Annotated in this window: 104 protein-coding genes (2 of these 104 cut by a window edge); 74 read left to right on the top strand and 30 right to left on the bottom strand. The window is 60.5% G+C overall.

Annotated elements, in window-relative coordinates; genetic code table 11:
* Positions 1-1,494 carry the 5' portion of a bifunctional tRNA (5-methylaminomethyl-2-thiouridine)(34)-methyltransferase MnmD/FAD-dependent 5-carboxymethylaminomethyl-2-thiouridine(34) oxidoreductase MnmC gene (mnmC, locus tag ACOWVD_RS16890; RefSeq protein ID WP_197763337.1) on the bottom strand. 528 nt of this gene lie to the left of the window's left edge, so 1,494 of the gene's 2,022 nt are visible here — the first part of the coding sequence; the start codon lies at positions 1,492-1,494; its stop codon lies off the left edge, out of view.
* Positions 1,495-1,664: 170 nt separating this feature from the next.
* Here mnmC and fabB point away from each other — a divergent pair, with 170 nt between their 5' ends.
* Entirely contained in the window at positions 1,665-2,885 is a 1,221-nt protein-coding gene (gene fabB / locus ACOWVD_RS16885; RefSeq protein ID WP_049239814.1) for a beta-ketoacyl-ACP synthase I, read from the top strand.
* A 212-nt stretch (positions 2,886-3,097) separates the two neighbouring features.
* Entirely contained in the window at positions 3,098-3,319 is a 222-nt protein-coding gene (locus ACOWVD_RS16880) for a hypothetical protein (RefSeq protein ID WP_004936201.1), read from the top strand.
* Positions 3,320-3,371: 52 nt separating this feature from the next.
* Here ACOWVD_RS16880 and apbE read toward each other — a convergent pair whose 3' ends face one another.
* Positions 3,372-4,403 carry an FAD:protein FMN transferase ApbE gene (gene apbE, locus ACOWVD_RS16875; RefSeq protein WP_060559994.1) on the bottom strand — a complete coding sequence of 344 codons (1,032 nt, stop codon included), beginning with the start codon at positions 4,401-4,403 and terminating at the stop codon, positions 3,372-3,374.
* Between the two features lie 152 nt (positions 4,404-4,555).
* On the opposite strand from apbE, the gene ACOWVD_RS16870 reads away from it, so the two are divergent.
* Positions 4,556-5,668, top strand: coding sequence for an SLC13 family permease (locus tag ACOWVD_RS16870; protein WP_421105698.1), 1,113 nt, complete (start codon positions 4,556-4,558; stop codon positions 5,666-5,668).
* Here ACOWVD_RS16870 and pepT read toward each other — a convergent pair.
* On the bottom strand, positions 5,665-6,912 hold the full coding sequence (gene pepT, locus ACOWVD_RS16865) for a peptidase T (RefSeq protein WP_197842742.1): 1,248 nt from the start codon (positions 6,910-6,912) through the stop codon (positions 5,665-5,667). The genes ACOWVD_RS16870 and pepT overlap by 4 nt on opposite strands.
* A gap of 217 nt (positions 6,913-7,129) precedes the next feature.
* Between pepT and ACOWVD_RS16860 the strand changes: the two genes are divergently transcribed.
* Positions 7,130-8,026, top strand: coding sequence for an endonuclease/exonuclease/phosphatase family protein (locus ACOWVD_RS16860; RefSeq protein ID WP_421105697.1), 897 nt, complete (start codon positions 7,130-7,132; stop codon positions 8,024-8,026).
* A 27-nt stretch (positions 8,027-8,053) separates the two neighbouring features.
* On the opposite strand, the gene ACOWVD_RS16855 is transcribed toward ACOWVD_RS16860, so the two are convergent.
* Positions 8,054-9,493: a PLP-dependent aminotransferase family protein gene (locus ACOWVD_RS16855; RefSeq protein WP_421105696.1), complete on the bottom strand. Its 1,440-nt coding sequence runs from the start codon at positions 9,491-9,493 to the stop codon at positions 8,054-8,056.
* Positions 9,494-9,586: 93 nt separating this feature from the next.
* Here ACOWVD_RS16855 and ACOWVD_RS16850 point away from each other — a divergent pair, with 93 nt between their 5' ends.
* Positions 9,587-10,042: a rhodanese-like domain-containing protein gene (locus ACOWVD_RS16850; RefSeq protein WP_049239810.1), complete on the top strand. Its 456-nt coding sequence runs from the start codon at positions 9,587-9,589 to the stop codon at positions 10,040-10,042.
* A gap of 4 nt (positions 10,043-10,046) precedes the next feature.
* Here ACOWVD_RS16850 and flk read toward each other — a convergent pair whose 3' ends face one another.
* Positions 10,047-11,075 carry a flagella biosynthesis regulator Flk gene (flk, locus tag ACOWVD_RS16845; protein ID WP_044030780.1) on the bottom strand — a complete coding sequence of 343 codons (1,029 nt, stop codon included), beginning with the start codon at positions 11,073-11,075 and terminating at the stop codon, positions 10,047-10,049.
* A 205-nt stretch (positions 11,076-11,280) separates the two neighbouring features.
* Between flk and ACOWVD_RS16840 the strand changes: the two genes are divergently transcribed.
* The 4 genes from ACOWVD_RS16840 to ACOWVD_RS16825 are packed head-to-tail and all read left to right on the top strand — an operon-like array spanning position 11,281 to position 14,935.
* Complete coding sequence (locus ACOWVD_RS16840) at positions 11,281-11,643, top strand: hypothetical protein (RefSeq protein ID WP_015378607.1); 363 nt, start codon at positions 11,281-11,283, stop codon at positions 11,641-11,643.
* 49 nt (positions 11,644-11,692) lie between these two features.
* Positions 11,693-13,729, top strand: coding sequence for a protein-disulfide reductase DsbD family protein (locus tag ACOWVD_RS16835; RefSeq protein WP_342134569.1), 2,037 nt, complete (start codon positions 11,693-11,695; stop codon positions 13,727-13,729).
* Complete coding sequence (locus ACOWVD_RS16830; protein WP_406888912.1) at positions 13,726-14,442, top strand: DsbA family protein; 717 nt, start codon at positions 13,726-13,728, stop codon at positions 14,440-14,442. Before ACOWVD_RS16835 ends, ACOWVD_RS16830 begins: the two co-directional genes overlap by 4 nt.
* Entirely contained in the window at positions 14,435-14,935 is a 501-nt protein-coding gene (locus ACOWVD_RS16825) for a protein disulfide oxidoreductase (protein ID WP_044030783.1), read from the top strand. The genes ACOWVD_RS16830 and ACOWVD_RS16825 overlap by 8 nt, the downstream gene beginning before the upstream one ends.
* Here the strand turns inward: ACOWVD_RS16825 and ACOWVD_RS16820 are convergent.
* On the bottom strand, positions 14,932-16,398 hold the full coding sequence (locus ACOWVD_RS16820; protein ID WP_049241870.1) for a PLP-dependent aminotransferase family protein: 1,467 nt from the start codon (positions 16,396-16,398) through the stop codon (positions 14,932-14,934). The two genes, ACOWVD_RS16825 and ACOWVD_RS16820, sit on opposite strands and share 4 nt — an antisense overlap.
* A 172-nt stretch (positions 16,399-16,570) precedes the next feature.
* Here ACOWVD_RS16820 and ACOWVD_RS16815 point away from each other — a divergent pair, with 172 nt between their 5' ends.
* Together ACOWVD_RS16815 and ACOWVD_RS16810 are read left to right on the top strand one after the other, a co-directional pair.
* Positions 16,571-17,566, top strand: coding sequence for a DMT family transporter (locus ACOWVD_RS16815; protein ID WP_421105695.1), 996 nt, complete (start codon positions 16,571-16,573; stop codon positions 17,564-17,566).
* Positions 17,567-17,722: 156 nt separating this feature from the next.
* Positions 17,723-18,352 carry a CatB-related O-acetyltransferase gene (locus ACOWVD_RS16810; protein WP_421105694.1) on the top strand — a complete coding sequence of 210 codons (630 nt, stop codon included), beginning with the start codon at positions 17,723-17,725 and terminating at the stop codon, positions 18,350-18,352.
* A gap of 34 nt (positions 18,353-18,386) precedes the next feature.
* Here the strand turns inward: ACOWVD_RS16810 and ACOWVD_RS16805 are convergent, their stop codons facing one another.
* From ACOWVD_RS16805 to ACOWVD_RS16795, 3 genes are read right to left on the bottom strand one after another with little or no spacing between them, the layout of a single operon-like run.
* Positions 18,387-19,904, bottom strand: coding sequence for a tripartite tricarboxylate transporter permease (locus tag ACOWVD_RS16805; RefSeq protein ID WP_016926872.1), 1,518 nt, complete (start codon positions 19,902-19,904; stop codon positions 18,387-18,389).
* A gap of 11 nt (positions 19,905-19,915) precedes the next feature.
* A complete protein-coding gene (locus tag ACOWVD_RS16800; protein ID WP_048324522.1) occupies positions 19,916-20,347 on the bottom strand; it encodes a tripartite tricarboxylate transporter TctB family protein in 432 nt (143 codons plus the stop codon).
* A gap of 15 nt (positions 20,348-20,362) precedes the next feature.
* Positions 20,363-21,343 (bottom strand): Bug family tripartite tricarboxylate transporter substrate binding protein, encoded by a 981-nt coding sequence (locus tag ACOWVD_RS16795; protein ID WP_421105693.1) that lies wholly within the window; start codon positions 21,341-21,343, stop codon positions 20,363-20,365.
* A gap of 265 nt (positions 21,344-21,608) precedes the next feature.
* Between ACOWVD_RS16795 and ACOWVD_RS16790 the strand changes: the two genes are divergently transcribed.
* From ACOWVD_RS16790 to ACOWVD_RS16780, 3 genes are all read left to right on the top strand, one after another.
* On the top strand, positions 21,609-21,938 hold the full coding sequence (locus ACOWVD_RS16790) for a hypothetical protein (RefSeq protein WP_049241863.1): 330 nt from the start codon (positions 21,609-21,611) through the stop codon (positions 21,936-21,938).
* A 166-nt stretch (positions 21,939-22,104) separates the two neighbouring features.
* Positions 22,105-22,779 (top strand): transcriptional regulator TctD, encoded by a 675-nt coding sequence (gene tctD, locus ACOWVD_RS16785; protein ID WP_421105692.1) that lies wholly within the window; start codon positions 22,105-22,107, stop codon positions 22,777-22,779.
* Complete coding sequence (locus tag ACOWVD_RS16780; protein ID WP_004936144.1) at positions 22,766-24,184, top strand: sensor histidine kinase; 1,419 nt, start codon at positions 22,766-22,768, stop codon at positions 24,182-24,184. The genes tctD and ACOWVD_RS16780 overlap by 14 nt, the downstream gene beginning before the upstream one ends.
* On the opposite strand, the gene ACOWVD_RS16775 is transcribed toward ACOWVD_RS16780, so the two are convergent.
* A complete protein-coding gene (locus tag ACOWVD_RS16775) occupies positions 24,181-25,101 on the bottom strand; it encodes a DMT family transporter (RefSeq protein WP_004936141.1) in 921 nt (306 codons plus the stop codon). The genes ACOWVD_RS16780 and ACOWVD_RS16775 overlap by 4 nt on opposite strands.
* 117 nt (positions 25,102-25,218) lie before the next feature.
* Between ACOWVD_RS16775 and ACOWVD_RS16770 the strand changes: the two genes are divergently transcribed.
* The 15 genes from ACOWVD_RS16770 to hisP all read left to right on the top strand — a co-directional run bounded on the left by ACOWVD_RS16770 (position 25,219) and on the right by hisP (position 39,515).
* Positions 25,219-25,992: an AraC family transcriptional regulator gene (locus tag ACOWVD_RS16770; RefSeq protein ID WP_015378596.1), complete on the top strand. Its 774-nt coding sequence runs from the start codon at positions 25,219-25,221 to the stop codon at positions 25,990-25,992.
* Between the two features lie 53 nt (positions 25,993-26,045).
* A complete protein-coding gene (gene pdxB / locus ACOWVD_RS16765; RefSeq protein WP_049241860.1) occupies positions 26,046-27,167 on the top strand; it encodes a 4-phosphoerythronate dehydrogenase PdxB in 1,122 nt (373 codons plus the stop codon).
* Between the two features lie 110 nt (positions 27,168-27,277).
* Entirely contained in the window at positions 27,278-28,288 is a 1,011-nt protein-coding gene (locus ACOWVD_RS16760) for an aspartate-semialdehyde dehydrogenase (RefSeq protein ID WP_049241858.1), read from the top strand.
* Positions 28,288-29,109, top strand: a complete 822-nt coding sequence (truA, locus tag ACOWVD_RS16755; protein WP_049241855.1) for a tRNA pseudouridine(38-40) synthase TruA — start codon at positions 28,288-28,290, stop codon at positions 29,107-29,109. The genes ACOWVD_RS16760 and truA overlap by 1 nt, the downstream gene beginning before the upstream one ends.
* Positions 29,110-29,187: 78 nt before the next feature.
* The gene (locus ACOWVD_RS16750) at positions 29,188-29,850 is read left to right on the top strand and encodes a DedA family protein (RefSeq protein WP_049241852.1); all 663 of its coding nucleotides are present in this window, start codon (positions 29,188-29,190) and stop codon (positions 29,848-29,850) included.
* Between the two features lie 232 nt (positions 29,851-30,082).
* Positions 30,083-30,991, top strand: coding sequence for an acetyl-CoA carboxylase, carboxyltransferase subunit beta (accD, locus tag ACOWVD_RS16745; protein WP_004936126.1), 909 nt, complete (start codon positions 30,083-30,085; stop codon positions 30,989-30,991).
* Between the two features lie 190 nt (positions 30,992-31,181).
* Complete coding sequence (gene folC, locus ACOWVD_RS16740; RefSeq protein WP_004936124.1) at positions 31,182-32,447, top strand: bifunctional tetrahydrofolate synthase/dihydrofolate synthase; 1,266 nt, start codon at positions 31,182-31,184, stop codon at positions 32,445-32,447.
* On the top strand, positions 32,448-33,185 hold the full coding sequence (dedD, locus tag ACOWVD_RS16735; protein WP_049241850.1) for a cell division protein DedD: 738 nt from the start codon (positions 32,448-32,450) through the stop codon (positions 33,183-33,185).
* Positions 33,186-33,419: 234 nt separating this feature from the next.
* The gene (gene cvpA / locus ACOWVD_RS16730; protein WP_004936119.1) at positions 33,420-33,920 is read left to right on the top strand and encodes a colicin V production protein; all 501 of its coding nucleotides are present in this window, start codon (positions 33,420-33,422) and stop codon (positions 33,918-33,920) included.
* Positions 33,921-33,941: 21 nt separating this feature from the next.
* Entirely contained in the window at positions 33,942-35,459 is a 1,518-nt protein-coding gene (gene purF / locus ACOWVD_RS16725) for an amidophosphoribosyltransferase (protein WP_004936117.1), read from the top strand.
* A gap of 132 nt (positions 35,460-35,591) precedes the next feature.
* On the top strand, positions 35,592-36,164 hold the full coding sequence (locus tag ACOWVD_RS16720; protein ID WP_004936112.1) for a UbiX family flavin prenyltransferase: 573 nt from the start codon (positions 35,592-35,594) through the stop codon (positions 36,162-36,164).
* A gap of 304 nt (positions 36,165-36,468) precedes the next feature.
* A complete protein-coding gene (gene hisJ, locus ACOWVD_RS16715; RefSeq protein WP_004936109.1) occupies positions 36,469-37,251 on the top strand; it encodes a histidine ABC transporter substrate-binding protein HisJ in 783 nt (260 codons plus the stop codon).
* 82 nt (positions 37,252-37,333) lie between these two features.
* Positions 37,334-38,020 carry a histidine ABC transporter permease HisQ gene (locus ACOWVD_RS16710; RefSeq protein ID WP_015378590.1) on the top strand — a complete coding sequence of 229 codons (687 nt, stop codon included), beginning with the start codon at positions 37,334-37,336 and terminating at the stop codon, positions 38,018-38,020.
* A complete protein-coding gene (locus ACOWVD_RS16705) occupies positions 38,017-38,721 on the top strand; it encodes an ABC transporter permease (RefSeq protein ID WP_015378589.1) in 705 nt (234 codons plus the stop codon). Before ACOWVD_RS16710 ends, ACOWVD_RS16705 begins: the two co-directional genes overlap by 4 nt.
* Positions 38,722-38,741: 20 nt before the next feature.
* On the top strand, positions 38,742-39,515 hold the full coding sequence (hisP, locus tag ACOWVD_RS16700; RefSeq protein ID WP_004936098.1) for a histidine ABC transporter ATP-binding protein HisP: 774 nt from the start codon (positions 38,742-38,744) through the stop codon (positions 39,513-39,515).
* Positions 39,516-39,522: 7 nt separating this feature from the next.
* On the opposite strand, the gene ACOWVD_RS16695 is transcribed toward hisP, so the two are convergent.
* The 3 genes from ACOWVD_RS16695 to yfcG form a co-directional block, all read right to left on the bottom strand.
* Positions 39,523-40,437 carry a TIGR01777 family oxidoreductase gene (locus tag ACOWVD_RS16695; protein WP_049241847.1) on the bottom strand — a complete coding sequence of 305 codons (915 nt, stop codon included), beginning with the start codon at positions 40,435-40,437 and terminating at the stop codon, positions 39,523-39,525.
* 16 nt (positions 40,438-40,453) lie between these two features.
* Complete coding sequence (gene folX, locus ACOWVD_RS16690) at positions 40,454-40,825, bottom strand: dihydroneopterin triphosphate 2'-epimerase (RefSeq protein ID WP_004936094.1); 372 nt, start codon at positions 40,823-40,825, stop codon at positions 40,454-40,456.
* A gap of 111 nt (positions 40,826-40,936) precedes the next feature.
* Entirely contained in the window at positions 40,937-41,566 is a 630-nt protein-coding gene (yfcG, locus tag ACOWVD_RS16685) for a GSH-dependent disulfide bond oxidoreductase (protein ID WP_004936091.1), read from the bottom strand.
* A gap of 233 nt (positions 41,567-41,799) precedes the next feature.
* On the opposite strand from yfcG, the gene yfcE reads away from it, so the two are divergent.
* Complete coding sequence (gene yfcE, locus ACOWVD_RS16680; RefSeq protein ID WP_004936089.1) at positions 41,800-42,351, top strand: phosphodiesterase; 552 nt, start codon at positions 41,800-41,802, stop codon at positions 42,349-42,351.
* 99 nt (positions 42,352-42,450) lie between these two features.
* Positions 42,451-42,996 carry an NUDIX hydrolase YfcD gene (yfcD, locus tag ACOWVD_RS16675; protein ID WP_004936086.1) on the top strand — a complete coding sequence of 182 codons (546 nt, stop codon included), beginning with the start codon at positions 42,451-42,453 and terminating at the stop codon, positions 42,994-42,996.
* 55 nt (positions 42,997-43,051) lie between these two features.
* Here yfcD and ACOWVD_RS16670 read toward each other — a convergent pair whose 3' ends face one another.
* Positions 43,052-44,071, bottom strand: a complete 1,020-nt coding sequence (locus ACOWVD_RS16670) for a LacI family DNA-binding transcriptional regulator (protein WP_004936083.1) — start codon at positions 44,069-44,071, stop codon at positions 43,052-43,054.
* 310 nt (positions 44,072-44,381) lie between these two features.
* On the opposite strand from ACOWVD_RS16670, the gene ACOWVD_RS16665 reads away from it, so the two are divergent.
* From ACOWVD_RS16665 to ACOWVD_RS16645, 5 genes are all read left to right on the top strand, one after another.
* On the top strand, positions 44,382-44,825 hold the full coding sequence (locus tag ACOWVD_RS16665; RefSeq protein ID WP_421105691.1) for a PTS sugar transporter subunit IIA: 444 nt from the start codon (positions 44,382-44,384) through the stop codon (positions 44,823-44,825).
* A 92-nt stretch (positions 44,826-44,917) separates the two neighbouring features.
* Entirely contained in the window at positions 44,918-45,199 is a 282-nt protein-coding gene (locus tag ACOWVD_RS16660; protein ID WP_015378585.1) for a PTS sugar transporter subunit IIB, read from the top strand.
* A gap of 23 nt (positions 45,200-45,222) precedes the next feature.
* Entirely contained in the window at positions 45,223-46,602 is a 1,380-nt protein-coding gene (locus ACOWVD_RS16655; protein ID WP_004936074.1) for a PTS ascorbate transporter subunit IIC, read from the top strand.
* Between the two features lie 13 nt (positions 46,603-46,615).
* Positions 46,616-47,467 carry a transketolase gene (locus tag ACOWVD_RS16650; RefSeq protein WP_274864660.1) on the top strand — a complete coding sequence of 284 codons (852 nt, stop codon included), beginning with the start codon at positions 46,616-46,618 and terminating at the stop codon, positions 47,465-47,467.
* Positions 47,460-48,419 carry a transketolase family protein gene (locus tag ACOWVD_RS16645; protein WP_021505560.1) on the top strand — a complete coding sequence of 320 codons (960 nt, stop codon included), beginning with the start codon at positions 47,460-47,462 and terminating at the stop codon, positions 48,417-48,419. The genes ACOWVD_RS16650 and ACOWVD_RS16645 overlap by 8 nt, the downstream gene beginning before the upstream one ends.
* Before the next feature lie 63 nt (positions 48,420-48,482).
* On the opposite strand, the gene pta is transcribed toward ACOWVD_RS16645, so the two are convergent.
* A complete protein-coding gene (gene pta, locus ACOWVD_RS16640) occupies positions 48,483-50,642 on the bottom strand; it encodes a phosphate acetyltransferase (RefSeq protein ID WP_004936066.1) in 2,160 nt (719 codons plus the stop codon).
* Between the two features lie 74 nt (positions 50,643-50,716).
* The gene (gene ackA / locus ACOWVD_RS16635; RefSeq protein ID WP_004936063.1) at positions 50,717-51,919 is read right to left on the bottom strand and encodes an acetate kinase; all 1,203 of its coding nucleotides are present in this window, start codon (positions 51,917-51,919) and stop codon (positions 50,717-50,719) included.
* A 358-nt stretch (positions 51,920-52,277) separates the two neighbouring features.
* Here ackA and yfbV point away from each other — a divergent pair, with 358 nt between their 5' ends.
* The 4 genes from yfbV to ACOWVD_RS16615 all read left to right on the top strand — a co-directional run bounded on the left by yfbV (position 52,278) and on the right by ACOWVD_RS16615 (position 55,975).
* Positions 52,278-52,733, top strand: coding sequence for a terminus macrodomain insulation protein YfbV (gene yfbV, locus ACOWVD_RS16630; RefSeq protein WP_004936061.1), 456 nt, complete (start codon positions 52,278-52,280; stop codon positions 52,731-52,733).
* Positions 52,734-52,876: 143 nt separating this feature from the next.
* The gene (locus ACOWVD_RS16625; protein WP_004936059.1) at positions 52,877-53,371 is read left to right on the top strand and encodes a YfbU family protein; all 495 of its coding nucleotides are present in this window, start codon (positions 52,877-52,879) and stop codon (positions 53,369-53,371) included.
* Between the two features lie 17 nt (positions 53,372-53,388).
* Entirely contained in the window at positions 53,389-54,045 is a 657-nt protein-coding gene (locus tag ACOWVD_RS16620) for a sugar phosphatase (protein WP_004936056.1), read from the top strand.
* Positions 54,046-54,124: 79 nt separating this feature from the next.
* Entirely contained in the window at positions 54,125-55,975 is a 1,851-nt protein-coding gene (locus ACOWVD_RS16615; protein ID WP_197763346.1) for an SLC13 family permease, read from the top strand.
* Between the two features lie 27 nt (positions 55,976-56,002).
* Here the strand turns inward: ACOWVD_RS16615 and yfbR are convergent, their stop codons facing one another.
* The gene (yfbR, locus tag ACOWVD_RS16610) at positions 56,003-56,602 is read right to left on the bottom strand and encodes a 5'-deoxynucleotidase (RefSeq protein ID WP_015378582.1); all 600 of its coding nucleotides are present in this window, start codon (positions 56,600-56,602) and stop codon (positions 56,003-56,005) included.
* 107 nt (positions 56,603-56,709) lie between these two features.
* The gene (locus tag ACOWVD_RS16605) at positions 56,710-57,924 is read right to left on the bottom strand and encodes a pyridoxal phosphate-dependent aminotransferase (protein WP_004936047.1); all 1,215 of its coding nucleotides are present in this window, start codon (positions 57,922-57,924) and stop codon (positions 56,710-56,712) included.
* 855 nt (positions 57,925-58,779) lie between these two features.
* On the opposite strand from ACOWVD_RS16605, the gene lrhA reads away from it, so the two are divergent.
* From lrhA to nuoN, 14 genes are all read left to right on the top strand, one after another.
* Positions 58,780-59,724, top strand: coding sequence for a transcriptional regulator LrhA (gene lrhA, locus ACOWVD_RS16600; RefSeq protein ID WP_004936045.1), 945 nt, complete (start codon positions 58,780-58,782; stop codon positions 59,722-59,724).
* Positions 59,725-60,432: 708 nt separating this feature from the next.
* Entirely contained in the window at positions 60,433-60,870 is a 438-nt protein-coding gene (nuoA, locus tag ACOWVD_RS16595; RefSeq protein ID WP_004936040.1) for an NADH-quinone oxidoreductase subunit NuoA, read from the top strand.
* A 15-nt stretch (positions 60,871-60,885) separates the two neighbouring features.
* The gene (locus ACOWVD_RS16590; RefSeq protein ID WP_004936039.1) at positions 60,886-61,560 is read left to right on the top strand and encodes a NuoB/complex I 20 kDa subunit family protein; all 675 of its coding nucleotides are present in this window, start codon (positions 60,886-60,888) and stop codon (positions 61,558-61,560) included.
* Positions 61,561-61,656: 96 nt separating this feature from the next.
* Positions 61,657-63,453, top strand: coding sequence for an NADH-quinone oxidoreductase subunit C/D (gene nuoC / locus ACOWVD_RS16585; RefSeq protein ID WP_004936036.1), 1,797 nt, complete (start codon positions 61,657-61,659; stop codon positions 63,451-63,453).
* A gap of 2 nt (positions 63,454-63,455) precedes the next feature.
* Entirely contained in the window at positions 63,456-64,007 is a 552-nt protein-coding gene (nuoE, locus tag ACOWVD_RS16580; RefSeq protein WP_004936034.1) for an NADH-quinone oxidoreductase subunit NuoE, read from the top strand.
* A complete protein-coding gene (gene nuoF / locus ACOWVD_RS16575) occupies positions 64,004-65,350 on the top strand; it encodes an NADH-quinone oxidoreductase subunit NuoF (protein ID WP_004936030.1) in 1,347 nt (448 codons plus the stop codon). Before nuoE ends, nuoF begins: the two co-directional genes overlap by 4 nt.
* A 76-nt stretch (positions 65,351-65,426) precedes the next feature.
* A complete protein-coding gene (gene nuoG, locus ACOWVD_RS16570) occupies positions 65,427-68,165 on the top strand; it encodes an NADH-quinone oxidoreductase subunit NuoG (protein ID WP_031300541.1) in 2,739 nt (912 codons plus the stop codon).
* Complete coding sequence (nuoH, locus tag ACOWVD_RS16565; RefSeq protein WP_004936022.1) at positions 68,162-69,139, top strand: NADH-quinone oxidoreductase subunit NuoH; 978 nt, start codon at positions 68,162-68,164, stop codon at positions 69,137-69,139. The genes nuoG and nuoH overlap by 4 nt, the downstream gene beginning before the upstream one ends.
* A gap of 14 nt (positions 69,140-69,153) precedes the next feature.
* Positions 69,154-69,696 carry an NADH-quinone oxidoreductase subunit NuoI gene (gene nuoI / locus ACOWVD_RS16560; protein WP_004936019.1) on the top strand — a complete coding sequence of 181 codons (543 nt, stop codon included), beginning with the start codon at positions 69,154-69,156 and terminating at the stop codon, positions 69,694-69,696.
* A gap of 13 nt (positions 69,697-69,709) precedes the next feature.
* Positions 69,710-70,267: an NADH-quinone oxidoreductase subunit J gene (gene nuoJ, locus ACOWVD_RS16555; protein ID WP_004936018.1), complete on the top strand. Its 558-nt coding sequence runs from the start codon at positions 69,710-69,712 to the stop codon at positions 70,265-70,267.
* The gene (gene nuoK, locus ACOWVD_RS16550) at positions 70,264-70,566 is read left to right on the top strand and encodes an NADH-quinone oxidoreductase subunit NuoK (protein ID WP_004936014.1); all 303 of its coding nucleotides are present in this window, start codon (positions 70,264-70,266) and stop codon (positions 70,564-70,566) included. Before nuoJ ends, nuoK begins: the two co-directional genes overlap by 4 nt.
* Complete coding sequence (gene nuoL, locus ACOWVD_RS16545; RefSeq protein ID WP_421105689.1) at positions 70,563-72,410, top strand: NADH-quinone oxidoreductase subunit L; 1,848 nt, start codon at positions 70,563-70,565, stop codon at positions 72,408-72,410. The genes nuoK and nuoL overlap by 4 nt, the downstream gene beginning before the upstream one ends.
* A gap of 95 nt (positions 72,411-72,505) precedes the next feature.
* Complete coding sequence (gene nuoM, locus ACOWVD_RS16540) at positions 72,506-74,035, top strand: NADH-quinone oxidoreductase subunit M (RefSeq protein ID WP_004936002.1); 1,530 nt, start codon at positions 72,506-72,508, stop codon at positions 74,033-74,035.
* A 6-nt stretch (positions 74,036-74,041) separates the two neighbouring features.
* Entirely contained in the window at positions 74,042-75,499 is a 1,458-nt protein-coding gene (gene nuoN / locus ACOWVD_RS16535) for an NADH-quinone oxidoreductase subunit NuoN (protein ID WP_004936000.1), read from the top strand.
* Between the two features lie 68 nt (positions 75,500-75,567).
* On the opposite strand, the gene ACOWVD_RS16530 is transcribed toward nuoN, so the two are convergent.
* The 3 genes from ACOWVD_RS16530 to ACOWVD_RS16520 all read right to left on the bottom strand — a co-directional run bounded on the left by ACOWVD_RS16530 (position 75,568) and on the right by ACOWVD_RS16520 (position 77,208).
* On the bottom strand, positions 75,568-75,933 hold the full coding sequence (locus ACOWVD_RS16530; protein ID WP_049241835.1) for a helix-turn-helix domain-containing protein: 366 nt from the start codon (positions 75,931-75,933) through the stop codon (positions 75,568-75,570).
* A gap of 18 nt (positions 75,934-75,951) precedes the next feature.
* Positions 75,952-76,212 carry a type II toxin-antitoxin system RelE family toxin gene (locus tag ACOWVD_RS16525; protein WP_154871010.1) on the bottom strand — a complete coding sequence of 87 codons (261 nt, stop codon included), beginning with the start codon at positions 76,210-76,212 and terminating at the stop codon, positions 75,952-75,954.
* A gap of 123 nt (positions 76,213-76,335) precedes the next feature.
* Entirely contained in the window at positions 76,336-77,208 is an 873-nt protein-coding gene (locus tag ACOWVD_RS16520) for a LysR family transcriptional regulator (RefSeq protein WP_004935995.1), read from the bottom strand.
* Between the two features lie 347 nt (positions 77,209-77,555).
* Between ACOWVD_RS16520 and ACOWVD_RS16515 the strand changes: the two genes are divergently transcribed.
* From ACOWVD_RS16515 to menE, 14 genes are all read left to right on the top strand, one after another.
* A complete protein-coding gene (locus ACOWVD_RS16515; protein WP_421105688.1) occupies positions 77,556-79,385 on the top strand; it encodes a thiamine pyrophosphate-binding protein in 1,830 nt (609 codons plus the stop codon).
* Positions 79,386-79,467: 82 nt separating this feature from the next.
* Positions 79,468-79,893, top strand: coding sequence for a cupin domain-containing protein (locus ACOWVD_RS16510; protein ID WP_004935988.1), 426 nt, complete (start codon positions 79,468-79,470; stop codon positions 79,891-79,893).
* A 43-nt stretch (positions 79,894-79,936) separates the two neighbouring features.
* The gene (locus ACOWVD_RS16505; RefSeq protein WP_049241827.1) at positions 79,937-80,800 is read left to right on the top strand and encodes a DMT family transporter; all 864 of its coding nucleotides are present in this window, start codon (positions 79,937-79,939) and stop codon (positions 80,798-80,800) included.
* A 19-nt stretch (positions 80,801-80,819) separates the two neighbouring features.
* A complete protein-coding gene (locus tag ACOWVD_RS16500) occupies positions 80,820-81,356 on the top strand; it encodes a DUF2938 family protein (RefSeq protein ID WP_033632512.1) in 537 nt (178 codons plus the stop codon).
* A gap of 137 nt (positions 81,357-81,493) precedes the next feature.
* Positions 81,494-82,738 carry an MFS transporter gene (locus ACOWVD_RS16495; RefSeq protein ID WP_004935980.1) on the top strand — a complete coding sequence of 415 codons (1,245 nt, stop codon included), beginning with the start codon at positions 81,494-81,496 and terminating at the stop codon, positions 82,736-82,738.
* Between the two features lie 234 nt (positions 82,739-82,972).
* Positions 82,973-83,482 (top strand): DUF1097 domain-containing protein, encoded by a 510-nt coding sequence (locus ACOWVD_RS16490; RefSeq protein ID WP_004935976.1) that lies wholly within the window; start codon positions 82,973-82,975, stop codon positions 83,480-83,482.
* Between the two features lie 363 nt (positions 83,483-83,845).
* A complete protein-coding gene (idnO, locus tag ACOWVD_RS16485) occupies positions 83,846-84,610 on the top strand; it encodes a gluconate 5-dehydrogenase (RefSeq protein WP_033632515.1) in 765 nt (254 codons plus the stop codon).
* Positions 84,611-84,632: 22 nt separating this feature from the next.
* The gene (gene idnD, locus ACOWVD_RS16480; protein ID WP_049189225.1) at positions 84,633-85,664 is read left to right on the top strand and encodes an L-idonate 5-dehydrogenase; all 1,032 of its coding nucleotides are present in this window, start codon (positions 84,633-84,635) and stop codon (positions 85,662-85,664) included.
* Positions 85,665-85,745: 81 nt separating this feature from the next.
* The gene (elaB, locus tag ACOWVD_RS16475; RefSeq protein WP_004935964.1) at positions 85,746-86,057 is read left to right on the top strand and encodes a stress response protein ElaB; all 312 of its coding nucleotides are present in this window, start codon (positions 85,746-85,748) and stop codon (positions 86,055-86,057) included.
* A 380-nt stretch (positions 86,058-86,437) separates the two neighbouring features.
* A complete protein-coding gene (gene menD, locus ACOWVD_RS16470; RefSeq protein ID WP_049241819.1) occupies positions 86,438-88,114 on the top strand; it encodes a 2-succinyl-5-enolpyruvyl-6-hydroxy-3-cyclohexene-1-carboxylic-acid synthase in 1,677 nt (558 codons plus the stop codon).
* Positions 88,111-88,881, top strand: coding sequence for a 2-succinyl-6-hydroxy-2,4-cyclohexadiene-1-carboxylate synthase (menH, locus tag ACOWVD_RS16465; RefSeq protein ID WP_076740587.1), 771 nt, complete (start codon positions 88,111-88,113; stop codon positions 88,879-88,881). Before menD ends, menH begins: the two co-directional genes overlap by 4 nt.
* Before the next feature lie 11 nt (positions 88,882-88,892).
* Positions 88,893-89,750 (top strand): 1,4-dihydroxy-2-naphthoyl-CoA synthase, encoded by an 858-nt coding sequence (gene menB, locus ACOWVD_RS16460; protein ID WP_033635308.1) that lies wholly within the window; start codon positions 88,893-88,895, stop codon positions 89,748-89,750.
* Positions 89,750-90,733 carry an o-succinylbenzoate synthase gene (menC, locus tag ACOWVD_RS16455; protein ID WP_421105687.1) on the top strand — a complete coding sequence of 328 codons (984 nt, stop codon included), beginning with the start codon at positions 89,750-89,752 and terminating at the stop codon, positions 90,731-90,733. Before menB ends, menC begins: the two co-directional genes overlap by 1 nt.
* Positions 90,721-92,106 (top strand): o-succinylbenzoate--CoA ligase, encoded by a 1,386-nt coding sequence (menE, locus tag ACOWVD_RS16450; RefSeq protein WP_421105686.1) that lies wholly within the window; start codon positions 90,721-90,723, stop codon positions 92,104-92,106. The genes menC and menE overlap by 13 nt, the downstream gene beginning before the upstream one ends.
* A gap of 44 nt (positions 92,107-92,150) precedes the next feature.
* Here the strand turns inward: menE and katA are convergent, their stop codons facing one another.
* A complete protein-coding gene (gene katA, locus ACOWVD_RS16445; RefSeq protein WP_015378563.1) occupies positions 92,151-93,587 on the bottom strand; it encodes a catalase KatA in 1,437 nt (478 codons plus the stop codon).
* A 338-nt stretch (positions 93,588-93,925) separates the two neighbouring features.
* Between katA and ACOWVD_RS16440 the strand changes: the two genes are divergently transcribed.
* Positions 93,926-94,465 carry a YfaZ family outer membrane protein gene (locus ACOWVD_RS16440; protein WP_004935943.1) on the top strand — a complete coding sequence of 180 codons (540 nt, stop codon included), beginning with the start codon at positions 93,926-93,928 and terminating at the stop codon, positions 94,463-94,465.
* 61 nt (positions 94,466-94,526) lie between these two features.
* Here ACOWVD_RS16440 and tyrP read toward each other — a convergent pair whose 3' ends face one another.
* Positions 94,527-95,735, bottom strand: coding sequence for a tyrosine transporter TyrP (tyrP, locus tag ACOWVD_RS16435; protein WP_015378562.1), 1,209 nt, complete (start codon positions 95,733-95,735; stop codon positions 94,527-94,529).
* A gap of 245 nt (positions 95,736-95,980) precedes the next feature.
* Here tyrP and ACOWVD_RS16430 point away from each other — a divergent pair, with 245 nt between their 5' ends.
* Positions 95,981-97,177 carry a nicotinamide mononucleotide deamidase-related protein YfaY gene (locus ACOWVD_RS16430; protein WP_076740590.1) on the top strand — a complete coding sequence of 399 codons (1,197 nt, stop codon included), beginning with the start codon at positions 95,981-95,983 and terminating at the stop codon, positions 97,175-97,177.
* Here the strand turns inward: ACOWVD_RS16430 and ACOWVD_RS16425 are convergent.
* Complete coding sequence (locus tag ACOWVD_RS16425) at positions 97,167-98,402, bottom strand: FAD-dependent oxidoreductase (RefSeq protein ID WP_421105685.1); 1,236 nt, start codon at positions 98,400-98,402, stop codon at positions 97,167-97,169. The genes ACOWVD_RS16430 and ACOWVD_RS16425 overlap by 11 nt on opposite strands.
* A gap of 116 nt (positions 98,403-98,518) precedes the next feature.
* On the opposite strand from ACOWVD_RS16425, the gene ACOWVD_RS16420 reads away from it, so the two are divergent.
* Positions 98,519-99,340, top strand: a complete 822-nt coding sequence (locus tag ACOWVD_RS16420) for an AraC family transcriptional regulator (RefSeq protein WP_197763353.1) — start codon at positions 98,519-98,521, stop codon at positions 99,338-99,340.
* A 231-nt stretch (positions 99,341-99,571) separates the two neighbouring features.
* Positions 99,572-99,724: a Hok/Gef family protein gene (locus ACOWVD_RS16415; protein WP_004935921.1), complete on the top strand. Its 153-nt coding sequence runs from the start codon at positions 99,572-99,574 to the stop codon at positions 99,722-99,724.
* A 59-nt stretch (positions 99,725-99,783) separates the two neighbouring features.
* On the opposite strand, the gene yfaE is transcribed toward ACOWVD_RS16415, so the two are convergent.
* The 4 genes from yfaE to ubiG all read right to left on the bottom strand — a co-directional run bounded on the left by yfaE (position 99,784) and on the right by ubiG (position 104,698).
* Positions 99,784-100,044, bottom strand: a complete 261-nt coding sequence (yfaE, locus tag ACOWVD_RS16410) for a class I ribonucleotide reductase maintenance protein YfaE (protein ID WP_015378558.1) — start codon at positions 100,042-100,044, stop codon at positions 99,784-99,786.
* Between the two features lie 3 nt (positions 100,045-100,047).
* Positions 100,048-101,178: a class Ia ribonucleoside-diphosphate reductase subunit beta gene (gene nrdB / locus ACOWVD_RS16405; RefSeq protein ID WP_004935915.1), complete on the bottom strand. Its 1,131-nt coding sequence runs from the start codon at positions 101,176-101,178 to the stop codon at positions 100,048-100,050.
* A 67-nt stretch (positions 101,179-101,245) separates the two neighbouring features.
* On the bottom strand, positions 101,246-103,534 hold the full coding sequence (nrdA, locus tag ACOWVD_RS16400; protein ID WP_273890061.1) for a class 1a ribonucleoside-diphosphate reductase subunit alpha: 2,289 nt from the start codon (positions 103,532-103,534) through the stop codon (positions 101,246-101,248).
* A gap of 438 nt (positions 103,535-103,972) precedes the next feature.
* Positions 103,973-104,698 carry a bifunctional 2-polyprenyl-6-hydroxyphenol methylase/3-demethylubiquinol 3-O-methyltransferase UbiG gene (gene ubiG / locus ACOWVD_RS16395; protein WP_004935909.1) on the bottom strand — a complete coding sequence of 242 codons (726 nt, stop codon included), beginning with the start codon at positions 104,696-104,698 and terminating at the stop codon, positions 103,973-103,975.
* Positions 104,699-104,910: 212 nt separating this feature from the next.
* Here ubiG and gyrA point away from each other — a divergent pair, with 212 nt between their 5' ends.
* Both gyrA and rcsC read left to right on the top strand, forming a co-directional pair.
* Positions 104,911-107,553 (top strand): DNA topoisomerase (ATP-hydrolyzing) subunit A, encoded by a 2,643-nt coding sequence (gene gyrA / locus ACOWVD_RS16390; RefSeq protein WP_004935906.1) that lies wholly within the window; start codon positions 104,911-104,913, stop codon positions 107,551-107,553.
* 166 nt (positions 107,554-107,719) lie between these two features.
* Positions 107,720-110,581 (top strand): two-component system sensor histidine kinase RcsC, encoded by a 2,862-nt coding sequence (gene rcsC, locus ACOWVD_RS16385; protein ID WP_049241809.1) that lies wholly within the window; start codon positions 107,720-107,722, stop codon positions 110,579-110,581.
* 61 nt (positions 110,582-110,642) lie between these two features.
* Here the strand turns inward: rcsC and rcsB are convergent, their stop codons facing one another.
* Positions 110,643-111,293, bottom strand: a complete 651-nt coding sequence (rcsB, locus tag ACOWVD_RS16380) for a response regulator transcription factor RcsB (protein WP_004935900.1) — start codon at positions 111,291-111,293, stop codon at positions 110,643-110,645.
* Positions 111,286-113,676, bottom strand: partial view of a phosphotransferase RcsD gene (gene rcsD, locus ACOWVD_RS16375; protein WP_421105684.1) — the 3' portion only. 312 nt of this gene lie beyond the right edge of the window; the window shows 2,391 of its 2,703 coding nt (coding positions 313-2,703); its start codon lies beyond the right edge, outside the window — the gene reads right to left on this strand; the stop codon is at positions 111,286-111,288. Before rcsD ends, rcsB begins: the two co-directional genes overlap by 8 nt.

Below are 113,676 nucleotides of genomic sequence, written 5' to 3'. Positions count from 1 at the left end.
ACCGAGGGCCGGCGAGCTTGGGATATGCGACACCTGCCCGCGTACCGAATACAGCGGCAGGGCTTCCGTCGGCGCCAGTTCGGCCAGCCGGTGGCCGTTGGCCAGGATCACCGTCGCATGGCGCCGGCTGTCGCCGTGGGCGAAATCGATGCGCCAGCCGTTTTCTTCCTGCGTCAGCCTCTGTGCATCGTGCCGGTAGTGGCAGACCAAGCCCTGACGCTGCGCCAGCGCGATAGCGCCGCGCGTCAGCTCGGCCGGGCACAGCCAGCCGCCTAGCGGGTAGGTGATGCCGCCAAAGCCGGTATCGACGCCGCACCGATCGCTGAGCGTCTCGCGGCCGGCCGCCGTCGCCAAGGCCTGCGGCCAGTCGGTTTTCAGCATATTGGCGATCTTGGCGCCGCTCTTTTCGTCATAGGCCAACTGGCTGACGCCGCACCACTGGTGATCAAAGGCGACGCCTTGTTGCAACAGCGCGTCGTACTGGCGACGGGCGAAGGGAAACGCGGCGCTGAAGAAACTCTCCAACACGTCGCCGCTGCCGTTCAGCAAAGGATAAATCGCGCCCTGGCGGTTGCCGGATGCGCCTTCGGCCGCCTGCTCATCGGCGCAGTACAGCGTGACGGTGGCGCCGCGCCGCAGCAAGGCCAGCGCAGTGAGCGCGCTGGCGACGCCGCCGCCGATCAGGGCGATGTCGGCGGTGTTGTCCGCCGCCGGGCGTCGATACCAGGGCGCCGGGTGGGGAGCGGGCTGCGCATCGGCCGGGAGTTCGCCGGCGAGCATCTCACGCTTTTGGCCGAAGCCTTTGCAGCGGTTGACCTGAAAACCGGCCTGTTGCAACCCGCGACGCACGAAGCCGGCGGCGGTAAAGGTGGCGAAGCTGCCTCCCGGCCGGGCGAAACGCGCCATGGCGGCGAACAGTTGATCGGTCCACATGTCGGGATTTTTTGCCGGCGCGAAGCCGTCGAGGAACCAGGCATCCACCTGGTTATTCATGCTGGCGTCAAACTGCGGCAGCAGATCGTTAACGTCGCCGAACCACAGATCGAGCGTAATGCGGCCTTCGGCCAACAGCAGGCGATGGCACCCCGGCAACGGCAGCGGCCATTGGGCGCGCAGTTCGTCGGCGTAAGGCGCCAGCTCCGGCCAGCGCGCATGCGCCGCCGCCAGGTCAGCCTGCTGCAGGGGAAATTTTTCGAAGCTGATAAAGTGCAGGCGCTGCAGCGTCGCGTCCGGCTCGGCCTGGCGGAAGCCGGCGAAGGCCTGCCACAGCGTGAGGAAATTGAGCCCGGTGCCGAACCCGGTTTCCGCCACGACAAACAGCGAGCGCGGGTGGGCGGCGAAACGCTGCGGCAGCCGATTGCCGTGCAGGAAGACGTAGCGGGTTTCTTCCAGCCCATCCTGATTGGAAAAATAGACGTCATCAAACTGTTTCGAAACAGGTGTACCCTGTTCGTTCCAGGTTAGCGTTGCGGTTTGGATGGGGGCGTGGTTCACGGTCAATGGCTCGAAATTCAAGGGATGCCGCGAATTCTAACGGCGCTGGCGCCCCGGCGCAAACTGGACGACAATAAAGCTGAAAAACGCTGATCGGACTTGTTCGGCTTACATCTGTACGCTAAAGTGCGATGCAAAATCCCGTAGGTAAATAGTGGAAGAGGTATTGAATGAAACGTGCAGTGATTACTGGCCTGGGAGTTGTCTCCAGCATTGGTAATAACCAGCAGGAGGTCCTGGCAAGCCTGCAGGAAGGACGTTCTGGGATCACTTTCTCCCAGGAGCTGAAAGATTCCGGCATGCGTAGTCACGTATGGGGGCAAGTTAAGCTCGACACTACCGGCCTGATCGACCGCAAGGCGGTGCGTTTCATGAGCGATGCTTCCATTTATGCCTTCCTGGCGATGCAAGAAGCGATCGCGTCTTCCGGTTTGAAGGAAGAAGAGTATCAAAACAACCCGCGCGTAGGCCTGATCGCCGGTTCCGGCGGCGGTTCTCCGCGCTTCCAGGTGTTCGGCGCCGATGCGATGCGCAGCCCGCGCGGCTTGAAAGCGGTTGGCCCATACGTGGTCACCAAAGCCATGGCTTCCGGCGTTTCCGCCTGCCTGGCGACGCCATTCAAAATCCACGGCGTGAACTACTCCATCAGCTCCGCTTGCGCGACCTCCGCACACTGCATCGGCAACGCGGTTGAGCAAATCCAGCTGGGCAAACAGGACATCGTGTTCGCCGGCGGCGGCGAAGAGCTGTGCTGGGAAATGGCCTGCGAGTTCGATGCGATGGGCGCGCTGTCCACCAAGTACAACGACACGCCGGAAAAAGCCTCCCGCACCTACGACGCCGATCGTGACGGTTTCGTCATCGCCGGCGGTGGCGGCATGGTGGTGGTTGAAGAACTGGAGCATGCGCTGGCGCGCGGCGCACATATCTACGCAGAAATCGTTGGCTACGGCGCAACGTCTGACGGCGCCGACATGGTTGCACCTTCGGGCGAAGGCGCAGTGCGCTGCATGAAGATGGCGATGCAGGATCTGGATACGCCGATCGACTACATCAACGTGCACGGCACCTCCACACCGGTGGGCGACGTGAAAGAGCTGGGCGCCATTCGCGAAGTGTTCGGCGACAATACCCCGGCCATCTCCTCCACCAAGGCGATGACCGGTCACTCACTGGGCGCCGCGGGCGTGCAGGAAGCGATCTACAGCCTGTTGATGCTGGAGCACGGCTTTATCGCACCGAGCATCAACATCGAAACCCTGGATGAACAGGCGGTCGGCATGAACATCGTGACTCAGCCGACTCAGCGCGAGCTGACCACCGTGATGTCCAACAGCTTCGGCTTCGGCGGCACCAACGCCACCCTGGTGATGCGCAAACTGGCGAAATAATTCCGCCTGAGCTTCACCTCGCCATCAAGCCCGCGTTTTCGCGGGCTTTTTACTGCCCTAAGCCCATTTGACGGGCGCTCGGAGTTTTCCCAAATCACATCCCCTGACACATCATTACCTCGCCATTACACGCGTTGGGCATACAATAGCCTGGTAGCATGATTATCGCTCGGCGTAGCTTTCTAAAGTGATCGAACATTGAGGCAAGAAGTATGAAAAAGTTAATTGCGGTTGGGTTACTGTCGGCCGTGTTGGCCGGATGCGCCACCGATTCTCCCTGCGTGCCGGTCTATGATGACCAGGGGCGTCTGGTGCACACCAACACCTGCATGAAGGGCACCACTCAGGATAACTGGGAAACCGCGGGCGCGATCGCCGGCGGCGCGGCGGCGGTTGCCGGTCTGACCCTCGGCATCATCGCGCTGACCAAGTGATCGGCGCGGAACAGGACCAAGCCCGGCCATTGCGTGCCGGGCTTTTTTTATCTCACTGCACCAAAAACGCTTTGAACTGCGGCGTCATCACGGCGCTGAAACCGTCGTCGGTTTTACTGATCAGGTAGACCGCCAGCCCTTTCTCTTCTGCGAGCTGCAACGCTTTCTCCGGGCCCAGCACCATCAAACCGGTATCCCAGCCGTCGGCCTCGAGCGCGGTCGGGGCGATCACCGTGGCGGAAACCAGCCGGTGGTTGATTGGCCTGCCGGTGGTCGGATCGATGACATGGGAGTAACGCTGGCCGTTTTGTTCAAAGTAGTTGCGGTAGCTGCCGGCGGTGCTGATGCCGTAACCGTGCAGATCCACCAGCGCCTGTACCGCATTTTCACGGTCGGTCGGCTTTTGGATCGCCACCCGCCAGGGCTTGCCCTGGCCGTTGACGCCGCGTGAAGAGACCGCACCACCGACCGATACCAGGTAGTTGGTAATGCCGTGACGGTTCATCAGGCGCACCAACTCATCGGCGCCATAGCCTTCGCCCAGCGTCGAGAGATCGACATACATGCCCGGCAGATCTTTTTGCAGCCACTCCCCGCGGTTGTCGCTGATCAGCTTCAGGTGCTGCAGGCCGGTGCGCTGCTTTGCCGCGTCGATCTGCGCCTGTTCCGGCACCTTGACCGGATGCTTGTCTGGGCCGAACCCCCACAGGTTCACCAGCGGGCCGACGGTGATGTCCATGGCGCCGCCGGTATCGCGGCCGATGCGTTGGGCCATCAACACGATGTCCGCCATGCCGCGCGGGATAGGCTGCGGTTCGAGGCTAACATTGCGGTTAAACCTCGACAGCACCGAATCGGCGCGGTAGGTCGAGATGTCGTCGTTGGCCCGTTCGAGCACCGTGTCGATCTGCCGCTGCAATTCTTGTTTGCCGATCGCGACGTCACCGCTGACTTTTACGCTGTAGAAAGTGCCCATGGTTTTGCCGTCAATATCGATTTGCGGGCGGGAGGAGGCGTCGTCGCAGGCGGCGAGCAGGGCGCATAAGGCGCTCAACAGCGCTCCTTTGGCGAACAGGGAAGCCATAACATGTCCTTTGAAACCGTGAAAGCCGCTACAAATAAAGTAAAGCGCGGCAAATGGAAAGCGGATAAAGGTAAAATAGCATTTTGCTGGCGCTGAAGCCGCGTCTGAGCTAACGTCTGCCCATTCTTTTCGGTGAGGTTCACACTGCCGCTATGAGTTCAACCGCCATTTCCCGGCTCATCCATCCCTTTGCCAAAGACCGTTTCTTGCATGCATTGCTGCTGGCCGGCGTGGCGATGTTCGCCTTTCATCCGCAGCCGCTGGCAGCGCTGGGTGGTTTTATCGACGGCCGTACCCTCATCACCCTGCTGGGGCTGATGCTGCTGACCAAAGGCGTTGAGGTCAGCGGCTACTTCGATTTTGTCGGCCGCAAGATTATCAACCGCTTGCACAGCGAACGGCGGCTGGCGCTGTTCCTGGTGTTCTCCGCCGCGCTGCTGTCGTCGTTTCTGACTAACGACGTAGCGCTGTTTATCGTCATACCGCTCACCATCACGCTGAAAAAGCTGTCGGCGCTGCCGGTCGGCCGCCTGATCATCTTCCAGGCGCTGGCGGTGAACGCCGGTTCGCTGCTGACGCCGATCGGCAACCCGCAAAATATCCTGCTGTGGAGCCGTTCCGGCCTCTCTTTCCTCGGTTTCATCGGCCAGATGGCGCCGTTTGGCGCCGCAATGATGTTGAGCCTGCTGGCGCTGACCTGGTTCAGCTTCCCGGCGCGCGACATCGTGAAAACGCCGAATACCGAGGGCTATCCCTACCAGCGGCCGCTGTTGCTGAGCTGTGTAGGGCTGTATGCGGTTTTCCTGCTGTGTCTCGATTTCGATCTGCCGTTGTATGGGCTGCTGGCGGTGTTCGCCGGTTTCTTGCTGCTGGCGCGCCGAGTGCTGTTGCAGATCGACTGGAGCCTGATTTTCGTGTTCGCCGCCATGTTCATCGATGTCGGCCTGTTTACCCGTTTGCCGCCGCTTCAGCCGGCGTTCGCCGCCATCGCCGGGCTGAGCGAGGGGAGCGTGTATGCGTTGGGCGTCGGGCTGTCGCAGATCGTCAGCAACGTGCCGGCCACCATACTGTTGCTCAACTATATGCCCTCCAGCGCTCAGTTGGCCTATGCGGTCAACGCCGGCGGCTTCGGGTTGGCGATCGGATCGCTCGCCAACCTGATTGCGTTGCGCATGGCGGGGGAGCGCAAGATCTGGTTGCGCTTCCACTATTATTCGCTGCCGCTGTTGGCATGGGCCGCGTCGCTCGGCTGGGTGATGAGCTAAGCCGGTTGGCCGCTTTGCCGCGCGGCCAGCAGGCAAATGCTGCGGGTCACCTGATAGGATTTCACGAAGGCGCTGACGGGTAAAAACTCGAAGCGCGAGTGGAAGTTATGCGCGCCGGTGAAGTAATTGGGCGTCAGGATGCCGCGGCTGGAGAGCGCCGCGCCGTCGGTGCCGCCGCGCATCGGGATCACCTTCGGCGGGATGCCGTGGGCGGCGAGGGCGCCGAAGATCAGATCGATAGCGCGCCGGTCCTCGCCGATGGCGTTGCTGATGTTGCTGTAGATGTCGCTGACGCTGCAGCTGACGTTGGCGCGCGGATAGTTGGCCGCCACCTGGCGCACCGTCTCCTCAAGGCGGGCCTTGCGCGCCTCGAACGCCGCGCGATCGAAGTCGCGAATCGACACCTTCAGCGTCGCCTGATTGGCGTTGGCGGCCAGATCGGTGAACCAGAAATAACCCTCGCGCCCCTCGGTGTGCTCTGGGGTATCCTGCACGTCGAATCGATTGATGATGTCGTTGGCGATGCGTATCGGGTTGATTAATACGTTTTTCGCCGACATCGGGTGGGCGGTCACCCCCTCGATGCGGATCTCCGCCGCCGCCGCGTTGAAATTCTCGTACACCACTTCACCCAGTTCGCAGCAGTCGATGGTGTAGGCGAAATCGACGGAGAAACGCTGCAGATCCAGCGCTTTGGCGCCGCGCAGGCCGATTTCTTCGTCCGGCACGAACGCCACCACGATATCGCCGTGGCGATCGGCCGCGGTCAGGTTGGCCAGCAGCGTCATCACCACGGTGACCGCCGCCTTATTGTCGGCGCCCAGCACGCTGGTGCCGTCGCTGAACAGGATCTCTTCGTTCCGGTAGGGCAGGATCTCCGGATGCTCGGCGGTACGCAGCCAGATGCCTTGCTCGGCATTCAGGCATAAATCCTCGCCGGTGAAGCGCAGGCGCTGCGGGCGAATCTCGGGCGACAGGCCGACGTCCACGGTGTCGATATGCGTGATGAAGCCGATGCGCGGCGCGCCGGGTTGGGTGCCGGGCTTGCGGGCGGTGACGGTGGCGTGCTCGTCGATCTGCACGTCGGCCAGGCCGAGCCGGCGCAGCTCGTCGGCCAACAGTTGCGCCATCTCATGCTGCCCCGGCGTGCTGGGCAGGGTGGCTGCGGCGGCGTTGCTCTGGCTGGTCACCGCCAGATAGCGGAAGAAACGTTCGGTAAGCTGTTCGGCAATCGGGCTGGTCATCGGAACTCCTTGCGGTTGGCAATCTACCGGTTTTAAAACGAAATCAGCCGTTTGTCCAACGGTGCAATGCGTAAACCGCCAGAATGCGAAGCATCGCGCAGAAACGAAAAATAGCGGTGCAACTAGGAAATAGTCGCAGGTTTCTGCGGCAAAATCGGTGTTAGCTGTGGGCCAGGAAGCGCCCACATAACACTTATCTGTCCCTCAAGGAGAATTCATGCACACCGGTCACGCTCTGCTTATCACCTTACTGTCCCTGGGCATCTCTCACAGCGCCTGGTCGTCTGCCGATACCGGGCACTCCAACAGCAACGCCAACAGCCGCGAAGTGGCCAGCGCGTTGGGCGGCCTGAAGAACAAAACCTACGAACTGGAGCAGGCGCCGAAGATCCGCGTCGCCAGCTTCAATATCGCCGCCGGCAAGGTCAGCGACATGACCGCCATCGCCAAGGCGATTCGCGCGATGAATGTCGACGTGGTGGCGCTGCAGGAGGTGGATAAACTCACCGCCCGCAGCGGGCGGGTCGATCAGGCGGCGGAACTGGCGAAACTGACCGGCATGCAGGCGGTGTTCGGCCGGGCGATCGATTTCGACGGCGGTGAATACGGCCTGGCGTTTCTGTCGAAGTATCCGCTGCACGACGCCGTGATCTATCCGCTGCCGTCCGGCCAGCGCGAACAGCGCATCGCCTTCAGCGCCAAGGTCGATGTGCCGGAGTTCCCGACGCCGATCACCCTGTTCAACACCCACCTCGATACCAAGGAAGATCCGACGATGCGTCTGGATCAGGTACGGGAGCTGAACGATCGCACCATCGAAGTGCGCGGCATCAAGCTGCTGTTCGGCGATATGAACGATGTGCCGGGCAGCGTCACCTGGCTGGAGCTGAGCCGTTATTGGAACGATATCATGCCCAACGGGCAGGACGGCCGCAGCTGGCCGGCGGAAAACGCCGAGATCAAGGTGGATTACATCTTCACCGGCAACGCGCAGCGCTGGCATCTGGACAGCCTGACGGTGCCGAACACCAGCGGCGACTGGAACGGCGTGCATTGGCCGGCGGTAAGCGACCACCTGCCGCTGGTGGCGGAGATGCGCCTGACCGAACAATAAGCCGATCGGCGTCCCATTGGGGCCAGGCTAAGCCACGGTGATCCGCGCCAGCCGCTCGACGGCGCTGCGGATCTCGCCCGGCGTCAGGGCCGAAAAGCCCAGCAGCCACCCGTCGCGCTGCGCCTGATCCGTTTGGTATTGCGCTGTTAACCCGGGCGTAAGGATGCCGAGCCGCCGCGCCTGCCGGCTGAGCGCTGCCTCCTGGCCGGGCAGCAGCCAGACGCTGAGCTGCAGGCCGCCGGCGGCGGGAGCGGGGGTGGCGAAGTGGTCGAGTTTTTCGCGTACTGCCGCCAGCAACACATCGCGCCGGCTATGGTAGAGTTGGCGCATGTAGCGGATATGCGCGGCGAAGTGCCCCTGGCGGATGAATTCGGCGGTGACCGCCTGCATCAGCTGCGCGCTGTGGCCGTCATACACCGTGCGTGCAGTGACGAACGCTTCAACCAGCGTGGGCGGTACGATCAGGTACGCCAACCGCAGCGAAGGGAACAGCGATTTGGAGAAGGTGCCGAGGTACAGCACCCGGCCACGGCGATCCAGACCCTGCATCGCCGGTATCGGCAGGCCGTCGTAATGAAACTCGCTGTCGTAATCGTCCTCAATGATCCAGGCCTGCTGCTTTTCCGCCAGCGTCAGCAGTGCCAAGCGGCGCGCCAGGCTGAGCGCTGCGCCGGTTGGGTATTGGTGCGAGGGCGTCAAATAAATCAAACGCGGCTCGGGCAAGGAGGGCTCAGCGCGCAGGCCGTCGCCGTCTACCGCCACCGGCGTCAGGGCGGCGCCGGCGCTGATAAAGGCGTTTCTCGCCCCGGCGTAACCCGGTTCTTCCATCCAGACGCTGTCGCCGCTGTCCAGCAGCAACGTGGCGATCAGCTGCAGCGCCTGCTGTGAACTGGTCAGCACGATAACCTGGTTTGCATCGCAGATTACGCCGCGCGTTTGGTTGACGTGGGCGGCAATCGCTTCACGCAGCGGCAAATAGCCCTGCGGGTCGCCGTAGCGCAACAGGCTTTCTCCCTGTAGCCGCAGGCGCTGTGCGGTCAGTTGCTTCCACAAGGCTAGCGGAAACGCGCGCAGATCCGGCGAGCCGGCGGCAAACGCCTGTGGCTGCTGCGGATCGCGGCAGCCGCCGGTTTGCACGATCTGTTGGCCGCGTTGCGAAAGGCGCGGCATGGCGGTGCGAGGCGGCGGCGGCGGCGGCAGCGATTTGGCGATGCGGATAGCCACAAATGTGCCCTGGCCGACGCGGCGCTGCAAATACCCCTCCGCCTCCAACTGGCCGTACGCTGCTTCGACGGTCACCCTTGAGAGTTTCAGATCCCCAGCCAGCACTCGGCTGGAGGGCAGGCGTTGCCCAATGTTCAATGTGCCGTGGTGGATGGCCTGCCGCAATGCTGCACAAAGACGTTCGCGCAGCGTGCCGACGGCCTGGGGCGATTGCTGAAACAGCGTGATCAGCGTGTGCCGCATAATGGGTCTTATCATCTGTGGATAATGGGTATCAATCATAAGACCAAAATGGGGCACTATTGTCATCTGTCTTGATGCACGGGAGTAAGTGATATGTCGAAAGAATCATTGGTGCTGGCTTTTCCGCCGGCGGCGCCGGAAGAAAGCCTGGCCTATCTGGCGGCTAAACTGAGCCGCTATGCGGATGCCTGGGATGTGGCGGAAGATCTGCGCAATGGCGTGGACGGGATGGTGGTGATCGACACCCGCGCGGAGGCGCTGTACGCCGCCGGGCATATCCCCGGTGCGCTCAGTTTGCCGCATCGCCTGATGGATGAAGCCGGCACGGCGCAGCTGGATCGCCGGAAAGTGTATGTGACCTACTGCGACGGCATTGGCTGCAACGGATCCACCAAAGGTGCTTACAAGCTGGCGAAACTGGGATTCAGGGTGAAGGAGCTGATCGGCGGGCTGGACTTCTGGCTGCGCGATGGCCATCCATTGGCCATCGGAGAACAGCCGGGATCGTTGCGCGATCGGGCGGCTGCTGAGGACTGCGGCTGCGCCTGAGGCGTTAAAACACCAGCGCCAGCACGATCGCCAACGCCAACAGCAGCAGGATCAGCGCTACGGCCGGCTTGCTCAGCGCTTTTTGCAGCGGCAGAGGCAAGGCGGCGATCAGCGGGTTGAGCAGCGGCTGCGGTTCGACAGGGTGGCTGGCGATCGGCTGCGCCTGGCCGGCTTTATCCAGACGGCGGGCAAACAGCTGATGAATGGCGTCGCTCATTTGCGGATGCGTCAGCGGCGCATTGGCGCCGCAGTTGAAGCGCGCCTGGCAATAGTCGTTCATCTGCTGCAGTTCTCGCTCGTCCGCCGGCTGCTTGAGCGCCGCCAGCAGGTTGTTCAGCGTCGGCGCGTTCTGCGGGCTGAGCGCCACCTTCACCTGTAAAAACTGGTTCAGCAGCTGGAAGTGGCGCGCCGGCAGCGGATCGTTGGTTTTCACGCCCGCCAGATCGAACAGCGTTTGCCAGATTTTAGCCGGCGCTTCGCCGGTGGCGGCGCTGAGTTTGGTGATCTGCTGCTGCAGGCTTTGATGCTCTGCGGGCAGCAGCGGGCGATCGCTGGTGGCGGTTTGCTGCGGCTGGGGAATGGTCAGGCCGCCGGTTTGCAACAGATTAAGTACCTGTTGCAATTGCGGTGGGCTCAGTTGGCTCAACACCGTATGGCCGAACTGCTGGCGAATAAAGTCGCTGACCGCCTGGCGGTTATTGCCCTGCGGCAGCAATTCGGCCAGCTGTTGCAGCAGTTGGCGCCCGGCATGGTTTTGTTGCGCCTGCGTCAGGCGCGTTTGCAGCAGCTGTTCCGCCGGTTGAAAATGGCGCGCCAGCAGTTCGCCGCCTTTGTCGGCGCCGAGATCGTGACGCAGAGACGCCCAGATCTCCGCCGATTTGACCGGGCTGAGCGTCATGATTTTCACGATCAGTTTTTCCAGCGTCGTGCGCTGCGCCGGAGAGAGGGGTTGATCGTCAGTGGCCGCCGTTTTGCCCGGGGAGGGGGGGCGTTCGCCGGCGATTGGGGTGCCCGGCCCACTCAAAGGTTGCATATCACCAGTCCTTCGCTGTGTATCCCCGCAGAATGCCTGGAGGAGAGAATCGTCATCGTACCCGGCGAAAAGCGCAGGCTTACCCACTATGATACCTGTAAATCGCCACCATCAATACCGCCGCTCAGACATTTCTTTACCGACAAAACGTTGCTAATCGCGTCTGCGCCGCTAAGATAACCCCAGATCTGAACATGAGGATGGCATGGTTAAACGGCAGCGGATTGCAAAATGGTTTTTATGCCTGGCTTGCCTGGTGGTGCTGACGTGCATGACCCAGCGCATGGCGGGCCTGCATGCGCTGCAGCAAACGCTGGGGATCCCGGCCGCCACCGCCGTTCAATCCGGCGATGAGGCCGCCGAAGCGCAGCCGACGCCCTGTGAGCTGAGCGCCAAGTCATTGCTGGCCGCGCCGCCGGTGATGTTCGAAACCGTGCTGTTCGGGCTGGGTCTGCTGCTGGCGCTGTTGGCGCCGACCATTGCCGCGCGTCTGCGCATTCCTCCTCCTCGCGCCATTTCACCACCCACCCTCAGGGTGCACCTTCGATTATGCGTCTTCCGTGAATGAGTTAATCGCCCGTTTTTCGTGGTGAATTAATCATTTATGGAGAATTAACATGTTGAAAATCATCAGGCTGGCCTGCGCTTGCCTGTTTATGCTGTGGCTGCCTGCCTTGCAGGCGGCGGACAGCGGCTGGCTGCAAAATCCGGCCAACGATCATGCCAAGGTGCGACTGCGCGCCGACACGTCACGGCCGGGGGAGACCCGCCTGCTGCTGTCGGTCGAGCTGCAAAAAGGCTGGAAAACCTATTGGCGCTCTCCGGGCGAAGGCGGCATCGCGCCGGCTATCGTCTGGCAAGGCAACCCACCGCCGGCGACCTGGCACTGGCCGACGCCGCAGCGTTTCGAGGTGGCCGGCATTTCCACCCAGGGTTATCACGATCGGGTCACGTTGCCGATCGTGATGTCAGGCCAGGTATCCGGCCCGCTGGCGGGTACGCTGACGCTGTCCACCTGCAGCAACGTCTGCATTCTGACTGACTACCCGTTCAGTCTGGATCTGGCGACGCCGAACGATCCGCAGTTTAATCACGATTTCGCGCAGGCGATGGGGCAGGTGCCGATCGCCGCCGGGTTGGCGGAAAGCGTCAAGGCCGGGTATCGCAGCGGCGAGCTGCAGATTGCCGCCGAACGCGCCGCCGGCTGGCAACAGCCTGCGCTGTTCTTCGATACGCTGGCGGATGCCGATCTCGGCAAGCCGCAGGTTGAAACCGACGGCGATCGGTTGTTGGCGCGAGTGCCGGTCAGCGATGGCTGGGGCGATGCGGCGCCGGACCTGCGCGGCAAAACGCTGACGCTGGTGATCGACGACGGCGGCATGGCGCAGCAGATTACGCTGCCGATTGGCGATCCGTTGGCCGCACCCGCCGGTGCGGCGTTCCCGTTGTGGCAGGCGGTATTGATGGCGCTGGCGGGCGGGTTGATCCTCAACCTGATGCCGTGCGTGCTGCCGGTGCTGGGCATCAAGCTCGGTTCGATCCTGCAGGTGGAGCGGCGCGATCGGCACAGCGTGCGTTTGCAGTTCCTGGCGTCATCGCTGGGCATCGTCGCCTCGTTTATGGCGCTGGCCCTGCTGATGACGCTGCTGCGGCTCGGCAACCACGCGCTCGGCTGGGGCATTCAGTTCCAGAATCCGTGGTTTATCGGCTGTATGGTGCTGGTGACGCTGCTGTTCAGCGCCAACCTGTTCGGCCTGTTCCATTTGCGTCTCTCGTCCGATCTGAATACCTCGCTGGCGACCCATAACGGGCGCGGTCTGAGCGGCCATTTCTGGCAGGGCGCGTTCGCCACGCTGCTGGCGACGCCGTGCTCGGCGCCGTTTCTCGGCACGGCGGTGGCCTTCGCGTTGGCGGCGTCGCTGCCGGTGCTGTGGGGCATGTTCATCGCGCTTGGCATCGGCATGAGCCTGCCGTGGCTGCTGATCGCCGCCTGGCCGTCGCTGGCGCTGCGATTGCCGCGCCCCGGCCGCTGGATGAATACCGTCAAGCTGGCGATGGGGCTGCTGATGCTGGCGTCGTCGCTGTGGCTGCTGAGCCTGCTGAGCAACCATATCGGCGTGCAGGCCACGCTGTGGCTGGGGGCGTTGGCGCTGCTGGCGTTGCTGCTGGCGGTGTGGCGCCAACAGGGGGCACGCTTGGCGGCCAAGCTGGCGGCGGGCACTGTGGTGCTGGCGGGTGTGGTCCTGCTGGCCGGATCGCTGAGCGCCGGCCTGTGGCGCCAACCGTTGCAGGATCGGGTGCAGTGGCAACCGCTGAGCGAGCAAGCGATCGCCGAGGCGCTGGCGCAGCATAAGCGGGTGTTCGTCGACGTGACAGCCGACTGGTGCGTGACCTGTAAAGCCAACAAATTCAATGTGCTGCTGCGTGATGACGTACAGCGCGCGCTGAGCGCCGACGATGTGGTCGCGCTGCGCGGCGACTGGAGCCGTCCATCGGCCGACATCGGCGCCTTCCTGCAAAAGCGCGGCAGCGTCGCCGTGCCTTTCAACCAAGTCTATGGCCCCGGCAGCCCGGACGGCGTGGTGCTATCCCCGCTGTTGACCCGTGACGCCGTGCTGCAAACGCTTTCCCATGCCAAAGGAACCGAACAATGAAAAAACTACTGATTTTACTGATGATCATCGCCGCCCCAGCGTGGGCCGCCGAGCCTTTTACCCCGGCGCAAGAGGCGCGTATCAAAGAGATGATACGCGAAACGCTGGTGTCCAATCCGGACATTCTGGCGCAGGCGGTGGACGCCTGGCAGCAGCAAACCGCCGGCGAGCAAATCAGCCAGGCTATCAAGCAGAACGCCAAAACGCTGTACCAGGATCCGGCCAGCCCGCGCCTGGGCGCCGCCAACGCCAAACTGACGCTGGTGACCTTTACCGACTATAACTGCCCGTACTGCAAGCGTTTTGATCCGATGCTGGAGAAGATCGTCAAGCAATACCCGGACGTGGCGCTGGTGGTGAAGCTGCTGCCGTTCAAGGGCGAAAGCTCGGTCAGTTCGGCGCGCGTGGCGCTCACCACCTGGCAACAGCACCCGGATCAATTCTGGGTCCTGCACCAGCGGCTGATGGCGAAAAAGGGCTTCCACGACAATGCCAGCATCGCCGCCGCGCAAGAGAAAACCGGCGTCAAGGCGGTGGCGCCGAGCGAACAGAGCATGACCACGCTGCGCACCAATATGACGTTGGCGGAGCAACTGGGCGTACAAGGGACGCCGGCGACGCTGATCGGCGATCGAATGCTGCCGGGGGCGGTGTCGTATGAAGAGCTGGAAGCGATGGTGAAACAGCAGCTGGCGAAGGCTAGCAATGGCTAAGTTCAAGCGCTGGGGGCGCGAGTTGTTGCTGCTGGCGCTGATCGCATTGGCGGTGGTCACGGTGATGGATTGGCTGAACGCGCCGCAGGCGCCGCCGGCCTTCGATGCCCAGACGCTGACCTCGCTGGACGGCGAGCGCGTGTCGTTGGCGCAGCTCAGCGATGAGCGGCCGCTGCTGGTTTACTTTTGGGCCAGCTGGTGCGGCGTTTGCCGTTTCACCACGCCGGACGTCGCCCGCTTGCAGGCGGCGGGCGGCAACGTGCTGACCGTCGCGCTGCGCTCGGGCGATGATGCCCAGGTGAAGCAGTGGCTGGCGCGCAAACGGCTGGCGCTGCCGGTGGTCAACGATCCGGCCGGCGCGCTGTCGGCGCAGTGGCGGATTGGCGTCACGCCGACCTTCGTGGTGATCTCGCAGGGCAAGGTGGTGCAAAGCACCACCGGCTGGACCAGCTACTGGGGGATGAAGCTGCGGCTGTGGTGGGCCGCCGTCTAACCGGCGTTTTTCTCCGTTATTACCTGCTCAATCGCCCGGCACAGCCGGGCGATACCTTCTTCAATCTGCGGCGGCGAGTTGGCGGCAAAATTCAGCCGCAGGCCGTGTGCGCCCAGCTGTTCCTGCGCATAGAAGCATTCGCCGCGCGCGAAGGTCACCCCGTGTCGCCAGGCCACCGGCATCAGCTCGGCGGTGGTCACCGCCTCCGGCAGCGTCAGCCAGATAAACAAGCCGCCTTGCGGCGTTTCGAAACGGCACCCCGGCGGCAGCCGATGTTGCAACGCGTCGATCATTACTTCCAGATGCAGGCGGTAGACGCGTCCGGCGCGCCGCAGCTGCTTGTCGTAACGGCCGACGGTGACGAACGCGTCCAGCGCCCGCTGGATCAGACTGGAGCTGGTGAAGCTGTCGACGTGTTTCAGCCTGGCGAAACGCTGATAGTGTTCGCTGTCCGCCACCAGATAGCCGATGCGCATGCTGGGCAGCAGCATTTTGGAGAAGGTGCTGACGTAGATCACCGCGCCCGGCTGCGCCAGCGCGCGCAGCGACGGCAGCTGTTTGCCCTGATAACGCAGATCGCCGACGAAGTCGTCCTCCAGGATCACCACGCCGGCCTGTTGGGCGATCGCCAGCAGGCGCCGCCGGCGGGCCTCGCTCAGGCAGCGGCCGGTCGGGTTGTGGAAGTTGGGGATGGTGTAGATCAGTTTAGGGCGGTGGCGTTCCAGCAGCTCGGGCAGTCGATCGACCAGCATGCCGTGGCGATCGCCGGGCACGGAGACGATATTGATGCGGTGCTGGCGCAGCAGGCCCAGCGCTTCGGCGTAGGTCGGCTCTTCGACGATCACCGTATCACCCGGCGCCAGCAGGCTTTGCACCACCAGACTGATGGCATGCTGCGAACCGTTGGTGATCAGCACCTGTTCGGCCTGCGTGGGGATGCCCTGGGCGCTGAGAATGCGGCTCAGCGTATCGCGCAGCGGGTAGTAGCCGCAGTATTCGCCGTAACTGAAGGCTTCTTCCGCGTGGCGGCTGAGCACCGACAGCAGCACTTTGCGAAACGCCTCCAGCGGAAATATCTTGGGGCTGCCGACGCCGGCGGCGAAGTTGATCAGCCCCTCCGGCAGCGGGGCGTCGGCGTAGCCGTCCAGCCGCGAGGTGAGGGTGGTGAAGCTCTCCAGCGGGAAAGGGGCGTTGCTGGTTGGCCGGGCCGGGCGCGTTTGCGCCTGCGGGTGCGCGACATAGGCGCCGCTGCCGCGCCGCTGGTGCAAAAAGCCCTTGGCCGCCAGTTCGGCATAGGCGTTATCCACCGTCAAACGGCTGACCGCCAATTCGGCAGCCAGCGTGCGTGTCGAGGGCAGCTTGTCGCCATCCACGAACACGCCGGTGAGGATGGCGCGCCGCAGCGCTTCTTCGATCTGCAAATACAGCGGAACGTCCTGTTCGCGATCTAACGGGATGTGCATGCGAAATTGGCCCGGTTAGGGAGATGGTTTTTTACTATACCCCATGTCAACAGGGCTTCAAGCGCATAAAAGTGGCCTGCATGACAACGCTGAAAAGTGGCTATAGTGGGAAAAAATGGCCGCGTTACACTGTGCGCCTGAGCATTTATGTCGCCATTTTCCCGAGGATCTCATGTCATTACCGTCAGGCGTTTCCGCCCGGCCGGCGTTGCCCGGCGCGCGCCTCTTTCAGGGCAGCAGCCAGGGTTACGTCATCGCCATTATCAGCGCCATGCTGCTGGCCTTTACCGCCATCATCATCCGCGCGCTGACCGAGTACTATCAACTGCCGACCTTCGTGCTGGCGTTCTGGCGCGCGGCGCTGGTGGCGCTGGTGCTGTTGCCGCTGCTGTTGCTGGTGAAACCGCAGTGGGCGCGTCTGCGCCGTGAGCAGGTGGTGTTCTACGCGCTTTACGGGCTGCTGCTGGCGCTGTTCAACAGCCTGTGGACGCTGTCGGTAGCGCTGAATGGCGCGTCGGTGGCGACCATACTGACCTACTGTTCGGTGGGCTTTACCGTGTTCCTCGGCTGGGTGATGTACAGCGAGCGCCTGACGCTGCGCCAACTGCTGGTGATCGCCATCAGCCTGGGCGGTTGCTTCCTGGTCAGCAACGGCGACAGCATGGGCAACAGCCACTTCGATCTGCTGGGGCTGCTGGTAGGGATGCTGTCGGGCATCGGCTATACCCTGTATACCCTCGGCGGGCGGGTGGCCAGCGAACGCGGCTATCCGGTGTGGAACACCATCCTGTACGTGTTCGGTTTTTCGGCGCTGTATCAGCTGACGTTCAACGCGGCGCTGACGGCGTTCCCGTTGGCGGCGTTCCACGGCATGGCCGGCGATTTGTGGTTCCTGTCGCACGGCGCACAGGGCATCCAGTGGAGCGGCTGGCTGTTGCTGCTGGCATTGGCCGCCGGGCCGACGCTGTTGGGCTTCGGGTTGTATAACATCAGCCTGAAAACGCTGCCGCTGGCGGTGGCCAACCTGATCCTGTCGCTGGAACTGGTGTTCACCGCGGTGATCGCCTACTTCCTGCTGGGGGAAAGCATGAATCAGCTGCAGCTGCTGGGCAGCGCATTGGTGATGGGCGGGGTGCTGCTGTTGAAAAGCAAGACCGCCGAGGCGTGATCGGTTACCCTTGTGCCTCGCAAGAGAGGCACTAATGATGAATAACCCGAGATTGAAACGAGCGCTTATCGCTTGAATGGCCGTGTTGAGTGAACGACAACACGGCCACAGACATTCCGTTCCGTGGCTTTTATTCCGGTAACAAGAGAATACGCCATGTCCGAAAAACACTGGTCCCAAACCGAACTGTTGCATCAGACGGTGACCAACCCGAATATCATCGTCAAAGGCACCCACAGCTACTACAGCGACTGCTGGGATAACGGCTTCGAACGCTCGGTGGTGCGCTATCTGCACGGCGACGCGGTCAGCCGCCAATGGCAGCCGCTGGGCGAAATAGATCGCCTGCTGATCGGCGATTATGTGTGCATCGCGGCCGAAGCGGTGATCCTGATGGGCGGTAATCACACCCATCGCATCGACTGGCTGAGCCTGTACCCGTTTATGGCAACCATCAAGCAGGCATACCGTCCCAAAGGCGATACCCGGCTGGGTGACGGCTGCTGGATCTGCATGCGGGCGATGCTGATGCCGGGGATCTCGATAGGCGAGGGGGCGATCGTCGCCGCCGGTAGCGTGGTGGCCGGCGATGTTGCGCCTTATGCCATCGTCGGTGGTAACCCGGCGAGGTTTATCCGTTGGCGGTTCGCGCCGGAAGTCATCGCACGGTTGCTTGCCTTGCGCCTCTATGACTTGTCCGAGGTGGACTTTGCGGTGATTCAGCCGTTGCTTGCCGATAACGATATCGGGGCGCTGGAAAGGGGAATGGCGGCCTTGCGCCGTTAAACACCACGGGCGGGGGATCCCCGCCCGTTTCGCGTTACTCGGCCTTGGCCTCGGCCGCCGGTTGGCGGCGTTTGCGCATCAGGCGCAGCAGCGGCGGCAACGCCAGCACCGCGACCGCTAATACCAGCAGCGTTTGCGCGATGCTGCTGCTCCACAGAATGCCGAACTCGCCGTTGCTGATCGACAGCGCGCGGCGCAGGTTTTGTTCCAGCATCTCACCCAGCACAAAGCCCAGAATCAGCGGCGACATCGGGAAATGCATTTTCCGCAGGATGTAGCCGAACACCCCCAATCCGACCATCAGCAGCAGGTCGAAGGTGGTGCTGTGCACCGCATAAACCCCCACCGCCGAAACCGCGGCGATCGCCGGTACCAGGAACCACAACGGGATGGTCAGCATGCGGGTGAACAGGCCGACCAGCGGCAGGTTCATGATCAACAAAATGACGTTGGCGATCAGCAGCGCGGCGATCAGCCCCCAGACGATATCCGGCTGTTCGGTGAACATCGCCGGGCCGGGGGTGATGTTGTACAGCGTCAGCGCGCCCATCATCACCGCCGTGGTGCCGGAACCCGGCACCCCCAGCGTCAGCATCGGAATGAACGAACCGCAGGCCGAGGCGTTGTTGGCCGCTTCCGGCGCAGCTACGCCGCGGATATCGCCCTTGCCGAAGGTATCGCTGTTGCCGCTGATTTTCTTCTCGGTCATGTAGGTCAGCGCGCTGGCGATAGTGGCGCCGGCGCCCGGCAGAATGCCGACGAAGAAACCGATCACCGACGAACGCAGGGTCGGGCCCGCGCACTGCGCCGCCTCTTTGCGGTTGAACAGCAACCGGCCGGTTTTACGCACCAGCTTTTGCCCGGCGCTGGTGCTTTCCAGCATCAACAGGATTTCACTGACCGAGAACAGGCCGATCACCACCACGATAAACTGCACGCCGTCGGAGAGGTGCACGCTGTCGAAGGTAAAGCGGTAAACGCCGGTGTTGGCGTCGACGCCCACCGTCGCCAGCCCCAGGCCGATCAGCGCCGCCAGCAGCGATTTCAGCGGGTTCTGGCTCATCATGCTGCCGAGGCAGGCGATGGCGAACACCATCAGGGCGAAATATTCCGCCGGGCCGAAGGCCAGCGACCAGCGTGCCAGCAACGGCGCGAACAGAATGATGCCGCCGATGGCGATCATCGAGCCGACGAACGAGCTGACCGCCGAGATGGACAGCGCCACGCCGGCGCGCCCCTGCTGCGCCATTGGGTAGCCGTCCAGCGCGGTCATGATCGCCGCCGCGTCGCCCGGCACGTTGAGCAGAATCGACGAGATGCGCCCGCCGTATTCGCAGCCGATATACACCGTCGCCAGCAGGATCAGCGCCGATTCGGCCGGCAGTTTGAGGGCGAACGCCAGCGGCAGCAGGATCGCCACGCCGTTGATCGGCCCCAGCCCCGGCAACAGGCCGACGATGGTGCCGACGAAGCAGCCGATCAGGGCGATAATCAGGTTCTGCGGCACCAGCGCCACTTCAAACCCTTGGGTCAAATACATCCAGGTATCCATCATCGCTCCCGTTAGCTCAGCCAGGCGCCGAGCGGCAGTGTGACATCGAGAAGTTGGTCAAAGGCGTAGTACAACGCTGCGCCCATGATGACGCCGGAGATGGCCGCCGCCGGCAGGCTGGCCTGAAACAACAGGCCGATGCTGAACGTCAGCAGCGCGGTCGCCAGCGGGAAGCCGAGCCATTCAAAGCCCCAGGCATACAGCACCAGGGTGATCACCAGCACCAGCAGCCGCTGCAGCACCTTGCTGTGCGGCCACTCCACCGCCTGCGGGCGGCGCAGCAACAGCAGGGCCGCGCACAGCGCCATCAGGCTGAGGATCGCCAGCGGGAACGGGCGCGGCCCCAGCGGTTCATAGCTGTATTCGCTCTGGATGCCCCAGCCGATGAACAGCCCGCCGATACACAGCAGCAGCCAAAAGCCGGCAAAAATACGATCGCTCATGGTTTTCCCCTGCGGTTATTTGGCCAGGCCGAACACTTTCGCCTGCTCACGGTATTGGGCAACCTGGTTCTTCACGTAGGCGTCCAGCTCTTTGCCGGTCAGGTTGAATTCGAACAGGCCGCGCAGATCGCGCTGCTGTTTGAATTCGTCGGTCGCCATCATTTTCTGGAAGGTGTCGATCCACCACTGATACTCTTCATCGCTGACTTTCGGCCCGACGTAGAAGCCGCGAATGATTGGCCACACCAGGCTGTATCCCTGCTCTTTGGCGGTCGGAATGTCGGCCAGCTGGCCCGGCAGACGTTGCTCGGCATACACCGCCAGCACGCGGATCTTGTCGCCTTGCAGGTAAGGCACCATCTCGCTCAGGTCACCGGAAACCGCCTGAATATGGTTGCCCAGCAGCGCGGTGACCGGCTCGCCGCCGCCTTCGAACGCCACGTAGCGCATCTTGCGCGGATCTACGCCGACTTCACGCGCCAGCAGCGCGGTTTTCATCCAGTCCTGGCTGCCGATGGAGGCGCCGGCGCCGAACACCACGCTGTTGGGATCTTTTTGGAAAGCGTCCATCAGGTCTTTCAGGGTCTTGTAAGGCGAGTCGGCGCGCACTGCGATCATGCCGTAGTCGGTTCCGACCGCCGCCAGCCATCTCACGTCGTCCACGTTGTAGCGGCCGAACTTGCCCTGGGCCAGATTGAGCAGCGAGCCGCCGGAGAAGGCCACCACGGTGCCGAACTCCGCCGGGCGTTGCGCGACGATGGCGTTGTAGGCCACCGCGCCGACGCCGCCGGGCATATAGGTGACGCGCATCGATTTATCGATGGCCTTGGTATCCTGCAGCGACACCTGAATCAGTTTGCAGGTCAGATCGAAGCCGCCGCCGGGTTTGGCCGGCGCAATGCATTCGGTGCGTTTGGGCGCCTCTGCGGCAAAGGACTGAGAGGCCGCCAGCAACAGGGCGGCGGCGGTAAAGGTTCGGGTCATTATTTTTTTCATTGTGACTTGCCCTCGGTATTGTTCTGGTTGTGAAATCCCGCCGGGTGCGGTTGCAGGATTGTTAAAACAACAACCTTTCATTTACCTTTCAGTGGCCGGAAAAGTTTTCAGTCTGTGATTGGCGTCTCCTGAAGAGAGCGCGCTATCATAAGTAAGCGAGTAACAACAGGGTGCAAAGCCTGCTAAAATCCTGCGTAATATCAGGTTTGCCGCGCTTTTTTCGCGGTAAAATTATGATGAATGAAATCAATATGGTGCTAGCGATATGTTTTTGTTAGGGAAATTATTCGGCGGCAGGGATAACGCCAAGGTACGGGCGATTAAGATGTTGCCAGAGGTTTATGTTGATATGGTTGGCGAGGCCGGCCGCTGTCGTTTGAAACACCTGCGGGCGGAAATCGGTTTTTTTGAATTGCATTTTTCTGGCGCCGATGGCGAAAAATACGCCTGCCAGATGACCGCCTGTGTGACGGGGATCGATCTGGTGTTCTCCACTCACAACCGCTCCGTGCTGGTTTCATCGCCGTTTACCGCGGAAAAGTTGCGTCCGGTGCTGGAGCTTGCCGTTGCCCACAGCCCAATCCCGCTCGTTTAGCGCCGCCATACGATCGCGCCCATACGCATAATTGTGTGCCAGCTCCCAAAACTGGCGGCGCGGCGCTCTTTTATCCCCTTATTTTTCATGCCATTCTTTGTTATCAGCCTGTTAACGGACGCCGTGTCGGCGCCAGGTTGTTCAGGAAAATCAATGGAATGGGAACATGCGACTGTTATTGGTTGAAGATCACCCCGAGCTGTCTCACTGGTTGCAAAAGGCGCTGACCGGCGCCGGGTTTGCCGTCGACGTCGCCCCGGACGGCGTGGCGGCCGATCATCTGTTGCTCAACGAGCGTTATGCGCTGGCGGTGTTGGATGTGGCGCTGCCGCGTTTGAACGGCCTGGATTTGCTGGCGCGCCTGCGCAAGCGCGGGCAGGATCTGCCGGTGCTGTTGCTGACGGCGCGCACCGACGTGGCCGATCGGGTAAGGGGCCTGAATCTGGGGGCGGACGATTACCTCACCAAGCCGTTCGAATTGGACGAGCTGGAAGCGCGTATTCGGGCGCTGCTGCGCCGCAGCGTCGGCGCCCCGCAGCCGGCGTTGCAGTACGGCGCGTTGACCTACCATGACGAAGGCTATTTTCTGCTGGAGAGCAAGCCGCTGGGGCTGACGCCGCGCGAACTGGCGGTGTTGACCGCGCTGATGCATCGGCGCGGCCGCCCGGTGGCCAAACAACAGCTGTTCGAGCAGGTGTTTACGCTGTCCGACGAGGCCAATCCGGAGAGCATCGAGCTTTACGTACACCGCCTGCGGAAAAAGCTGCAGGGCAGCGACGTGGCGATCGTCACGCTGCGCGGTCTGGGCTACAGTCTGGAGCTGTGCAATGCGGTGGTTTAACGCCCCGCGTTCGCTGTTCTATCAACTGCTGCTGTTTTTTGGCCTGCCGCTGCTGGCGCTGGGCGGCATCTCTATCTACACCCACTATTTCAGCGCCATGAGCGCCGCCACTCTGGCTTACGATCGCACGCTGCTGGCGTCGGCGCGCACCGTGGCGGAGCGACTGGTGGTGCGCGAAGGCAAGCTGGCGGTCGATGTGCCCTATGTGGTGCTCGACAGCTTCGAGCGCAACATGAACGATCAACTGTATTACGAGGTGATTTCGCCGCAGGGAAAAAGCATCTCGGGCTATGACGATTTGCCGTCGCTGCCGCCCCATATCCCGCGTTCCACGCTCTACCCGGCGCTGGTGCATTTTTACGATGCGGAATATCTCGGCCGGCCGATCCGCGTGGCGGCGCTGTTTCAGCCGGTCAACGAGTCGGGGGTGAGCGGCATGGCGACCATTTTGGTGGCGGAAACCCTGGAGTCGCGCCGTTACCTGGCGCGGCAGATGATGATCGCGGCGCTGCTGAGTCAGGGCACGGTGGTGGTGTTGACCCTGATCCTGGCGTTCGCGCTGCTCAAGCGGGTGTTGAAGCCGATGCGTAAACTCTCCGGCATCATGCTGCGGCGCGATCCGGGCGAGCTGACGCCCTTGCCGCGGGTATTGCCGTGGTCGGAGATGCAGCCGCTGCTGGTGGCGTTCAATCGCTATATCGAACGGCTGCGGCTGATGGTGGCGCGTCAGGAACGTTTCAGCGCCGACGCTTCCCACCAGCTGCGCACGCCGCTGGCGGTGTTGAAGACTCAGGTCGGGGTGGCGCTGGCCAGCGATCGGCCGCAGCAGTGGCGCGAAAGCCTGCAGGCGATGAGCGCGACGCTGGACAATACCGTGGCACTGACCGACCGCCTGCTGTATCTCTCACGCCTGAAGGCCAGCGAGCACCAGGCCGAGCGCAAGCTGCAGCCGGTCAATCTGGCGCAGGTGCTGCGCGACGCCTGTTTTTCCCGCTTGCCGCAGGCGCGCAGCAAACAGATCGATCTCGGCTTCGAAGGTGAAGCGGCGTGTCAGGTGGCGGGGGAACCGCTGCTGTTGGCCGAGCTGTGCGCCAACCTGTTGGACAACGCGTTGAAATACACACCGCGTCAGGGCGTGGTCACCGCTCGCCTCACGCAGGAGAAGGCGACGGGGGAAGGCGTGCTGGAGATTGAAGACAGCGGCCCCGGCATCGCCTTGCAGGACAAGGCGCTGGCGCTGCAGCCGTTTCACCGGCTGGACAACGTGGGCGATCAGCCGGGCGCCGGCCTGGGGCTGGCGCTGGTGAAGGACATCACCGCCTATCACGGCACCCGCCCGGAGCTGTTGAGCTCCGCCGCGCTGGGCGGTCTGTTGGTGCGGGTGCGTTTCAGGCTGTTGCCTTAAGCCTGTTCTTTGCAGGACTCGACGTCGGCCGCCGGGGCTTTGGCTTTACGCGTCAGCGGCGTGCGCAGCCGCTGCGACAGGATAACGCCCAGCAGGGTAATGCCGCCGCCGATCAGGTGATAACCGTGCAACTGCTCATGCAGGAACAGCACGGCGATAGCGGCGGTAAACACCGGCGCCAGGTTCATGAAGATCGAGGCGGTGTTGGCGCCCAGGCGCATCACGCCCTGGATCCACAGGAACGGGGCGATGATCGAAGCCGGAATGCCGGCGAACAGCACCAGCGGCAGGTTATGGCCGTTCAAGCCGACATCCTGCGCCATCAGGAAATTAGGCAGCAGCAGCAGCACGCCGAACAGGATCTGCACGTACAGCGATTGCCAGTTCGGCAGCGCGATGGCCCAGCGTTTGGTCAACACGCCATACAGCGCGTAAGAGGCGGTGGCGAGCAGCATCATCAATTCCCCCTTGCCGATACCGTGCTGCAGCAGCACGCCGGGCTGGCCGCCGCTGACCAGCCAGATCAAACCGCCGAAGGAGAGAATACTGCCGAGCAGCACGCCGACGGTCGGCGCAATGCGCAGCAGGACGATGCTGATCAGGATGGTCAGCAGCGGGATCAGCGACACGATGATGCCCATAAACAGCGCGCTGACGCTGTGCGCCGCGTAATAGGCCAGGCTTTGATACAGCACCATGCCCAGCAAGCCGAGGATCATTAGTTTCCACCAGTTGGCGCGTACCTGCGCCCAATTGCGCAGCACGCCCGGCAGCACGAACGGCGTCAGGGCGATCAACGCCAGCAGCCAGCGGTAAAGTGAAATGGCCGCCGGATCGATGGCGGTGGCGGAGAGTTTGCTGACGACGGCGTTAATCGACCATATCAGCACGGCCAACAGTGGGAAGAGCATATTCATGATAATTATTCTCAATAACGTCCAACATGCTGGCTAGTCTACGCGTGTCTGGTTTATCATATATAGCGATATCCAGACAAAAATCGGCGTAAACAAGACAAATCACGGGACGAAACCATGCCAGAAATCCGCCATTTCCCTGAGTCGCTGATCCCGGCGCCCAACCCGGTGCAGTTCCGCTGTGAAGAGTTTAACGCGCGCACCGAATTCCAGCCGCACAGCCACACCTGGGGCCAGTTGATGTGGGTCAAAGCCGGGGTGATGGTGCTGCGCATCGGCGGGCAGCGCTTTCTGGCGCCGCCGGAGTTCGTGTTGTGGGCGCCGGCGGGCATCGAACACTCCTGCTACAACCAGCGACTGGCGCAGTGCCGCATGGTGGACATTACGCCGGCGCTGTGCGCCGGCATGCCGGCCGACCCCTGTCTGGTGAGCGTAACGCCCATCTTCCGCGCCATCGCCGAGGATTTCTATGCGCGCAAGCAGTACATTCCGCAGGCGGAGGAGGATTTGCGCCTCTGTCAGGTGCTGATCGACCAGCTGCGCCTGTCGCCGCGTCAGCAAACCTATCTGCCGTCGTCGGACGACAAATTTTTGGCGCCGGTGCTGGAAGCGCTGGAGCATTGCCCGGCGGACAACACCTCGCTGGCAACGTGGGCGGCGCGGGTCTACACCACCGAGCGCACGCTGTCGCGCCGCTGCCAGCAGGATCTGGGCATGTCGTTCAGCGAGTGGCGCCAGCGCCTGCGTTTTCTGCATGCCGTGTCGTTGCTCGAGCAGGGCAAAACCGTGCAGGACGTGGCGTTGGACGTCGGCTACAGCTCCGCATCGGCCTTTATCGTCATGTTCCAGCAGATCGCCGGCACCACCCCTGAGCGCTTTCGCCGTGCCTGATTCAATGGCACACTATTTCGCAGACCAATAGCCGTAAACCGTCGGAGAACGCAGTGAAAATTCTGGTTGATGAAAATATGCCGTACGCGGCCGAGCTGTTCAGCCGCCTGGGCGACGTGCAGGCGGTGCCGGGGCGTCCGATCCCGCTTGAGGCGCTGGCGGATGCCGATGCGCTGATGGTGCGTTCGGTCACCAAGGTCAATGAAGCCCTGTTGGCCGGCAGCCGCATCGGCTTTGTCGGCACCGCCACCGCCGGCACCGATCACGTCGATGACGCCTGGCTGCAACGGCAGGGCATCGGGTTTTCCGCCGCGCCGGGCTGCAACGCCATCGCGGTGGTCGAGTATGTGTTCTCCGCCTTGATGCTGCTGGCCGAACGCGACGGCTTCCACCTGCGGGATAAAACCGTCGGCATCGTCGGCGTGGGCAACGTCGGTTCCCGCCTGGACGCGCGCCTCAAAGCGTTGGGCGTGCGCACGCTGCTGTGCGATCCGCCGCGCGCCGATCGCGGCGACGCCGGGGAGTTCTGGCCGTTGGAGAAGCTGGTGGCCGAGGCCGATGTGCTGACCTTCCATACGCCGCTGAATAAATCCGGCCCATACCATTCGCTGCATCTGGCGGATGCCGACCTGCTGGCGGCGCTGCCGGACAACCGCATTCTGATCAACGCCTGTCGCGGGCCGGTGGTGGATAACGCCGCGCTGCTGCAGGCGCTGGAAAAGGGCAAAAAGCTGAGCACGGTGCTGGACGTGTGGGAACCGGAGCCGGACCTCGCCTTGCCGCTGCTGGCGCGGGTGGATATCGGCACCGCGCACATCGCCGGGTATACGCTGGAAGGCAAGGCGCGCGGCACCACCCAGGTGTTCGAAGCGTTCAGCCGCCATCTGGGGCAGCCGCAGCAGGTGGCGCTGGCCTCGCTGCTGCCGACGCCGGAGTTCAGCCAGATCCGCCTCAACGGGCCGCTGGATGAAGCGCGGTTAAAACGATTGATGCACTTGGTGTATGATGTGCGCCGCGATGATGCGCCATTGCGCAAAGTCGCCGGGCAACCGGGCGAATTCGATCGCCTGCGCAAGCACTACCAGGAGCGCCGCGAGTGGTCTTCGCTGGCCGTGCAATGCGATGACAGCGCCAGCGCCGAGCTGCTCGGCAAGCTGGGCTTCAGCGTGGCGTAGGGCGTAAGGTTGTCTTAAGCCAACGCCGCTACAGTGAGCGGTAAAGATTATCGGGCGGTGATTGCACTGCCCGTGTGCTTTTATGAATGAAATACTCTGGAGAAAACCCGATGTCTGACGGCTGGAATATCGCGCTGCTCGGCGCCACTGGCGCGGTAGGTGAAGCGTTGCTGGAATTGTTGCAGGAACGCCAGTTCCCGGTGGGTGAGCTCTATCCTCTGGCAAGCGAACGCAGCGCGGGCGCCAATGTGCGCTTCAACGGCAAGTCTCTTCTGGTGCAAAACGCCGAAGAGTTCGACTGGTCGCAGGCGCAGCTGGCCTTCTTCGTCGCCGGCAGCGACGCTTCCGCGCGCTATGCCGAAGAAGCCGGCAACATGGGCTGCCTGGTGATCGACACCAGCGGCCTGTTCGCCATGGAGCCGGATGTGCCGCTGGTGGTGCCGGGCGTTAACCCGCAGGTGCTGGCGGATTACCGTAACCGCAATATCGTGGCGGTGGCCGACAGCATGGTCAGCCAACTGCTGACGGCGATCAAACCGCTGACCGAACAGGCGGGGCTGTCGCGTCTGCACGTCACCACGCTGATGTCGGTATCGTCGCGCGGCAAGGTGGCGGTGGACGACCTGGCCGGCCAGAGCGCGCGCCTGCTGAACGGCATTCCGGCCGAGGAAGGCGTCTTCGGTAAACAGCTGGCGTTCAACCTGCTGCCGCTTGTCGCCGACGAGCAGGGCAGCGTGCGCGAAGAGCGCCTGATCGTCGAGCAGGTGCGCAAGGTGCTGCAGGATGAAGGGCTGCCGATTTCGGTGAGCTGCGTTCAGTCGCCGGTGTTTTATGGCCACGCGCAGGTGGTGCACCTGGAAGCGCTGCGCCCGCTGTCCGCCGAAGAGGCGCGCAGCGAGCTCGAAGAGGTCGAAGACATTCAGCTGAGCGAAGAGGACGATTACCCGACCCAGGTCACCGACGCTTCCGGCAGCGATGCGCTCAGCATCGGTTGCCTGCGTAACGATTACGGCATCCCCGAGCTGCTGCAGTTCTGGACGGTAGCGGACAACGTGCGCTTCGGCGGCGCGTTGATGGCTATCGAAACCGCCGAGCGTCTGGTGCAGGAGCAGATGTACTGATGTCTGAGGTGGTCTCGCCCGCTCAGCCGACGCTGAAGGTAGCGCTGGGCATCGAATATGACGGCAGCCGGTACTACGGCTGGCAGCGGCAGCAAGAAGTGGCCAGCGTGCAGGAACGCCTGGAGCAGGCGTTGAGCAAGGTGGCGGATGCGCCGATTACCGTGCTGTGCGCCGGGCGTACCGACGCCGGGGTGCACGCCACCGGGCAGGTGGTGCACTTCGAAACCACTGCGCGCCGCAAGGACGCCGCCTGGACGATGGGGGTGAATACCCATTTGCCGCCGGATATTGCGGTGCGTTGGGTGAGCCCCGTCGCCGACGATTTTCACGCGCGTTTCAGCGCCACCGCGCGCCGCTACCGCTATATCATTTTCAACCATCGCTACCGGCCGGCGGTGCTGCAGCAGGGGGTAACGCATTTTTATCACCCGCTGGACGCCGATCGCATGCATCGGGCGGCGCAGGCGCTGCTGGGCGAGAACGATTTCACGTCGTTCCGCGCGGTGCAATGCCAGTCGCGCACTCCGTGGCGCTGCGTAAAACACGTTAAGGTTACGCGCTACGGCGAATATATTGTGGTAGATATCAAGGCGAATGCCTTTGTGCATCATATGGTTCGCAACATCGTCGGCAGCCTGATGGAGATCGGCTGTGGCAATCAGAGTGAGAACTGGATGGCCGAGTTGCTGGCGCTGAAGGATCGCAATCTGGCGGCGGCGACGGCGCGAGCCGAGGGGCTGTATCTGGTTGCCGTGGATTACCCTGACCACTTTGGTCTGCCGCGGCCGCCGATGGGGCCGCTGTTTTTGCCCGACGATTAAACGCCGGCACGCCTGAAAGCGTCGCTCCCTTGTGCTTCTGCCGGGTGATTGAAACGCCCGGCATCAATGAGAGAATTTATGGACATCATCAAGTTTATTATTGATTTCATTCTGCATATTGATGTGCACCTGGCCGAACTGGTCGCACAATACGGCATGTGGGTCTACGCTATTCTGTTCCTGATCCTGTTTTGTGAAACCGGTCTGGTGGTGACGCCGTTCCTGCCGGGGGATTCTTTGCTGTTCGTCGCCGGCGCGCTGGCGGCGTTGCCGACCAACGATCTGAACGTGCACACCATGGTGGCGTTGATGGCCGTGGCGGCGATCATCGGCGATGCGGTGAACTACACTATCGGGCGATTGTTCGGCGAGAAGCTGTTCAGCAACCCGAATTCGAAAATTTTCCGCCGCAGCTACCTGGACAAGACGCATCAGTTCTATGAAAAGCACGGCGGGAAAACGATTATTCTGGCGCGATTCGTGCCGATCGTGCGTACTTTTGCGCCGTTCGTCGCCGGTATGGGGCATATGTCCTATCGCCACTTCGCCGCCTACAACGTGATTGGCGCACTGGTTTGGGTGCTGCTCTTCACTTATGCTGGCTACCTGTTCGGCGATCTGCCGGTGGTGCAGGAGAACCTGAAACTGTTGATCGTCGGGATCATCATCGTTTCGATTCTGCCGGGGGGGATTGAAATTTGGCGCCACAAGCGCGCGGCCGCCCGCCAGCAAAAACAGTAAAAACATCGCTTAACCTGTCGGTTCGACCAGTTTTTTGTCCACAGCGTCGGGCCGATATGGTTTAATGAGCGACATTATGGTCTGTTCCTGCGAACAACCCTGAAGCCGATGCCTCAGTCGCCGCGCTTGCCGCGCCGCGAACGGGCATTTTTTCATTGGGGTGTTTTCGGGGGGATTGTTAAAGCATGAACAGCGGACTGGCGTGTGCCAGGTTCAAACAGAAAGGTCATCGATGAGCTGGATTGAACGAATTCTTAACAAGAGCAATATCACACAAACCCGTAAGGCGAGCATTCCTGAAGGGGTCTGGACTAAATGCGACAGCTGCGGCCAGGTTCTCTACCGCGCCGAGCTGGAGCGGAATCTGGAAGTGTGCCCGAAGTGCGACCACCACATGCGTATGGGCGCGCGCGCGCGTCTGCATACCCTGCTGGACGAAGGCAGCGAAGTGGAGCTGGGCAGCGATCTGGAGCCGAAGGACGTTCTGAAATTCAAGGATTCCAAGCGCTATAAAGATCGTCTGGTCGCCGCACAGAAAGCGACCGGCGAGAAAGACGCGCTGGTGGTGATGAAGGGCACGCTGTACGGTATGCCGATCGTCGCCGCGTCCTTCGAATTCGCCTTCATCGGCGGCTCTATGTCTTCCGTGGTCGGCGCGCGTTTCGTGCGTGCGGTTGAGCAGGCGCTGGAGGACAACTGTCCGCTGGTGTGCTTCTCCGCCAGCGGCGGCGCGCGTATGCAGGAAGCGCTGATGTCGCTGATGCAGATGGCGAAAACCAGCGCGGCGTTGGCCAAAATGCAGGAGCGCGGCTTGCCGTATATCTCCGTGCTGACCGACCCGACCATGGGCGGTGTCTCCGCCAGCCTGGCGATGCTGGGCGATATCAATATCGCCGAGCCGAAAGCGCTGATCGGTTTTGCCGGCCCGCGCGTTATCGAGCAAACCGTGCGCGAGAAACTGCCACCAGGCTTCCAGCGCAGCGAGTTCCTGATCGAAAAAGGCGCGATCGATATGATCGTTCGCCGTCCGGAAATGCGCCAAACGTTGGCGAGCATTCTGTCCAAGCTGACCAACCAGCCGCAGCCGCATTTCGATGAGGCCGCGCCGGTTATTGAGCCGGAGCAGCAGGCCGACGCCTGAGGCAAAGACAGATCCCGCCCGGGTTCAGCCGCCACTTTGTGGCTAAGTGACGGCTGATGCCCGCTCTCTGCCGGCCGTAGCCTATCCGCTGCGGTTGGCAGGCTGGCGGCAGTCACGAAGCGCATCGCCTTTACCGCGGTGAGGGTGGTGCCCTGATGGATTAATGAACCCAAGTTCAGTGATGGGACTCATGCAAAACCACCAAATTCCCCAAGCCACGTCGCCATTGAGCTCGTGGCTTTATTATCTGGAACGTCTGCACAGCCAGGCGATCGAACTCGGCCTTGAGCGCGTACAGCGCGTCGCGGCGCATCTGGATTTACTGACCCCCGCACCCACGGTGTTCACCGTTGCCGGCACCAACGGCAAAGGCACCACCTGTCGCACCCTTGAAGCTATTCTGTTGGCCGCCGGCCTGCGCGTCGGCGTCTACAGCTCGCCGCATCTGGTGCGCTATACCGAACGCGTGCGCATTCAGGGGGAAGAGCTGAGCGAAGCGGAGCACAGCCGCTCGTTCGCCGCCATTGAAGCCGGCCGCGGCGAAACGTCGCTGACTTATTTCGAATTTGGCACCCTGTCGGCGCTGCAGCTGTTCAAACAGGCGCGGCTCGACGTGGTGATCCTGGAAGTGGGCCTGGGCGGGCGCCTCGACGCCACTAACATCGTCGATCCGAGCGTGGCGGTGATCACCAGCATTGCGCTCGATCACACCGACTGGCTGGGCAACGATCGCGAAAGCATCGGCCGTGAAAAGGCCGGTATTTTTCGCAGCGGCAAACCGGCGGTGGTCGGTGAACCCGACATGCCGGACAGCATTCGCCAGGTTGCCGAAACGCTGGGCGCGCCGCTGTTTCGCCGTGGTGAAGCCTGGTGCTTCAGCGAGCAGGGCGATCGCTGGCAGTGGCAGGGCGGTGACACGCTGCTGACCGATCTGCCGACGCCGAACGTACCGCTGGCCAACGCCGCTACCGCGTTGGCGGCGCTCAACTGTTCTCCGCTGGAAATCGACGAACGCGCGATTTTCACCGGCCTGCAGCAGGCGACGCTGCCGGGGCGTTTCCAGATCGTGCGGCGGGAGCCGACGCTGATCCTCGATGTGGCGCACAATCCGCACGCCGCCGGCTATCTGGCCGGGCGTCTGGCCAAACTGCCGCGCAACGGCGGCAAGGTGCGCGCGGTGGTGGGCATGCTGTCGGACAAGGACATCGCCGGCACGCTGGCCTGCCTGAGCGAGCAGGTGGATGAATGGTACTGCGCGCCGCTCGACGGGCCGCGCGGCGCCAGCGTCGAACAGCTGGCGCAACATCTGACGGAACCGCGCCGCTTTAATGATGTCGAAACTGCCTGGCGGCAGGCTATGCAGGATGCTGATAAACAGGATATTGTGATCGTCTGTGGATCGTTCCACACCGTGGCGCAGGTGATGGCGGCGTCAGACGAGATGCGGGGAGTGTGAGTGGCGAGTAAATTTCAGAACCGACTGGTCGGAACCGTGATTCTGGTGGCGCTGGGGGTGATCATCCTGCCAGGGTTGCTGGACGGCAAAAAGAAGCATTACGAGGATGAATTCGCGGCCATTCCGTTGGTGCCGAAGGCGGGCGACGTCGAAGAGAACGACGTGCTGCCACCGGTGACGCAACCGTTGCCGGCGCAACCGCCGGAAGGGGCGGGCGCGCTGGTCGAACAGCAGGCGGCCAATGAAGCCGCGGCGCAGCAGGCTGCGCGGCAGAATGCTCAGCAGCCGGCGCAGGTGGCGCCGCCGCCGGTCGAAACGCGTCCTCAGCCGGTGCCGCAGCCCAAGCCGAAACCGGTAGAAACCAAACCGGTGGAAGTGAAACCGAAACCGGCGCCGCAACCGAAACCGGTGGAAGTGAAGCCGGCACCGAAGCCGGAGCCGACGCCGAAACCTGAACCGACGCCGCAGCCGAAACCGGCGGAAGAAAAAGCGCCGGCCGGGCAAGCCTACGTCGTGCAGCTCGGGGCGTTGAAAAATGCCGCCAAGGCGAACGAGATTGTCGCCTCGCTGCGCCTCTCGGGCTATCGCGCCTTTACCGTGCCGTCAACGCCGGTGCAGGGGCAGATCACCCGCATCTACGTCGGCCCGGATGCGTCCAAGCAGAAGCTGCAGGCGGCGCTGCCGTCGCTGAACTCGATCAGCGGGCTGAGCGGGCAGGTGAAGCCGTACGGCCGTTAAACCCCGCAGGGGCGCAGCACGATGCGCCCCTGAATTAAGGAGTGGTGGAGAGAAAGCGAGAAAAACCGCGCCTTTTACAGGCGAAATCACCTATGTAGGCGCGGCGATTGGGAATTTTTTGATCGCCGCTTTTTATTTGTAACGTGGTAGGAAATCCCCTACGCAAACGTTTTCTTTTTCTGTTAGAATTCGCCGCGAATTGGATGCAGGGGCGATTCATTATTGGAATAGTTCATGGTCTGGATTGATTACGTCATTATAGCGGTGATTGGATTTTCGGCTCTGGTGAGCCTGATCCGAGGGTTTGTTCGCGAAGCATTGTCACTTGTGACATGGGGATGTGCGTTTTTTGTTGCCAGCCATTTCTACTCTTACCTTGCGGTCTATTTCACTCGTTTTGAAGATGAACTGGTGCGAAACGGCATCGCGATCGCGATTTTGTTCATCGCGACCTTGATCGTAGGGGCTATTGTTAACTATGTGATTAGCTCACTGGTAGAGAAAACCGGGTTGTCGGGCACCGACCGCGTGTTGGGCATCTGCTTCGGCGCGCTGCGCGGAGTGTTGATCGTCGCGGCGATCCTGTTCTTCCTGGATACCTTTACCGGCTTCTCACAAAGCGCCGACTGGAAACAGTCGCAGCTCATTCCCCAGTTCAGTTACGTCATCAGGTGGTTCTTTGACTACCTGCAGAGCACGTCGAGTTTCTTGCCGACCCAATTGCCGGGGCGGTAGCGCTGATGAGGAAAAGACAACATGTGCGGTATTGTCGGTATCGCCGGTTTCATGCCGGTAAACCAGTCGATTTATGATGCGCTGACGGTGCTTCAGCACCGTGGCCAGGATGCCGCAGGCATCGTCACCATTGACGCCCACAACGGGTTCCGTTTGCGTAAAGCCAACGGCCTGGTGAAGGATGTGTTTGAGGCGCGCCATATGCAACGTTTGCAGGGCAACATGGGCATTGGCCATGTGCGTTACCCGACGGCCGGCAGCTCGAGCGCCTCTGAGGCCCAGCCTTTCTACGTCAACTCGCCGTTCGGCATTACGCTGGCCCACAACGGCAACCTGACCAACGCCCATGAGCTGCGCCAAAAGCTGTTCGAAAGCGGCCGCCGCCATGTCAACACCACTTCCGACTCGGAAATCCTGCTGAACGTGCTGGCCAGCGAGCTGGATCGCTTCCCGCACTACCCGCTGGAGGCCGACAACATCTTTACCGCGGTCGCCGCGATGCATCAGCAACTGCGCGGCGCTTACGCCTGTGTGGCGATGATCATCGGCCACGGCCTGCTGGCGTTCCGCGATCCGAACGGCATTCGCCCGCTGGTGATCGGCAAGCGCACGCTGGAGGATGGCCGCAGCGAGTACATGGTGGCTTCCGAGAGCGTGGCGCTGGATACCCTGGGCTTTGAGTTCCTGCGCGACGTGGCGCCGGGCGAAGCGGTGTACATCACCACCAAGGGCCAGCTGTTCACCCGCCAGTGCGCAGAGAACCCGAAAACCAACCCGTGCCTGTTCGAATACGTCTATTTCGCTCGCCCGGACTCCTTTATGGACAAGATCTCGGTCTACAGCGCCCGCGTGCGCATGGGCCAGAAGCTGGGTGAGAAGATTGCCCGCGAATGGGAAGATCTGGACATCGACGTGGTGATCCCGATCCCGGAAACCTCCTGCGACATCGCGCTGGAGATCGCGCGTATTCTCGAGAAGCCATACCGCCAGGGCTTTGTGAAGAACCGCTACGTCGGCCGCACCTTTATCATGCCGGGCCAGCAGGCGCGTCGTCAGTCGGTGCGCCGCAAGCTGAACGCCAACCGCGCCGAATTCCGCGACAAGAACGTGCTGCTGGTGGATGACTCCATCGTGCGCGGCACCACCTCGGAGCAGATCGTCGAAATGGCGCGCGAAGCGGGCGCCAAGCGCGTCTATCTGGCTTCCGCCGCGCCGGAAGTGCGTTTCCCTAACGTCTACGGCATCGACATGCCGAGCGCCAACGAACTGATCGCCCACGGGCGTGAAGTGGATGAAATCCGCCAGATCATCGGCGCCGACGGGCTGATCTTCCAGGACCTGGACGATCTGATTGAAGCGGTGCGCGAAGAGAACCCGGACATCACCCAGTTCGAATGCTCGGTATTCAACGGCATCTACGTGACCAAAGACGTCGATCAAAGCTATCTGGAATACCTGGAGTCGCTGCGCAGCGACGACGCCAAGGCGCTGCGAGGGCAAACCGAAGCGGAAAATCTGGAACTGCACAACGAAGGCTAACCGGCCGCGTTGATTACTCGGGGGGCATCGCCGCGTCTGCGGCGGTGCGCCTTGCTCCTGTGAACTTGCTTATCCCTCGCCATTACGGCAAAGTCTGCCTGATCTTACTTTTTACGGCAGAGGCCATTTTCCATGAAACGACTCATCATCGGCATTTCCGGCGCCAGCGGCGCGATCTACGGCGTGCGCCTGTTACAGGTTTTGCGCGACGTCGCAGAGGTGGAAACCCATCTGGTGATGAGCAACGCTGCACGGCAGACGCTGGCTCTGGAAACGCCGTACAGCCTGCGTGAAGTGCAGGCGCTGGCCGACGTGGTGCACGATGCGCGCGATATCGCCGCCGCCATCTCCTCCGGCTCTTTCAAAACCCTGGGTATGGCGATCCTGCCATGCTCGATCAAAACCCTGTCCGGCATCGTCAACAGCTACAGCGACGGGCTGCTGACCCGCGCCGCCGACGTGGTGCTCAAAGAGCGCCGCCGTTTGGTGCTGTGCGTGCGGGAAACGCCGCTGCACCTTGGGCACCTGCGGCTGATGACGCAGGCAGCGGAGATGGGCGCGGTGATCATGCCGCCGGTGCCGGCGTTTTACCACCAGCCGAAAAGCGTGGAAGACATCATCGATCAGACCGTCAATCGGGTGATCGATCAGTTTGATATCGAACTGCCGGCCGATCTGTTCACCCGCTGGCAGGGCGCTGATTAACATTTTCATCCCCAAATTGGTACATTTGTGCAACACCGCACTGAATTAGGGCGGCGCATGCACCATAATGATCCCACTTCATCACGTTCACTGTTTCATGGCGCCGCCTTATCGCGGCTGCCAGTGGCGCGGCCCCGAGCGGCCGATTTAATTTTGCGGTTATCGTCCCAGGAAACAGTATTGTGAAGGCCGGAGCCGTTCCCTCCGCCCGTAGCACCTAATGTGGCACGATTACTGCAAATTGATTTGGTGGGGAAAAGTAATGCCCGTAGTGGCATCAAAAAAATCAATTTGAGGGTAATTTATGAAAAAGCGGGTTTTGATTTTGCCGTTAGTTCTGGCTTTGAGCGCCGCCAGCAGCGCCTTTGCCGCCATTCCTTCCACGCTGAAGATTGGCACCGATCCGACTTACGCACCGTTTGAATCCAAAAACGCCAAAGGCGAATTGGTTGGCTTTGACATCGATTTGGCCAAAGAGCTGTGCAAACGCATCAATACCCAATGCACCTTCGTGGAGAGCGACTTCGACGCGCTGATCCCATCCCTCAAGGCGAAGAAAATCGACGCCATCATCTCTTCGCTGTCCATCACCGAAAAACGCCAGCAGGAAATCGCCTTTACCGACAAGCTGTATGCCGCCAACGCGCGTCTGATCGCGCCGAAAGGATCCAAGCTGTTGCCTACCGTGGACGCCCTGAAAGGCAAGAGCGTGGGCGTGTTGCAGGGCACTACCCAGGAAGCCTACGCCAACGCCATGTGGCAGCCGAAGGGCATCACCGTCGTGCCTTACCAGAACCAGGATCTGGTTTACGCCGATTTGGCTTCCGGGCGTATCGACGCCGCCTTCCAGGATGAAGTGGCGGGCAGCGACGGCTTCCTGAAACAGCCGCCGGGCAAAGACTATGCGTTCGCCGGCGAATCGGTGAAGGATGACAAGTTCTTCGGCGTCGGCACCGGCATGGGGCTGCGCAAGACCGATACCGAGCTGAAAGCGGCGCTGGACAAAGCCTTCGCCGAGATGCGCAAAGACGGCACCTACGACAAATACGCGAAAAAGTACTTCGACTTTGACGTCTACGGCGGGTAATCCGCTTACCGTTCCATGCTGTGACTGCGGGGCCGGCGTGCCGGCCCCGATGGTTCGGATCCTAGACCACAGGGTGAAGTAGATGCTGCAAGGCTATTCCCAACTGATTTTCGAGGGGGCTCTGGTGACGCTGGAGCTGGCCCTCAGTTCCGTGCTGCTGGCGGTGGTGATCGGCCTGATCGGCGCCGGTGGCAAACTGTCTCATAACCCCTTTATCTCCGGCCTGTTCGGCGCCTATACCACGCTGATCCGCGGCGTGCCCGATCTGGTGCTGATGCTGCTGATCTTTTACGGTCTGCAAATCGCGCTGAACAATATCACTACGCTGCTGGGCTTCGCGCAGATCGATATCGATCCGCTCGGCGCCGGCATCATAACCCTCGGCTTTATCTACGGCGCTTATTTTACCGAGACCTTCCGCGGCGCTTATCTGGCGGTGCCGAAAGGGCAGATCGAAGCGGCGACGGCCTATGGCTTCAGCGGCGCGCAGATCTTCCGGCGCATTCTGTTCCCGGCGATGATGCGTTTTGCCCTGCCGGGCATCGGCAACAACTGGCAGGTGATCCTGAAGGCGACGGCGCTGGTGTCGATCCTTGGCCTGAACGACGTGGTCAAAGCCACGCAGCTGGCGGGGAAAGGCACCTATCAGCCGTTCTTCTTCGCCATCGTGGCCGGCGTGGTGTATCTGGTCTTCACTACCGTTTCCAACGGCGTGCTGCTGTGGCTTGAACGGCGTTACTCACTGGGCGTCAAGAGGGCCGAGCTATGATCGATATCCTGCAACAGTACTGGCAGTCGCTGCTGTGGAGCGACGGCTATCGCTTTACCGGCGTGGCGATCACGCTGTGGCTGCTGATCGCTTCAGTGGTGATGGGCGGGCTGCTGGCGATCCCGATGGCGGTGGCGCGTGTGTCTTCCCTTCGCTGGGTGCGTTTCCCGGTGTGGCTCTACACCTATGTGTTTCGCGGCACGCCGCTGTACGTGCAGCTGCTGGTGTTCTACTCCGGCATGTACAGCCTCGAGATCGTGCGCGGCAGCGAGTTTCTCAATGCGTTTTTCCGCAGCGGGCTCAACTGCACCATCCTGGCGCTGACGCTCAACACCTGCGCTTATACCACCGAGATCTTCGCCGGGGCGATCCGCTCGGTGCCGCACGGTGAAATCGAGGCCGCCAACGCCTACGGTTTCTCGCGCTTCAAGATGTATCGCTGCATCATTTTGCCTTCGGCGCTGCGCACCGCGCTGCCGGCTTACAGCAACGAGGTGATCCTGATGCTGCATTCCACCGCGCTGGCGTTTACCGCCACCGTGCCGGATCTGCTGAAGATCGCGCGCGATATCAACGCCGCGACCTATCAGCCGTTCTACGCCTTCGGCATCGCGGCGGTGCTGTATCTGATCATCTCCTACGTGTTAATCAGCCTGTTCCGCAAAGCTGAGAAACGCTGGATGGCACACGTTAGTCACTGATAAATGACGGGAAGAAAACCATGTCTGAGAATAAATTAGCCGTCACGGAACTGCACAAACGCTATGGCGACCACGAAGTGCTGAAGGGCGTCTCGCTGGCGGCCAACGCCGGGGATGTGATCAGCATCATCGGCTCCTCCGGCTCCGGCAAAAGCACCTTTCTGCGCTGCATCAACTTCCTTGAGAAGCCGAGCGAGGGTTCGATCAGTCTGAACAACGAAGATATTCGCATGGTGCGCGACAAGGACGGCCAGCTGAAGGTATTCGACAAGAAGCAGCTGCAGCTGCTGCGCACCCGTCTGACCATGGTATTCCAGCACTTTAACCTGTGGAGCCACATGACGGTGCTGGAGAACGTGATGGAAGCGCCGGTGCAGGTGCTGGGGCTGAGCAAGGCCGACGCGCACGAGCGCGCGGTGCGCTACCTGGACAAAGTGGGCATCGACGAGCGGGCGCGCGGCAAATACCCGGTGCACCTGTCGGGCGGCCAGCAGCAGCGCGTCTCCATTGCCCGTGCATTGGCGATGGAGCCGGAGGTGCTGCTGTTTGACGAACCGACGTCGGCGCTGGATCCCGAACTGGTGGGCGAGGTGCTGCGCATCATGCAGAAGCTGGCGGAGGAGGGGAAAACCATGGTGGTGGTGACGCACGAAATGGAATTTGCGCGCCACGTTTCGAACCACGTGATCTTCCTGCACAAAGGGTTGATCGAAGAGCAGGGCCCGCCGGCCGAGCTGTTCGGCAACCCCAAAAGCCCGCGCCTGCAGCAGTTCCTGTCCGGCGCGTTGAAGTAACCTCAGATCAGCGGGCTTCGGCCCGCTGATTGACAACGTCATCCAACGCCTGTTCCAACTCCAGATAGCGGAAGTGGAAGCCGGCTTCTTCCAGGCGCTTCGGCACCGCCCGCTGGCCGCCGAGCACCAGCACCGCCGCTTCCCCCATCAACAAACGCATGACGAACGCCGGCACCCGCAGAAACGCCGGGCGATCGAGCACGTTGGCCAATTGGGCGGCGAATTGCTCGTTGTGCACCGGGTAAGGAGCCACCATGTTGAACGGGCCGCTCAGGGTGGCGTGATCCAGCAGATAAATAATGCCGTTGATCATGTCTTCGAGGTGGATCCACGGCAGGTATTGGCGACCGTCGCCGATCGGGCCGCCGAGCCCGAAGCGGAACGGCGGCAGCATTTTGGCCAGCGCGCCGCCCTGTGGCGCCAGCACCACGCCGGTGCGCAGCAGGCAGACGCGGGTGGCGTCGCCCTGCGCCTGTAGCGCCAGCGTTTCCCAGCGCTGGCACAGCTGGTGGGTGAATTCGTCGTGCGGCGGCTCCTCTTCGGTGACCACCGCCTGCCCCTGATCGCCGTAGTAGCCGACGGCGGAACCGGAAATCAGCACGCCGGGCGGCGTGCTGCCGGCTTTGATCAGCTGCGCCAGGCGTTCGGTCAGATCCCAGCGGCTGCGGCACAGGCGCTCTTTCTGCTGCGCGCTCCAGCGCTTGTCGGCGATAGGTTCGCCGGCCAGGTTGATCACCGCGTCGAAGTCATCCAGCGACTGCCGGCCGTCCAGCGTTTGCCAATAGCTCGGCCGATCGCCCAGTTTGGTTCGGGCGCGCCGCTCGTCGCGGGTCAGTACCGTAATGTGGTGAGAAAGCGCCAGCAGTCTTGCCGTCAGGCTGCTGCCTATCAATCCCGTTGCGCCGGTGATCAGGATCCGCATGGTCTACCTCCCTGAGTTAGCCCCGGCGGTAGCTCATGGTCATGGAGACCGAATCGGCGTAGCGCAGAGCCAGAAGTTTATCTATCTCCACTTCAGCATAGGTTACCCAGGCGTGTTCTTTTACGATGTCGAGCACATCCTGCGTTAATTTTTCCAGCAACGCGAAACGGTTATCTTCCACATGGCGGATGATCGCTTTGGTGATGGTGCGGTAGTTGAGCGCGTCGGCGATGTCTTCGCTGTTGCGCGCCTTGTCCGCCGGGTAGTGGATCACCACGTTGATCAGCACGTCCTGCCGGTTGTTGATTTCCTCTTCCTTGATACCGATGAACGTGCGCAGCCGCAGATTTTTAATGCGAATAACGGCGTCGGGTTGACTGAAAGACATCAGAGATTCTCCATAGGTCTGATTATTAGCGTTCAGAATACACGGAAAGTAAGGAAATGATAACGTGAGGACGATGTGACTCCCCGGCCGACGGGGAGTCGGAGGAGGCGCTTAGGCTTGTTCGGCCAGTTTGTAGGCACGCTCGGTCGCCGGGCGGTTGCTGATGCGCTCGAACCAGTTGCGCACCGCCGGGTAATCTGCCAGATCGATGCGCTGGCGCGGATGCGACACCACCCACGGGTAGGTGGCGATATCGGCGATGCTGTAGTTATCGCCGCCCAGGTACGGGTGTTTTTGCAGTTCAGCGTCCAGCACGCCGTACAGCCGTTTGGTTTCCAGATGGTAACGCTCGATGGCGTAAGGCACCGGCTGCGGCGCGTAGTGGTTAAAGTGGTGATTCTGCCCGAGCATCGGCCCGAACCCGGCCACCTGCCAGAACAGCCACTGCAGAGTGGCGGCGCGTTCGCGCAGGCCCTTGCTCAGCAGCTTGCCGGTCTTCTCCGCCAGATACAGCAGGATTTCCCCGGACTCGAACAGGCTGATTGGCGCGCCGCCGTCCACCGGTTGCTGATCGACAATCGCCGGGATTTTGTTGTTGGGAGAAATGCTCAGAAAGTCCGGTTTGAACTGCTCGCCGGCGCTGATGTTTACGCGATGGATACGGTAGGGCAAGCCGACCTCTTCCAGAAACAAGGTGATCTTGTGACCATTGGGAGTAGGCGCGTAATACAGGTCAATCATGTTGCCTCCTGCGGTAAGGTGATCTGTAATTCATTACACGTTGCTGCGGTCTTCGCCGCGCACAAAGGTATATCAGAGATCCAACAATAGCAGCTAAGGATAGCAGGCTATGTGGGATTCGTCCGATGCTATCTGCACAGTTGGATCACAATTCTACACCGAGGCGGGCGGCGGTTTGCCGCACGGCGCCGGCGCGGTAAAATGGCGCTTATTTCCCTCTATAGGACAAGGTTATGAAGCTGATGTTCGCCTCGGATATCCACGGATCGCTGCCGGCTACCGAACGCGTGCTGGAATTGTTCGCACAACAGGGCGCCGACTGGCTGATTCTTCTGGGCGATTTGCTGAATCACGGCCCGCGCAACGCGCTGCCGGCCGGGTATCAGCCCGCTCAGGTTGCCGAACGATTGAATCGCTATAGCGACAAGATCATCGCCGTTCGCGGCAATTGCGACAGCGAGGTCGATCAGATGCTGCTGACGTTCCCTATCGAGGCGCCCTGGCAACAGGTTGTACTGCAAAAAAGACGATTGTTTTTGACCCACGGTCACCTTTATCATCCCTCGGCACTGCCGCCGTTATCCCGCGGTGACGTCCTGGCCTACGGCCATACGCATCTGCCGCAGGCGGAGCGGCAGGGTGAGATCTATTGCTTCAATCCGGGCTCGGTCAGCATCCCGAAAGGGGGTTTTCCGGCCAGCTACGGCATGTTGGATCGGGGCACTTTGCGCGTGCTGGCGCTCGACGACGGCAAGGTCGTCGCGGAGGTGGCGTTAACACGCTAAACGCACTAATTTATACACACACAATAAAAATCTTTGAAAAACACTCATTGATTAACCAGCGCGCGGGATGCATCGCGCCAAAATAGAAGGTTTTAGAGGATGGCGGAACAGGGTCAGGCTGCAGATACCGAATGGGTTGATATCGTCGACGAGCAAAACGAGGTGATTGCGCAATCCAGTCGTCAACAGATGCGGGCGGAGCGGCTGCGTCATCGTGCTACCTATATTGTGGTGCATGATGGGATGGGAAAAATTCTGGTGCAGCGTCGCACCGAGATCAAGGACTTCTACCCTGGCTGGCTGGATGCGACGGCGGGTGGCGTAGTGCAAAGCGGTGAAAACGTGCTGGATTCGGCGCGCCGCGAGGCGGAAGAGGAGCTGGGCATCGCCGGCGTGCCTTTCGCCGAACACGGTCTGTTCTACTTCGAAGAAGAGCAGTGCCGGGTGTGGGGCGCGCTGTTCAGCTGCGTATCGCACGGCCCGTTCGCGCTGCAGGAAGAAGAAGTGGCTGAAGTGTGCTGGCTGACGCCGGAAGAGATCACCGCGCGCTGCGACGAGTTTACCCCGGATTCTCTGAAGGCGTTGTCGCTGTGGCTGACGCGCAACAACGAGCAGGATTACGGTAAGCCGCTCGATAACCACTGAGACGCCAACGCGTGAGGAAAGCCGGTCATCGACCGGCTTTTTTTATGCTGTGGATTCAGCAGCTGTCGCGGCGGCACAGCGTGGCGGGCAGGGAACCTGCCGGCTGCCAGGGTTGCTCGTTCAGCCTCGCCAGCAGCGCCTGACCGGCCTGAATGCCGATATCGCGATGCGGAATGGTCATGGTGGTCAGCGGCGGCTGGCACACCCGGCTGAACTCGCTGTTGCCGAATCCCACCACCGCCAGATTGTCCGGCACCTTGATGCGCCGCCGCTGGCATTCATACAGCGCGCCGCCCGCCAGTTCGTCCGAGGCGCACACCAGCGCGTCCAGCTCCGGCCAGGCCAGCAAGAATTCCGGCAGCTGCTGCGCGCCGGTGCTGAAGCTGGCGGGCTGCGCGGCGTTGATCACCCGATGCGGCGACATATGGTTGCGCAGCAGCGCCTTGTGCCAGCCCTGCAGGTGCTGCTGGAAAATCCACTGTTCCTGATTGGCGCACAGCAGCCCGATGTTCTGATAGCCGCTGGCGATCACCGTTTGCGTCAGCTGATACATGGCCGCCACGTAATCGATGCCGATGCTCATGTCGATCGGATCGGCGCGCACGGCGCCGATCTCCACCACCGGAATGTTGGCGGCGATCAACGCGTTGCGGGCATTTTGCGAATGCTCGACGCTGAGCAGCACCGCCGCCGCCAGGTTGTAAGAGAGCAGGGTCTCCAGCAGTTTCTCCTCGCGTTCCAGGTGGTGCTGCGACTCCGCCAGCATGATGTGATAGCCAGCGGGCTGCAGCACTTTCTGCAGGCCGGCGAACATCTCGGCGCAGCCGGATTCGGAGAGGCTGGGCACCACCATGGCGATGGTGTAGGAGGAGGCCGACGCCAGCGAACTGGCGGCCAGGTTGGGCAGATACCCCAACTCGCTCACCGCGGCTTCAATCTTCTCGCGCAGTTTGTCTGAAACCTGCTCCGGCGTGCGCAGCGCGCGCGACACCGTCATGGTGCCGACGCCCGCCAGCTGCGCTACATCAGCCAACGTCACCCTGCCCGTGCTGCGTCGTTTTTTACCGATCGACATGCCAAATCCCGACTGAAATGCGCGCGCGGCGCATAAAAATGGTGAGGGTGGGAAGCCGACGGCGCGGCTTCGACGATCCCCGTATGCGGCACATTCTACCCCGTTACCGGAAAGAGCGAGAAAAAATTGTGGTTAACGTCATGCCGCGGCACGGCGTTTTGATAGCGCTATCACAGATCTGCATGATAGCGCTTTGGTAGCGCTATCTTTGTGATGTCCATCACTGTGTGCCCGGGAGGGGTTGATTAAAGTTTTACCGTCGCCGGTGAATTAATCACCGGCCGCAATCATCGACTTTCGGGAGGATAACGTGCTGAAAGAGTGGCTGACCGCCGATCATATACAGCTGTGCGAACGGGTGGAGGACTGGCGCCAGGCGGTAACGCTGAGCGCGCAGCCGCTGCTGCAAGACGGTGTGATTACGCCGAATTACCTGACGGCCATCTTTCATCAGCAGGAGAAGCTCGGCCCTTACTTTGTCCTGGCGCCGGGCATCGCCATGCCACACGCCCGGCCGGAGGAAGGCGCCAGCGCGCTGGGGTTATCGCTGTTGAAGATCCATCAGGGGGTGAACTTTCATTCCGCGGATAACGATCCGGTTCAGGTGGTGGTGATGCTTTCCGCACCCGACGGCAACAGCCACATCGAATTGATTTCGCAACTGGCGGAATTATTTTCCGATAACCAGGCCATAGAGGCGTTATTTCACGCCAAAGATAAACGGCAAATCGAGGATATTATCGCCCGCTATTAACGTTTAATCACCAGGAACACTATTAATGCTAACAACGCCGGGAATATGACCGGCGGCGCTACCCTACACGCTAAATTCAACAGGTGGATATCATGAAAATCATGGCGATTTGCGGTTCAGGTCTCGGCAGCAGCTTTATGGTGGAAATGAACATTAAAAAGGTGCTGAAAAAGATGGGGGTGGAGGCCGAGGTTGAACACTCCGATCTGTCGTCCGCCACTCCCGGCGCGGCCGACGTGTTCGTGATGGCGAAAGACATTGCCGACAGCGCCAGCGTGCCGGCCGAGCAGCTGGTGGTGATCAGCAACATCATCGACATCAATGAGCTGGAAGCCAAGCTGCGCGCTTACTTCGAAGCCCACTCAATCCTCTGAATAAAACGATTGGCGAGGTGGATATGTTTATCCAGGAAACGCTCAAGTTTGTGGTGGATATATTAAAGGTGCCTTCGGTGCTGGTCGGGCTTATTGCGCTGATCGGTTTGCTGGCGCAAAAGAAATCCTTTTCCGACGTGGTGAAAGGCACGGTAAAAACCATTCTCGGCTTTATCGTTTTGGGCGGCGGCGCCACGGTATTGGTCGGGTCGCTCAATCCGTTGGGCGGCATGTTCGAACACGCGTTTAATATTCAGGGCATCATTCCGAACAACGAAGCGATCGTCTCTATCGCGCTGGAGAAATACGGCGCTTCCACCGCCTTGATCATGGCGTTTGGCATGGTGGCGAACATCGTGGTGGCGCGCTTCACCCGGCTGAAATACATCTTCCTCACCGGCCACCACACCTTCTACATGGCCTGCATGATCGGCATCATCCTGACGGTGGCAGGCTTCGAGGGCGTGCAGCTGGTGTTTACCGGCGCGTTGACCCTGGGGCTGGTGATGGCGTTCTTCCCGGCGATTGCCCAGCGCTATATGCGCCGCATCACCGGCAATGACGATATCGCTTTCGGCCACTTCGGCACCCTGGGCTATGTGTTGTCCGGCTGGATCGGCTCGAAGGTGGGCAAAAATTCGCGCTCAACCGAGGAGATGAACCTACCGAAAAATCTCAGCTTCCTGCGCGACAGCTCCATTTCGATCTCGATGACCATGATCGTCATCTACCTGATCCTGGCGATCTGCGCCGGGCGGGCCTATGTGGAAAGCGAGCTCAGCGGCGGCCAGAACTACCTGGTGTATTCGATTATCCAGGCCATCACCTTCGCCGCTGGGGTGTTCATCATTCTGCAGGGCGTGCGCTTGATTCTGGCGGAGATCGTGCCGGCGTTCACCGGCTTCTCGGAAAAACTGGTGCCTAACGCGCGGCCGGCGTTGGATTGTCCGGTGGTTTATCCCTATGCCCCCAACGCGGTGCTGATCGGCTTCCTGTTCAGCTTTCTTGGCGGGTTAGCCGGGCTGTTCCTGCTGGGGCAACTGAAGATGGTGCTGATCCTGCCCGGCGTGGTGCCGCATTTCTTCACCGGCGCTACCGCCGGGGTGTTCGGCAACGCGACCGGCGGGCGGCGCGGCGCGATGCTGGGCGCCTTTGCCAACGGGCTGCTGATCACCTTCCTGCCGGTGCTGCTGCTGCCGGTGTTGGGGGCGCTTGGTTTTGCCAACACCACTTTCTCCGACGCCGACTTCGGCGCGATCGGCATCCTGCTGGGCAATATGGCGCGCTTTATGTCGAAGGAGATGATCATGTTGGCGATCGTCGCCGTGTTCGCGCTGCTGGTGGCGCATAACTTCCTGGGAAAACGCAAAGGCGCGCCGGCCGCTGACCGCGTCGAGAAATAACGAGGGCAGACTGATGAACGACACAACGAGCGAAACGGAAATTGAAGAGCTGCGTGCCCTGGCGCGCGCGATCCGCCTGGAAACGCTGAAAGCGCTGACCGGGCTGGGCTTCGGCCACTATGGCGGCTGCATGTCGGTGGTGGAGACGCTGGCGGTGCTGTACGGCGGCGTGATGCGCATCGATCCGGCGGATCCGGACTGGCCGGAGCGCGATGACTTTGTGCTGTCGAAAGGGCACGCCGGCCCGGCGCTGTACAGCACGCTGGCGATCAAGGGCTACTTCCCGCTGGCGGAACTGAAGACCCTCAACCAGAACGGCACGCGCCTGCCGAGCCACCCGGACCGGCTGCGCACGCGCGGCGTGGACGCCACCACCGGCTCACTGGGGCAGGGCGTGTCGATCGCCGCCGGCATGGCGTTATCCCATCGGCTGGCGGGGCGGCGCAATCGGGTGTTCAGCATTCTCGGCGACGGGGAGCTGAATGAAGGACAGTGCTGGGAGGCGTTCCAGTTTATCGCCCACCACAACCTGAACAACCTGACGCTGTTCATCGATTACAACAAGCAACAGCTGGACGGCGCGCTGGACGAGGTGATCCAACCGTTCGATCTGGCCGCCAAGTTCCGCGCCTTCGGCTTTGAGGTGCAGACTGTCAAGGGCGACGACATCGCGGCGCTGCTGACGGCGGTAGCGCCGGCGCGCGGCGGTGAACAGCGGCCGCTGGCGATCGTGCTCGACAGCATCAAGGGACAGGGCGTGACCTATCTGGAAAACCTGTCGAACTCACACCACCTGCGCCTGACGCCGGACGTGCAGCTGGAGATCGAAAAAGCCATCGCCGAACTGGAGGCCGCCCATGTTTAACGTAGTGACGCAGTTGGAAAACGACACCGTCGAAATGCGCAAAGTCTACGCCGGCGCGGTGCGGCGGCAGATTGAGGCGGGCGCGCCGATCATCGCGCTGGAGGCGGATTTGATGAGCTCGATGGCGATGGACGGTGTGCACAAGGATCACCCGCAGCACGTGATCAACTGCGGCATCATGGAGGCCAACGTGATCGGCGTCGCCGCCGGGCTGTCGCTCACCGGCCGGGTGCCGTTCGTGCACACCTTCACCGCCTTCGCCAGCCGCCGCTGTTTCGATCAGCTGTTCATGTCGCTGGATTACCAGCGCAACAACGTCAAAGTGATCGCCTCCGACGCGGGGGTAAGCGCCTGCCACAACGGCGGCACCCACATGTCGTTCGAAGACATGGGCATCGTGCGCGGGCTGGCGCATTCGGTGGTGCTGGAAGTGACCGACGCCACCATGTTCGCCGACGTTCTGCGCCAGCTGATGGATCTGCGCGGCTTCTACTGGGTGCGCACCATCCGCAAGCAGGCGACGCGCATCTACCAGGAGGGCTCGCGCTTTACCATCGGCAAGGGCAACCTGCTGCGCGACGGCGACGATATCACGCTGATCGCCAACGGCATCATGGTGGCGGAGGCGCTGAAGGCGGCGGAGATGCTGGCGCGGCAGGGCGTCAGCGCGGCGGTGATCGATATGTTCACCCTCAAGCCTATTGACCGTGAACTGATCAAAACCTACGCGGCCAAGACCGGACGCATCGTCACCTGTGAAAACCACAGCATTCATAACGGGCTGGGATCGGCGGTGGCGGAAGTGCTGGCGGAGGAGTGCCCGACGCCGATGCGGCGCGTGGGGGTGAAGGAGCGTTACGGCCAGGTGGGCACCCAGGCGTTTTTACAGCAGGAGTATGGTCTGACCGCCGAACATATTCTGGAGGCCGCCGGGCAGTTGCTGGCGCGTTAGGGAACGCAAAAGAAAAGCGCCGGTCAATGACCGGCGCTTTTTTATCGCTCAACCTGAAGAATATCAGGCCTTGGCGGCGGCAGCGTCAGCCTGGGAAGACTGGATCGCCGTCAGCGCAACGGTGTAGACGATATCGTCAACCAGTGCGCCGCGCGACAGGTCGTTCACCGGTTTGCGCATGCCTTGCAGCATCGGCCCGATGGAGACCAGGTCAGCGGAACGCTGTACCGCTTTGTAGGTGGTGTTGCCGGTGTTCAGATCCGGGAAGATGAACACGGTCGCCTGGCCGGCCACCGGTGAGTTCGGCGCCTTGGATTTGGCAACGTCGGCCATGATGGCGGCGTCGTACTGCAGCGGGCCGTCGATGATCAGGTCCGGGCGTTTTTCCTGCGCCAGACGGGTCGCTTCGCGCACTTTCTCGACGTCGCTGCCCGCACCGGAGTTGCCGGTGGAGTAGGAGATCATCGCTACGCGCGGCTCGATGCCGAAGGCGGCGGCGGAATCCGCAGACTGGATGGCGATTTCAGACAGCTGCTCGGCGGTCGGATCCGGGTTGATCGCGCAGTCACCGTAGACCAGTACCTGGTCAGGCAGCAGCATGAAGAACACGGAGGACACCAGCGAGCTGCCCGGCGCGGTTTTGATCAACTGCAACGGCGGACGGATGGTGTTGGCGGTGGTGTGAACCGCGCCGGAGACCAGACCGTCGACTTCGCCTTGTTCCAGCATCAGGGTGCCGAGCACCACGTTGTCTTCCAGCTGCTCGCGCGCGACCACTTCGGTCATGCCCTTGCTCTTGCGCAGCTCAACCAGACGCGGCACGTAGTTTTCACGCACGGCGACCGGATCGACGATTTCGATGCCTTTGCCCAGCTCAACGCCTTGCGCCGCCGCGACGCGCTGGATCTCGTCCGGGTTGCCGAGCAGCACGCATTCCGCGATGCCGCGTTCGGCACAGATGGCCGCCGCTTTCACGGTGCGCGGCTCGTCGCCTTCCGGCAGCACGATGCGCTTGCCGGCTTTACGCGCCAGTTCGGTCAGCTCGTAACGGAACGCCGGTGGAGACAGGCGGCGTGAACGCTCGGAGGTGGCGGTCAGCGAATCGATCCACTCGGTGCTGATGTGGCTGGCCACGTAGTTCTGCACTTTCTCGATGCGCTGGTGGTCGTCCGCCGGCACTTCGAGGTTGAAGCTCTGCAGGCTCAGCGAGGTCTGCCAGGTGTTGGTGTCGACCATGAACACCGGCAGGCCGGTCTGGAAGGCGCGTTCGCACAGCTTCTTGATCGGCTCGTCGATGGCGTAGCCGCCGGTCAGCAGGATAGCGCCGATTTCCACGCCGTTCATCGCCGCCAGGCAGGCGGAGACCAGTACGTCAGGACGGTCTGCGGAGGTCACCAGCAGGGAGCCTGGGCGGAAGTGTTCCAGCATGTGCGGAATGCTGCGCGCACAGAAGGTCACGGACTTCACGCGGCGGGTCATGATGTCGCCTTCGTTGACCACGCGGGCCTTCAGGTGGCGAGCCATGTCGATGGCGCGGGTGGCGATCAGATCGAAGCTCCACGGCACGCAGCCCAGAACCGGCAGCGGGCTGTTGGCGAACAGCTGCGCAGGATCGACATGGGCGATGCTGGCCTTGGTGGAGTCGTCGAAGATTTCGGACAGGTCAGGACGGGTGCGGCCCTGATCGTCGACCGGTGCGTTCAGCTTGTTGATGATCACGCCGGTGATGTTTTTGTTCTTGCTGCCGCCGAAGCTGGTGCGCGCCAGTTCGATGCGCTCTTTCAGCTGCGCCGGGGAGTCGTTGCCCAGCGCCAGCACGAAGACGATCTCGGCGTTCAGGGTTTTGGCGATCTCGTAGTTCAGCGCGTTGGCGAACTGATGTTTGCGGGTCGGCACCAGGCCTTCGATCAGCACCACTTCCGCGTCTTTGGTGTTCTCGTGGTAGCGCGCCACGATCTCTTCCATCAGCACGTCTTGCTGGTTGGAGCTCAGCAGGCCCTCAACGTAATCCATGCGCAGCGGTTCGGCCGCCGGGATGGTGGAGTTGCTGCGGATGATAGTGGTGGTCTGGTCGAGTGCGTTGTCGCCGGTGCGCGGTTGAGCGATAGGTTTGAACACGCTCAGACGAACGCCTTTTTGCTCCATGGAGCGGATGACACCCAGGCTGACGCTGGTCAGGCCGACGCTGGTGCCGGTGGGGATCAACATAATAGTACGTGACACAGAATAGTCCTCTTCACGATTAACATGAGGCTAAAACAACACCGTCAGCCTGGGCTGACGGTGTTTTGAGAGCATTACGCGGTCAGGCGGGATGCGTCCTGCGCGATGACCAACTCTTCGTTGGTCGGGATCACCAGCGCCAGGCGGCTGCCGTCTTTGGTGATGGCGCCGGATTTGCCGAAGCGAGCGGCCATGTTGCGGTCGTGGTCGATTTCGAAGCCCAGCAGGCCCAGTTTGTTCAGGGTCAGCTCACGCACCATGCCGGCGTTCTCGCCGATGCCGCCGGTGAAGATCACCGCGTCCAGACGGCCTTCCATCAGCGCGCTGTAGGCGCCGACGTATTTGGCCAGACGGTGGCAGAACACGTCCATGGCGCGTTTGGCGTCGGCTTTGCTGTCGTAGTTGTCTTCAACGTAACGGCAGTCGCTGGTGACTTCGGTCAGGCCCAGCAGGCCGGATTCTTTGGTCAGCATCTTGTTGATCTGATCAACGCTCATGCCCAGAGAATCGTGCAGGTGGAAGATGATAGCCGGATCGATGTCACCGCTGCGGGTGCCCATTACCAGGCCTTCCAGCGGGGTCAGACCCATGGAGGTGTCAACGCACTGGCCGTTGCGCACTGCGGTGACGGAACCGCCGTTGCCCAGGTGGCAAGTGATCACGTTCACTTCTTCCACCGGCTTGTTCAGCATCTTCGCGGCTTCCTGAGTCACGTAGAAGTGGCTGGTGCCGTGTGCGCCGTAGCGGCGAACGCCGTGGTCGCGGTACAGGCTGTACGGCAGGGCGTACAGGTAAGACTCTTCCGGCATGGTCTGGTGGAACGCGGTGTCGAACACGGCAACGTTCTTGTCAGCCAGGTGAGGGAAGGATTTCAGCGCTTCCGCGATGCCGATCAGGTGAGCTGGGTTGTGCAGTGGTGCAAACGGCACGGAATCTTTGATACCCTGCAGAACTTCGTCGTTGATCACGGCGGAGGCGGTGAACTTCTCGCCGCCGTGCACGATGCGGTGGCCGATGGCGGTCAGCTGCGCGGAAAGCTCTGGTTTTTGTGCCAGAATAGTATTAACAATGAAGTTCAGCGCTTCGCTGTGTGCAGCGCCGGCCCCCAGGGCAGCTTCGTGTTTGGCGCCGTCCATTTTCCACTTGATGCGAGCTTCAGGCAGGTGGAAACACTCGGCCAAACCGGAGAGGAATTCGTCGCCGTTAACGGCATCGATGATGGCGAATTTCAGAGAAGAACTGCCGCAGTTAAGAACCAGTACTAGCTTACTCGACATGGAAGTACCTACTTAAATAGTCGTGTTGTTAAAAGAAAATCGAACACACGTGGTGAATTAATCGTCAATCAGACAACAAGCGTAGCGCATAGTGCCGATGACATTTATGATTAACATCATGTGAAGTGCACAAATCACAGGATGATGGAAAAACCGATGATTTCTCTGCGGTTTAAATAATCTTGATTTTTATAGGGCTAAAAGTTGACAAAATTTACGTCATCTTCTACCGGCCACAAGGCCGGCTTAGGATACCGATAGCCCGGTGCAAACACAAAATAAATTTAAAGCTTCAAATTTTTTAGTATGGTCTCTGGCAGCACGCTTTTAGTTTCTTTACGTGACGTTGAGGTACGCAATGACGAGCAAACCGTCCGGTTCCGTAAGCTGGTTTCAGGTCTTCCAGCGCGGGCAGCATTATATGAAAACCTGGCCGTCAGACAAACGTCTGGCACCGGTCTTTCCGGAGAACCGCGTTGCGCGTGCCACCCGTTTCGCTATTCGTTTCATGCCGCCGTTGGCGATTTTCACGCTGACCTGGCAGATCGCGCTCGGCGGCCAGCTCGGCCCGGCGATCGCCACCGCGCTGTTCGCTTGCAGCCTGCCGATGCAGGGCTTGTGGTGGCTGGGGCGCCGCTCTGTTACGCCGCTGCCACCGACGCTGTTGCAATGGTTTCATGAGGTGCGCAACAAGCTGACGGAAGCCGGGCAGGCGGTAGCGCCGCTCGAAGGCACGCCGACCTATCAGACGTTGGCTGATTTGCTCAAGCGCGCCTTCAAGCAGCTGGACAAAACCTTCCTCGACGATCTGTAAATGAAAAAAGGCCGCGCTGATGCGGCCTTTCTCGTCAAAGCGCCAATAACCCCGGTTTAAATCAAAGAACGGTCGAGTTGTGATTTCCTGCGTTCTTGCGCTGTGCGATGCTCCCGCCATCACACAGAAATGAGGAAATCCTGATGGAAATGACCAACGCCCAGCGGCTGATCCTGTCGAATCAGTATAAGATGATGACCCTGCTCGATCCGGACAACGGCGATCGTTATCGCCGGTTGCAAACCATCGTCGAACGCGGCTTCGGTTTGCAAATGCGCGAGCTGGATCGCGACTTCGGCGAACTGAGCGAAGAGGTGTGCCGCACCATCATCAACGTGATGGAGATGCATCATGCGCTGCAGGTTTCCTGGGGCAACCTGAAAGAGAAGCAGGATCTGGACGAGCGCCGCCTGGCGTTTCTCGGTTTCGATGCCGCGACCGAGGCGCGCTACCTGAGTTATGTGCGTTTCCTGGTCAGCACCGAGGGGCGCTATACTCACTTTGATTCCGGCAGCCACGGTTTTAACGCCCAGACCAAAATGTGGGAAAAATATCAGCGTATGCTGGCGATTTGGCAGGCCTGCCCGCGCCAGTATCACTTGAGCGCCGTTGAGATAGCGCAAATCATCAATGCTTGATTAAGAAGAGGTTTTCTGTGGAGTGTAAGGGTTTTCTGTTCGATCTTGATGGCACCCTGGTGGATTCGCTGCCGGCGGTAGAGCGCGCCTGGACGCACTGGGCCGAGCGCCGCGGCGTCGACCCGCAAGCGGTGCTGGACTTCATTCACGGTAAACAGGCCATTACTTCTCTGCGCCACTTTATGCCGGGCGAAAGCGAAGCGGAAATTCAGCGTGAATTCCAATTGCTGGAGCAGGTGGAAGCGCAGGATACCGACGGCGTTCGCGCGCTGCCGGGCGCGATTGCGTTGCTGGAGCGCCTGAACGCGCTCGGCATCCCTTGGGCGATCGTCACCTCCGGTTCGGTGCCGGTGGCGGGCGCTCGCCGCCAGGCCGGCGGTTTGCCGCAGCCGGCGGTGTTCATCACCGCTGAGCAGGTTAAACATGGCAAGCCGCAGCCTGACGCCTATCTGCTGGGCGCCGAGCGCCTGGGGCTGGCGCCGCACGAGTGCGTGGTGGTCGAAGACGCACCGGCCGGCATTCTCTCCGGCCTGGCGGCGGGTTGCCAGGTGATTGCGGTCAACGCCCCGGCCGATGCGCCGAAGCTGGAGCAGGTCGACCTGCGGCTGGATTCGCTGGCGCAGATCGCCGTCGATAAAACGGCGCAGGGCGCGATCGTTCGCCGGCTGGCCTAAGTGGCATTATCTTCACCCTAATTGATTAGACCCCGCCTCGGCGGGGTTTTTTTATGCTATTTTTTAGGCCCTTGGACATTTGCCGGATGAGACCGTTTTGAACAGCGAATTACTGTGGGTGCTGAGTTTACTGCTGATTGCCATCGTGCTGTTTACCACCAACAAGCTGCGTATGGACGTGGTGGCGCTGTTGGTGATCATCGCTTTCGTGCTGAGCGGCACGCTCAGCCTGCAGGAGGCGACGGTCGGTTTCAGCGATCCCAACGTGATTTTGATCGCCGCGCTGTTCGTGATCGGCGAAGGGCTGGTGCGCACTGGCGTGGCTTATCAGGTGGGCGACTGGCTGGTCAAAGTCGCCGGCAGCAGCGAAACTAAAATGTTGATGCTGCTGATGGTGACGGTCGCCGGGCTGGGGGCATTTATGAGCTCGACCGGCGTGGTGGCGATCTTTATCCCGGTGGTGCTCAGCGTGACGGCGAGAATGAAGATCGCGCCGGGGCGGCTGATGATGCCGCTCAGTTTCGCCGGACTTATCAGCGGCATGATGACGCTGGTGGCCACGCCGCCCAACATGGTGGTCAACAGCGAACTGGTGCGCGAAGGCATCCATGGTTTCGGTTTCTTCAGCGTGACGCCCATCGGCCTGGCGGTGCTGGCGCTGGGCGTCGGCTACATGCTGATCGCCCGCCGTTGGCTGGGCAGCAGTGACACGGGCAAAGCCGGCGACGACTGGCAGCGCCGCTCCTTCCGTGACCTTATCCGCGATTATAAGCTGACCGGCCGTGCGCGGCGGCTGGCTGTCCGCAGCGCTTCGCCGCTGATCGGGCGTTCGCTGGACGAGCTGCACCTGCGTGCGCGCTATGGCGCCAACGTGGTGGGCATCGAGCGCTGGAAACGCTTCCGGCGGGTGATGGTCAGCGCCTCCGGCAGCACCGAACTGCGCGAGGGCGACGTCCTCTTGATCGACATGTCGGACAGCCAGGTCGATCTGCGCGAATTCTGCGGCGAACAGCGGCTGGAGCCGATGGTGCTGCGCGGTGATTACTTCTCTGAACAGTCGCGCAACGTCGGCATGGCGGAGGTCTCGCTGATCCCGGACTCGGCGCTGCTGGGTAAAAGCCTGCGCGAAGCGGCGTTCCGCAGCCGCTACGATCTGAACGTGGTGGGTATCCGCCGCCACGGCGAGACGCTGGGCGGCAAATTGGTGGACGAGCCGCTGGAACTGGGCGACATCTTGCTGGTGATCGGCGACTGGAAGGCGATTCGTCAGCTGCAGGCCAAAACCCACGACTTTATCGTGCTCAATCTGCCGGCCGAGGTGGACGAAGTGGCACCGGCCATCACGCAGGCGCCGCACGCGCTGTTTTGTCTGGCGCTGATGGTGGCGATGATGCTGACCGACGAAATCCCCAACCCAATCGCGGCGCTGATCGCCTGTTTGTTGATGGGCAAGTTCCGCTGTATTGATATGGAGAGCGCCTATAAATCGATCCATTGGCCGAGCATTATTTTGATTGTCGGCATGATGCCGTTCGCGCAGGCGCTGCAAAAGACCGGCGGGGTGGATCTGATCGTCAGCGGGCTGATGGACGTCGCCGGCGGCGCGGGGCCGCGCGTGATGCTGCTGTGCCTGTTCGTCTTGTGCGCCACCATCGGCCTGTTTATTTCCAACACCGCGACGGCGGTGCTGATGGCGCCGATCGCCATCGCCGCCGCGCGCGAAATGGGGGTATCGCCATACCCGTTCGCGATGATTATCGCCGTCGCCGCGTCCGCCGCCTTTATGACGCCGGTCTCTTCACCGGTCAATACGCTGGTGCTGGGGCCGGGCAATTACAAGTTCGGCGATTTTGTGCGGCTCGGCGTGCCGTTCACCCTGTTGGTGATGGCGGTCAGCGTGATTGTGGTGCCGTGGCTCTACGGTTTTTAACGGCGCAGCGAGGCTGCGCCGGCGGGGTTACAGCGAGCTGTCGAGGCTGATTTCGTCCAATGACAGGCTGAAACTGGGAATGAATACCTCCATGAAGTAGTCCATTTCCGGGCTGCGGCGCTGCTCCAGGGTTTTATCCAGCCGTGCCTTGGCCAGGGTGAATTCGTTGTTGCCGGCAGACAGCTCCTCCAGGCATTTCAGGTAGGCGCACAATGCGTCCGCCTGCTTTACCACCTGCTTTTCATCTTCGCTGTAGTAGTGCTCATCGAGAATGGTGCGGAAATCGTTGCGCAGCTCAGCGGGGATCATGTCCAGCAGCTTTTGTTGGGCGATCTTTTCGATCTTCTTGTACTCATGGGCGATCTGCGGATTGTAGTACTTGATCGGCGTCGGCATGTCGCCGGTGATCACTTCGCTGGCGTCGTGGTACATCGCCAGCAGCGCAACGCGGTCGGCGTTGAGGTTGCCGTTGAATTTGCGGTTCTTGATCACCGCCAACGCGTGGGCGACAAAGGCCACCTGCAGACTGTGTTCGGAGACGTTCTCGGTACGCACGTTGCGCATCAGTGGCCAGCGGTTGATCAGTTTCAGGCGGGACAGATGGGCGAAGAAATGGCTCTGGCTCATGGTGCTCTCTTTAACGGCAAGTGAGGGCCCCATTGTGAAGCAGTGACGGCGAATTTTGCAACCGGGCAATGAGAGAAGGGCGCAGCAAGGCGCTGCGCCCCAGGCGATTACTGATGGTAGCCTTCAAGGAAGCGGCCCAGCTTGCCGACCGCCATTTCCAGCTCGTCTACGCGCGGCAGGGTGACGATACGCACGTGATCCGGGTAGGGCCAGTTGAATGCGGTCCCCTGCACCAGCAGCACTTTTTCCTGCAGCAGCAGATCCAGCACCAGTTTCTGGTCGTCATGGATATTGAAGCGTTTGGCATCGATGCGCGGGAACATATACAGCGCGCCCTGCGGCTTCACGCATGAGACGCCCGGAATGTCGTTGAGCAGTTCCCAGGTGCGGTTGCGCTGTTCGTACAGACGGCCGCCGGGCTGAATGAATTCGCTGATGCTTTGATAACCGCCCAGCGCGGTCTGAATGGCGTGCTGCATCGGCACGTTGGCGCACAGGCGCATCGAAGCCAGCATCTCCAGCCCTTCGATATAGCCTTTGGCGTGCTTCTTCGGCCCGTTCAGCACCATCCAGCCTTGACGGAAGCCTGCCACGCGGTAGGTTTTCGACAGGCCGTTGAAGGTCACGGTCAACAGATCTGGCGCCAGCGCAGCGATCGAATGATGCTCCGCTTCGTCATACAGGATCTTGTCGTAGATTTCGTCGGCGAAGATGATCAGGTTGTGTTGGCGGGCGATCTCGACGATCTGCTCCAGCAGCGCTTTGCTGTACACCGCGCCGGTCGGGTTGTTCGGGTTGATGATCACGATGCCGCGGGTGCGCGGGGTGATCTTGCTGATGATGTCGTCCAGATCCGGGAACCAGCCGGCCTGCTCATCGCACAGGTAATGTACGGCCTTGCCGCCGGACAGCGAAACCGCGGCGGTCCACAGCGGATAGTCCGGCGCCGGCACCAGCATTTCGTCGCCGCTGTTGAGCAGCGCCTGCATGGATTGAACGATCAGCTCGGAGACGCCGTTGCCAATGTAGATATCCTCAACGGTCACGTCACGCATGTTGCGCGCCTGATAGTGCTGCATGATCGCTTTACGCGCCGAGAAGAGGCCCTTGGAGTCGGAGTAACCTTGCGCCGTGGGCAGATTGCGGATCACGTCGACCAGGATTTCGTCCGGGGCGTCGAAACCGAACGGGGCAGGGTTGCCGATGTTCAGTTTCAGGACTTTGTTGCCTTCTTCTTCAAGACGTTTAGCTTCTTTAAGCACCGGGCCGCGAATGTCATAGCAGACGTTGTCCAGTTTGCTGGATTTCTCAATGGGGGACATAAAAAGTTGAGCCTTTTGCTGGGATAGGGGCGCTCCTACCGTGGGACGCCGCAACCCGCCCAATGTACTCCTGGCGTAGTTGCTTTTGAAGGGTTTTGCACGCCTTTGGTGCAAATGCATGTCGTAACGGGGGATTTTAGTTATGATAAGCAAAGGTAAAGTTATTTTGTGGTTCATAATTTCATGAACTATAATTTTACTAGGGTTTTGTTCTGTGAAATTGCGTGTCGATAAACGAGACGTGCCGACGATCGCGGCCGGTAGCAGTGAAATGATAAGCCGAAAGTGAGAATGGGCTTCAATAAACTGTAAAGGAATGATAATACCGGAGTTGTCTGATAGCGGGTTGCCGGTTAGCGCACCACACTAAGAAAATGGCATATTTACATTAGCTTTACTTTATATTTCAGCTTAAGCATTGTTTATGTGGTTATAGGATTGTTATTTAAAGTAAAAATCTTACTGATTGAATTTATTAAATTCATTGAGTGATAACACGAAGTTGGCGCCGTTAATTATTTATTTTTCTTACTCTGAAATGCAGTCTGAACGCCGGTTGATAAGGATTCTCAGTAGCACGAATGGAGTGGAAATTAGGCGGTATCAATGAGTAAAATCTCAGGTTCGGTGGGGGTTTTCCCTTTTCACCGGTATTCAGTCCCCCGCGTTCTATAAGCACCATCGATAGATCGCATTTTAAAAGGCGATAGAGGTAACGAATCATAAGTAATTTTTTTGCCCTCCACTTATGAGTGGGGTACTGTCATAACAGGCACCGTCCTTTTCAACGGCGTCTGAGAAACACACCAGGGTAGTAGTTCGTAAATTAGAATTTAAAAAAGTGAAGAATACACTATGACAACTGCAAATCGTCCGATACTTAATCTCGACCTCGATCTGCTAAGAACCTTTGTTGCGGTTGCTGATTTGAATACCTTTGCGGCGGCGGCTGTTGCCGTTTGCCGTACGCAATCAGCCGTCAGTCAACAAATGCAGCGATTAGAGCAACTGGTCGGCAAAGAACTGTTTGCCCGCCATGGGCGCAACAAACTCCTGACTGAGCATGGTATTCAGCTTCTCGGTTATGCCAGGAAGATCCTGCGCTTTAACGACGAAGCCTGTACCTCGCTGATGTACAACAATATTAAAGGTGTTCTGACCATCGGCGCTTCCGACGACACCGCCGATACCATTCTGCCTTTCCTGTTGAACCGCGTGACCGCCATCTATCCGAAGCTGGCCATTGACGTGCGCGTAAAGCGCAGCACGACGATGGTCGATCTGCTGGAAGAGGGTGAGATCGATCTGGCGGTGACCACGGCCGATCCGGCCGGGCACCCACACATCGTGCTGCGCACGTCGCCGACGCTGTGGTACTGCGCTGCCGATTACCACTATCAGGCCGGCGAACCTATCCCGCTGGTGGTGATGGATGAACCAAGCCCGTTCCGCGCGCTGGCGATCAAACAGTTGGACGAAGCCGGTATCCCGTGGCGCATCGCCTACGTCGCCTCCACGCTGTCTGCGGTGCGGGCGGCCTGTAAGGCCGGCCTGGGCGTGACCGCGCGGCCGATCGAAATGATGAGCCCCGACCTGCGGGTGCTGGGCGCGGTGGAAGGTTTGCCGCCGCTGCCGGATACCCAGTATGCTCTATGCAAAAACGCGCAGTGCAGCAACGAACTGGCAATGGCCATCTTCAGCGCGATGCAGGGCGGCAATGACGGCTATGGCTTCAACGGCGCGGAAGCCGGTCTCCAGGGCGATCAGGATGACGCCAGCCTGGTGGACGAAGAAGAATAACGCCGCGGCGTGATATCTGATGAAAAACCTCTGCTTCGGCGGAGGTTTTTTTTGCCCTTTTTTTGGCGATTTTTACTGTTATAGGGATTTAATGACGATTTTGTTATGAGTTGGCTGTTTTATTAACTTTTAAGCGTTGCTGAAAAGAGAATTTGACCGGGTTTAAGATGCTGGGTTTATTTTTTGAACAATAAGATTGAATGAGTTAAAGGCATGGTAATAGCAGGGTTATTTTGTTAGCTTATGACGGCCGTTTTTGCGGCTTAATTTGAGGAAAATTGTTAAAGGGCCACACTTTTTTTGAGGATTTATGCTGAAAACGTGTCCTGGATCAAAAAAATACCCCTAGGTAGTGAGTGGAAGAACAGGGAATTCCTGAGACAATGGTATAGTAAAACTGAAATGTGCATGTTGGTTTATATCTATCTGTTTCTACACAAAAATTAACTGACACGATTTAGCCTGTCCCTGGCGCATCAAATGTTAATCAAATGATACGTATGTAAACTAGTGTGTAGATACTTTTGTCAAAGTTGACAAAAGGTTATAGAAAGGAGTAAAAAGCCCACAGAAAAACGCTGCCTAACTCGCTGTAAAAGCAGTTTGTTTGTGTGGTTATTTATCCTTCCCTTAAATCGATGTGGCGCACTAACTGCCGGTGACAAGAGCAGTGCGATCGACGCCACTTTTGATGAGTAAGCATAGAGTATGTCAACAACCACTGAAGTTATCGCTCATCACTGGGCGCTCGCCGTATTTCTCGTCGTGGCTATCGGGCTTTGCGGCTTAATGCTGCTGGGTGCGTTCTTCTTGGGCGGGAGAGCCCGGGCGCGCGCCAAACACACCCCGTTTGAATCAGGTATCGACTCCGTCGGCACGGCGCGCATGCGCTTGTCCGCCAAGTTTTACCTGGTGGCCATGTTCTTCGTTATTTTCGACGTTGAAGCCTTATACCTGTATGCCTGGTCGGTCTCGATTCGCGAGAGCGGCTGGGTGGGCTTTATCGAAGCCGCCATTTTCATTTTGGTGCTATTGGCCGGTCTGGTTTATCTGGTGCGCATCGGCGCGTTGGATTGGACTCCGGCGCGTTCCCAACGCCGCAGTAAACCGAGCACGATCACTAACACCAACAGTCATCCGCAGTAACAGCGAGGCATTAAGATGGACTATACGCTCACCCGCATAGACCCGAACGGTGAGAACGACCGTTATCCCCTGCAAAAACAGGAGATCGTCGCCGATCCCCTGGAACAACAGGTCCACCGCACGGTTTACATGGGTAAACTCGAACATGCGCTGCATGACATGGTGAACTGGGGGCGTAAAAACTCTATTTGGCCGTATAACTTCGGCCTTTCGTGCTGTTACGTGGAGATGGTGACGTCGTTTACCGCCGTTCACGACGTGGCGCGTTTCGGTGCGGAAGTGTTGCGCGCCTCCCCGCGTCAGGCTGACCTGATGGTGGTGGCCGGCACCTGCTTCACCAAGATGGCTCCGGTCATCCAACGCCTGTACGAGCAGATGCTGGAGCCCAAGTGGGTGATCTCGATGGGCGCCTGCGCCAACTCCGGCGGCATGTACGACATCTATTCCGTGGTGCAGGGCGTGGACAAGTTCCTGCCGGTCGACGTGTACATTCCCGGCTGCCCACCGCGTCCGGAAGCTTACATGCAAGCGCTGATGCTGCTGCAGGAATCCATCGGCAAAGAACGTCGCCCGCTGTCGTGGGTTGTCGGCGATCAGGGCGTTTACCGCGCCAATATGCAGTCTGAAAGAGAGCGTAAACACGGCGAGCGCATCGCGGTGACCAACCTCCGGACGCCTGACGAGATTTAAGACGTTCATTTAACGTCCATCTTAGTGCGCTATTGGTTAACACAGCGAAAAGTGAAACTTGCGGCGAATAACCCTTTAGTGTGGTGAAAAAAAATTATGACAGATTTGACGACGCACGACGCCTTGCCTGCCTGGCAGACCCGAGATCACCTTGACGACCCGGTGATCGGCGAACTGCGCAACCGTTTTGGGCCGGAAGCCTTTACTGTTCAGGCCACCCGCACCGGCATGCCCGTGGTATGGGTTAAACCTGACCAGTTACTGGAAGTAATGACGTTCCTGAGAAAACAGCCGAAGCCGTATGTCATGCTGTTCGATCTGCATGGCGTGGACGAACGTCTTCGCACCCACCGCGACGGCCTGCCCGCTGCGGATTTCTCCGTTTTCTACCATCTGATCTCCATCGAGCGCAACCGCGACATCATGCTGAAGGTGGCGCTGTCTGAAAAAGACCTGCACGTGCCGACGGCGACCAAGGTGTTCCCGAACGCCAACTGGTACGAGCGCGAAACCTGGGAAATGTTCGGCATCACCTTCGACGGCCACCCGCACCTGTCGCGCATCATGATGCCGCAGACCTGGGAAGGGCACCCGCTGCGTAAGGACTACCCGGCGCGCGCCACCGAATTCGATCCTTTCGTGCTGACCAAGCAGAAAGAAGATCTGGAGATGGAAGCGCTGACCTTCAAGCCGGAAGACTGGGGCATGAAGCGCGGCACCGAGAACGAAGACTTCATGTTCCTCAACCTCGGCCCGAACCACCCGTCCGCGCACGGTGCGTTCCGCATCATTCTGCAGCTGGACGGCGAAGAGATCGTCGACTGCGTGCCGGATATCGGCTATCACCACCGCGGCGCCGAGAAGATGGGCGAGCGTCAATCCTGGCACAGCTACATCCCGTACACCGACCGCATCGAGTACCTCGGCGGCTGCGTGAACGAAATGCCTTACGTGTTGGCGGTTGAAAAGCTGGCCGGCATCAAGGTGCCTGAGCGCGTCGACACCATCCGCGTGATGCTGTCCGAACTGTTCCGCATCAACAGCCACCTGCTGTACATCTCCACCTTCATTCAGGACGTCGGCGCGATGACCCCGGTGTTCTTCGCCTTTACCGACCGTCAGAAGATCTACGATCTGGTGGAAGCGATCACCGGTTTCCGTATGCACCCGGCCTGGTTCCGCATCGGCGGCGTCGCGCACGATCTGCCGCGCGGCTGGGATCGCCTGCTGCGTGAATTCCTCGACTGGATGCCGAAGCGTCTGGACTCCTACGTGAAAGCGGCGCTGAAGAACAGCATCCTGAAAGGCCGCTCCATCGGCGTCGCGTCTTATAACGCCAAAGAAGCGCTGGAGTGGGGCGTGACCGGCGCCGGCCTGCGCGCGACCGGCGTTGAGTTCGACGTGCGTAAATGGCGCCCGTACTCCGGCTACGAGAACTTCGACTTCGAAGTGCCGGTCGGCGACGGCACCAGCGACTGCTACACCCGCGTGATGCTAAAGGTGGAAGAGCTGCGCCAGAGCCTGCGCATCCTCGAACAGTGCCTGAACAACATGCCGGAAGGCCCGTTCAAGGCCGATCACCCGCTGACTACGCCGCCGCCGAAAGAGCGCACGCTGCAGCACATTGAAACGCTGATCACCCACTTCCTGCAGGTTTCCTGGGGCCCGGTGATGCCAGCCAACGAATCATTCCAGATGATTGAAGCCACCAAAGGGATCAACAGCTACTACCTGACCAGCGACGGCAGCACCATGAGCTACCGCACCCGGGTACGTACGCCGAGCTTTGCGCACCTGCAGCAGATCCCATCGGTCATCCGTGGCAGCCTGGTTTCCGACCTGATCGTCTATCTGGGTAGTATCGATTTTGTAATGTCAGATGTGGACCGCTAACTATGCATGATCAAAAAGACAATCACGCAGTCAATGATGCGCTCGAGCCCATCAACGCAGCCGCTCCTCAGAGCGGCGTTGATGCATTTGTACTGAGCGCGGAAGAACGTGATGCGATCGAGCACGAAAAGCACCATTACGAGGATCCGCGCGCCGCTTCCATCGAGGCACTGAAAATTGTGCAGAAGCAGCGCGGCTGGGTTCCGGACGGTGCGATTTACGCCATCGCGGAAGTGCTGGGCATCCCCGCCAGCGACGTAGAAGGCGTGGCCACGTTCTACAGCCAGATTTTCCGTCAGCCAGTAGGACGTCACGTGATCCGTTATTGTGACAGCGTTGTTTGTCACATCACCGGTTACCAGGGCATTCAGGCCGCTATCGAGAAGAAGCTGAACATCAAGCCGGGTCAAACCACCTTTGATGGCCGCTTCACGCTGTTGCCGACCTGCTGTCTGGGCAACTGCGATAAAGGGCCGACCATGATGATTGATGAGGACACTCACAGTCAGCTGAAGCCTGAAGATATCGAGACGCTACTGGAGCAGTATCAATGACCAAGCACATTGTACGCACTCCCGAAACGCATCCGCTGACCTGGCGTCTGCGCGATGACAAGCAGCCGCTGTGGCTGGACGAATACCGCAGCAAAAACGGCTATGCCGGTGCGGAAAAGGCCCTGAAGGGCCTGGCGCCCGACGAGATCGTCAGCCTGGTGAAAGATTCCGGGCTGAAGGGCCGCGGCGGCGCGGGCTTCTCCACCGGTTTGAAGTGGAGCCTGATGCCGAAGGACGAATCCATGAACATCCGTTACCTGCTGTGTAACGCCGATGAGATGGAGCCGGGCACCTATAAAGACCGCCTGCTGATGGAGCAGCTGCCGCACCTGCTGGTGGAAGGCATGCTGATCTCCGCGTTCGCGCTGAAAGCCTACCGTGGCTACATCTTCCTGCGCGGTGAGTACATCGAAGCGGCGGCGCACCTGCGTCGCGCCATCGCGGAAGCCACCGAAGCCGGCTATCTGGGCAAGAACATTCTCGGCACCGGATTTGATTTCGAGCTGATCGTGCACACCGGCGCCGGCCGTTACATCTGCGGCGAAGAAACCGCGCTGATCAACTCGCTGGAAGGCCGCCGCGCCAACCCGCGCTCCAAGCCGCCATTCCCGGCCAGCGCCGGCGTGTGGGGCAAGCCGACCTGCGTCAACAACGTCGAAACGTTGTGCAACGTGCCGGCCATTTTGGCGAACGGCGTGGAGTGGTACACCGGCATCTCCGGCAGTGAAGACAAAGGCACCAAGCTGATGGGCTTCTCCGGCCGGGTGAAAAATCCGGGCGTCTGGGAGCTGCCGTTCGGCACCACCGCGCGTGAAATCCTGGAAGACTACGCCGGCGGCATGCGCGACGGTCTGCGCTTCAAAGCCTGGCAGCCGGGCGGCGCGGGCACCGACTTCCTGACCGCCGATCACCTCGACCTGCCGATGGAATACGGCGCGATCGGTAAAGCCGGCAGCCGTCTCGGCACCGCGTTGGCGATGGCGGTAGACCACGAAATCGGCATGGTGCCGCTGGTGCGCAACCTGGAAGAGTTCTTCGCCCGCGAGTCCTGCGGCTGGTGTACGCCATGTCGCGACGGCCTGCCGTGGAGCGTGAAGATCCTGCGTGCGTTGGAGAACGGCGAAGGGCAGCCGGGGGATATTGAAACCCTCGAACAGCTGTGCCGTTCCCTCGGCCCGGGCAAAACCTTCTGCGCCCACGCGCCAGGTGCCGTAGAGCCACTGCAAAGCGCGATTAAATATTTCCGTGAAGAGTTCGAGGCGGGTATCGCCGTGCAGCACTTCGGCAACGCTCATGCGATTGGCGGCATTCAGCCGAACAACCTGCTGAAGCAGCGCTGGTAAGCCGACTCGCCCGAACACGGCCAGAATTTTTGATTAACGCCTGCCGCAAGGCAGGCCACTTGGAAGCATGCTGACTATGGCTACGATTCATGTAGACGGCAAAGAGTATGAGGTAGACGGGGCGGACAACCTGCTGCAGGCTTGTCTCTCCCTCGGCCTTGATATTCCTTACTTTTGCTGGCATCCGGCGCTGGGAAGCGTCGGCGCTTGCCGCCAATGTGCGGTAAAGCAATACCAAAACGCGGAAGATACGCGCGGCCGTTTGGTGATGTCCTGTATGACCCCGGCATCCGATGGCACCTTCATCTCCATCGATGACGGCGAAGCGAAGCAGTTCCGTGAAAGCGTGGTTGAGTGGTTGATGACCAACCACCCGCACGATTGCCCGGTGTGTGAGGAAGGCGGTAACTGTCACCTGCAGGATATGACGGTAATGACCGGCCACAGCTTCCGTCGCTACCGCTTCACCAAGCGCACCCATAACAACCAGGAACTGGGGCCGTTTATCTCGCACGAGATGAACCGCTGCATCGCCTGCTACCGCTGCGTGCGTTACTACAAAGACTATGCGGACGGCACCGACTTCGGCGTGTACGGCGCACACGACAACGTCTACTTCGGTCGCCCGGAAAGCGGCACGCTGGAAAGCGAGTTCTCCGGCAACCTGGTGGAAGTGTGCCCGACCGGCGTATTCACCGACAAAACGCACTCCGAGCGCTACAACCGTAAATGGGACATGCAGTTCGCGCCGAGCATTTGCCAGCAGTGCAGCATCGGCTGTAACACCAGCCCGGGCGAGCGCTATGGCGAGCTGCGCCGTATCGAAAACCGTTACAACGGCAGCGTGAACCACTACTTCCTGTGCGACCGCGGCCGTTTCGGTTACGGCTACGTCAACCAGAAAGATCGTCCGCGTCAACCGCAGCAGCTGCGCGGCGACGACTGGATCACCCTGAACGCCGAGCAGGCGATGCAGGGCGCGGCGGACATCCTGCGTCAGGCGAAGAAAACCATCGGCATCGGCTCCCCGCGCGCCAGCCTGGAAAGCAACTTCGCACTGCGCGAGCTGGTTGGCGCAGAGAACTACTACACCGGTATCGCTCAGGCGGAACAATCACGTCTGGCGCTGATGCTGAACGTGCTGAAGAACGGCGGCGTTCATACGCCGGCGCTGCGTGAGATCGAAGATTACGACGCGGTGCTGGTGTTGGGCGAAGACCTGACGCAAACCGGCGCGCGCATCGCGCTGTCTGTGCGCCAGGCCGTCAAGGGCAAAGCCCGCGCGATGGCGGCGGCGCAACGCGTGGCCGACTGGCAGATCGCGGCGGTGCAGAATATCGGCCAACACGCCAAGTATCCGTTGTTCACCACCAACGTCGATAACACCCGTCTGGATGACATCGCCGCCTGGAACTACCGCGCGCCGGTAGACGAGCAGGCGCGCTTCGGCTTCGCCATCGCTCACGCGCTGGATAGCGCAGCGCCGGCGGTGAACGATCTGGCAGAAGGCCTGAACAAGAAAGTCGATATCATCGTGCAGGCGCTGACCGGCGCACGCAAACCGCTGATCGTGACCGGCAGCAACGCCGGCAGCGAAGCCATCATCGAAGCGGCGGCCAACATCGCCAAAGCGTTGAAGGGCCGTGGTTCAGATGTCGGCATCACCTTCGTGGCGGGCGCAGCCAACAGCATGGGTTTGGCGATGATCGGCGGCGGTTCGCTCGATCAGGCGCTGGAACAGCTGGCGAGCGGCGCAGCCGACACCGCCATCGTGATGGAAAACGATCTCTATCGCCATGCGCCGGCGGCGCAAGTGGACGCGGCGTTGGCCAAGGTCAATAACCTGATCGTCGCCGACCACCAGCGCACCGCGATCATGGACAAAGCCAATCTGATCCTCTCCTCGGCCAGCTTCGCCGAGAGCGACGGTACGCTGATCAACCAGGAAGGCCGCGCGCAGCGCTTCTTCCAGGTATACGATCCGGCTTATTACGACGACGCCAAGAAGAATCAGTTCACCGTGATGCTGGAAAGCTGGCGCTGGATGCACTCGCTGCACTCCACCTACACCAGCCGCCACGTGGACTGGACCCAGCTCGATGACGTGATCGCCGCTTGCGTCGCCGCGTTGCCGCAGCTGCAGGGCATCGTCGATGCCGCGCCGGACGCGACGTTCCGCATTCGCGGTCAGAAGCTGGCGCGTTCGCCGCACCGTTCCAGCGGCCGTACCGCCATGCGCGCCAACATCAGCGTGCACGAGCCGCGTCAGCCGCAGGATAAAGACACCATGTTCGCCTTCTCGATGGAAGGGAACAACAGCCCGCTGGCCGATCGTCAGCAGATCCCGTTCGCCTGGGCGCCAGGCTGGAACTCACCGCAGGCATGGAACAAGTTCCAGGCCGAAGTGGGCGGCAAACTGCGCCACGGCGATCCGGGCGTGCGCCTGATCGAAGCGGGGGAGGGCAGCCTCGGTTACTTCGACCGCGTGCCTGCCGCGTTCAATCCGGTCGACGGCTGGCGTGTCGCGCCTTATTACCACCTGTTCGGCAGCGATGAAATGTCGCAGCGCTCTCACGTGATCCAGCAGCGTATGCCGGAAGCCTACGTGATGGTCAACCCGGCCGATGCGGCGACGCTTGGCGTTAATGCGGGCAGCCTGGTGGAGTTCAGCTGCGCGGGCCAGACTCTGCGTCTGCCGGTGCGTCTGAGTGAAACCCTGACCCAGGGCCAGGTTGGTTTGCCGCTCGGCTTGCCAGGGATCCCGCCGATCTTGGTGGGTGCTAAGGTAGACAATCTGCGGGAGGCGGCACGATGAGCTGGTTTACCCCTGAGGTGATCGACATCTTGATCGCCATTCTTAAAGCGGTCGTGATCCTGTTGGTGGTCGTGGCGTGCGGGGCATTCATGAGCTTCGGCGAACGCCGCCTGCTCGGCCTGTTCCAGAACCGTTACGGACCGAACCGCGTAGGCTGGGGCGGCTCGCTGCAGCTGGTCGCCGACATGATCAAAATGTTCTTCAAGGAAGACTGGGTGCCGAGATTCTCCGACCGGGTGATCTTCACCCTGGCGCCGATGATCGCCTTTACTTCCCTGTTGCTGGCATTTGCCATCGTGCCGGTCAGCCCGACCTGGGCGGTGTCAGATCTCAACATCGGTATTCTGTTCTTCCTGATGATGGCCGGCCTGGCGGTGTACGCCGTGCTGTTCGCCGGCTGGTCGAGCAACAACAAATACTCGCTGTTGGGCGCGATGCGCGCCTCCGCGCAAACCCTGAGCTACGAAGTGTTCATCGGCCTGTCGCTGATGGGCGTGGTGATGCAGGCGGATTCGTTCAACATGCAGGCCATCGTTGAATCTCAGGCGCACGTCTGGAACGTCATTCCGCAGTTCTTCGGCTTCGTGACCTTCGCGATCGCCGGCGTGGCGGTGTGTCACCGTCACCCGTTTGACCAGCCGGAAGCCGAGCAGGAACTGGCCGACGGTTACCACATCGAATATTCCGGCATGAAGTTCGGTCTGTTCTTCGTGGGGGAATACATTGGTATCGTCACCGTGTCCGCCCTGATTGTGACGTTGTTCTTCGGCGGCTGGCAGGGTCCGTTCCTGCCGCCATTCATCTGGTTCGCGTTGAAAACGGCCTTCTTCATGATGATGTTCATCCTGATCCGCGCCGCGCTGCCGCGTCCGCGTTATGACCAGGTGATGTCCTTCGGCTGGAAAGTGTGCCTGCCGCTGACGCTGCTGAACCTGCTGGCAACCGCCGCGGTCATTTTGTACAACGCTCAATAAGGGGTGAATAAACCATGACATTGAAAGAGTTAGTGGTTGGTTTCGGCACCCAGATGCGCAGCATTTGGATGATTGGCATGCATGCCTTCGCCAAGCGCGAAACCCAGATGTATCCGGAAGAACCGGTGTACCTGCCGCCACGCTACCGCGGCCGCATCGTGCTGACGCGCGATCCGGACGGCGAAGAGCGCTGCGTCGCCTGTAACCTGTGTGCGGTTGCCTGCCCGGTCGGCTGTATCTCGCTGCAAAAGGCAGAACAGAAAGACGGCCGTTGGTATCCGGAGTTCTTCCGCATCAACTTCTCGCGCTGCATCTTCTGCGGCCTGTGCGAAGAGGCTTGCCCGACTACCGCTATCCAGCTGACGCCGGATTTCGAACTGGGTGAGTACAAGCGTCAGGATCTGGTGTACGAAAAAGAAGATCTGTTGATCTCGGGGCCGGGTAAATATCCGGAATATAACTTCTACCGGATGGCCGGTATGGCGATTGACGGCAAAGCCAAAGGCGAAGCCGAAAACGAAGCCAAACCGATCGACGTCAAAGGTCTGTTGCCCTAAGGAGCCAGCAAGCATGGAAATTGCATTTTATCTGGCAGGTTTGATTGCGGTGGCCGCGACGATTCGCGTGATCACCCATACCAACCCTGTGCATGCGCTGCTGTATCTGATCGTCTCGTTATTGGCGATCTCGGCAGTCTTCTTCTCTCTCGGCGCCTACTTTGCCGCCGCATTGGAAATCATCGTTTATGCGGGCGCCATCATGGTGCTGTTCGTGTTCGTGGTGATGATGCTGAACCTCGGCAACGTGCAGCAGCAAGAGCGCGACTGGATGAAACCGACGGTGTGGATCGGGCCTGGCCTGCTGTCACTGGCGCTGCTGGTGGTATTGATCGTTGCGATCCGCAGCGTATCCGATCAGGGCATCAGCGGTGAGATGGTCGACGCGAAGGCGGTGGGCATCAGCCTGTTCGGGCCTTACGTACTGGCGGTTGAGCTGGCTTCAATGCTGCTGTTGGCGGGTCTGGTTGTCGCCTTCCATATCGGCCGCGAGCACAAGCCTGGCGAGGTGCTGAGCAACGCGCCGGTGGGTGGCGAAATGGCGAGAAGAAAATCGGAGGAGCAAGCATGATCCCTCTTCAACACGGCCTGATCCTGGCGGCTATCCTGTTTGTGCTCGGGTTGACCGGGCTGCTGGTGCGCCGCAACCTGCTGTTTATGCTGATCAGCCTGGAAGTGATGATCAACGCTGCGGCGTTGGCGTTTATCGTGGCGGGAAGCTACTGGGGCCAGGCGGACGGGCAGGTGATGTACATCCTGGCGATCAGCCTGGCGGCAGCCGAGGCCAGTATCGGCCTGGCGCTGCTGCTGCAGCTCTACCGTCGTCGTCATACCCTGAATATTGATACTGTCAGTGAGATGCGCGGATGAACCTATTATATTTAACAATTCTGCTACCGCTGATCGGGTTCCTGCTGTTGGCATTTTCCCGCGGTCGCTGGTCTGAGAACACGGCGGCCACCGTCGGCGTGGGCTCTATCGGCCTGGCTGCGCTGGTCACGGTGTATGTGGCGATGGATTTCTTCGCCCAGAAAGCCGCCGGCGTGCAGCTGTTCGAGCAAAGCCTGTGGACCTGGATGGCCGTCGGCAACTTCAATATCGGCGTGACTCTGGTGCTGGACGGCCTGTCGCTGACCATGCTGTCGGTGGTCACCGGCGTCGGCTTCTTCATCCACATGTTCGCTTCCTGGTACATGCGCGGTGAAGAGGGCTATTCGCGCTTCTTCGCCTACACCAACCTGTTTATCGCCAGCATGGTGGTCCTGGTGCTGGCGGACAACCTGCTGCTGATGTATCTGGGTTGGGAAGGCGTGGGCCTGTGCAGCTACCTGTTGATCGGCTTCTACTACAAAGATCCGGCCAACGGCGCGGCGGCGATGAAAGCCTTTATCGTCACCCGCGTGGGCGACGTGTTCCTGGCGTTCGCGCTGTTCATCCTCTACAACGAGCTGGGCACGCTGAACATCCGCGAGCTGATGATCCTGGCGCCGCAGAAACTGGCGGTGGGCGATACGGCCATCACCTGGGCGACGCTGATGCTGCTGGGCGGCGCGGTCGGTAAATCGGCGCAGCTGCCGTTGCAAACCTGGCTGGCGGACGCGATGGCGGGCCCAACCCCGGTTTCCGCACTGATCCACGCGGCGACCATGGTGACCGCAGGCGTCTACCTGATCGCCCGCACGCACGGCCTGTTCCTGATGGCGCCGGAAGTGCTGCATCTGGTGGGCATCGTCGGTGCGGTCACTCTGCTGCTGGCCGGCTTCGCCGCGCTGGTGCAGACCGACATCAAGCGCGTGCTCGCTTACTCCACCATGAGCCAGATCGGTTACATGTTCCTGGCGCTGGGCGTGCAGGCATGGGACGCGGCGATCTTCCACCTGATGACTCACGCGTTCTTCAAGGCGCTGCTGTTCCTGTCGTCCGGTTCGGTGATCCTGGCTTGCCACCACGAGCAAAACATCTTCAAGATGGGCGGCCTGCGCAAGAGCATCCCGCTGGTGTACGTCTGCTTCCTGGTAGGTGGCGCGGCGCTGTCTGCGTTGCCGCTGGTCACGGCCGGCTTCTTCAGTAAGGACGAGATCCTGGCGGGCGTGATGGCCAACGGCCACATCAACCTGATGGTTGCCGGCCTGGTCGGTGCGTTCATGACCTCGCTGTACACCTTCCGTATGATTTTCATCGTGTTCCATGGCGAAGAGAAAATCAAAGCGCATGCCGGTAAAGGCATCACTCACCACCTGCCGCTGCTGGTTCTGCTGGTGCTGTCCACCTTCGTCGGCGCGATGATCGTGCCGCCGTTGCAGGGTGTGCTGCCGGAGACGACCGCACTGGCGCACGGCAGCGTGCTGACGCTTGAAATCACCTCCGGCGTGGTGGCTATCGTCGGCATTCTGCTGGCGGCCGCGCTGTGGCTGGGCAAACGCAGCCTGGTCAACAGCATTGCCAACAGCGCGCCGGGGCGTTTCTTCTCGACCTGGTGGTTCCATGCCTGGGGCTTCGACTGGCTGTATGACAAAGTGTTCGTCAAGCCGTACCTGGGCATTGCGAAGCTGCTGCAACGCGATCCGCTGAACTCGCTGATGAACCTGCCGGCCGTCTTCTCCCGCTGGGGGAACCGCGGTCTGACGGTGAGCGAGAACGGCCAGGTGCGTTGGTATATAGCGTCTATGGGTGTGGGTGCAGTGGTCGTATTGGCTCTGTTGATTCTGGTTTAATTGAATAATTTAAACAGACGCATTTTTCGGGCGTAGCGCCGGACAGGCGCTACGTACAAAGTTTGAAATTATTCGTATAAGGGACACAAAACGCCATGCTATTACCTTGGCTAATTCTTATCCCCTTTATCGGCGGTCTGCTGTGCTGGCAGCTTGAGCGCTTCGGTACTAAGGTGCCGCGCTGGATAGCGCTGATCGCAATGGGGCTGACGTTGGCGCTCTCTCTGCAGCTGTGGATGCAGGGCGGCTATACATTGACCACGCCGAAAGGCATTCCGCAGTGGCAGAGCGAATTCCTGCTGCCGTGGATCCCGCGCTTCGGCATCTCCATCCACCTGGCGCTGGACGGTCTGTCACTGCTGATGGTGGTGTTGACCGGTCTGCTGGGCGTGCTGGCGATCCTCTGTTCCTGGCGTGAAATCCAGAAGTATCAGGGCTTCTTCCACCTTAACCTGCTGTGGATCCTGGGCGGCGTTATCGGCGTGTTCCTCGCCATCGACATGTTCCTGTTCTTCTTCTTCTGGGAAATGATGTTGGTGCCGATGTACTTCCTGATCGCGCTGTGGGGCCACAAGGCGTCGGACGGTAAAACCCGCATCACCGCGGCGACCAAGTTCTTCATCTACACCCAGGCCAGCGGTCTGGTGATGCTGATTGCGATCCTGGGCCTGGTGTTCGTGCACTACAACGCCACCGGCGTGTGGACCTTCGATTACGAAGACCTGCTGCAAACGCCGATGTCCCACAACGTGCAATATCTGCTGATGCTGGGCTTCTTCATCGCCTTCGCGGTGAAAATGCCGGTGGTGCCGCTGCACGGCTGGTTGCCGGATGCGCACAGCCAGGCGCCGACCGCAGGTTCCGTCGACCTGGCGGGCATCTTGCTGAAAACCGCGGCCTACGGCCTGCTGCGTTTCAGCCTGCCGCTGTTCCCTGAGGCTTCACACGAGTTCGCGCCAATCGCCATGTGGCTGGGCGTGGTCGGTATCTTCTACGGCGCCTGGATGGCGTTCGCGCAGACCGACATCAAGCGTCTTATCGCTTACACCTCGGTCTCGCACATGGGCTTTGTGCTGATCGCCATCTACACCGGCAGCCAGCTGGCTTACCAGGGCGCCGTGATCCAGATGATCGCGCACGGTCTGTCCGCCGCCGGCATGTTTATCATCTGCGGCCAGCTGTATGAACGTCTGCACACCCGCGACATGCGTCAGATGGGCGGCCTGTGGGGGCGCATCAAGTTCATCCCTGCGCTGTCGCTGTTCTTCGCCGTGGCTACGCTGGGGATGCCGGGCACCGGTAACTTCGTCGGCGAATTCATGATTCTGTTCGGCAGCTACCAGGTGGTGCCGGTGATCACCGTGATCTCCACCTTCGGTCTGGTGTTCGCTTCGGTTTACTCGCTGATCATGATGCAGCGCGCTTACTACGGTGCGCCTAAATCCGACCAGCCGCTGCAGGGCATGACCGCGCGCGAACTGTTCATCATTCTTCTGCTGGTGGTGTTGCTGGTTCTGCTGGGGGTTTACCCGCAGCCGATTCTGGATACTTCCAACGCGGCGATGAGCAACGTGCAACACTGGTTTGGTTCGTCAGTTTCAGCAATTTCAACAACAAGGCCGTAATTCGCCATGACAATAACTCCTCAACAACTGATCGCACTGCTGCCGCTGTTGATCGTCGGATTGACGGTGGTGGTTGTGATGCTAGGCATTGCGTGGCGACGCGACCACTTTATCAACGCCACCCTGACCGTGATCGGTCTCAACCTGGCGCTGCTTTCGCTGTACTTTGTCGGCCAGGCAGGCCCAATGGACGTCACCCCGCTGCTGCGGGTTGACGGCTACTCGATGTTCTACACCGGGCTGGTGCTGCTGGCGAGTCTGGCGACCTGCACCTTCGCCTATCCGTGGCTGGTCGGCTATCCGGATAACCGCGAAGAGTTCTACCTGCTGGTGCTGATCGCCGCCCTGGGCGGCATCCTGCTGGCGAGCGCCAACCATCTGGCTTCGCTGTTCATCGGTATCGAGCTGATCTCGCTGCCGCTGTTCGGCCTGGTGGGCTACGCCTATCGCCAGAAGCGCCCGCTGGAAGCCGCCATCAAGTACATGCTGCTGTCCGCCGCCGCGTCGTCATTCCTGCTGTTCGGCATGGCGCTGCTGTATGCTGAATCCGGCGATCTGTCGCTGGCCGGCCTCGGCAAGAGCCTGCAGGAAAACATGATGCACCAGCCGCTGATCCTGGCCGGCATGGGCATGATGATCGTCGGTCTGGGCTTCAAGCTGTCGCTGGTGCCGTTCCAACTGTGGACGCCGGACGTGTATCAGGGCGCGCCTGCGCCGGTCTCGACCTTCCTGGCGACCGCCAGCAAGATCGCGATCTTCGCGGTCGTGATGCGTCTGTTCCTGTATGCCCCGGCCGCCGACAACGAAGCGCTGCGCATGGTGCTGTCGATCATCGCGTTCTGCTCCATCTTGTTCGGTAACCTGATGGCCATCAGCCAGACCAACATCAAGCGTCTGCTGGGCTACTCATCCATCGCTCACCTGGGCTACCTGCTGGTGGCGCTGATTGCGGTGCAAACCCACCAGCTGTCGCTGGAAACCGCCGGCGTTTACCTGGCCGGTTACCTGTTCAGCAGCCTGGGCGCCTTCGGCGTAGTCAGCCTGATGTCCAGCCCGTACCGCGGCCCGGATGCGGATTCGCTGTTCTCTTACCGTGGTCTGTTCTGGCACAAGCCAATCTTGTCCGCGGTGATGACGGTGATGATGCTGTCGCTGGCAGGTATCCCGATGACGCTGGGCTTTATCGGTAAGTTCTTCGTGATCGCGATGGGCGTCAGCGCACACCTGTGGTGGCTGACCGGCGCAGTCGTGGTAGGCAGCGCCATCGGTCTGTACTACTACCTGCGCGTGACCGTCAGCCTGTTCCTCAGCGCGCCGGAATCGCTGCAGCGTGATACCCCGAACAACTGGGCGTTGACCGCCGGTGGCGTCGTGGTGCTGATCTCCGCCGCGCTGGTGCTGCTGTTGGGGGTTTATCCGCAGCCGTTGATTTCGCTGGTGCAGATGGCGCAGCCGACGTTCTGATAACGCTTCAGACGGTAAAAAGGTCGCTTTGGCGACCTTTTTTTATGGGCGGGGAAAAGAGATTGGGATTACAAGGTCATTTGTGCGGGTTGGCAGCGATAGAGTGCAGCCAGCTTTTCCCGGGTTTTCTTTTGTGGTTTTGAGTGCGGCGCTTCCCATTGGGAAACGGCAGATTGTGTTGTGCCCAATTTCTCCGCCACATCGTATTGTGAGAGGCCACGGAAAATCCGCCAGGCGGCAATCAAGCTGACGTCTTGATTCAGCATGATGGAAACGACTTCATGAGGTACGGTTTCATCATCATGCTCATCGGCGCGATAGGGAATAGACTCGTCGTCATTTCGCTGGCTCACCAGCTTTTTGTATTCATCAAGCGGTAAAACCACATAAAGCGGTTTGCCTGAGTCATCATGGATATACTGCAGCTTCGCCATTCGGCATACCTCTGACTTTCAATAAGTTGTCGATGTTCTGCGTTTTACCTGCTGAATCAGACACACAATAGGTTCTTCATCGACGATCTCAAAAATGATGCGGTAGTTTCCTACGCGCAGGCGGTACTGGTTATCAGCATCGTGCAGTTTTTTAATGTCCAGTCGGACCGCCGGGAAAGCGCCTAATTGTTCAACCTTTGCCGCAATGGCCAACCGATTCTGAGCAGGCAGCGTCATCAATTGTTTAAGTGCTTTGCGTGACCAGCTAATCTTTGCCATGGTTCCCTCGGGCCGAACGCACGTCCTGTGCGATGATTAGATAATAAGCTTTATATCTTATTGCTTCAACCTTGCCGAAGAAAGAGGCGTGATGCTTAGCGCTACTTTTTCATGCGCCGGCACTCAGCCGTAATGGGCGCTAAACGACGTTTCCAGCGCCTGTACCACCGCGCGCACGCGGGCGGCGCGTTGCAAATCGGGATGCAGCACCAGCCAGATATCCACCCAGTCTTTGTTCTCCGGGAACAGACGCACCAGTTCCGGGTCTTTGTCCGCCAAAAAAGCGGAGAGCAGGCCGATGCCCAGCCCGCTGCGGGTGGCGGAACGCAGCAGCAGCTGCGAATTGCATTGCAGCACGACGTTGGGCTCGTGCAGGGCCTCGCCGCAGAAATTGTTCCAGTGGCGCGGCACCAGCTCGCGCGGGAACATCAGCAGATCGTGGCCGCGCAACTGTTCGCCCTTGACCGGCATGCCGCGCCGCGCCAAATAGTGCTGAGTGGCATACAGGCCCATTTCGATGGTGGCTAACCGTTTGATGATCAGCTCATCGTCATCGGGACGGGCGCCGCGGATCGCCAGATCTGCGCCGTGGTAAGAAATATCGGCGATGTTGACCGCCGTCAGCAGCGTGACGGTGATGGCCGGATAGCGTTCCCGCAGATCTTGCAGCGCAGGCATCACGAAGGCTTCGGCCAGGGTATCGGTGGTGGCGATGCGCACGTTGCCGCACAGGCTTTCGTCACCGCTGGCGGCTTTACGGTTGATCGCCTGCACCGCATTTTCCATCTTCATCACGTCCGCCAGCATTTCCTCCCCCAGCGGGCTGAGGGCGAAGGATTTCGGCGTGCGGATAAACAGCTTGGAGCCGAGCGCATCTTCGAAAGCGGAGAGCCGTCGGCCGACGGTCGCCTGATCGACATGCAGCTGGCTGGCGGCTTTGCGTAGCGTGCCGCAGCGCGCAACGGCGAGAAAAAATCGAGCGTCGTCCCAGTTCATTGCACTCCTCCTCTGTACAGACTGGCGGGAGGGGGAAGGAAGCGGTGTGATGCGGTGTTTATTCTGGTGTGGAGACCGAAAAAAATGCTTCGTATCATCATTATTTATAATGTTTCAGGATATGTATAAATGCATCACCGTGAAGCGGTTTTGCACCTTTATTTTTGTCTGGTAATGCTTATTCTTATCGGCGCTTATGCTGCGACCCGACGCACATTTTACACCAAGGCCACCCTAATGCATAAGCAATACGAATAAGAGCCGGTTCCCGTTATTTCTGGGCGACCGCCAAGTGGGATCGACTCTGAATCAAGTTAGCTCACGATGATATGACTGGATATAAAAAAATGGAGTCTCACGCAGAGATGCTGTGCCCCCCCGTTGCGTTGGCGACGGAGGACGGAGTCAGAGTTACCGTGGCGCCAGGCGCCGAGAAGATGGAACGCAACAACGCCGATGTCATTATTCAAGGCCTTGCAGCGCGCGGCATTCAACATATCTTTTTGGTCCCCGGCAAACTGGTTTATCCGTTAATCACTTCTATTGACCGTTCCGAGATTGTCGGCATCGTCGGTGCCCATGAAACCGCATGCGGATTTATGGCCGATGGCTATGCCCGCGCCAGCCGAAAGTTTGGCGTCTGTTTGGGCATTTCAGGTCCCGGCACCATGAATTTCCTGCCGGCGATGGCCGCCGCGCAAGCCGATAAGATCCCCGTGCTGTACCTGGCCGGCAGCATCGCCACCTATCATGAGGCGCAGGGCGCTTTTCAGGACGGCAGCAACAGCGGCATCGATGAGCTGACCATCGTCAAACCGTTGCTTTGCGCCGCGATAGAAACGAAAAACAACCTGACCTTGCAGCATGAGCTGCGCCGCAGCCTCTCCAGCCTGAACCCACAGCGGAAAGGGCGCGCCTATCTGAGCGTGCCGGTCGACATGCAGAAGAAAACCGCGTTCGGCGATCGTCGCGACCAGCCTGAGCGAGTGCCGCAGCACCGTGAAGCGGCCGTGGATGTGCAAGCGGTGGAACAGCTGCTGCATGATTATCTGCTGCGCGGTCTCAACGTCGCCTGCCTGGTGGGCAACCGGATGAACAATCCGCAGGATGCCGCGCTGTTGTTGCGGGTAGCGGAAAAATACCGCTTGCCTGTCGCCACGACGTTGTCCGGCAAGGGCGCGTTTCCCGAAGGGCACGCCCTGGCATTAGGGGTCTACGGTTTTGCCGGCCATGCCCGCGCGGTAGAAACCCTCAACGGTGAAGGCGTCGACGTGCTGCTGGTGCTGGGCTGCGATCTCAGCCAGCGCGACAGTCTGAACTGGAACCCGAGACTGCACGGCAATAAAACGCTGGTGGCGATCGACGAAGACTTCGACAAAGTGAGCTCGCATTACCAGCCGGATCTGCAGATATTTTCCAGCCTGAGCGGTACGTTGCACTGTTTGTTGGCCGCGGTTGGCGATGAGGACGCGCGGCTTGGCGACGCGGCTCACCTGCGTGACGCCTGGTTGGAAGGGGTTCGCGCACTGCCGCTGGAACAGCCGCAGCCGACGTTGCAGGCGCGCATCGCCCAGGGCGAAAGCCGGCTGTATCCCGGCGATGCGATTAAACACATTCGCAGCCGCATGAATCCGGATACCAACGTCGTGGTCGATTCGGGCGCACACCGCATTTTCATGGCGCATCACTGGCTGGCGGCCGGGCGGGGGGATTATCACACCTCCAGCTCCCTGGCGCCGATGGGGTGGGCCATTTGCGCGGGCATCGGCATCAAGCTGGCGGTACCGCAGCGGGATTGCCTCGTGGTGACCGGCGACGGTTGCATGCTGATGCACGGCATCGAAATTCAGACCGCCGCGCGTTATGGCGTGAAGGTGGTGTTCGTGGTGATGAACAACAGCGCGCACGGCGCCATGCACATCGACACGCTGCAAAATCGCGGCATTTCCGCCGACTATACCGCCTTGCCCAACCATGACTGGAAAGCGTTTGCCAACAGCCTGGGGGTCGCCTCCGCGAAGGCGGAGACGCTGGAGGATCTGGACGAGGCCCTCGGCGCCGCAGCGAAACATCCGGGGCCGTACCTCATCGAAGTGATGGTGGGCAACTTTGCGGCGCCTAACCGCTACTACGCCGAGAGCATCGCAGAATACGAGCAGCGCATCAAAGGACTGTAGCACAACGCTGTTTTTTCAACTCGCCAGGTTCACCGCGCGCGGCGCCTGGCATTTTTACTCGCGGCAGTCAGGGAGCGATAAGATGGTTAAGTGGGGCATTTTGGCATTGTTGGCAGTATTTCAGGGGCCGGTTCAGGCTGCCGAGGGGCATGGCGAAGGCATCGTCAAAACGACGTTGCTCAAGACCGACAGCGCATGGGAGGGCTCGGCATATCGTCAGTATCCCGCAGGCGCGCCGCAGATCACCATGCTGAAGGTGACGGTAGAGCCGAACAAGGTACTGGCCTGGCATACGCATCCTTGTATCAGCGCAGTGTACATGAGCGGCGGCAGCGTTTCGCTCACCGTCAGGAAAACCGGTGAACGCCGCACGTTCCGGCAGGGGGATTCGTTTACCGATACCGTGGATATCGTGCATCAGGGCGTTTCCGGCGAGCAAGGCGCCGAAATGCTGGTGTTCTTCGCTTGCGCGGACGATAAACCGTTGACGGTGAAAGCCGCCGGGTAGTGTTGATACGGCCCTGTCCAAAGGCCGTTAATAAGAGAAGATCATGGTAGCTTTGTGGATGGTCGTCGCCAGCGGATTCTTTGCGCTGATGGGTGCTTGCATCAAGTTGGCGTCGACGACGGTCGGATTTTTCGACATCATTTTTTATCGTTCTCTCATCAATGTGCTGATCGTCGCGGCGCTGATCAAGATCCAGCGTCTCGGTTTTCGCACCCGTCATCTCGGATTGCATATGAAGCGGGCGGCGATAGGCAATGCGGCGATGTACTGCGGTTTTTATTCGCTGATACATCTGCCGATCGCCACCGCCACCACGTTGGGTTATACCAACCCCCTCTTTCAGTCGGCGATCGCGTTCATCACGACCCGAGGGCAGCTGACCGGTCGGCTGTTGTTTTCCGTGCTGTTGGGCTTTGCCGGCATTTTGGTCTTGCTGCGCCCCGACGCCCCCAACGGGGAGTACGTTGCCACGCTGGTCGGGCTGGCGGCCGGTCTGTTGACCGCGCTGGCTTACTTTAACGTCGGCAAGCTGGTGCGGCGCGGTGAGCCGGAACTGCGCGTGGTGTTCTATTTCTCGCTGGTGGGAACGCTGGTTGGCGGCCTGATGACTGCGTTGCTGGGCTTTTCCTTGCTGGACGGCGCAATGCTGCTGTGCGTCTGCGCCATTGGCGTCTTCGGCAGTCTGGGGCAGATCGCCATGACTCGCGCCTACGGGGGCGGCAATGCGGTGATTGTCAGCATTCTCTCTTACAGCACCATTATTTTCTCTACGCTGCTTGGCTATCTGATATTTGGCGAGCGGCTGTCTTATATCGCCGCCGCCGGTATGGCGCTGATCGTGTTGTCCGGCGCGTTGGCGGTGCGCAAGCGTGCTTCGGCCAAGTCCGAGCAGGCGGCGGTGGCATAACGTGATAAGGAACGAAACAATGAACATGCGTCCGGTTGGCGTCATGGCGATGGCGGTCTTGTTTGGCATAGTGGCGACGCTGACGATGGATGGGGTGAACAGTGTCGCCTCCAGCGTCGGTCTCATCGGCAAGCTCAACCTGGCCTTCATCGGCAAACTGATGAATCAATGGCTGCAGGGGCAATTTTGGTTTTTGCGGCCTGGCGACATTCCCGATGTGCCAGAGGCTCTGATGATGGGCTACGGCGCGCACTATTTTGCCGGCATTAGCCTGGCGATCCCGTTCTATTGCCTGATCTGCCCGCGCGTTAAGTCGGGGGGCGGCCTGTTCGTCGGGGCGCTGACGTATGGCCTGGCCTGTTCGCTGATCTCGCTGTGCTTTATTTATCCCTCGGTGGGGTTGGGGTTTTGGGGAATGGCCGGCAAAAATCCGGCTTTGCTGATCGCCAGCCTGGCCAACCATGCAGTGTATGGCGTGGCATTGGGCGGTTGCGCCATCGCTTGGCGGCGTCGCATGCTGCAGAAATGCATGCCTGACGCTGCGATGCTGCATTAATGAATCACGATGATGCATTCTTGGCTATTTTGGGCGTGATAGCCCAACGCTATGATAAGCGCGCTTCCTGAAGCCGCGTGGCATGCGGGAAGACGCATTTATTTAGGGCGAATGCCTGATCGATTCGGGAGTTGAACATGTCAGAAAGTATCGCCGTTGAAGAAACGGCTAAAGCGAAGGCGGGTACATCGCATTTCGCTATCTTGCTGTTTCTGGCGTTGGCATTGATGTCAGCGCTGTTGAACAGCAGCGCGCCGACGCCGCTTTATCCGCTTTATCAACATGAGCTGGCGTTGAGCTCGGTCAGCCTGACGATCATCTACGGCGCTTATGCCGCGGGCGTGCTGATTTCGCTGTTCGGCGTAGGCAATATGGCGGGGAAAGTAAAAGACCTGCGCAGCATGATCGTGCCGGCGCTGTTGGTGGTGTTGCTTGGCGCGCTGCTGTTTTCGGTGGCGTCGTCGTTCTTCATGATGTTTATGGCACGGCTGCTGGCCGGCGTCGGCACCGGCGCCCTGACCGGTGCGGCGAATATCGCGTTGGTGCGTTTCGGGCCGCAGGACGGCGGAAAAAATGCGGCGTTGATCGCGACGCTGTCCTTTACCACCGGATTGGCCCTGGGCCCGATCTTTAGCGGCGTCGCACTGCAAACCGGTTTTCATACCACGTCATTGCCGTTCATCATCATCATGGCCATTGCCGCCGTCGCCGCACTGGGCGTGATGCTGCGCTGGCCGCGAGAGGCGGTGGCGGCGCAGGCCGATAGCGCAGCGGCGGATAACGCGCCGGTGGCGAAAAGCTCTCTGGCGGATGGCCTGCGCGCGACCGGCGGTAAATTCTTCCTGTGCGCCGGGGCGTTGTTCATTTGTTGGGCGGTTGCCGCCAGCATTCTGGCGATAGGGCCGAGCGTCGCCGAAAAACTGTTGGATATGCAGAGCCGTGGCGTCTTTGGCTATGTGGTCGCCGTCTATCTGGTGATTGCCGGCATCAGCCAGATTTTGAGTCGTCGCATCAACGCCCGCCATTCGCTGATGTTCGGCTGCCTGGCTCAGGCTTTGTCGGTCGGGGTGTTCGCCGTGGCGATTCAGATCCATTCGCTGGCGCTGGCCGCCGCAGGCATGGTGATCGCCGGTTACGCCTATGGCGCGATCTTCGTCGGCAGCGCCACGCTGGTGAATCTGATTTCACCGAAAGCCAGCCATGCGCGTTTGATCTCCCTGTTCTACGTGATCGCGTATATCGCTAACTGGGTGCCGATCCTGTTGGGCGTTGTGATCGACCACGCCGATTTGCATTTGGCGACCCACTTGTTATTCCTGAGCAGCGCCGTGATTTGTTTGATGTTGAGCGTCATGGTAACGCGTGCGGGCTTCCCACGCTGAAACCGGCGTTCGGGAGGGGGGCGACAGGCGTCGCATGTAGGCATTTCATTTGAGATCGTGATTTCCCTGGTGTTGTGTTATTCCAGCGTGCTCGTCACGCTGGCTTTTTTTGTGATAAACATTGCTTTTTTTATATTTCCATTTCCTTGTTTGCATTTTTATTGTGATTTTAATCACGAAAAAATCGCTCGCTTCGGGTAAACTGCGCGCTTTATTTTTGCCGCGGGTCACTTTATGAACGTTCTTTTCGCCATTGCCGTTACTACCGGGATCCTCTCCGGCGTTTGGGGCTGGGTTGCCGTCAGCCTGGGGCTGATCGGTTGGGCCGGTTTTCTCGGCTGCACGGCGTATTTCGCCTGCCCGCAGGGCGGGCTGAAAGGGCTGTTGATCGGCGCGTTGACCTGCTGCAGCGGCGTCTTCTGGGCAATGGCGATCATCCACGGCAGCGAACTGGCGCCGCAGTGGAATCTGCTGGGGTATCTGCTGACCGGCGTCGTGGCGTTCCTGATGTGCATTCAGGCCAAACAGCAGTGGCTGGGGTTCGTGCCCGGCACCTTTATCGGCGCCTGTGCGACCTTCGCCGGCGGCGGCGATTGGCCGCTGGTGACGCTTTCCCTGCTGGTGGGCCTGCTATTCGGCTATGCGATGAAAAACAGCGGTCTGTGGTGGGCGGCGCGCAGCGAAAAAGCCCGTGCTACGCCGCCGATTGGCCCGAATGCCGGCTCAAACGGTGCCGCCGAGTGAGAGACGGCAGTTCACCACCAGCGTTTGGTTACCCGGCATTTGGGTTACGCCGGCCCATTGTGCGATGTCCTGTCGCGTAACGCGGAGGTGTTTCATTCGGTGGCCTTCACGGGCGGCGCGGCAAGGGGGATAGCGGCATGTTAACCCATCGATTTGGTGATAACAATGAATGTGCTTCTATTGAAAACAGCCTTTTTTCAATCGGATAGATAAGTTTTACCCGCTGGCTGCCTGCGTGAGATCACGTTAAGGGTAACAGGGTTTCGTAACATGATTTTCAGTGATTTCCATCACGTTTTTACCGGTAACAATCGGCTGAGATAGAAGCCTGTCCGATTGGAGGCCTGATGGCCGGGAATCACTATGAACAATCTGTTTTCACTGGATAACAAGACCGTCTTGATCACCGGCGCCTCGCGCGGCATCGGTTTTCTGCTGGCACGCGGCCTGGCGCAGCAAGGCGCGCATATTCTGGTCAACGCCACCACCGAAGAACATGCCCGGCACGCCGCCGAACGTTTGCGCGAAGAGGGGCTGCGCGCCGAGGCGGCGGCGTTCGATGTCACCGATTCCCAGGCGGTGCATGCCGCCATCGACCGTATCGAAGCGGACATCGGCGCGATAGACGTTTTGATCAACAACGCCGGCATCCAGCGCCGCCACCCGTTCACCGAGTTTCCGGAGCAAGACTGGGACGACATCATTGCCGTCAACCAGAAGGCGGTCTTCATCGTGTCGCAGACCGTGGCGCGTTACATGGTGCCGCGCCGGCGCGGCAAGATAGTCAACATCGGCTCGATGCAAAGTGAGCTGGGCCGCGACACCATCACCCCTTATGCGGCGTCCAAAGGGGCGGTGAAAATGCTCACGCGCGGCATGTGCGTGGAGCTGGCGCGCTACAACATTCAGGTCAACGGCATTGCCCCCGGCTACTTCAAAACCGAGATGACGCAGGCGCTGGCCGACGATCCGGCCTTCACCGCCTGGCTGACCCAACGCACGCCCGCCGCGCGCTGGGGCGATCCGCAGGAGCTGATCGGCGCGGCGGTGTTCCTGGCCGCCGACGCCTCCGCCTTCGTCAACGGGCAACTGCTGTTTGTCGATGGCGGCATGTCGGCGGCGGTGTAATCTTTTTCCGTGGAGTCTTGCGATGAAAATTCAAACTCAGTCCTGCGTGGTCAAAGGCAAGCGAGACGTGGCGGTGATCGCGCAAGAAGTGGATTATCGAGGGCAGGGAACGCTGGTGAAAATCAGCCGCGGCGGCATCTGCGGCTCGGATCTGCATTACTTCCAGGAAGGCAAGGTCGGCAATTTTCAGGTGCGTCAGCCGATGGTGCTGGGCCATGAGGTGATCGGTGAGGTGGTCGCCAGCGATTCGCCGCAGTTGCCGGCCGGGCAGAAGGTGGCGCTCAATCCCAGCAAACCCTGCGGGCAGTGCAAATACTGTCTGGAGCAGCAAAGCAATCAATGCGTCGAGATGCGCTTTTTCGGCAGCGCGATGTATTTTCCGCACGTCGACGGCGCTTTTACCCAATACAAAGTGGTGGATAGCGCGCAGTGCATTCCTTACGCCGCCGATCGCGACGACAGGGTGATGGTGTTCGCCGAACCGCTGGCGGTGGCTGTCCACGCGGCGAAGCAGCCCGGCGATGTGGCGGGGAAAAAGATCTTCGTGTCCGGCGTCGGCCCGATCGGCTGTCTGCTGGTGGCGGCGCTGAAAGCGCTGGGCGCCGCCGAGATTGTCTGCGCCGATCTCAGTCCGCGCTGCCTGGCGATCGCCAGCCAAATGGGGGCCAATCGGTGCCTGCATGCCGCGGACGACGATTTTAGCGACTATCAGCAGGACAAGGGCTATTTCGATGTCGCCTTCGAAGTGGCGGGGCACCCGCTGTCGCTGCAGCGCTGTCTGGAGATCACCCGCGCCAAAGGCACCGTGGTGCAGGTAGGCATGGGCGGCGGTTTCCCTGATTTCCCGCTGATGTTGTTGATCGCCAAAGAGTTGAACCTGCTCGGATCGTTTCGCTTCGTGGCGGAATTTGCGCTGGCGGTGGCCTGGCTGGCCGGCGATGTGGTCGATCCGCTGCCGCTGTTGTCGGCGGAATTCGCCGGGGACCAACTGGCGCAGGCGCTGGAGTTTGCCGGCGACAAGCGCCAGGCCGCCAAGGTGCAATTGGTGTTTTAGGGTAAAAGTCCGATGGCCGCAGGCGACGATCCTTGTCTATAGTGTAGGAACGCTTAATTTTTCAACCACGGAGATCTCACTATGGCAAGACATTCGGATGCTGAGCAAACTACGCTGGATGACGATCTGAGAATGCTGACCGAGACGCTGGAAGAAGTGTTGCAATACACCGGCGATCGCGCGGATCAGGCCTACATTGACATCAAGTCGCACGCCGAGCAGGCGCTGAGTGAGGTCAAGGCGCGCTGGGCGAACACCGGCGAATCCTACTATGCGCGCGCCAAAGAAGCGGTGCACCGCACCGACGACTACGTGCGGGATAAACCCTGGCACAGCGTAGGCATCGGTGCCACCGTCGGGCTGGTGCTGGGGCTGCTGCTGGCCCGCAAATAAATCATGTCATCGGGGCGGCGCAGGCCGCCTCGTGCTTTTCTGCAGACTGTGTCGTTCATCCCGCCGTTTCCCCGATCGCTTTCCCTTATCCCGCCTATACTTCCCGCTGGCCGCCGTTGGAGCGCCTTTATCTCCCTTGTTTTTGTATGGACGGATTGAGCCGGTGTCGTCGCAAGTGTAAAGTGTTTGTGTTTTAATTGTTTGTTTTTTGTTCTAAATCAAACAATTATCTGGTGTAAACACCCAGGGATATACGGCGTTCTTGCGCTGGCGCAAAAGCCGTGAAAATAACACCTCATATAATACAGAACGTAACTACAGGCGCGGCGTCCGTCGGCTGCGCCGGGGACGATCTCTGCTAACTGACTTGTGAGCGAACTATGTCGACAAGTGTTTTTAATCGCCGGTGGGCGGCTGTGCTGCTCGAGGCGCTGGCCCGCCATGGGGTGCGGCATGTTTGTATCGCTCCGGGATCGCGCTCCACGCCGCTGACGCTGGCCGCCGCGGCCAACCGATCGTTTATCTGCCATACCCATTTTGATGAGCGCGGGCTCGGCCATTTGGCGCTCGGGCTGGCGAAGGCGGCGCGTGAGCCGGTGGCGGTGATCGTTACGTCCGGCACCGCGGCGGCGAACCTTTATCCCGCGTTGATCGAAGCCGGCCTGACCGGTGAACGGCTGGTGTTTCTCACCGCCGATCGGCCGCCGGAACTGATCGACTGCGGCGCCAATCAGGCGATCCGTCAAAACGGTCTCTACAGCAGCCACCCGACGTTGGCGATCGATCTGCCGCGTCCGACGCCGGATATTCCGGCCGCGTGGCTGGCCTCCAGCGTCGACAGCGCAATGGCGCGCCTGCAGCATGGCGCTTTGCATATCAACTGCCCGTTCGCCGAACCGCTGTACGGCGGCGATGAGCGTCACTATGCCGATTGGTCCGCCGCGCTGGGCGACTGGTGGCAGAGCGATCGTCCGTGGCTGCAGGAAAGCGAGACGCGTGCGGCGCCGTCGCCGCAGCCGGACTGGTTCTCCTGGCGGCAAAAGCGCGGCGTGGTGCTGGCCGGGCGCATGAGTGCGGAAGAGGGCGCGCAGGTGGCCGACTGGGCCGAAACGCTGGGCTGGCCGCTGATCGGCGATGTGCTGTCGCAGACCGGGCAACCGCTGCCCTGCGCCGATTTGTGGCTCGCGCATCCGCAGGCGCAGCGCGTACTGCAAGATGCGCAGCTGGTGGTGCAGTTCGGCGGCAGCCTGACCGGCAAACGCCTGCTGCAATGGCAGGCGCAGTGTCAGCCGGAAGAATATTGGATTATCGACGAGCTGCCGGGGCGGCTCGATCCGGCCCAACACCGGGGGCGGCGCCTGCGCGCCGGCGTGGCGCAGTGGTTGGCGCAGCATCCCGCGCAACCGCGCGCGCCGTGGGCCGCCGGGCTGGCAGCGCTGGCGGATAAAGCGTTGACGGCGGCGTCCACGCATCTGCACGATAACTTTGGCGAAGCGCAGCTGGCGCACCGCCTGCCGGAACTGCTGCCGGAGAACGGCCAGCTGTTTCTCGGCAACAGCCTGGTGGTGCGACTGATCGACGCGTTAACGATGCTGCCTGCCGCTTACCCGGTATTCAGCAACCGCGGCGCCAGCGGCATCGACGGTCTGATTTCCACCGCCGCCGGCGTACAGCGCGCCACCGCCAGGCCGACGTTGGCGGTGGTGGGCGACCTTTCCGCCCTGTATGACCTCAATGCGCTGGCGCTGCTGCGCCACTGTTCGGCGCCGACGGTGCTGATCATCGTCAATAACAACGGCGGCCAAATTTTCTCGCTGCTGCCGACGCCGGAAGAGGAGCGTCAGCGCTTTTACTGCATGCCGCAGAACGTTGAGTTCAGCCACGCGGCGGCGATGTTCCAGCTTGACTATGCGCGGCCGGAAAACTGGAGCCAGTTGCAACAGGCGGTTGAGCAAGGCTGGCGGCGCGGCGGCGCCACGTTGATAGAGCTGCAGGTGCCGCCGAGCGCAGGGGCCGAAAGCCTGCAATACCTGGTGCAACAGATGGCGGTGCAATGATGCTGGCGACGCGAATTTTGCAACAGGGCGAAGCGGGCCGCCCCTGGCTGATATGGTTGCATGGCCTGCTCGGCAACAACAATGAATGGCGGGTGATCGCCGCGCGCTGCCCGGAATGGCCGTCGTTGGCCATAGATCTGCCCGGCCACGGCGATTCCGTGGCGGTGAGCTGCCGCGGCTTCGACGACATCAGCGCGCAAATCGCCGCGACCCTGCAACTGCGCAATATCGAGCGTTATTGGCTGGTGGGCTACTCGCTTGGCGGGCGCATCGCCATGTATCACGCTTGCCACGGACGCCACGACGGTCTGCAAGGCGTGCTGGTCGAGGGCGGCAATCCGGGGCTTGAGGACGAACAACTGCGCCGTGACCGTTGCGAGCAGGATGCGCGATGGGCGGCGCGTTTTCGCAGTGAGCCGATTGCCGAAGTCCTGGCGGACTGGTATCAGCAACCGGTGTTCAAAGAGCTTAGCCACGTGCACCGCCAGGCGCTGATCGCCGCGCGCTCGGTCAACAGCGGCCCGGCGATCGCCGACATGCTCGAAGCCACATCGCTCGGGCGACAGCCCTATCTGGCGCCGCAGCTGCGCCAACTGACCGTGCCGCTGCGGGTGCTGTGCGGTGAGAACGACCCCAAATTTCAACGGCTGGCGCGCGACGCCGGGTTGCCGTTGCGCATCGTGCCGCAGGCCGGCCACAACGCGCATCTGGCCAATCCGCAGGAGTTCGTCGCCGAGCTGCAGACCTTTCTCGTTAACCCTGGTTAAAGGAACCGAACATGCTTTATCCGAATGAAGAACAGCTGTATGCCGCCATCGCCTGGCAGGATTGCACCGGCGATTTCGAAGACATTCTGTATCACAAGTCCGCCGACGGCATCGCCAAAATCACCATCAACCGGCCGCAGGTGCGCAATGCGTTTCGCCCGCAAACGGTCAAAGAGATGATCGACGCGCTGGCCAACGCCCGTTACGACGACGGCATCGGCGTCATTATTCTCACCGGCGCCGGCGATAAGGCCTTCTGCTCCGGCGGCGATCAGAAAGTGCGCGGCGACTACGGCGGCTATCGCGACGACAGCGGCGTACACCACCTCAACGTGCTGGACTTCCAGCGCCAGATCCGCACCTGCCCGAAACCGGTGGTGGCGATGGTGGCCGGCTATTCGATCGGCGGCGGCCACGTGTTGCACATGATGTGCGATCTGACCATCGCGGCGGATAACGCCATCTTCGGCCAGACCGGCCCGAAAGTGGGCTCGTTCGACGGCGGCTGGGGGGCGTCTTACATGGCGCGCATCGTCGGTCAGAAGAAGGCGCGCGAAATCTGGTTCCTGTGCCGCCAGTATGACGCCGCCGCCGCGCTGGACATGGGGCTGGTCAATACCGTGGTGCCGCTGGCCGATCTGGAAAAAGAGACGGTGCGCTGGTGCCGCGAAATGCTGCAGAACAGCCCGATGGCGCTGCGCTGCCTGAAGGCGGCGCTGAATGCCGACTGCGACGGCCAGGCCGGTTTGCAGGAGCTGGCGGGCAACGCCACCATGCTGTTCTACATGACCGACGAAGGGCAGGAAGGGCGCAACGCGTTCAACGAGAAGCGCCAGCCGGATTTCAGCAAATTCAAGCGTAACCCGTAATGAGCGGGGCAAACCGCAGCGCGGCGCTATACCGTTACAGCCTGCCGATGGAGGCGGGCGTGGTGCTGCGCAATCAGCGGTTGAAAACGCGTGACGGATGGGTGGTGCAGCTGTGTCAGGGCGATCGTGAAGGCTGGGGCGAGATCGCGCCGCTGCCGGAGTTCAGCCGGGAAACGCCGGCGCAGGCCGAACGAGCCGCATTGGACTGGCTGCAGGCGTGGCTGGCGGGCAACGAACCGGATGACAGCGAGCTGCCCTCGGTGGCCTTTGGGCTCAGCTGTGCGCAGGCCGAGCTGGAGCAGCGTTTGCCGACGCAGGCGGATTTCCGCAAGGCGCCGCTGTGTACTGGCGATCCGGACGAGCTGTTCGAGACATTGAGCGCTTTGCCGGGCGAGAAAGTCGCCAAGGTGAAAGTAGGACTGTATGAGGCGGTGCGCGACGGCATGATCGTCAACGTGCTGCTGGAGGCGCTGCCGGATCTGCGGCTGCGGCTGGACGCCAACCGCAGCTGGACCCGCGCCAAGGCCGACGGCTTCGCCAGGTACGTTAACCCAGCGTGGCGCGATCGCATCGCCTTCCTGGAAGAGCCCTGCAAGACCCGTGATGAATCGCGCGACTTCGCCCGGGCGACCGGTATCGCCATCGCCTGGGATGAGAGCGTGCGGGAGGCGGACTTTGTGGTGCAAGCCGAGCCGGGTGTGGCGGCCATCGTGATCAAGCCGACGCTGGTCGGCAGCCTGGCGCGTTGCCAGACGCTGGTGGCGCAGGCGCACGCGGCGGGCCTGACGGCGGTGATCAGTTCCAGCCTCGAATCCAGCCTGGGGTTGACCCAGCTGGCGCGCATCGCCCATTGGCTGACGCCGGACACCATGCCGGGGCTGGACACGCTGGGGTTGATGCAGGCGCAGGTGCTGCGCCCGTGGCCGGGCAGCGCGTTGCCGCTGCTGGATGTCTCGGCGCTGGAGTGCCTATGGCGCCGTTGAACGATTGGCCGTGGCGACACTGGGCGCGCACTCAGCCGCAGGCGACGGCGCTGTTGCTCGGCGAACAACCGCTGAGCTGGCTGGCGTTGCAAAGCCAGGTGGATGAACTGGCGGCGGATTTTCAGCACCAGGGCGTAGAACCGGGCTGCGGTGTGGCGCTGTGCGGTAAAAACAGCTATCCGTTGCTGTTGGCCTATCTGGCGCTGCTGCAGTGCGGCGCACGCCTGTTGCCGCTCAATCCCGCCTTGCCGACGCCGCTGCTGGCGCAGCTGTTGCCGGAATTGGATATGACCTTTGTCTTCGGCCCGGACTCGTTGCCGGCGCTGCCGGAAGAGGTGATTCGATTGACCCCGCCCTCGACCGAGCCGCGTTGGCCAGACCTGCCGACGTGGGAGGCGCAGCGTCTGGCGACGCTGACGTTGACCTCCGGTTCCAGCGGCATGCCGAAGGCGGCGGCGCACAGCTACGCCAATCATCTGGCCAGCGCCGCCGGGGTGTTGCAGCTGATGGATTTTCAACGCGAGGATTGCTGGCTGCTGTCACTGCCGCTGTTTCACGTCTCCGGCCAGGGCATCGTCTGGCGCTGGTTGGCGGCGGGCGCGCGGCTGGCGGTGCGCGAGACGCACCCGCTGGCGGAGGCATTGGCAGGATGCACGCATGCTTCGCTGGTGCCGACGCAGCTCTGGCGGCTGTTGGCGCAACCGCTGACGGGCATGACGTTGAAAGCGGTGCTGCTCGGCGGCGCGATGATCCCGGTGGAGCTGACCGAACGGGCGGAGGCGGCGGGGATCCGCTGCTGGTGCGGCTACGGGCTGACCGAACTGGCCTCCACGGTGTGCGCCAAGCGCGCCGATGCGCGGCCAGGCGTCGGCCTGCCGCTCGGCGGCCGCGAAGTAAAACTGGTGGACGAAGAGGTCTGGATCCGCGCCGACAGCCTGGCGCTCGGCTACTGGCGTCATGGGCATCTGCAGCCGTTGGCCGATGAGCAGGGCTGGTTCGCGACCCGCGATCGCGGCGTGATGGCGGAGGGGGAACTGCGCATTCTCGGCCGGCTGGACAACCTGTTTTTCAGCGGCGGCGAAGGGGTGCAGCCCGAGGATATCGAACGTGTGCTGGCGGCGCACCCGCAGATCACGCAGGCGTTTGTGGTGCCGATGGCGGACGCTGAGTTCGGCCAGCGGCCGGTGGCGGTGATCGACGGCGATCCGGCGCTGTCGTTGGGGGCGCTGCTCGCCTGGTCGCAGGATAAGCTGGCCAATTTCCAACGCCCGACGGCATTGCTTCCGCTGCCTGACGAGCTGAAAAACGGCGGCATCAAGATTTCGCGCCGCCAATTGCAGCAGTGGGTGGCGCAGCGTTTCTCCCAGGCATAAAAAAGCCGCCTGAAAGGGCGGCTGAGTGGATGGCTGCAGGGGGGTTATTTCAGCCCCAACGCCTTGGCGACGCCGGCGCCGTAGTCCGGGTGCACCTTGGTGAACAGCTCGACCTGACGGCGCTGGATCTGTTCCGGCACCTGCGACAGTTCGCCGGCGATGCGGGTGAACATGCGCTGGTGCTCTTCGGCGCTCAGCAGGTTGAACAGCGCGCGCGGCTGGCTGTAGTAATCGTCGTCTTCACGATGGTTCCAGTGGTCGGCCGCGCCCTCAATGCTCAGCGGTGGTTCGCTGAAGTCCGGCTGCTCCTGGAACAGGCCGAAGCTGTTTGGTTCGTAGGTGGCGCCATTGCCGCTGTTGCCGTCCACGCGCATCGCGCCGTCGCGATGGTAGTTGTGGAATGGGCATTTGGCGCCGTTCACCGGGATCTGGTGGTGGTTGACGCCCAGACGGTAGCGGTGCGCATCGCCATAGGAGAACAGACGGCCCTGCAGCATTTTATCCGGCGAGAAACTGATGCCCGGCACCACGTTGGCGGGGTTCATCGCCACCTGCTCGACCTCGGAGAAGTAGTTGTCGGGATTGCGGTTCAGCTCGAAATAACCGACGTCGATCAGCGGGTAGTCGCCGTGCGGCCACACCTTGGTCAGATCGAATGGGTTATAGGGCGTCTGCGAGGCCTCGTGTTCCGGCATGATCTGAATTTGCAGCTTCCAGCGCGGGAAGTCGCCGCGTTTGATCGCCTCGAATAGATCGCGCTGTGAGCTTTCGCGATCCTTGGCGATGATCGCTTCTGCCTCTTCATCCATCAGGTTTTCAATGCCTTGTTCGCAGCGGAAGTGGAATTTCACCCAGAAACGTTCGTTGGCGGCATTGATAAAGCTGAAGGTGTGGCTGCCGAAGCCGTGCATGTGGCGGTAGGACTTCGGAATACCGCGATCGCTGAAGTCGATGGTCAACTGGTGCAGTGATTCCGGCAGGTGGGAGAAGAAGTCCCACTTGTAGACCGGGTTGCGCAGGTTGGTATGCGGATCGCGTTTCACCACGTGGTTGAGATCGGGGAATTTCAGCGGATCGCGCAGATAGAACACCGGCGTATCGTTACCCACCAGATCCCAGTTGCCTTCTTCGGTATAGAACTTCATGGCGAAGCCGCGAATGTCGCGTTCGGCGTCGGCGGCGCCGCGTTCACCGGCGACGGTGGAGAAGCGGATAAACATGTCGGTCTGCTTACCGATTTCGGAGAAGATCTTGGCGCGGGTGTAGCGGGTGATGTCGTGGGTGACGGTAAAGGTACCGTAGGCGCCGGATCCCTTGGCATGCATGCGGCGCTCGGGGATGACTTCACGGTCGAAGTGGGCCAGTTTTTCCAGGAACCACACGTCCTGCAACAGCATCGGGCCGCGTTTGCCTGCGGTGATCACGTTATTGTTATCGACAACCGGGGCGCCGGCTGCGGTGGTCAGTCCTTTCTTGCTCATCACTTGCTCCTTATCGTAGTGCATTTAAGTAAAGACTCGGGCGGTTTAAGCGTTCATCAGCATAGTCCTTTGGCGGGGCTTCTTCCCCTGACCTTGGTCAAAGCCACTACTAGTTGTAGCCCTATTGCCGAGCGACGGCAAATAGGTCTCGGTTATCGTTGGCATCGCCTTGACGAATATAGATTATTGTTTGCAAATATTTACATTTATTTGATTATTGAAGAATTTTTTCGCTTTTATCCCTTAAATACGCATTGCGCTTTGGTATAGACTCGTGACGTTATTATTATGCGTTGATTCGAACATTCGATACGGATGACAAACCAGAGGGAAAGATGATGAAAAAGACTTGGGTCGCGTGCGCGGCAGGATTGCTGTTGGTGACCGGCGCGGCGAACGCCATCAGCGTGTCGGGCGAAGCCGGGCAGCACTACACCAACCTGGGCGTTGGCATGAGCACCGGCTCTTCAGGTCTGGGCCTGACCGGCAACTGGGCGCGCAGCGACCACGACGGCAACGTCGGCAGCGTGGGGTTGAACTTCGGCGTGCCGCTGGGGCCGTTGACGGCGACCGTGGGCGCCAAAGCGCTGTACCTCAGCCCGAAAGACGGGAAGAGCGGCGGGGCGGTGGCGCTGGGCGGCGGCCTGGAGTGGGAGATTAACCGTTACTTCAGCCTGCACGGCGAAGGTTACTTTGCCCCTGAGTCTTTCACCAGCGGCGTGAAGGCCTATAACGAAGCCAGCGGCGGCCTGCGCTGGAAGTTCCGTCCGCTGAGCGTGGACGTGGGCTACCGTTACATGCAGATGGAAGGCAAAGACGGGCGTCGCGACAACACCCTGGCCGATGGCCCTTATGTCGGCGTAGGGCTGAGCTTCTGACGCTCAGCAAAAAGGGGCCATTGCGGCCCCTTTCTCTTTATCATTTCTTGTCTTTCGTCGCTTACCCGACCGCCGGCAGCATGCCGCTGGCGATGCCCAGTTGGATGGCGATCACCGTTACCCCACAGACAAACACCAGCGCCAGCGCAGGGGTGCCGCCCCAGACGCGATACTGCGCCTGATGCTTTTGGCGGGTTTTCCACACCAGCAGCGAAGGCAGCAGCAGCGCCAGTACCGACAGGGCGATGGCGGCGAATCCCAGCGCCAGCACGAAACCGCGCGGGTAGAACAGCGCGAAGGCCAGCGGCGGCAGGAAGGTGATGGCGCCGGTTTGCAGGCGGCCGCGCACGTTATCTTGCCGCTTGAACAGGTCGGCCAGGAAATCGAACAGCCCGAGCGCCACGCCGAGGAACGAGGTCGCCAGCGCCAGATCGGCGAACAGGTGCACCGCCAGTTCAACGTGCGGCGAAGCCACCGCGTCGCGCACCGCCTGCAACAGGCCGTTCAGCCCGGCCTGCTGCGCCAGAATGCCGACGAAGGTGTCGGAGCTGATGCTGCCCAGCGTCGCCAGCTGCCAGAAGATATAGGCCATCAGCGGGATGGCGCTGCCGATGATAAACACCCAGCGCAGTTTGCGAATGTTGCCGCCCATGTAGTTGACGATGCTCGGCACGCTGCCGTGGAAGCCGAAGGAGGTGAAGATCACCGGAATAGCCGACAGCGCCAGGCCTTGCTCCAGCGGCAACGTCATCAGGTTGGTTTGGTGGATATTCGGCAACATCAGGCCGAGCATCACCACCAGAAATACCACTTTGGCGCTGAACAGGATACGGTTGAACAAGTCGACCGAGTGGGTGCCGATGCACACCACGCCGCCGGCCACCAGGGTGAACAACAGAACGCCGAGCGACACCGGGAAGTCCTGCGATGTCCATTGGCTGATGCTGGTGGCGAGCAGTTCGCCGGCGCCGCTAATGTAGGCGGCGGTGAGGGCGTACATCAGGAACATCATGCTGAAGCTGGTCAGCCACTGGCCGCCGCCGCCGAGATAACGTTTGGCGAGGGTACCCAGACCGGTATCCGCCTGCTCATGCTGGTAAACCTCTACCAGCAGCAGCGCGGTGTAACACATCAACAGCCACAGCCCGACCAGTAAGGCCAGCGTGACGCCGAAGCCGACGCCGGCCGCCGCCAGCGGCATCGCCAGCATCCCGGCGCCAATGGTGGTGCCCGCCACGATAAAAACACTGCCAAGAGTGCGATTCTTCACGTTTTTTCTCTACCAGCCGAAAGATTTTGAAAATTATAGGTAACGATTTATGAGGATGGCAGGATAGTGGAAGCCCTAATTTGTGTCAAACCGACGTTACGCATGATGTACATAAATATTTACATAGTGGCGACCGGCATGGCACATGAGAAACGAACCCATGGCTGAAATTATCCGCAGGCGGCTAGTGAAAAGTTATTTACGGGCTTCTATAGTGGAATGACCAAAAAATGTGGGAGAGATCAATGTTAAGGGTGGAGATGCTCAGCACCGGCGATGAGGTGCTGCACGGGCAAATTATTGATACCAACGCCGCCTGGCTGGCGGACTACCTGTTCCAGCAGGGGGTGCCGATGAGCGGGCGTGAAACGGTCGGGGACAGCCTCTCTGCGTTGATCGAGATCCTGCAGGAACGCAGCCACATCGCCGATGTGTTGATCGTCAACGGCGGCCTGGGGCCGACCAGCGACGATCTCAGCGCGCTGGCCGCCGCGAAAGCCAGCGGCGTAGAGCTGGTCGAACGGGCTGACTGGTTGGCGCGCATGGAAGCCTATTTCGCCGAGCGCGGGCGGCCGATGGCCCCTTCCAATCGCAAGCAGGCGCAGATCCCGGCCAACGCGGAAATGCTGGATAACCCGGTAGGCACCGCCTGCGGGTTCGCGCTGCAGCTGAACCAATGCCTGATGTTCTTCACCCCCGGCGTGCCGTCGGAATTCAAAGTGATGGTCGAACAGCAGATCGTGCCGCGTCTGCGCCAGCGCTTCACCTTGCCGGCGCCGCCGCTGTGCCTGCGCCTGACGACCTTCGGCACCTCCGAGAGCGATCTGGCCGCCGAGCTGGACAGCCTGCCGCTGCCGCCGGACGTGGTGCTGGGTTACCGCTCGTCCAGCCCGATCATTGAGCTGAAGCTGACCGGGCCGGAAAGCCGGCGCGCGGAGATGGAGCTGGCCTGGCGACGCGTGCGCGAGGTAGCGGGGGACAACTGCATCTTTGAAGGCACCGACGGGTTGCCGGCGACGCTGACGCAGCGTCTGAATCAGCAAGGGCTGAAGCTGGCGTTGAGCGAGCAGTTCAGCGGCGGTTTGATCAATCTGCAGCTGCAGAGCGAAGGGGCGCCGCTGGCGGGTGGCGAGCTGCTGCCGGCGCACTGCATCGAAACGCTGGAAACGACGCTGGCGCGCGCCCGCTCGCTGGCAGAATTGACCGGTGCGCCGTTGGCGTTGGCGGTCAGCGCCATGCGCGATGAGCAGGTGAGCATTGCGCTGCACACGCCGCGCGGCGGCATTGGCCAGACCGTGCGTTATCGCGCGTCGCGCCACGGCCTGCGGCTGCGGCAGGAGTCGGTCGCGATGCTGGCGTTGGATATGCTGCGCCGCTGGCTGAATGGGGGCCAGGCGTGCGGTAAAAACGCCTGGCTGGAGGTGGTGGAAATTATCGAGTGACGGGTATTGGCGTTGCTGAGTCTCCCGTCTTGTCGGCTTCATCGCGCTGCATCAGCCGTTCGGACGCCAGGCGTGAAAGACGTATTGCCGCGGCGCCTCGCGTTTGCAGCTCTGTACCGTAGTTCCTGAGCGCCTGCGCGGCGCTGTCTGAGTGCGTCAGATGCGCCGCCAGGCTGGCGGCGTCTACCAGCGCGGTGTTGGCGCCGAGCCCACCCGCCGGGCTCATGGCGTGCACGGCGTCGCCGAGAAAGGCGATGCGTTCGCTGTGCCATTCTGGCATCGCCGCCGTAACCTGCACCGTCCGCACGCTGAGCGACAGGGGATCCGCCAGCGCTAACGCCGTTTGCAAGGCGGGCGCCCATCCCTGCGAGATATGCCGTACGCGCGCCTGCAGCGCAGCGGTTCCCTCAGTTCGCACCGGCCCGCCGAGACGCCCAGCCGATCCGATACAGGCCCAATAGAGATAGTCGTCGACCGGTGAGAGGCGGCAATCGGGTGCGTAGTCGGCCGCCAGCTGCGCCATAGGGGCCTGAAAGCGCATCGGTTCAAGCACCAGCGACGCGCCGTCGGCGAAGATCACCGATACGCCGTTCAGCAGCTCGGGGGGCAATTGGGCCCGGGTCGCCGCATCGAGCGGCGTTTTACCGTAAAGGGTGACCGCGCCGCTGTCTTCGGGCCCCGCCTCGGGCAGGCAGCGCCGCCGCACCAGCGAGTTGACGCCGTCGGCGGCGATCAGCACATCGACCCGCACTTGCTCGCCGTTGGCGAACTGCAGTTCCACACCCTGCGGCGTTTGTGCAAATTCACGCAAGGTATGGCCGAAGCGCACCTGGTCTTGCAGGCCGGCAAGCAGGATCTCGCGCAGCGTTTGGCGATGAATGCCGAGATCGCCGCTCGGTTCTTGCGTTTGTCGCTGGCTGGAGGGCAACCAGTGTTCGGGGCGCCGGTCGGTGAGCGGGGCAAGCTGCGGATCCCATAGATTGCTCTCGCCGCTGTTTTGCGCGCTGCCGGCGCAGAGCAACCGGTAGTGTGCCGGCGGCAGGCAGGCGGTCAGCGCCTGCTGGCCCGACGGATCGATGCGCAGCCGGTAGCCCTGATCGCGCGCCTGCGGTGTGGCGTCGCGTTCAAATACCGTGGCGTGGATGCCGAAGCGGCGCAGTCCCTGAGCCAGACACAGGCCGCCGAGCCCTGCGCCGATAATGCCAATGCTGAGTGTTGTCATCATGTTCCCTCGTGAAACAGTGGCCACAGACGGTCGCGGCCGGAAGTATTTCATTATGTCGGCGCAGGAAAAGGTTGGTATAACGGTATCTGGACTAAAAATAGTGATTAGTGGCCAATATGGATGCAAACCTTCATGCCCTCGACGCTGACTGCAGCGAATGGTCGGCGGGCCCTTGGCTTATCGCGCTTGGCGGCCGCGATGCGGCAGGCCGGGAGTATCGGTTGGGCACGCGAGAATACGACTGGCATCAGCATGTGCGCGGGCAGTTGCTGTGCGTCGAAAGCGGCTTGTTGCATGTACGCACGGCGCAGGGCGATTGGGTGCTGCCGCCGCAGCGGGCGGGTTGGATCCCGCCGGCGACGCAGCACCAGGTACAGGTTTGCGGCGCGCTGAGCGGCTGGAGTTTACTGCTGGCGCCGGAGGCCTGCCACGATCTGTCGAATACACCTTGCGTTATTGGCATCAGCGCCGTGCTGCAGGCGCTGGCTCAGCGTGCGCAAGGTTGGGACAAACGCAGCGCGCTTACCCTGGAGCAGGAGCGTATGGCGCAGGTGATGCGTGACGAGATACGGCTGGCGCCGACGGAGCCGCTGTATTTACCGATGTCGTCCCATCCGCGCCTGGCCGGCGTTCTGCAGGCCTTGCTGGCGCAACCGGGGAGCGAACGTTCACTGGAGGCGTGGGCTGAATGGGGGGCGATGTCGCCGCGTACTCTGCGGCGGCTGATGATCGGCGAGACGGGGTTGAGTTTTGCCCAGTGGCGTCAGCAGGCCCGGTTGTCATATGCATTGGCGAAGTTGGCCGAAGGCGAAACGGTGCTGCAGATCGCGGAAGCGCTAGGGTATGCCTCGCCGAGTAACTTTATCGCCATGTTTCGTAAAGCCTTCGGCGATTCCCCGGCGCGTTATTTTTCCACATCGGCGGGAAAGGGGCGCTAAGCGAAATACTTTGAGGATAGTTATATATCCCTGATTAATCATAATCTTATAGGGGATATTCGCGGTGAGGGAATGCTGTTACTCTCTTGACGGGTGCTTGAGACTGTTCGTCTTGGGCATTGTGTGACAAGGCGGATAGATGAAAGCCCCAGACTGACTCTCAATCAGAATGGGGCTGCACATACCGCCTAGACACCGGTATGGTAGCCCCTTCACAGCAAGGAGGCAAGCATGCGCTTAAGGCATGTGTTTCACTCGCTAACCGTTGTATGTATTACGGTTTTGTTATTTATCTGGATGATAAGAGACTCGCTGTGCGAGCTGAAAATCTACCAGGAAAATATCACTATCCTGATCAGGTTGGCGTGTGAGGTGAAGCGGTAATCCTAGGGCGGGGGCAACCCCGCCTTCTGGTCTCCAGGCGCGGTTTCCGGCACCCGACTTTACATTTCCAGCTCGATATCCGTCAGCGGCATGCAGCAGCAGGGCAGGATCTCGCCGGCGTTGATAAACGCCAGCGGCTGTTGGCGGTAGGCCACTTCGCCTTTCACCAGCTTCAGGCGGCAGGCGCCGCAATAGCCGGAGCGGCATTGGTACTCCACCTGCACGTCGTGCAGTTCCAGCACGTCGAGCAGGCAGTTTTCACTGTTAGGGCAAGAGAGCTGCGTGCCGGCGGCGCGCAGCGTTACGGTTGGCGTCGCCATCGCTTACAGTTCGAAGTCGCTCAGGTCGTCGGCGTTGATCTCCGAGTCGATCTGGCCAACCAGGTAAGAGCTCACTTCCACTTCCTGCGGCGCTACCTGCACGTTGTCGGACACCAACCAGGCGTTGATCCACGGGATCGGGTTGGAGCGGGTTTCGAACGGCAGACCAAGGCCGACCGCCTGCATGCGGATATTGGTGATGTATTCCACATACTGGCACAGGATGTCTTTGTTCAGGCCAATCATCGAGCCGTCGCGGAACAGGTATTCCGCCCACTCTTTCTCCTGCTGAGCGGCCAGCACGAACAGATCGTAGCACTCTTGCTGGCACTCCTCGGCGATCTCCGCCATTTCAGGATCGTCCGCACCGGAACGCATCAGGTTCAGCATGTGCTGGGTGCCGGTCAGGTGCAGCGCTTCGTCGCGGGCGATCAGCTTGATGATCTTGGCGTTGCCTTCCATCAATTCGCGCTCGGCGAACGCGAAGGAGCAGGCAAAGCTGACGTAGAAGCGGATCGCTTCCAGCGCGTTCACGCTCATCAGGCACAGGTACAGCTGCTTCTTCAGCGCACGCAGATTGACGGTGACGGTTTTACCGTTCACCTGGTGGGTGCCTTCACCCAGCAGGTGATAGTAGCTGGTCATCTCGATCAGATCGTCGTAGTAGCCGGAAATGTCTTTCGCGCGCTTCTTGATCTCTTCGTTGGTGACGATGTCGTCGAACACCAGCGCCGGATCGTTGACGATGTTGCGGATGATGTGGGTGTAGGAACGGGAGTGGATGGTCTCGGAGAACGACCAGGTTTCCACCCAGGTTTCCAGTTCAGGGATCGAGATCAGCGGCAGCAGGGCGACGTTCGGGCTGCGGCCCTGAATGGAGTCCAGCAGGGTCTGATACTTCAGGTTGCTGATGAAGATGTGCTTCTCGTGCTCCGGCAGCGCCTGATAATCGATGCGATCGCGAGAGACGTCAACCTCTTCCGGGCGCCAGAAGAAGGAGAGCTGTTTTTCGATCAGTTTTTCGAAGATTTCATGCTTTTGCTGGTCGAAACGCGCAACGTTTACCGATTGGCCGAAGAACATCGGCTCTTGCAGCTGGTCGTTTTTGGTCTGAGAAAAAGTGGTGTAAGCCATAAGCCTGAATCCATCGTAACGTGGCTAAATGAAGGGGCCGGAAAATTCCGGCCCGCTAGGTCAAACTTTAGATCTTGCAGGCGCCGCTTTCGCAGTCGTCATCGCCGGCCTTGGCAGGCTGCAAATCTTCCTGGGCGTCTTCCGCGCCGTCGCGGGTGTTTTGGTAGTACAGCGTTTTCACGCCGAACTTGTAGGTGGTGAGCAGGTCTTTCAACAGCTGCTTCATCGGCACCTTGCCGCCCGGGAAGCGGGTCGGATCGTAGTTGGTGTTGGCCGAAATCGACTGGTCGATGAATTTCTGCATCAGCCCCACCAGCTGCAGATAGCCGTCGTTGCTCGGCATTTCCCACAGCAGCTCGTAGTTGTCTTTCAGACGCTCATACTCCGGCACCACCTGGCGCAGGATGCCGTCTTTCGACGCCTTGATGCTGATGTGGCCGCGCGGCGGCTCGATGCCGTTGGTGGCGTTGGAAATCTGCGAAGAGGTTTCCGACGGCATCAGGGCGGACAGCGTCGAGTTGCGCAGACCGGTTTCCTGGATCTCTTTACGCAGGGTTTCCCAGTCGTAGTGCAGCGGTTCGTTGCAGATCGCATCCAGGTCTTTCTTGTAGGTGTCGATCGGCAGGATACCCTGCGAATAGGTGGTTTCTTTGAACCACGGGCAAGCGCCTTGTTCCTGAGCCAGGCGGTTGGAGGCTTTCAGCAGGTAGTACTGAATGGCTTCGAACGTTTTGTGGGTCAGGTTGTTGGCGCTGCCATCGGAGTAGCGCACGCCGTTCTTCGCCAGGTAATAGGCGAAGTTGATCACGCCAATGCCCAGGGTGCGACGCCCCATCGCGCCACGGTGCGCGGCCTTGATCGGATAATCCTGATAATCCAGTAGGGCGTCGAGTGAACGCACCGCCAGGGTCGCCAGCTCTTCCAGATCGTCCAGGCTGTCGATCGCGCCCAGGTTGAAGGCGGACAGGGTGCACAGCGCAATTTCGCCGTTCTCGTCGTTGACGTCTTCCAGCGGCTTGGTCGGCAGGGCGATTTCCAGGCACAGGTTGGACTGACGCACCGGCGCGATCTGCGGATCGAACGGGCTGTGGGTGTTGCAGTGGTCGACGTTCTGGATGTAGATGCGGCCGGTAGAGGCGCGCTCTTGCATCATCAGCGAGAACAGCTCAACCGCTTTCACGCGCTTCTGGCGAATGCTGTCGTCTTTTTCGTACTGGGTGTACAGGCGCTCGAATTCGTCCTGATCGGCGAAGAATGCGTCATACAGCCCCGGCACGTCGGACGGGCTGAACAGGGTGATGTCTTCGCCCTTGATCAGACGCTGGTACATCAGGCGGTTCAGCTGCACGCCGTAGTCCATGTGACGCACGCGGTTACCTTCAACGCCGCGGTTGTTTTTCAGCACCAGCAGGCTTTCCACTTCCAGGTGCCACATCGGGTAGAACAGCGTTGCCGCGCCACCGCGCACGCCGCCCTGCGAGCATGATTTGACGGCGGTCTGGAAATGTTTGTAGAACGGAATGCAACCGGTATGGAAAGCTTCCCCGCCACGGATCGGGCTGCCCAGCGCGCGGATGCGGCCGGCGTTGATGCCGATACCGGCGCGTTGCGAAACGTATTTCACAATGGCGCTGGAGGTGGCGTTGATGGAGTCCAGGCTGTCGCCGCACTCGATCAGCACGCAGGAGCTGAACTGACGGGTTGGGGTGCGCACGCCGGACATGATCGGCGTTGGCAGCGAAATCTTGAAGGTGGAAATCGCGTCGTAGAAACGTTTGACGTAGTCCAGACGAGTTTCACGCGGGTAGTTGGAGAACAGGCAAGCGGACACCAACATGTACAGGAACTGGGCGCTTTCGTAAATCTCGCCGCTGACGCGGTTCTGCACCAGATACTTGCCTTCCAGCTGCTTGACGGCGGCATAAGAGAAGTTCATGTCGCGCCAGTGATCGATAAAGGAGTCCATCTGCTCGAACTCTTCAGCGCTGTAGTCTTCCAGCAGATGTTTATCGTATTTGCCCATCTCGACCATGCGCATCACGTGAGCGTGCAGCTTCGGCGGCTCGAATTGGCCGTAAGCCTTTTTGCGCAGGTGGAAGATCGCCAGGCGAGCGGCCAGGTACTGATAGTCCGGCGCATCGCGGGAGATCAGATCGGCAGCGGCTTTGATGATGGTTTCGTGAATATCGGCGGTTTTGATGCCGTCATAAAACTGAATGTGGGAACGCAACTCTACTTGAGAAACCGAGACGTTGTGCAATCCTTCTGCGGCCCAATCGATGACCCGGTGGATTTTGTCGAGGTTGATGCGCTCTTTACGGCCATCGCGTTTAGTTACAAGCAGACTTTGGTTCATGTGGTGTTTTACCTGTCCGTATGGTGCCCCTAAGCAGAAGTGTAGTCGCTCTGCTCAGTATGTAAACACTATATATAGGGGTTGTATGTCGGTGAGGTAACAAGATAGTGAGAAAAAACGGCGTTTGCAAGTGAACAAAACCGGCCTAATTTGTGGATAACTTGGGGGTGAAATGTAACTTGCCGTTCGCAGTGCGCGCCGTGACTGGCGCGACAAGCTTGTCAATAAGCGAGATCAGATTTTACTGAAAAACTGAAAAAACCGATCGTTTGGCGCTTTATTAAACGTTAGAAAAAAACGGCATATTGATCTGATTTAATATTCTAAAAAACTGTCTACAACCACGATTTTGATCGAAGTCGCGGAAATTAGGTATTTTTCCTAACAGCGCGTTGGCGCCGAACCCCGATAACGCAGGGCCGGCGCGGTTTACAGCGGTCAGCCTTCGTGCTGGGTGTGCACCATGTAGTTCACGTCAACGTTGCGCCCAAGCTTGAAATGATCGGTGATCGGGTTGTAATGCAGGCCGATCATGTGCTTTTCGCGCAGCGGCGTGCCGTCGACCCAGCCGATCAGTTCGGAAGGGCGAATAAACTTCTTATGATCGTGGGTGCCCTGCGGCACCATCTTCAGCACGTACTCCGCGCCGATCACCGCCATTAGCCAGGCTTTGGTGTTGCGGTTGATGGTGGAAAAGAACACGTGGCCGCCCGGTTTCACCAGTTGGGCGCAGGCGCGCACCACCGAGGCCGGATCGGGCACGTGCTCCAGCATCTCCATGCAGGTGACCACGTCGTAGCGCTGCGGGTTGGCCTGAGCGTGGCTTTCCACCGTCTCCTGCACATAGGTGACGTCCATGCCGCTTTCCAGCGCGTGCAGCCGGGCGACCTGCAGCGGCTCCGCGCCCATGTCCAGCCCGGTTACCTTGGCGCCTTCGCGCGCCATGCTCTCCGCCAGAATGCCGCCGCCGCAGCCCACGTCGAGCACCTGCTTGTCAAAAATGCCGCCGGCGCGCTGCATGATGTAGTTCAGGCGCAGCGGGTTGATGCGGTGCAGCGGTTTGAACTCGCCTTCCAGATCCCACCAGCGGGAGGCGACGGCCTCGAACTTGGCGATTTCCTGGTGGTCAACGTTTTGCACTCGGCTGGATGATTCTGCGTTCATGGGCTTGTCTGGCTCCTTGTTCTCGTTGCGCGGATTATACATGTTCCGGCGCGGCATCGTCTGTGCCGATGCGTTTTTAGCGCACTTATCTGCACAATTTCCGTGAAACAGCGGCGGTTATTTTCCCGTAAAGCGTGCTTTGTGATATAGTTTTACACCTTTGCCACTATGGCAGCGGGCAGATGAATCATTAGTAGAGGGATAGCAGCTCCATGAGCGACCTTGCCAGAGAAATCACACCGGTAAACATCGAAGACGAGTTGAAAAACTCGTATCTGGACTATGCGATGTCCGTTATTGTCGGACGTGCGCTGCCAGATGTTCGTGATGGACTGAAGCCGGTTCACCGCCGCGTTCTGTACGCGATGAGCGTATTGGGTAACGACTGGAATAAACCATACAAGAAATCGGCCCGTGTCGTCGGGGACGTGATCGGTAAATATCACCCGCACGGTGACAGCGCGGTTTACGACACTATCGTGCGTATGGCTCAGCCGTTTTCACTGCGCTACATGCTGGTGGACGGCCAGGGTAACTTCGGTTCCGTCGACGGCGACTCCGCGGCGGCGATGCGTTATACCGAAGTGCGCATGTCCAAGATTGCTCACGAACTGTTGGCGGATCTGGAAAAAGAAACCGTCGACTTCGTGCCTAACTATGATGGCACCGAGCAGATCCCGGCCGTCATGCCGACCAAGATCCCGAACCTGCTGGTCAACGGCTCGTCGGGCATCGCTGTGGGCATGGCCACCAATATTCCGCCGCACAACCTGGCGGAAGTCGTCAACGGCTGCCTGGCCTATATCGACGATGAAAACATCAGCATCGAAGGGCTGATGGAACACATCCCGGGGCCGGACTTCCCGACGGCGGCGATCATCAACGGCCGCCGCGGCATTGAAGAGGCCTACCGCACCGGGCGCGGGAAAGTCTACCTGCGCGCGCGCGCGGAAGTGGAAGCCGACGCCAAGACCGGGCGCGAAACCATCATCGTTCACGAGATCCCGTATCAGGTGAACAAGGCGCGTCTGATCGAAAAGATCGCCGAGCTGGTGAAAGAAAAACGCGTGGAAGGCATCAGCGCGCTGCGCGACGAGTCCGATAAAGACGGCATGCGCATCGTGATCGAAGTCAAACGCGACGCGGTCGGCGAAGTGGTGCTGAACAACCTGTATGCGCTGACACAACTGCAGGTCACCTTCGGCATCAACATGGTCGCGCTGCATCAGGGGCAGCCTAAGCTGCTGAACCTGAAAGACATCCTCGAAGCCTTCGTGCGCCACCGCCGCGAAGTGGTCACCCGCCGCACCATCTTCGAACTGCGCAAGGCCCGCGACCGCGCCCATATTCTGGAAGCGCTGGCTATCGCGCTGGCCAACATCGACCCGATTATCGAGCTGATTCGCCGTGCGCCGACCCCGGCGGAAGCGAAAGTCGCGCTGGTGGCGCAGCCGTGGGATCTGGGCAACGTCAGCGCCATGCTGGAGCGCGCCGGTGACGATGCCGCCCGCCCTGAGTGGCTGGAGCCGGAGTTCGGTATCCGCGACGGCAAGTACTACCTGACCGAGCAGCAGGCTCAGGCGATTCTGGATCTGCGCCTGCAGAAACTGACCGGCCTGGAGCACGAGAAGCTGCTGGACGAATATAAAGAACTGCTCAACTTTATCGCCGAGCTGATCTTTATTCTGGAAAGCCCAGAGCGCCTGATGGAAGTGATCCGCGAAGAGCTGGTGGCGGTCAAAGAGCTGTACAACGACGGCCGTCGCACCGAGATCACCGCCAATACTTCCGACATCAACATCGAAGACCTGATCAACCAGGAAGACGTGGTGGTGACCCTGTCTCACCAGGGGTACGTGAAGTATCAGCCGCTGTCCGACTATGAAGCGCAGCGCCGCGGCGGCAAAGGCAAGTCCGCCGCGCGTATTAAAGAAGAAGACTTTATCGATCGCCTGCTGGTGGCCAACACCCACGATACGATCCTGTGCTTCTCCAGCCGTGGCCGCCTGTATTGGATGAAGGTGTACCAACTGCCTGAAGCCAGCCGCGGCGCGCGCGGTCGCCCGATCGTCAACCTGCTGCCGCTGGAAGCCGATGAGCGTATCACCGCCATTCTGCCGGTGCGCGAGTATGAAGAAGGGCGCCACGTGTTCATGGCCACCGCCAGCGGTACCGTGAAGAAAACCGCGCTGACCGAGTTCAGCCGTCCGCGCAGCGCCGGCATCATCGCCGTCAACCTCAACGAGGGCGACGAGCTGATCGGTGTCGATCTGACCGACGGCAGCAACGAAGTGATGCTGTTCTCCGCCAACGGTAAAGTGGTGCGCTTCCCGGAAACGCAGGTGCGTTCGATGGGCCGTACCGCGACCGGCGTGCGCGGCATCAACCTCGGCGAAGGCGACAGCGTGATCTCACTGATCGTGCCGCGCGGCGAGGGCGACATTCTGACCGTGACGCAAAACGGCTTCGGTAAACGCACCGCGGTGACCGAGTATCCGACCAAGTCACGCGCCACCCAGGGGGTTATCTCCATCAAGGTGAGCGAGCGTAACGGCCAGGTGGTCGGCGCGGTGCAGGTGGAAACCAGCGATCAGATCATGATGATCACCGATGCCGGCACGCTGGTGCGTACCCGCGTTTCGGAAGTCAGCGTGGTCGGTCGTAACACCCAGGGCGTGACGCTGATCCGCACGGCGGAAGACGAAAACGTCGTCGGTCTGCAGCGCGTGGCCGAACCGGTGGAAGACGAAGAGCTGGACAGCCTGGAACCGGGCGCGGAAGCGGTGGAAGAAGACACCACGCCGCTGGACGATGGCGACGACGCGGCTGAGCCGATGGACGACGACAACGTTTAAGCAAGGTGAGGGCGTCGGCATGCCGACACCGTAATGCACTGAGACAAAAGGGCCTGGCAGCGATGCTAGGCCCTTTTTCAGTTATATGGTTTAATTGGCGCACCGAGCCGCCGGCCGCCGCGCCGGCGACAACGCGCGCCGCCACTGACTTTCGTATGGTATCCGATTGAAATATTTAGCCTCTTTTCGAACTACGCTGAAGATATCCCGCTATCTGTTCCGGGTGCTGGCGATTTTGCTGTGGTCGTTGGGAGCGCTGCTCACCACCTTTTATATTCTGAATATCCTGCATCAGAAAGAATCGGACATCCGCCAGGAGTACAACCTCAATTTCGATCAGGCGCAGGGCTACATCCGCCATTCCGCCGACATCATCCGCGACATCAAGTATATGGCGGAGAATCGCCTCAACGGTTCGGTCAGCAGTCTGGACATGTTCAGCGGCGTGTTTCCCGGCAAAGGCAGCCCGCCGCAATTCTTTCCGCTGTACCCGGAGTCCAACTGCGCGCTGAGCACCACCTACCGCAGTTCGCTCGATTCGCTGAGCGGCCTGATCCAGTACTGGAAAGAGAACTTCGTGGCGGCCTACGATCTTAACCGGGTGTTCTTCATCGGCGGCGACAGCCTGTGCATGGCGGAATTCGGCGGCGGCAACGCGAGCGCCAATCGGGAAAACGTGCTGAAGTCCCTGCATGAGCGCATTCTGAAATACCGCAACGCCAAGAATCTGGACAAAGACAACAACCTGTATTGGATCAGCCCCAGCGCGCAGCGGCCCGACATCGGTTATCTGTATGTGCTGACGCCTCTCTATATCGGTAATAAGCTGGAGGCGCTGCTGGGCATCGAGCAAACCGTCCGGCTGGAAGATTTCGTCACCGCCGGCAGCCTGCCGATCGGCGTCACGCTGCTGGATGAGAATAACGAGCCGGTGCTGCGCCTGGCGGACGGCGATCGCTATGCCGCTGCGCTCAACAGCTACCCCGAAGAGCATGCTTACTTCGGTTATGTCGACAACTACCGCGATCTGATCCTGAAAAAAGCGCTGCCGCCTTCATCGCTGAGCATCGTTTATGCGCTGCCGGTGAAAAGCGTGGTGGAACGCTTCAAGATGCTGATCCTCAACGCGCTGTTGCTGAACCTGTTATCGGCTATCGTGCTGTTCACGCTGGCGTGGCTGTTTGAGCGCAAGATGTTCTTGCCGGCGGAGGAGAACGCCTTCCGTCTGGAAGAACACGAGCAGTTCAACCGCAAGATTGTCGCCTCGGCGCCGGTGGGCATCTGCATCCTGCGTATCAGCGACGGCACCAATATTCTGAGTAACGAACTGGCGCACAACTACATCAACCTGTTGACCCACGAAGATCGCGATCGCATTACGCGCATCATTTGCGAACAGCAGGCGAATTTCGTCGATGTGATGACCAGCAACAATAACAACCTGCAGATCAGCTTTGTCCACTCGCGCTACCGTAACGAAGAGGTGGCGATCTGCGTACTGGTGGACGTCAGCGCGCGCGTGAAGATGGAAGAGTCGCTGCAGGAGATGGCGGCGGCGGCGGAGCAGGCCAGTCAGTCCAAATCGATGTTCCTGGCCACCGTCAGCCATGAGTTGCGCACGCCGCTGTACGGCATTATCGGCAACCTCGATCTGCTGCAAACCAAGGCGCTGCCGCAAGGGGTCGATCGGCTGGTCAACGCGATGAACAACTCTTCCGGCCTGCTGCTGAAAATCATCAGCGATATTCTCGATTTCTCCAAAATCGAGTCCGAGCAACTGAAGATCGAACCGCGCGAGTTCTCTTGCCTGGAGGTGATTACCCATATCGCCGGCAACTATTTGCCGCTGGTGGTGAAGAAACGTCTGGGGCTGTACTGCTTTATCGAACAGAACGTGCCGGAGCGCATTTTCGGCGATCCGGTGCGGCTGCAGCAGGTGCTCTCCAACCTGGTGAACAACGCCATCAAGTTCACCGATACCGGCTGTATCGTGCTGCAGGTCCGCACCCGCGGCAGCTACCTGGAATTCAGCGTGCGCGATACCGGCGTCGGTATCCCGGAGAAGGAGATCTCGCGCCTGTTCGATCCGTTCTTCCAGGTGGGGACCGGCGTGCAGCGCCATTTCCAGGGAACCGGTTTGGGGCTGGCGATCTGCGAAAAATTGGTCAACCTGATGGACGGCGATGTTTACGTCGAATCCGAACCGGGGTTGGGCAGCTTGTTCAGCATTCGCATTCCATTGTTTAACGCCCAGTTTCCGATCCCGCAGGCCAGCGATACCTGGCAGGGCCGGCGGCTGTGGTTGGATATCCGCAATCAGCGCCTGGAAAGCTACCTGATGGCGATCCTGGGCGGCTACGGCGCCGATATCAAGCGCTATGACGGGCAGGAGACCGCTGCCGGCGAGGTCTTGCTCAGCGATTACCCGCTGATGCTGGACATGCCGCTGCTGGCTCAGATCCAATTCTCCACCGAACATATCGGCCCATCGCAGGAAACCCGGCCGGGCTATTGGATGCACAGCACCTCTACGCCGCGTGAAACGCTGACCTTAATCAACCGGTTATTTGGCGTCGGCAACGGCGCGGCAGAGGCGCTGGTACAGCTGCCGGTGCCCGCCAAGGCCAGTGCGGCGGACAACGGCGATATTCATCTGCTGGTGGTTGACGATCATCCGATCAACCGTCGCCTGCTGTCCGATCAGTTGGGGTCGCTGGGGTATCAGGTGGTGACCGCCAACGACGGCGTCGATGCGCTCGGCGTGCTGAAACAGCATCACGTCGATATTGTGCTGACCGACGTCAATATGCCGAATATGGACGGTTATCGCCTGACGCAGGCCTTGCGGCAGATGCAATTCAGTGCGCCGGTGATTGGCGTGACGGCGAACGCGTTGGCGGAAGAGAAACAGCGCTGCCTCGAGGCGGGCATGGATAATTGCCTGTCGAAGCCGGTTACGCTGGAGACGCTGGAGCAGACGCTGGCATATTACAGCCAACGGGTACGCTACAACCGCAGCGAGGTCTGAAAAGCAAACAGGCACGGCGGATGCCGTGCCTGTTTGGCGTTAACCTGCCGTGAGGCGGGCTTTAGTCTTTGTCCAACGGCGTCATGCTGACGGACGAGAGGTAGTTGAGCAGGGCAATGTCGTTCTCGACGCCCAGCTTCATCATCGCCGATTTCTTCTGGCTGCTGATGGTTTTGATGCTGCGGTTGAGTTTCTTGGCGATTTCGGTCACCAGGAAACCTTCGGCGAACAGACGCAGCACTTCACTCTCTTTCGGCGACAGGCGTTTGTCGCCATAGCCGCTGGCGCTGATCTTCTCCAGCAGTTTGGAGACGCTTTCCGGCGTGAACTTCTTGCCTTTTTGCAGGGCGGCCAGCGCCTTCGGCAGATCGGTCGGCGCGCCTTGTTTCAGCACGATGCCTTCGATATCCAGATCCAATACCGCGCTCAGGATCGCCGGGTTGTTGTTCATGGTCAGCACGATGATCGACAACTGCGGATAATGACGCTTGATGTATTTAATCAGCGTGATACCGTCGCCATATTTGTCACCCGGCATCGACAGATCGGTGATCAGCACGTTGGCGTCCAGCTTGGACAGATTGTTGATCAGTGCGGTTGAGTCTTCGAACTCCCCAACGACATTCACCCATTCAATTTGCTCAAGTGACTTCCGGATGCCAAACAGTACGATAGGATGGTCATCAGCAATAATTACGTTCAGGTTATTCATGTTGTTGGCTACCTTGCTTCAGCAGTCTGCTGACGAAAAAATCAATCTGACTGATGTTATTCTCGATCTCGGGCGCATCACCTTCTGCGATGCGCTGTTCTAACGATTCGCACAGCTGCTTGCCGGGAAGCAGATTTAACATGGCAAACACGCCTTTCAGGCGGTGTGCGGTTTGTGACAGCGCATTGAAATCACTGCTGCCCGCCTCAGTATACAGTTTTTTGACATCGTCGGGTACTGTATCGACAAACAGCCCATAGTAATCACTTGATTTCAATTGTTTTTCATAGAGTTGGATATCTTCTGAGCTCAATGAAAGCGTGCTTTCTTCCTGTTCCAGCGCGGCCATTTGCTGTTCGATCAGCATCAGCACGGCGTCGATTAATGCGCCGTTCAGATTATAGTTCACCCGAATGTAGCGTTTATCCAGCGCTTGCCAGCCCGGCTCATCGGTCGCTAGCAACAGGGTGTAATCATCGGCGCGCTGCGGGTTGTCGGTCAGCAGCACGTCATAATCGCGGTTGACCGCGCGATCTTCGGAGACGAGGCAGTCGGCGCCGTAGGCCTGCAGCAGACGGGTCACGATGCCGCGCACTTCATCCGACGTGACGTCCAGCAAGGCGGTGACGCCGTCGAGCAGCTTTTCCTGCTCCTGCGGCTCTTTTTTCTCCATCTCCATGGCGACGCGAATGGTGTAGCGAGTGCCGATATCCACCTTGCTGCGAATGTCCAACTGGCCGTTAAGCTTCTTGCACAGCTGATTGCACAGGAAGAAAGTGAGGCCGGAACCGTGGTTGAAGCGGTCCACCAGCGTCTGGCTGAGGAACGGATAGTTAAGGTTGCTGATCTCTTCGTTGGAGATGCCGGAGCCGGTGTCGTTGATTTGGAAAATCAGGCGGTCAGGGTGCCCGGGCTCATGGTCGATAACCAGAGAAACCTTGCCGCAGGCGGTGGTGATAATGGCGTAATGCACCAGCAGCGAGATCACCTTGCGCAGCGCGTTGGCGTCGCCGATATAGTTCTGCTCGACGTCCAGCTGGAAATGCTTGAACAGCGCCAGCCCCTTTTGATTGAGGGCGGGCAGGGCTTCCAGCAGCAACTCGTCGATCATCGCCGCCGGGTTGAACGGCTCGCGCGTCGGTTGCCAGTCCTGGGTTTCCAGCCGCGTCAGCAGAGTGATGTTATCGATCAATCCCAGCACCGACGACGACGCCGCCGTCAGTTGGCCCAGCAGCGCCTGCTGTTGTTCCTCATCCGGCTGGTTGCGCAGGCTGTCGACCAGATCGTGCATCTGGCGTACCGGCTGATTCAGTTCGATGCCCAGGTTGTGCAACATCAGTTTGCGCGCCTGCACGTTCTTGTCGTATTCGCGCCGCGCCTGCTGCAGCCGCTTATTCACCATCACCTCTTTATCCTGATCGTGCATCAGGAACAGGTAGGTGTCCGGCGACAGCTGGCTGCGGAAAATGCGGATTTCATACACCTCGTTGTTGACCGTCGCCTGGATCACCCCGTGATGCTGTTCGGCCATATGGGCGATCTTTTGCAGGCTGAGGTGCGGCAGCAGATGCTCGGCGATTTTGTTGCTGGCGATCACCGTATTGTTGGCGAAGCTGTAGACCAGCAGACCGGAGGGCAGGCTGGAGACGATCTCCTGATTCAGCGCGCGCTCGGCCTCCAGCTCTACCGCCATGTTTTCGCTCGGGCGAATGTACTGGCGGCGGATAAAGTAGATGCTCAGCATCGACAGCGCCAGCAGCAGCAAGTTGACTGCGATCAGCCAAATATTGTTGCGCAGCAGATCGATGGCCAGATTGATGGCCGAAACGCGATACATCACCTTCAGCGGCGCATTGGGCAGAGCGGCGCTGAACTCCACCCAGCCGCCGCTCATCGTCGCATGGGTACCCAGGACGGTTTCCGCCGGGATGGCGCTATCGTCGAGATCGACATCGTCCGGCAGCAGCAGGAAATTGGCGCGGGCCAGATTGGCCGGAATGATGTCGTTGATTGGCAAATCGAAGGCGATCACCGTCGCCAGATGCCCCGGCTGATTGAAAGTGGTGCGAATCGAGAACGAATAGGCGTTCTGGAAGCGCTGCTTGCGCAGGTCGGAAAAGCTCTCGCGTTCGTCGAGCATATTGGCCTGTTGCAGCATCTCGGCGCGGCGTTCGTCCGCCGAGGTGGTCAGGTAGCTTTCCCGAAAGCGCGAAGCCAGCTCTTTGAGCGGCTGGGTGGTGATCAGGCTGAGGCTATTGTCCTGACCATTGAGGTAATACATGGCGTAGTTCTCGGTCTTGGCGCCCCAGCGGGTGTCCAGGTAGTCCGAGATGTTGGCGATCATCGCCAGCGTGTTTTCGTCATGGCTGCCGAAGATCACCGC

This window comes from Serratia sp. SA088, assembly GCF_049065515.1.
Taxonomy (GTDB): domain Bacteria; phylum Pseudomonadota; class Gammaproteobacteria; order Enterobacterales; family Enterobacteriaceae; genus Serratia; species Serratia nematodiphila.
This window is presented reverse-complemented; position numbering and strand designations above follow the sequence as displayed.

Excerpts from the sequence above, each read along its gene's own strand:
- fabB (WP_049239814.1), top strand. The coding sequence starts at position 1,665 with ATGAAACGTGCAGTGATTACTGGCCTGGGAGTTGTCTCCAGCATTGGT.
- ACOWVD_RS16880 (WP_004936201.1), top strand. The coding sequence starts at position 3,098 with ATGAAAAAGTTAATTGCGGTTGGGTTACTGTCGGCCGTGTTGGCCGGA.
- apbE (WP_060559994.1), bottom strand. The coding sequence starts at position 4,403 with ATGGCTTCCCTGTTCGCCAAAGGAGCGCTGTTGAGCGCCTTATGCGCC.
- ACOWVD_RS16870 (WP_421105698.1), top strand. The coding sequence starts at position 4,556 with ATGAGTTCAACCGCCATTTCCCGGCTCATCCATCCCTTTGCCAAAGAC.
- pepT (WP_197842742.1), bottom strand. The coding sequence starts at position 6,912 with ATGACCAGCCCGATTGCCGAACAGCTTACCGAACGTTTCTTCCGCTAT.
- ACOWVD_RS16860 (WP_421105697.1), top strand. The coding sequence starts at position 7,130 with ATGCACACCGGTCACGCTCTGCTTATCACCTTACTGTCCCTGGGCATC.
- ACOWVD_RS16855 (WP_421105696.1), bottom strand. The coding sequence starts at position 9,493 with ATGCGGCACACGCTGATCACGCTGTTTCAGCAATCGCCCCAGGCCGTC.
- ACOWVD_RS16850 (WP_049239810.1), top strand. The coding sequence starts at position 9,587 with ATGTCGAAAGAATCATTGGTGCTGGCTTTTCCGCCGGCGGCGCCGGAA.
- flk (WP_044030780.1), bottom strand. The coding sequence starts at position 11,075 with ATGCAACCTTTGAGTGGGCCGGGCACCCCAATCGCCGGCGAACGCCCC.
- ACOWVD_RS16840 (WP_015378607.1), top strand. The coding sequence starts at position 11,281 with ATGGTTAAACGGCAGCGGATTGCAAAATGGTTTTTATGCCTGGCTTGC.
- ACOWVD_RS16835 (WP_342134569.1), top strand. The coding sequence starts at position 11,693 with ATGTTGAAAATCATCAGGCTGGCCTGCGCTTGCCTGTTTATGCTGTGG.
- ACOWVD_RS16830 (WP_406888912.1), top strand. The coding sequence starts at position 13,726 with ATGAAAAAACTACTGATTTTACTGATGATCATCGCCGCCCCAGCGTGG.
- ACOWVD_RS16825 (WP_044030783.1), top strand. The coding sequence starts at position 14,435 with ATGGCTAAGTTCAAGCGCTGGGGGCGCGAGTTGTTGCTGCTGGCGCTG.
- ACOWVD_RS16820 (WP_049241870.1), bottom strand. The coding sequence starts at position 16,398 with ATGCACATCCCGTTAGATCGCGAACAGGACGTTCCGCTGTATTTGCAG.
- ACOWVD_RS16815 (WP_421105695.1), top strand. The coding sequence starts at position 16,571 with ATGTCATTACCGTCAGGCGTTTCCGCCCGGCCGGCGTTGCCCGGCGCG.
- ACOWVD_RS16810 (WP_421105694.1), top strand. The coding sequence starts at position 17,723 with ATGTCCGAAAAACACTGGTCCCAAACCGAACTGTTGCATCAGACGGTG.
- ACOWVD_RS16805 (WP_016926872.1), bottom strand. The coding sequence starts at position 19,904 with ATGGATACCTGGATGTATTTGACCCAAGGGTTTGAAGTGGCGCTGGTG.
- ACOWVD_RS16800 (WP_048324522.1), bottom strand. The coding sequence starts at position 20,347 with ATGAGCGATCGTATTTTTGCCGGCTTTTGGCTGCTGCTGTGTATCGGC.
- ACOWVD_RS16795 (WP_421105693.1), bottom strand. The coding sequence starts at position 21,343 with ATGAAAAAAATAATGACCCGAACCTTTACCGCCGCCGCCCTGTTGCTG.
- ACOWVD_RS16790 (WP_049241863.1), top strand. The coding sequence starts at position 21,609 with ATGTTTTTGTTAGGGAAATTATTCGGCGGCAGGGATAACGCCAAGGTA.
- tctD (WP_421105692.1), top strand. The coding sequence starts at position 22,105 with ATGCGACTGTTATTGGTTGAAGATCACCCCGAGCTGTCTCACTGGTTG.
- ACOWVD_RS16780 (WP_004936144.1), top strand. The coding sequence starts at position 22,766 with ATGCGGTGGTTTAACGCCCCGCGTTCGCTGTTCTATCAACTGCTGCTG.
- ACOWVD_RS16775 (WP_004936141.1), bottom strand. The coding sequence starts at position 25,101 with ATGAATATGCTCTTCCCACTGTTGGCCGTGCTGATATGGTCGATTAAC.
- ACOWVD_RS16770 (WP_015378596.1), top strand. The coding sequence starts at position 25,219 with ATGCCAGAAATCCGCCATTTCCCTGAGTCGCTGATCCCGGCGCCCAAC.
- ACOWVD_RS16760 (WP_049241858.1), top strand. The coding sequence starts at position 27,278 with ATGTCTGACGGCTGGAATATCGCGCTGCTCGGCGCCACTGGCGCGGTA.
- truA (WP_049241855.1), top strand. The coding sequence starts at position 28,288 with ATGTCTGAGGTGGTCTCGCCCGCTCAGCCGACGCTGAAGGTAGCGCTG.
- ACOWVD_RS16750 (WP_049241852.1), top strand. The coding sequence starts at position 29,188 with ATGGACATCATCAAGTTTATTATTGATTTCATTCTGCATATTGATGTG.
- accD (WP_004936126.1), top strand. The coding sequence starts at position 30,083 with ATGAGCTGGATTGAACGAATTCTTAACAAGAGCAATATCACACAAACC.
- folC (WP_004936124.1), top strand. The coding sequence starts at position 31,182 with ATGCAAAACCACCAAATTCCCCAAGCCACGTCGCCATTGAGCTCGTGG.
- cvpA (WP_004936119.1), top strand. The coding sequence starts at position 33,420 with ATGGTCTGGATTGATTACGTCATTATAGCGGTGATTGGATTTTCGGCT.
- purF (WP_004936117.1), top strand. The coding sequence starts at position 33,942 with ATGTGCGGTATTGTCGGTATCGCCGGTTTCATGCCGGTAAACCAGTCG.
- ACOWVD_RS16720 (WP_004936112.1), top strand. The coding sequence starts at position 35,592 with ATGAAACGACTCATCATCGGCATTTCCGGCGCCAGCGGCGCGATCTAC.
- hisJ (WP_004936109.1), top strand. The coding sequence starts at position 36,469 with ATGAAAAAGCGGGTTTTGATTTTGCCGTTAGTTCTGGCTTTGAGCGCC.
- ACOWVD_RS16710 (WP_015378590.1), top strand. The coding sequence starts at position 37,334 with ATGCTGCAAGGCTATTCCCAACTGATTTTCGAGGGGGCTCTGGTGACG.
- ACOWVD_RS16705 (WP_015378589.1), top strand. The coding sequence starts at position 38,017 with ATGATCGATATCCTGCAACAGTACTGGCAGTCGCTGCTGTGGAGCGAC.
- hisP (WP_004936098.1), top strand. The coding sequence starts at position 38,742 with ATGTCTGAGAATAAATTAGCCGTCACGGAACTGCACAAACGCTATGGC.
- ACOWVD_RS16695 (WP_049241847.1), bottom strand. The coding sequence starts at position 40,437 with ATGCGGATCCTGATCACCGGCGCAACGGGATTGATAGGCAGCAGCCTG.
- folX (WP_004936094.1), bottom strand. The coding sequence starts at position 40,825 with ATGTCTTTCAGTCAACCCGACGCCGTTATTCGCATTAAAAATCTGCGG.
- yfcG (WP_004936091.1), bottom strand. The coding sequence starts at position 41,566 with ATGATTGACCTGTATTACGCGCCTACTCCCAATGGTCACAAGATCACC.
- yfcE (WP_004936089.1), top strand. The coding sequence starts at position 41,800 with ATGAAGCTGATGTTCGCCTCGGATATCCACGGATCGCTGCCGGCTACC.
- yfcD (WP_004936086.1), top strand. The coding sequence starts at position 42,451 with ATGGCGGAACAGGGTCAGGCTGCAGATACCGAATGGGTTGATATCGTC.
- ACOWVD_RS16670 (WP_004936083.1), bottom strand. The coding sequence starts at position 44,071 with ATGTCGATCGGTAAAAAACGACGCAGCACGGGCAGGGTGACGTTGGCT.
- ACOWVD_RS16660 (WP_015378585.1), top strand. The coding sequence starts at position 44,918 with ATGAAAATCATGGCGATTTGCGGTTCAGGTCTCGGCAGCAGCTTTATG.
- ACOWVD_RS16655 (WP_004936074.1), top strand. The coding sequence starts at position 45,223 with ATGTTTATCCAGGAAACGCTCAAGTTTGTGGTGGATATATTAAAGGTG.
- ACOWVD_RS16650 (WP_274864660.1), top strand. The coding sequence starts at position 46,616 with ATGAACGACACAACGAGCGAAACGGAAATTGAAGAGCTGCGTGCCCTG.
- ACOWVD_RS16645 (WP_021505560.1), top strand. The coding sequence starts at position 47,460 with ATGTTTAACGTAGTGACGCAGTTGGAAAACGACACCGTCGAAATGCGC.
- ackA (WP_004936063.1), bottom strand. The coding sequence starts at position 51,919 with ATGTCGAGTAAGCTAGTACTGGTTCTTAACTGCGGCAGTTCTTCTCTG.
- yfbV (WP_004936061.1), top strand. The coding sequence starts at position 52,278 with ATGACGAGCAAACCGTCCGGTTCCGTAAGCTGGTTTCAGGTCTTCCAG.
- ACOWVD_RS16625 (WP_004936059.1), top strand. The coding sequence starts at position 52,877 with ATGGAAATGACCAACGCCCAGCGGCTGATCCTGTCGAATCAGTATAAG.
- yfbR (WP_015378582.1), bottom strand. The coding sequence starts at position 56,602 with ATGAGCCAGAGCCATTTCTTCGCCCATCTGTCCCGCCTGAAACTGATC.
- ACOWVD_RS16605 (WP_004936047.1), bottom strand. The coding sequence starts at position 57,924 with ATGTCCCCCATTGAGAAATCCAGCAAACTGGACAACGTCTGCTATGAC.
- lrhA (WP_004936045.1), top strand. The coding sequence starts at position 58,780 with ATGACAACTGCAAATCGTCCGATACTTAATCTCGACCTCGATCTGCTA.
- nuoA (WP_004936040.1), top strand. The coding sequence starts at position 60,433 with ATGTCAACAACCACTGAAGTTATCGCTCATCACTGGGCGCTCGCCGTA.
- ACOWVD_RS16590 (WP_004936039.1), top strand. The coding sequence starts at position 60,886 with ATGGACTATACGCTCACCCGCATAGACCCGAACGGTGAGAACGACCGT.
- nuoC (WP_004936036.1), top strand. The coding sequence starts at position 61,657 with ATGACAGATTTGACGACGCACGACGCCTTGCCTGCCTGGCAGACCCGA.
- nuoE (WP_004936034.1), top strand. The coding sequence starts at position 63,456 with ATGCATGATCAAAAAGACAATCACGCAGTCAATGATGCGCTCGAGCCC.
- nuoF (WP_004936030.1), top strand. The coding sequence starts at position 64,004 with ATGACCAAGCACATTGTACGCACTCCCGAAACGCATCCGCTGACCTGG.
- nuoG (WP_031300541.1), top strand. The coding sequence starts at position 65,427 with ATGGCTACGATTCATGTAGACGGCAAAGAGTATGAGGTAGACGGGGCG.
- nuoH (WP_004936022.1), top strand. The coding sequence starts at position 68,162 with ATGAGCTGGTTTACCCCTGAGGTGATCGACATCTTGATCGCCATTCTT.
- nuoI (WP_004936019.1), top strand. The coding sequence starts at position 69,154 with ATGACATTGAAAGAGTTAGTGGTTGGTTTCGGCACCCAGATGCGCAGC.
- nuoJ (WP_004936018.1), top strand. The coding sequence starts at position 69,710 with ATGGAAATTGCATTTTATCTGGCAGGTTTGATTGCGGTGGCCGCGACG.
- nuoK (WP_004936014.1), top strand. The coding sequence starts at position 70,264 with ATGATCCCTCTTCAACACGGCCTGATCCTGGCGGCTATCCTGTTTGTG.
- nuoL (WP_421105689.1), top strand. The coding sequence starts at position 70,563 with ATGAACCTATTATATTTAACAATTCTGCTACCGCTGATCGGGTTCCTG.
- nuoM (WP_004936002.1), top strand. The coding sequence starts at position 72,506 with ATGCTATTACCTTGGCTAATTCTTATCCCCTTTATCGGCGGTCTGCTG.
- nuoN (WP_004936000.1), top strand. The coding sequence starts at position 74,042 with ATGACAATAACTCCTCAACAACTGATCGCACTGCTGCCGCTGTTGATC.
- ACOWVD_RS16530 (WP_049241835.1), bottom strand. The coding sequence starts at position 75,933 with ATGGCGAAGCTGCAGTATATCCATGATGACTCAGGCAAACCGCTTTAT.
- ACOWVD_RS16525 (WP_154871010.1), bottom strand. The coding sequence starts at position 76,212 with ATGGCAAAGATTAGCTGGTCACGCAAAGCACTTAAACAATTGATGACG.
- ACOWVD_RS16520 (WP_004935995.1), bottom strand. The coding sequence starts at position 77,208 with ATGAACTGGGACGACGCTCGATTTTTTCTCGCCGTTGCGCGCTGCGGC.
- ACOWVD_RS16515 (WP_421105688.1), top strand. The coding sequence starts at position 77,556 with ATGGAGTCTCACGCAGAGATGCTGTGCCCCCCCGTTGCGTTGGCGACG.
- ACOWVD_RS16510 (WP_004935988.1), top strand. The coding sequence starts at position 79,468 with ATGGTTAAGTGGGGCATTTTGGCATTGTTGGCAGTATTTCAGGGGCCG.
- ACOWVD_RS16505 (WP_049241827.1), top strand. The coding sequence starts at position 79,937 with ATGGTAGCTTTGTGGATGGTCGTCGCCAGCGGATTCTTTGCGCTGATG.
- ACOWVD_RS16500 (WP_033632512.1), top strand. The coding sequence starts at position 80,820 with ATGAACATGCGTCCGGTTGGCGTCATGGCGATGGCGGTCTTGTTTGGC.
- ACOWVD_RS16495 (WP_004935980.1), top strand. The coding sequence starts at position 81,494 with ATGTCAGAAAGTATCGCCGTTGAAGAAACGGCTAAAGCGAAGGCGGGT.
- ACOWVD_RS16490 (WP_004935976.1), top strand. The coding sequence starts at position 82,973 with ATGAACGTTCTTTTCGCCATTGCCGTTACTACCGGGATCCTCTCCGGC.
- idnO (WP_033632515.1), top strand. The coding sequence starts at position 83,846 with ATGAACAATCTGTTTTCACTGGATAACAAGACCGTCTTGATCACCGGC.
- idnD (WP_049189225.1), top strand. The coding sequence starts at position 84,633 with ATGAAAATTCAAACTCAGTCCTGCGTGGTCAAAGGCAAGCGAGACGTG.
- elaB (WP_004935964.1), top strand. The coding sequence starts at position 85,746 with ATGGCAAGACATTCGGATGCTGAGCAAACTACGCTGGATGACGATCTG.
- menD (WP_049241819.1), top strand. The coding sequence starts at position 86,438 with ATGTCGACAAGTGTTTTTAATCGCCGGTGGGCGGCTGTGCTGCTCGAG.
- menH (WP_076740587.1), top strand. The coding sequence starts at position 88,111 with ATGATGCTGGCGACGCGAATTTTGCAACAGGGCGAAGCGGGCCGCCCC.
- menB (WP_033635308.1), top strand. The coding sequence starts at position 88,893 with ATGCTTTATCCGAATGAAGAACAGCTGTATGCCGCCATCGCCTGGCAG.
- menC (WP_421105687.1), top strand. The coding sequence starts at position 89,750 with ATGAGCGGGGCAAACCGCAGCGCGGCGCTATACCGTTACAGCCTGCCG.
- menE (WP_421105686.1), top strand. The coding sequence starts at position 90,721 with ATGGCGCCGTTGAACGATTGGCCGTGGCGACACTGGGCGCGCACTCAG.
- katA (WP_015378563.1), bottom strand. The coding sequence starts at position 93,587 with ATGAGCAAGAAAGGACTGACCACCGCAGCCGGCGCCCCGGTTGTCGAT.
- ACOWVD_RS16440 (WP_004935943.1), top strand. The coding sequence starts at position 93,926 with ATGAAAAAGACTTGGGTCGCGTGCGCGGCAGGATTGCTGTTGGTGACC.
- ACOWVD_RS16430 (WP_076740590.1), top strand. The coding sequence starts at position 95,981 with ATGTTAAGGGTGGAGATGCTCAGCACCGGCGATGAGGTGCTGCACGGG.
- ACOWVD_RS16425 (WP_421105685.1), bottom strand. The coding sequence starts at position 98,402 with ATGATGACAACACTCAGCATTGGCATTATCGGCGCAGGGCTCGGCGGC.
- ACOWVD_RS16420 (WP_197763353.1), top strand. The coding sequence starts at position 98,519 with ATGGATGCAAACCTTCATGCCCTCGACGCTGACTGCAGCGAATGGTCG.
- ACOWVD_RS16415 (WP_004935921.1), top strand. The coding sequence starts at position 99,572 with ATGCGCTTAAGGCATGTGTTTCACTCGCTAACCGTTGTATGTATTACG.
- yfaE (WP_015378558.1), bottom strand. The coding sequence starts at position 100,044 with ATGGCGACGCCAACCGTAACGCTGCGCGCCGCCGGCACGCAGCTCTCT.
- nrdB (WP_004935915.1), bottom strand. The coding sequence starts at position 101,178 with ATGGCTTACACCACTTTTTCTCAGACCAAAAACGACCAGCTGCAAGAG.
- nrdA (WP_273890061.1), bottom strand. The coding sequence starts at position 103,534 with ATGAACCAAAGTCTGCTTGTAACTAAACGCGATGGCCGTAAAGAGCGC.
- ubiG (WP_004935909.1), bottom strand. The coding sequence starts at position 104,698 with ATGAACGCAGAATCATCCAGCCGAGTGCAAAACGTTGACCACCAGGAA.
- gyrA (WP_004935906.1), top strand. The coding sequence starts at position 104,911 with ATGAGCGACCTTGCCAGAGAAATCACACCGGTAAACATCGAAGACGAG.
- rcsB (WP_004935900.1), bottom strand. The coding sequence starts at position 111,293 with ATGAATAACCTGAACGTAATTATTGCTGATGACCATCCTATCGTACTG.